This window comes from Nitrospira sp. T9 (assembly GCF_052156535.1).
Taxonomy (GTDB): Bacteria; Nitrospirota; Nitrospiria; order Nitrospirales; family UBA8639; genus Nitrospira_E.
Genome location: NZ_JBQKUP010000041.1, coordinates 288,358 through 403,700, shown reverse-complemented (window position 1 = coordinate 403,700; position 115,343 = coordinate 288,358). Strand labels below are relative to the sequence as shown.

Sequence of the window (115,343 nt, the reverse complement as noted above, 5' to 3'; positions counted from 1 at the left end):
GAAAGCCATCGTCATTCCCGGTGGCAATGACTTTACCCGCAACCGGATTGACAATCTAATTGATACCGCAAAAGAATTTGGTGCCAAAGGGCTCGCCTGGGTCAAAATTAACGAAGAAGGCAATCTGGACTCCTCTATCGCCAAATTTTTTAATCCCCAAACCCTACGTGACGCCCTCCCCTCGGCCAAAACCGGCGACCTGCTCATCTTTGTCGCAGATCACGCGCCTATCGTCCACCAAGTCTTAGGCCGCCTTCGCCTGCTGCTGGGGGAGGAGCTAGGATTAATTGATCGAAACCGGTGGGAACCGCTATGGGTCATAGACTTTCCCATGTTTGAATTTGACGATACCGCCAAACGATATATCGCTCTGCACCATCCCTTTACGGCCCCTCACTCAGAAGATATGCCGCTTCTGGAAACCGATCCTCTCCAGATTCGAACGCAAGCCTATGACCTGGTTTTGAATGGCTTTGAGTTAGGTGGAGGAAGCATTCGAATTCATGCACCACAAGTTCAGTCAAAAGTCTTTGACTTACTCAACATCTCCAAAACAGAGGCTCGTGAAAAATTTGGATTTCTTTTAGATGCCTTGGAATCAGGGGCACCGCCTCATGGAGGCATCGCGCTGGGACTTGATCGGTTGGTGATGTTACTCGGCAAGACGGAATCGATTCGAGAAGTGATCCCGTTTCCAAAAACACAGAAGGCTCAATGCCTGATGACCGAAGCCCCCTCTCCCGTCACAACAGAACAACTACAGGAGCTCTCTATTCGCACAACGGCTAAAAAGCCTGACAATCCGGTTTAAGCATTCAGCACATCCAGAACAATGGAATGCAATCCCGTCGCCCCAGCTGGTTGTGGTCTCGTGATTTCCGAGGTTTGGATCTTTCCCTTCGTATCGATAGCCCTCACAGACACCATGTGCTTGCCAGGTTTTGGCGGGCTCCAATCATAATTCCAAATCACCCAGGTTAACGGAGACAACGGTGGTTCGATTTCGGCGGACACCCAGGTCTTCTCCTGATCAAAACTCAGTTGAACCTCACTGATGCTCTCCGGTCCTCCATAGGCAATCCCCCGTAATCGCTGTTGAGACCCTTGTAAAGACTGGTAATGACCCGGGCTATCGATGCGGGAAAAAATATGAATGGTCCCATCATCTGTCCAACCTTTCTGTTGCCAGTAGCCAAGGTAATCGCCGTTATAGACTTCGATTTCCGTAATCCACTTCACATTTTTAATCCCGTAGAGACCTGGAACAATCAGACGAACCGGAAAACCGTGATCCTTGGGAAGCTTTTCCCCATTCATCAGATAGGCCAACATGACATCATCTTCCATGGCTCTGGCAAATGGAATACTGTCGGAATATCCGTCAGATGCTCGAAAAATCACATCCCGGGCTGTGTCTTCATCGGCTCCGATGTCTTGCAAAAGTTTTTTAAGGGAAATCCCCCTCCACATAGCCGTCCCCAAACTACTCCCGCCTGGAAGGGTATCAATACACATCAGCGTCACAGCCTGATCAAAGGATTCCCGATTGAGCAGGTCACGCCATTTCATCACCAGAGGGCGTTCCACAGCGCCCTTAACCACCATTTTCCATTGTTCCACATCCAAGTCACGGGTAAAATTATAGGAAGCATCCATAAAATTTACGGTGTAAAATTTATCGTTTGACGTAAAATAGGTGGTTTCCCGTGGAGGAACTGCAAACATCGACCCCAGATCGCATCCAGGCAATCCTATGCCTATGGTAGCCAGTCCCCCAAGTTTGAACAGAGCCCGGCGGCTCAGTGGAAAAGAAAAAGGAGAATTATTGAAAAATGACATAGACATCCTCCCTATTATCTAATACCTTTACGTCTTTGGACAAGATCCACGCAACATGTAAAATTACCACGGAATTTATGCGAAGAGAAGGAGAAACGGCATGCGGATATTCTTGACGGGAGGAGCCGGTTTTTTAGGAAGTCATTTATGTGAAACACTTATTCATCAAGGACATACAGTCATATGCCTGGACAATCTCCTTACCGGACGTACGGAAAATATCGGTGCACTCATGGGGCATCCGAAATTCTCCTTTATTCACTACAATGTCTGCGATTATCTTCATGTCGACGGACCAGTCGATGCCGTCATGCATTTTGCATCACCGGCGAGCCCGCAGGACTATCTGGAATTTCCCATCGCCACCATGAAAGTCGGCGCGTTAGGCACACACAAAGCATTGGGCTTAGCCAAAGCGAAACAAGCGCGATTTCTCCTGGCCAGCACATCTGAAGTCTACGGAGATCCACTGGTCAACCCACAGCCGGAATCCTATTGGGGGAACGTCAACCCCATTAGTCCCAGAGGCGTCTACGACGAAGCGAAACGATTTGCCGAAGCCTTAACCACCGCCTACCATCGCTTTCATGGCCTCGATACAAGAATCGTCAGAATATTCAACACCTATGGGCCACGGATGCGCCCAAAAGATGGGCGGGTGGTGTCCAACTTTATCGTGCAAGCCTTACAAGGACATCCGTTAACGGTATATGGCGATGGGTCACAGACCCGTAGCTTTTGTTACGTCGATGATCTGGTCGCAGGAATACTCTCACTTCTCCAGGCCCCGCCAGACGAATTTCGAAAAAATCAAGAGGTTCAAGATTCGGTTCGCTTCGGAAAAACTCAGGCCAACCTCGGCTCCATACATGACCCTGTCAACATCGGCAATCCACAAGAACTCACCGTCATGGACATTGCCAAAACGGTGATCAAACTCACCAACTCATCGAGCACGATAACCCAACACCCCCTTCCAATCGATGACCCTAAAGTACGCCGACCCAATATCGAAAAGGCAACCACTCTGCTCAAGTGGGAACCTCGGATTACTTTGGAACAAGGCCTTGAAAAAGCCATCGACTATTTCCGTTCTCATTTGGACCTTGCAAAGTAAATCACGAATCATGAGGTTCATCGATTCCGGGCAATCGGTGACCCATAACATACCCTGTCCTGATGGTATTCGAATAAAACACCATTGACGCGGCAAGTTCGAGTTTGGCCAAAGCACCGAACATAACTGACCTGCGCGAGTGGACAGAGACACCCTACCACCATAGAATAAAATGATGCAGAACATTCGGCAAGACCACATACTTGAAGGCATTTTAGTCACCCTTCGTGGCTCCCTCGCGGCTTGCCCGGAAGTGGCCGGGTCAGAGGTTATGACGTCAACACTCATCACAAATTTTTTACATTCTTATCCACCGGACAAACTGTTGACCCATCTCGGTGGTTATGGGATCGCAGCGGTCTATCATGGCCAACATCCCGGGCCAACGGTCATGATACGCTGTGAACTGGATGGACTGCCTGTGGAAGAAGCAGACAAGAACCAATGGCTCGTACCAGGAGCGAATATCGCCCACCGATGCGGACATGACGGACATATGGCCATCGTGGCAGGCTTGGCCCCCCTGCTCCATCGTACGCCACCAACCTGTGGACGAGTGGTGCTCTTGTTTCAACCCGCAGAGGAAACAGGGGCAGGCGCACGGGCAATTATCGATGACCCGAATTTTGAGCAGTTCCGTCCGGACTGCGCTATCACTCTGCATAACCTACCAGGATTTCCCAGGGGAAATATCGTTTATCGACGGGGGACGTTTGCCAGTGCCTCTGTCGGGATGAGAGTTCGTCTCCTTGGCCAGGCGTCTCACGCGGCCGAGCCGGAACAGGCTCGTTCTCCTGCGAATGCAGTAGGAAAGCTTCTGGCTGATCTGCCCCAACTGAGCAGGGTCATGGACGATCCCTATTGTATGCTCACGCTGACTCATGCGCAGCTGGGACTCATGTCATTTGGGCTTACACCGGGAGAAGCAACCGTCTGTGCTACGCTTCGTGCAGCTTCCGCGGCGGGCCTTCAAAATTTACGTCGCGAAGCGGAACAGTGCGTTCGCCTTTGTGCCGAGGAGGAACGACTTTTTGCAGAAGTCGAGTGGGTGCAGGATTTTCCGGCGACCATCAACGATGATGCCTTGGTTGATACCCTGGTGCGCGTGTGCCTGGATACGGGAATTAAGGCCATGGAAATTCCCAAACCGTTCCGCTGGTCGGAGGACTTTGGACATTTTGGCGATATTTGCCCCATCCTCCATTTTGGACTCGGTATTGGTGAACATGCACCAGGCCTCCATCAGCCGGATTATGAGTTCTGCGACGATACAATCCTGATTGCGGTGAGTGGCTTTTATGAAATGGTCAAATCACTGTTGATCGGATATGGAAGTCAAGGAGAAAAAGCCACAACCGGTACCTGAGCAAGTTCGAAAAATTTCCCGAAGGTTCTGCTACAAAGACAGTCATTCAAAAAAAACAAATCTCAACAGAGCAAAAAACCGGCAGAGAGATCTACGAAGTATTCAGGGGTTCGGCCGTAGCCTCGTTCCAATTCGTCTGTCATTCCCCCATCCGGTTAAAGACCTATTCCGAAGTATGGACTGAACCAATGGACCTCTACCCGATGAAATCATCCACAGCAAAAGGAGAAAAACGTCCCCTATCATTTCCATTCCCCTCTTGTTATTGGAGGGTGGTTGAAGAAAAAGACAAAAAACCCATTCTCACCGAATTTTCAGGGACTTGGGTGGTGTTGGAGGGGTTGGGGGTGTCGGGAGTGGGGCATCAACAATACCTGTCGATGGGGAAAGAGATTCTCTTTCGAATTTTTTTGATATGACTGACGAGTCAGTCTTCCTCAATGTTTGAGCAAGACAAATTTGTAATTGCGCGATGGCTTGTACTGTAAGGGAGTTGGGATCGTTCGCATAATCCGTGGCCATTTTTTTGCAAATGGCTTCTTCCACGGTTTCCTTGACCTCAAAAAGATCGCCCAAGGCCGATCCCGTGAAGGCCACAACCCCATATAATGCTGCAAATATGCCCGCTAGTACTCTCATCCATTATTTTCCTGGTTGAAGACTATTAAAAACTAGCGGTCCCATAATTTTATTTTCAATATAAACTGGAGCGCAAGAGTCTTGATACAAGAGAAACCTAAAGTACATTGAATTCAAGTTTAAAGCGAGCTCAAGGTTCAGTAAGGAAAACGTAATAGCCTGCTCATCATATCGGTTGAAGTCTTCAACCATACTATATAATTGGAGCTATTGAAGCTTAAGCTGCTACAGGCAGATCATACTCACCGTTCTTATCAAACACGATTACCTCCCATCTTCGAGGAATCCTGCCCAATCGATGCCAATCCCAGCCTCTTTGTCACCGTTCCACAATCCAATGGTAATTCCGGAAGTGACAATTATTATTTCCATCCTCCTCCTAATGCCTTGTATACTTTGACGACCGCTATTCGTAATTGCTTGGCAAAATTGATTAATTCGAGGTTGGATTGCAAAGCATTCCGTTGTGCAATGAGGACCTCTAGGTAACTTGCCCTGCCATATCTATAGAGTAAGTGTGACGTTTCGACAGATTGCCGCAACACTTTGTTTTGTTGCTTTTTCAAAGCATTGATTTTTCGCAAGTTATGAATATTAGAGAGTTCATTGGCCACCTCAACATAGGCGTTCAAAATTGTTTTCTGATAATGATACATGGCAGTCAGCTGATTAGCTTCGGCAAAATGGAACTGTGCTTGTAAGGCATTCCTATTAATAAGTGGGGCGACCAACGTGCCCACCGCGGTATACGCGATTGAGGCAGGCGCCACAAATAAAAAATCGGGATTGAAGGCTTGAAACCCAAAACTTGCCGTAATATTAAAAGTTGGGAAAAAAGCAGCTTTAGCCACTTTCAAATCGAACTTACTGGCCTTGATCTGAAATTCGGCTTCACGAACGTCCGGGCGGTTTGCTAATAATTGTGAAGGCACACCCGATGAAATCTCCTGTGGAATATCTGTGAAATATTCGCCTTTGGTCCGTTCAATGGGTTGCGGAAAGCGCCCTAACAAGAAGTTAATGTGATTTTCAGTGACCGTAATTTGTTGCAGCACCTCTTTTTCCAAAATACTGGTATTGAGCACTTGAGCCTTAAATAATTCCACGGCTAATTCGGTTGCCCTGCCGGTTTCCTTCTGCAATTCAATCACCTCCAACGATTCGTACTGTGTGTGGAGGGTTTGCCTGATGATTTCCAATTCATTGTCCAATGCCCGCAATTCGTTATAGTAAATTGCGACATCGGCTACCAGATTAGACACGACAAAGCTCGTCCCTTCGATACTTCCCAAAAATTTTGCCATTGCGGAACTGCGCTGGTTTTGCAGCTTGCCCCAAATATCGACTTCCCACGATGACTGTAAGCCCACAAAGAGATCAGGCAAATTGGTGGGAACGGTTTGACCGGGAGTAATGTCGGTCGTCGAGTTCCCTGCCCCGTCCATGGTGTACCGTCCGAATCGGCGAATAGCGGTTCCGACGCCCAAACCCATCGTCGGCATCAGTGCTCCGGTTGCTGCTCTGACACTTGAACGGGCAATTTCAATTCGCTGCAATGCCATTTGTAAATCAATGTTATTCTTTATGGCGGTATCTATTAATTCATGGAGGAGGGGATCGACAAAGTAATCTTTCCACTGGATGTCAGCAATATTGGTGGTATCTGTTTTATCCTTAAAGCTTGTTGGCATTTCGTTTTCCGGAATGGCCAATTCGGTTTTAAGTCCTGTGCAACCATTTAAAAATAGACTCATGAACAAAATGATAAGATTGGAATACATATAACGTTTCATTGTGTATGAGCGAAAATATCCTAATATTCGTTAAAATTCGGTTGAACTCCCTGAGGAATCAGGAACTATTGAAGTTTTGCCAACCTGCGGGCAAATTTAAACCGGGACTTGAAACTTAATCGCGGAGCCTTCCCTGTTTTTGATTCTTCCTCAAGATTTTGTGTCGTTCCCATCGTTGCAAATACCACAAATAAACCCGGGATAAGAATCACGCCGAAAATGGTCCCGAAAAACATACCTCCAGCCGCCGCCGAGCCAATGGTATTATTCCCAATCTCCCCTGCACCCGAGGCAAACATTAATGGAAGAAGCCCGGCAATAAATGCAAATGATGTCATCAAAATAGGGCGCAAACGAATGGCCGCCCCTTCAATCGCTGCTTCAAGCGGAGTTCTCCCTCGCTTTTGTTGGAAATTGGCGAATTCGATTATCAGAATGGCATTTTTACCGAGGATGCCGATTAACATGATCATCGCGATTTGAGCGTAGATATTGTTTTCCAATCCCATCAGCAAGAGGAAAAATAAGGCACCAAACACCCCAATGGGTAGCGAAAGAATCACCGGCATGGGCAGCAGAAAACTCTCATATTGTGCGGCGAGGAGTAGATACACGAATATTAAACAAATGAGAAAAATGTAAATGGCCTGATTGCCCATCTGGGCTTCATCTCGCGAAGACCCTGCCCAATCGTACCCAAACCCTTTCGGTAATTTACTGGCAGCCACCTCTTTGATGGCCGTAATAGCCTGACCGCTGCTATACCCGATAGCAGGCTGCCCATTGATCATGGCGGATGGGTACATATTGTAACGGGTCACCTGTTCAGGACCATAAACTTTATCAACGCGAAGAAAAGAAGAAAAATGGACCATTTCACCCGCTTCATTTTTAATATATAACTTCATCAGGTCTTCAGGTTCTGCACGAAATTCGGGTAGCGCCTGTACCATCACTTTATACATCTGACCGAAACGGATAAAGTTGGTCGCATATACACTGCCAATCAATGCTTGAAGGGTATTCATCGCGTTTTCCGCCGTGACACCCTTTTGAGCCGCCTTCTCGCCATCAATATGTAACAGATATTGTGGAAAACGCGCATTGAAAGTGGTAAAGGCATTAGCGATTTCCGGCCGTAGGTTGAGGTCATCGACAAAGTCATCGGCCGTTTTTTGCAATTCCGCAAGGGAATCCGAACCGGTTTTGTCTAACAACCGCATTTCAAAACCGCTGGAATTCCCATAACCCGGTACGGGGGGAGGGGTAAAAAATTCAATACTGGCATCCTTAATATGTTTGGTTTTTTCTTCAAGAACGCCAATAATATCCCTATCAGATGCATTTCGTTCATTCCAATTTTTCAAACTAATGAGATTCATCCCATAGACCGAACCCGTACCTTCAGACAGGATGCTGAATCCCGCAAGGCTTGAGACGGATGTCACATCCTCTAATCCGGATGCAATCTGTTGCACTTCATCCACAACTTTTTCCGTGCGTTCGAGAGTCGCGCCTGTTGGAGCAGTAACATTGGCATATATTGTCCCCTGATCCTCATTAGGAATAAAGCCCGAGGGAACAAACGCCCCGACCAAACCGGTGCCTACGGAAAAACCAAGCAGGATCCCAAAAGTCACCACTCTTCTGTTCGCTATTGCGCTAACAAGTTTTTTATAATTATCGGACAGATTGTCATACCAATGATTAAACCCATGAAATAATTTCTGCAGCCGCCCATCTTGAGGCTGTTGGCTGTTGTGAGTATTTTTAAGAAAAACGGTACAAAGGGCTGGGGTCAGTGTGAGGGCGGTGACCCCTGAAAGAATAATAGAACAGGCCATAGTCAAGGAAAACTGCCTATAAAAAATTCCCGTCGGGCCATCCATAAACGCGACGGGCAAAAACACAGCCGACATGACGAGGGTAATGGCAATAATGGCCCCGCTAATTTCATGCATGGCTTGTTCCGTAGCCAGCTGGGCTCCAAATCCTGAATTCTCCATTTTGGCATGAACGGCTTCAATCACCACGATCGCGTTATCGACAACAATACCTATGGCAAGCACCAACGCAAATAGTGTGATGAGATTCAAGGAAAAACCCATTATGTGCATAAAGAAAAATGTGCCGACCAGGGATACCGGTACGGCCAAAATAGGAATGATGGTGAGTCGAACATTCTGCAAAAAGACAAACACCACCAGGGATACCAAAAGAAATGCTTCAATTAACGTTGTCAGAACTTGGTTAATGGAGGCATCCAAAAACTCAGAAACATCATAACTGAGACTGTAATCCATTCCTGGGGGAAATGCCGTTGATTTAATATCCTGCATTTTTTCTTTGATCGATTGAATCACTTCCTTGGCATTGCTGCCAGGGCGCTGTTTTAACAGAATAGCAGCAGAGGCTTGCCCGTTTTCTTTGGAAAGAACATCATAATCTTGTGAATCGAATTCAACGTCTGCGACATCTTTCAGCCGCAAAATTTCCCCTTCATCCGTACTGCTTAACACAATGTTTTCATAGGCTTCTTTTGTATTGTGCTTCCCGGTATATTTCAACACGTACTGAAGCGCCTGTACGTTCTTATCCCTACCTGAGCTTTCACCAATTTTACCCGGCGCGGCTTCTATATTCTGAGCTTGTAATTTTTCGATAACCTCAAGAGCTGAAATGTTATACATCACTAATCTATTGGGCCTTAGCCACACACGCATGGCATATTCCCGTGATCCCATAATTTCAGCAAAGCCTACGCCATCTATTCTTTTCAGCTCCTTCAGAATATTGATATCAGTAAAATTGTACAGAAATTTTTCATCTATGGTGGGATCCAGGCTGAGAATGTTGATATACAACAACATACTGTTTTGTACCTTCTCGACAATCACGCCTGATTTAATAGCCTCTGGGGGTAACTCGTCCAAGGCTGAAGCCACGCGGTTTTGCACATTCACAGCGGCAATTTCTGGATCGGTCCCGGCGTTAAAAATAATTTGGATGACACTCGTGCCATCATTGCCGGATACGGACGACATATAGGCCATTCCGGCGACACCATTAATGGCTCGTTCTAGCGGGGTCACAACCGCCTTGACCACCGCTTCGGCGTTTGCCCCGATAAATTTGGACGTCACATTAACTTCGGGAGGCGTAATCTCTGGAAACTGAGTGACGGGGAGCTGGGTAAAGGACAACAAGCCCAGTAAGGTTATTAACAGAGAAATGACAATGGAAAGGACCGGACGATGAATAAATATAGCTGTCATGTTTATCTAATTCTTTTCCAGTCGATAGGGATTCACATCATCGCCCTGGCAATTTTAACGTGAACAGGATGCACTTGGTCTCCATTCATGACATTCTCCACACCCTCGAAAAGTATTCGTTCGTCATTGGATAAACCGGACTCCACAACATAAAATTTTGGTAACCGCATTTTTGAAACAATATTCCTTTGCTCAAGGACATTATCCTTATTGACGACGTACACATACAATTTGTCTTGAATTTCAAAGGTTGACTTTTGCGGAATCACCAACACATCTTTAAGGGTTTCATTGACTATGACCTTACCATTTGCCCCTTGCTTTAACAGTCCGTCAGGATTAGGAAACCTTGCTCGTAACGCAATATTCCCTGTTGAGCTATCGAATTCACTTTCAATCATTTCTATATTCCCTTCATACTCATAAAGAACTTGATTGGCGAGTTCAAACCCCACAACTTTGGCTCCTCGTTCGCCAGAGGCAATGTAATTAAGATAATCCACTTCGGAAAGGTTGAAATAGGCGAAAACCTCACGATTATCAGACAGTGAGGTCAAGATGTCTCCTTCGGCTATCAAACTTCCCACCTTATTTGGAATACGATTAATAAAACCGTCAAAGGGAGCTCGTATTCTTGAAAACGAAAGATTTAAGGCTTGCTGTTCTTTATTTGCCAGAGCTTCTTCCACGTCCGCTTTCAACGCATCGACCTTGGCTTGAATAACATACAGTTCGGATTTGGACACAATGTTTTTTTCTACCAGCACTCTCACGTTTGCTAATTCAACTTCCGCTACCTTCAGATCTGCCACGGCACTTCGGAATGCCGCGTTTGCTTTTTGTAATTCTTTTTCAAATACGTTATGGGTCAGGGCAAACAATAACTGCCCCTTCTTGACGGGTTGCCCTTCATCCACATAGATTTTTCCAATATACCCTCTAATTTTACTTCGTATCTCTACATAGTTTACCGACTGAATTTGGGCGACATATTTATTGCTATAGGTGACGTCTTCTAAGATGGGATAAAGCACCTTATGGGTATCAACGCTTTCTGCCTCTTTTTTATAGGTGCAGGATACCGTGAGTAAGCAGACTACAAAATACAGGACTACGTGAGTTTTCATGTTGAGTGCTTTATTCGAAGTGAAATTTTGAACAATGGAACGAATTGCGTTCCCATGCTTCACAAATACGGATGGAGATTTTTCAATCACATAAAGCCTTGAGTATAAAAATCTTTAAACCTATTCCGAACATTCCTCTATCAGAAAGAAAAACCGAGCCCAACCCAGGTGGATGAAATTAGGGAAAGGGAGCGGTTATCCCATAACTAAGGAACTCAAGCCTTATATGTTTTAGGTACACTGCCTGATACGGAAAGCCCAGTAAGACACCAAGGAGTTTCCTCAAATCAAGACAATAACGATTTGAGTGCAGGGAGGGACATCCACTCCTACCAAGGAGCCTCCCCAAGGGCCAAAAGGTGAACGTTATGATTTTTCCGCACCGAGACTAGCTTTACTGAATGTTGATTACAAAGGTTTCTGTCATGACAGACAACAGGTTATCTCGAAATTTGACACCACGATTATTGTCAAAACGTGGTGGTTAAGGGTTTATCCAGATTAATGGCTACATAATACTCTGAACATTCCGCCAACTTTTTCTTTGGATAGAACAACGTTAAATTTTTACAAACAGGTATAAACACCCATGGCATATTCGCTTCACTCTCGATTTTGTGAAAAACCGAACACGATCAATTGGCCCGGCAATGATTCATCGTTATGTAAGATTATAGTTTGGGTGACTCCATTGACATCTGACATCATGTCATTTCCAAGTCTTGACCACTTTGTCAATGAAAATTCATCCATCCTTTATTTTAATAAAGAGCAAGGGATGAGCCAAATTCCTCATCGGCCAGACTAGTTAAAAACATCTAATAAAATGCCCATAATTCTGGGACGCCATTTCAAGAAATATCCCAATGCGCCGGAGCCCCACGATTAGACACAGCCGACCACCACGAAACCACGAAAGCCTGGGACTCCAGGGATGTCGTTTTTCACCTGCATTCCCACCCGGAAAGTTCAATAAGTCGAGAGCTGAGGTTGCTTGAAAACGGTTTTAGTAGCGCTCCGGACAATCACCAGTCCGGCTTCCTCAACCCAAAGATTAAATTACCACTCAAAAAAAATGGGAGTAAAGGAGCAAAAAGATCAAAACGGTTCAGTCGCAGGGAATTTTCTCTCGACTTACTTAAGCATCTTCCTTATTCGAGAGGGATTCAAGGGAAGGACGAGAAGACCAGTCTGCGCAATAATCCCGACTTTCCTGCACATAGCTGCGAAAGGGATCGGCCATGACAAAAGCCGGACTCCCCTGAAGTTGCAAAACCGACCAATTGATGACATAGGGCGGACGACGCGGATCGTGATGGCCTGTCGCCTTTTCTAAAAATTCCGCCCAACCTTCCTTGACGACATGGCGAATGATTTCTGCTCGCCCAAACGCACGAGTGTTTCGTGGCGGTTGCCCTTTCGCCAATTCGACCAAATCATTCGTCGTGAAGCGCGGCGCATCGCCTTCTTCTGTCATACCATGATAAAGACCTGCCTGCGGATCCACATTGTGATATTCCAAATCCAGACTTTTCAACCAGGGATCGTCCCATTCCAACTTCTCCGCTTTCCGAAAGTTCTCCAACAAAAAGAGCTTGGAGGCCCAATCAACCCGGCCGACCACCGCTTGAAAGCCCTCTCGTAAATCCTTCACGACCGATTCCCAATGGCCCAGAACCCAGTCGGTTTCCTCATCCTGCCCGGCATACTGTTTGGCGGCGGCTTCCCAAAACTGCTCTTGAATATCCAAGGCTGAAAGGTGCCGGCCGGTTGAGAGCGTGACCATCCATTTTTGCTGAGGGTCGTGAGAGATGGCTCGCAGGGTCTGGACAGGATCATCGAAATCCAATCCTTGCGGGGCATGCCCTTCTTCGATTAATTGCAGAACCAAGCCGGTCGTCCCCATTTTTAAAAGAGTCGCTTCTTCTGCCATATTCGAATCGCCCATGAGCAAGTGCAACCGCCGGAATCGTTCTGGATCGGCCAGGGGTTCATCCCGGGTATTCACAATAGCCCGGTTATGCTGAACCCATTCAAAAAAGTCGTTGACGATATAATCCGGACGCTGGGAAATTTGATAGATCACCCCGTCTTCGCTTGATTTCCGTGACCGGGTCCCTCCACGTCCCTCAATATCATCCAAGCCAATCCAGCCATCCACAGAACGCGCCTTCCCGATTCGCCCGGCACCCGTAAAGACCTGGCGTGTTACCAGGAACGGCATAAGCATCCCCAACCCTTGATAGGTAAACGGAAAGTCCCGCGTGACCAGATAGTTTTCATGGCAACCAAATGTCGCGTCTGTCTCATGATCAATATTGTTTTTAATGATCGACACCAATTCGGAAAGCCCAAGCTCTTCCAGACAGTCCTGCAACAGCCAATCTCCGGCGCGGTCTACTGCTACTAAATCCCACAGCGAATGACATTCCGGTGAGGCATATTCAAGATGTCCCATATCGACATACATCCGGCCTGCATTCAGCAGAAAGCCCCCATTGCCTGGCGGTTCATCATGCCCACGATAATGCCAGTCAATGACGCCGTGTTTTTTCCGGCCAAATAAATGTTCAATGATCCGGTGGGCAATCCAAGCAGAAGACACGTCCGGTTGATCAGCCTTGATAAGCAGACCATATTCGGTTTCAATACCGAAGATTCGATTATGCATAGGGACCTCGCTCTGCCAGGATTTAGATGGCAGGTTGGAACACGGTAGGAATGAAGGACTGTAGTTCCGACTGACTCAGAGTACGATAGGTCTCCATCTTCCCGCTCTCCCGATCCAGGAAGACACATTCCAGTGTCTCATTAGACAGCGTTTCACGAATTCGGGAAGCAATTGCCTCATCCTCTGGAATGATGGAGAGGGAACTGCTTGCTGAAGAGGTGGTTCCCTCCTCTTCTGTATCCGAAGAGGGATGTACAGATTGGAGAAGACTTGCGATCCCCCACAAACGGAGACTCCGCTCCACAGCCGACTGAAGAGAAGACAGCAGACTCTGACTTTTCCATTCCTGAGTGAGCAGACCACGAATGGAGGCGGAGGCTGCCAGCAAACCCAATTCGCGTTGTTCCTCAAACATGCCATCATAATTGATGCTGAACAGGCGATCCCGATCCTGAGAAGCCCCGACTTCTGCCAGTAGAATTTTGGCGATGTACGGTGCCTTGAAAATTTCCTCAAACGCTTGTTTGATGACAGGAGCCAGACCATTTTTCATCAGTCGGGAAGCGGTCACATCGGCCGGAGACCGTTGGAACCCTTCAACGTGGGCCATATCCAATAGGGTATACCGTAATTTCTCCAGATCTGCAGGATGGCCCATGCCTCCGAGCGCAATGCGATCGTATATTTCATAGATTTTGTCCGTACCCCGATTAAAGGTCAGCAACAAAATCCCCTGGGGAAAGGAGACGGCAACTAACGGATTGCCTTGTGTGAATTGATCGTCCAAATATTGCCGACGATTGGCGACAGCTTCAATCCATCGATAGGGTTCTTCATACATGATTCAGCACCTTTTCAGAAAACAGTGTTTTCAACCGCTCCGCCGGAATGGTTCTCACTCCTTCCGCAGATATGCGTTTCACGATGGGATAGAGTTGCGCCTGCGCATCCACTCCACCAGTAGCGGAATCAAACTCTGCAGCACTGGTCATCAGCCGTAGCACGAAGGTCAAAGCTTCCTCTTCATTCATTCCGGCAACGGGACCATTCCCCCACCGATTCATGTAAAATAAAATTCCTCGGATCGTGGAAGACCCGGATCCAGAGACAGCATATTCCACCGCCTCGAATTCAGCTCCTAAGATGTCATAGAAAAAGATTTTTCCGCTCCCTTCAAGTTGGTCATACCCCGCAAAAATTGGCGCCACGGTTCCGGTTCCTGCCAACGCCGCAGGGGCATTATTTTTCAACAATGTTGATAAGGCTCGCAACTTTCCCTCAAAACTCAAATCCTGTAATTGGCTTCTCCGGTAATACTTAAAAGAATGCTCTAATATTCTGGCCATTTCAAACGCGGTGGCAGGAACACCTGCAATGGCTAAGACAGAAAACCGATCCAATTCCAAGACCTTATCGGTGCGATCATACATCACGACATTTCCGGCCGTTGCCCGCCGGTCACCAGCTACGAGGACCCCGTCAGCATACTTGATGGCAAAGACCGTCGTCCCGGCTGTAATCTCAGGATGGCCTGATGGCGTCCCGCCCTTGAACGCCTGCCGAAGGTCTTCGACCGCATAGCCACGTTCTCGCAGAACCTGAAGGAAGTCCCCTTGTTGTCCCATCATCCTTATTCCCCGGTCCGTTGGCGATATTTTTCCGCCTGCTTGGGATCCACCTTGCGCATGCGCTTCATGAGATTATCACGGGATGGTGAATCAGTTTCCGGGCGTTTAGGACCTGATTCCTGATCGCCGGGCCCGGATGGTTTAGAGAGTGGATCGATTGGCCGTTCTTTTCGTTCAAGACCGCCAACGGTTTGGATATATTCAAATTGGTTTTTCATAAATCTCATCCTCCACATGAACTACATTTTTTGATTTTCAGCCTGAAATAGGATTGGATTAGATGGTATTTTGATGTTCGAAATTACAGAGATTTCTTTACTAAACCTTTCTTAAATAAATACCAGTTTGGAAATTCCCCCCATAAACCGGATAGCAAGACATAAGGACCTCTAAACCCAGATTCATTAACAATTCATCAATCCAACTGGGGTTGTAGCAAACGGCAGTTAAATCATTATTATCTTGCTTACCACCGTTAGCAGGTAAATCACTATTTTCTAAAAAAATATAATTTGGTGTAAATTCTGGATTTTGTTTTGCCTCATATCTGCTAAAACATGTAAGAAAGGCAAAACCATCTCTTACCAATTTATCGGAGATAAGGCTCATATACATTTCAAAATCATTTATGTCCAAATGAGAAAAAACGCTCCATGCCCAAATCAAATCATATGACTCATCCAAAAAATTAAAAACTGGTTCTTTTGTCGAAGCGTTTGGGCTATACATTTTATTCATATAATCAATATGATGGAATGCGAACCGTTTATCATTTTGAAAGAACGCATTATTATCATTAATATCATTCCTATCTACATCAAAACCAGCATAATTGAATTCTACATTGAGATTTGAATCTTCTATCAATTTCCTTGGTATGCGTCCCTTACCACATCCAATATCAAGTATTTTCAATGTATTCTTCTGAAGGTCCTTTATTAGTGCGGTGAACCTTTGATACTCGTACACTTTTTTTTCATCAGAAAGCCAGAACCCGCCATCTGTAAGCCTCACAACTCGATTTCTTTCAAGAAAGCTAAAGGAGTTAGGCATTACCTCCTTTTTGGTTCTTAGATCAACTAACATTTCTCAATATTTCCATCTTCATTCTGAAGTTCGAGGCGGCTACCTTTGGTTTCACTTTCCCAATCCCCACATATTCGCCATTGAGTTCTCAATTATGGTTTCGGCAACTTCATTATCGGGGAATTGTAGGTGGTCGATGCATAAAGGAATCCAAATACTTGATGTATACTGTAAAGATGAAGGGGAAATATCCCTCCAAATAAGTAGAAAACCATCTAAGCTTTCTACTTCCCTGTCATAGATTCCATCATATCAAAGGGAGTCTCGGCATGCTCAATCACAGACCGACAATGCGCCACCGACACTGGCTCAAGGTGATCCAGCAGGTCAAGATGCAGTCCCCCGTTTTGACCCTGAAAATGCACTCCTTCCCATTGTATCGACGTGATGTTTTGACCAAATCGTTGAACACACAACCCCCGGAGACCTCCACGTGTATCACGAGGCCCATGCTTCATTGCTTCCTGAATATCTTGATCCTGTGATATCCGGGTTGTTCGCCCTTCGGCTTCCAACCCGAAAAACAGGCCACGATCGGGGTCCAGATTATGATATTCCAGATCCAGGCTGGCAAGCCAAGGATCATCCCAACCGATATGCTCGTCCTGCCTAAAGGTTTCAAGTAACCACCATTTAGTCACCCAATCGATTTTTCCCACAAGCTGCCATCGATCCCGTTCGAGAAGGTCCAATACCTGCTCCCATTCGCGAAGAATCCAGGTGGTCTCTTCATCCATTTCAATAAAATATTTCCTAGCCAAACTCAGATACTCCCGTTGAATATCCACCCCGGAAATCAGGCCGCCCGACTGCCGTTTCACAAGGGTGCTCAAATCAGGGTCACGGGAGAGCGTCTGAATGGCCTGCACCGGGGAGTCAAGCTCACAGGGCGGCAAGAGCCCTCCGGCAATCATATCCAACACCACCCGCGTCGTGCCGATCTTCAAGGCCGTGGCATATTCACACATATTGGCATCACCCACGATAAGATGGAGTCGCCGATAGCGCTCACGATTCGCATGCGGTTCGTCTCGCGTATTGAGAATCGGTCGGTTGTGCATGGTATCCACACCCAACTCGGCCTCCATAAAATCTGCGCGTTGGGACAATTGAAACCCGCCAGGCTCAAACCCGCGCTCTTGCGCTTCCCGACCGACCTTGCCTGCGCCAGCGATCAATTGCCTGCTGACCAGAAAAGGCATGAGTCCACGAGCCAATTTCTCAAAATTGAGCTCGCGCGAGACCAGATAATTATCATGGCAGCCATAACTATGCCCATGAAAATCCGTGTTGTTTTTATACAGCTGAACCATTGGGCCACCAAGGGCCTGATTTCGGCGTTGTGCGGCCATCCAAAGAATTCGCTCCCCGGCCCGATCATGCGCGACCATATCCTTGAGAGTCCGGCATTCCGGCGTGGAATACTCAGGATGGGTATGGTCATTATAAAATCGCGCCCCATTGGGGAGGACAAGGTCACTTTTCATTTCATGGAAGGAAAAAGGCCGATGGGCATCCTGCTCCGCGAACAGGTCCTCTTCTTTATCCTGAGCTAACTCAGTCACCCGAAAACCCCGTTGATCTTCATGGGGATGCTCGCCCCGATAATCCCAGCGGCGGGTAAAATGTCCGTCAAGATAGGCCCGCACCAATTCCATGGATTCCACAACAGGATCGGCGGTCTCGATATCTTCCCGCGCAATCCCATATTCAGTCTCAATACCAAAGAGGCGAAGAGGATTCATTTGTTCCAATCTTTCAGCTGAGAAGGTCGCATTTGGCACAGCGTGCTGGAAAGGGTGATTTACACAATCTGAGATGTCCGATGCTCTTCTCCAGCATTTCCTGGTTGTAGGGGGGATACCCCGACAACCTGGTCGGGATGATAATCCAGGAGTTTCAACCATTCCTCAGCTGAATCATCCGGCGGGAAAATTTCACTTTCCTTGAACTCCTCATTGCTGGCAATGAGTAAATCATCGAGGCTCAGACCCGAGGCTTCCTGATCGCCCGCTTGAATCGCCCGCTCAATTGCCCGTTCTTTTGCACGCCGGACGATTCCCGCCAGCACCGCTCCACTCAATAAATCCCGACGGTAGAGAACCTCACGCCGTCCGTTACGCAACCGAATGGCCAAGACTCGATTCTCCTGGCTTCGCTGAAAGAGATCCTCTAACAGTCCGTCGATGATCTGCGACACCGGAGCCTCATCCTCTTGTCCACTGCCGGCAGCCTTCTTCGTGTCGTAAGGCAGATCAGGCGTCAAATAGACACGCAATATTTCCGCCACATCGTTTCGCCCAGGTCGGCCTACCTTAATTTTTCGATCAATTCTTCCAGGTCTCAGCACAGCTGGATCAATCATATCCGGGCGATTTGAAGCCAGAATAACCACCACCTGGGAAAGGCTTTCAATCCCGTCGAGTTCGGCACAAAACATCGGAACCAGGGTATTGGAGACATTGTAAGATCGCACCGCCCGTCTCGTCCCTAAAATGGATTCGGCTTCATCGATGAAGATAAATGGCAACTTCCCGACTTGCCTTTGTTGCCTGGCTTGAAGAAATAAATCGCGGATGATTCGTTCCGATTCCCCGACCCACATATTCAGAACTTCCGGACCTTTGACATGCAGAAACACGCCACCCTCAATCGGCGGAAGTTGAGAGGAAGAGCCTTGCTCTTGCGTTCCACCATGAGGCGTAAGCGTTTCACGTTCTTTTGCAAGGAGTTGCCCAAGACTTGCCGCCGTGGCTTGGCCAATCAGGGTCTTTCCGCACCCCGGTGGCCCATACAGGAGAAAGCCCTTGGGTTGCTGAAATTGATACCGTGAGAACAACTCTCCATGCAGGAGGGGATATTCTATGGACCGGCGGATGGCTTGGATAGCCTCCTGCTGTCCACCGATATGCTCCCAACGGACGGTTGGCAATTCCGCTAAAAGATGCGATTGCCCTTGGGGGTTCTCTAGTCGTTCGATAGCAATCCTGTGAGATGGGTCCAGTCGAACCTCATCGCCGACCTTTAATTCCGTACCGGCAAGATCATTCGCCCGTTGAATAAGGATGCCTTGCCTGCCCGCCTCTTGATCAATACGAAGACGCCCATCACCTAATATCTCTCGAATTTTCACAATCGGGCCATTTCGATCATATCCGAGGGACCGAATGACCACATACGCCTCATTCACTAAAATCTGATGTCCAACCTTTAAACCTTCTTCCTCAAGCCTGGGGTCGACATTGGCATAATATTCCGCCCCACCAACCATGATCCTCGCCACACCCTTATCAGGCTGATCAAGCAACGTCCCGACTCGATTAGCCGGGGCCGTCAGTTTTTCAAGCACTCCTTGAAGTTTTTTCATGTCGGCTTCCTGTTGTTGAGAAGCCGTCGTTTGTTCAACAAGCCCGTGTCGAAGTTGATAGAGGAGAGGAATCCGGTGATCCCCTTCAGGCAAAGATGCCAAACATTGGTCAATGACCGCTAATGGGGAATTCCCAGATTTCCTGGATGATTTCGGGAATGAAGATCCAGCCGACCGAGAAGAATCCTTGGAGGAAGAAAATTCTGAAGAATCACTCATTGTGTATTGTATTCCATTCTATTTCAATTTGGACATGAAAGCCGCGATGGCCATCAGCACTCCGACAAGGCATCTTGGCCGACGATCAGTATCCCATTCTACAATGTTTCCGGACCATTACCCAAGGTATAAAAAAAGCAGGGGATCCGTTACCGGGTCCCCTGCTTCTATTTGAAGAGTAGCCTGTTAGTGACTTAGCGACTTACCAACGGTCTCCACCGCCACCACGGTTTCCACCACCACCACGGTTTCCGCCACCACCGCCACCAAATCCGGTTCGCGGTGCTTGGGGCTTCGCTTCATTGACCGTCAGGGTTCGCCCTCCCATTTCGGTTCCATTTAGCGCCTCAATCGCCGCCTTGGCTTCAGCATCCGAGGCCATTTCCACAAAACCAAATCCTCGAGATTGCCCCGTATACTTGTCCGTAATAATTTTAGCCGACGTCACGGCGCCGTGCTGGCCAAATAGGTCAGCCAATTCTTGCTCTGCCGTGGAATACGGCAGGCCACCCACATAGATCTTTGAACCCATCGGGGTCCCTCCTTCTAAATGCGATATTGTTTTGCATGGGTCGAAGAGAAGAGAAGGGAAGGAACGGCCCGAGAACGCAAACCAGGTGGCGACTTAGGACTAACTTCCAATCAGACTCCTTGCGGATTCCTTGGCAAAACAACATCAGTGATGGGCCCGTCACTTAAACATTCACCACGTGGCCCGAATGTCGTGATGAATTTCTTTTGAATAGCATAAGTCAGAATGGAAAAGAATGCAACAATCTCCGGCAGGGAAACTACGCCTCCGAGCATTATTTTCAGGAAATTAATTGTGGAGCCCCCCTGCCGTCAATAGCTTCCTCGGAGATAATCACTCGCTTAATGTTTTTCAAGGCGGGCACATCATACATCAAATCCAGCATGACTTCCTCCAGAATAGAACGCAATCCCCTGGCTCCGGTTTTCATAGACGAAGCCCTGGTGGCAATGGCTTGAACCGCCTCCGGAGTGAAGTCCAACTGCACGCCATCTAATTGAAATAAGGCTTGATATTGTTTCAGGAGAGCATTTTTCGGTTCCTGTAGAACCCGAACCATATCCTCCACGCGCAAATCATTCAGGGAGGCCAGAATGGGAAACCGGCCGACAAATTCAGGGATGAGCCCATACTTTAAAAGATCCTCCGGCTTGAGTTTTTCCATCAATTGATCAGAGCTCAATGACTCACCATTGGAGGAAACCGCGCCAAAACCCATTCGTTTCTGATTGGTCCGCTGAGCAATAATATCCTCGACCCCTACAAACGCACCGCCACAAATAAAGAGGATATTCGTCGTGTCCACCCTGAGAAATTCCTGCTCAGGATGTTTTCTTCCCCCCTTGGGAGGCACATTGCATAACGTCCCTTCCACCAATTTTAACAACGCCTGTTGGACACCTTCCCCGGACACATCCCGCGTAATAGAGGCGCTTTCAGACTTCCGGCTAATCTTATCAATTTCATCGATATAAATGATGCCCACTTGCGCTCGGGCCATATTAAAATCACACGACTGCAATAACTTTAGGACCACATTTTCCACATCTTCGCCCACATATCCCGCTTCCGTCACCGTGGTGGCATCCGCGATGGCAAAGGGGACATGCAGAATTTTTGCTAAGGTTTTGGCTAATAAGGTCTTGCCGGTTCCAGTCGGCCCGATCAACATCACATTCCCTTTTTCTAATTCCACATCAGGCAGATCTTTACCGCTAAAGACACGTTTATAATGATTATGGACGGCGACCGACAGAACCTTTTTGGCACGGTCTTGTCCTATCACATACTGGTCCAGGACCTCTTTGATTTCAGGAGGGGTCGGCAAGGGACCCGCAGGCGGCTCGATGGCGGACTGGCCTTCCGTATGGCCTGATAAAAATTTTGAACATTGTTGGATGCAATCCGCACAAATCAAGACCGACCCCGGTGCCTGACATTGCGTGCAGACCTGTTTCGTCGGGGCCTGGATCAAATTCGTTGCTCCAGGTTTTGCCCGACCACAAAAGGAGCAGACCGCATCCGCACGATTTCGTCCTTGCTTCGAATCCCAAAAAGCCACGGCAGTTACCTTTCTTACTCGTCACCAGAAATCAGTCTAAAAGACTCTATCACTTACCCATGAAAGGAGATCTTAATCTTCAAGAAGAAGGATATCAAATCATCTCCCATTCAGGATAAACCTCAAAGGGATTCGGCCACAACCAGGGGCACCGCCTCCCATGACATTCCACGGTCACCCGTCCGAAAAAGTCCCTTACCGTTCGTCCCCACATACAGCACATTGGAATCAACCGCGCTCATGGCTAGAGCCCGAATATTAACATTCGTCAAGCCCGCACTTCGAGCTTCCCAGGTTATTCCTCCATCTTCACTTCTAAAAACACCGTCACGATTGGTCACATACACGATATGGGGGTGGGTATGATCGAGAATGAGGTCACTCAACATCTGATCGGAGAGTGTCTCCCCAATGCGAGTCCAGACTTGCCCTCCATCCTTGGTGACGTACAGTCCACTCAGAGTCGCGGTATAGACCGTATCGGATTCATGAGGGTCAACCTTAATTCGAGTCACGCTCAATGCCCGTGAGGATTTCAGCACATCAGCGGCCACCAACCCGTTATTAACCATTTTCCAGGTGCGGGCCCCGTCAATGGATTTATAGACTCCCCCGCTTGTTCCGGCATAGAGCGTTTGAGGCTGACGTGGATCGCAGTCAAGCGTCACCACCATGAGCACTTCTTTCATGCCCTCCATCCGCTTACTCCAGGTTTCTCCCCCATCGTCTGATTCAAACACCCCTAATGAGGTAGCGGCAAAAATATGGGCACTGGATCCCGGAGCAAACACCAATTGGTGGACCACCGAGGAAATTGTCACATCATCCAATCCTGTCCGTCGTGACACCCATCGTTGCCCGCCATCATAACTTTTATACACCGCATCCCCTTTAGTCCCGGCGACAATATTGGCCGGAAACAGGGGATCAATGGCCAGTGCAATGACACGAGAATGGGTCATACCCGCAGACATGTTCTGCCAGGTCATGCCTCCGTCCCGGGACTTATAAATATAATCGTTGGTGGCGAGGTAAAGAATGTTGGGGTTTGTGGGATGAAGGGCAATTTCCACCACCGCCTCACTTTTGCCACAGCCAGCCAACATCATGCAGGCAACCACTGTCGGCCAAAAAAGACGGAGACTGAGGATCATAGCCTGCCTTGAATGACGATCAACCCCGTTCTCAGAAAGCGCCAGAAAGCTTTGAAGACCATACGACTTATTTCACCGTGGCTAGTGACGGAAACGATCCGCGTTTGGTTGTTGTGGCGGGCGTTGAGGAGGAGATGGTGTAATGATGGGCAAATTGGCCACAGGGGCCTTTGGAGCCTTTCTATAGAGCTCCATGGCTTCAGGCATCCATTTCGTGAGATCGGCAATCCGGGTATCATGCGCCGGATGGGTGGATAAAAATTCCGGTGGAGCGCCCTCAGAAGCCGCGGCCATCCGTTCCCAAATATGAATCGCTTCCCGAGGATCGTATCCCGCAGCGCCCGCAAGCAACATGCCGATATAGTCAGCTTCCGATTCGTGTTTTCGGCTGAACGGTAACAGAACTCCCGTCTGCACACCAAGCCCCATCGCCTGCATGGCTAAGGCATTTAATGCCGGATTTTGGCCTTGGGTCGAAAGCACGATCGCCGCAGCGGTCATTCCAAATTGAGCCACCAGTCCCTGGCTCATCCGCTCTCCTCCATGTTCCGCCAGCGCATGAACGACTTCATGCCCCATGATAGCCGCCAATCCGGCCTCATTTTGCGCCATCGGGAAAATCCCGGTGTAGACGGCAATTTTTCCACCCGGCAAAGCCCATGCATTCTTAGTATTGTCATCCTTAATGACCGTCACCTCCCAATCAAACGTTTTCGCCACGTCCCCATATTTTGAACGCTTGGCCGCCTCAATAATACGAGCTGCGACACGTTTAACCGGCTCAATCTCTTTGGGATTTTTGGAAATCACAACCTTGGGGTCCTGCAAAACTTCACTATACTGGGCAGCCCCCATCTGGTTCATTTGCCCGGACGGCATCAATAATAACTGGGAACGTTGCGTATAGGGATTGGTTTGGCATCCCGCGATCAGAATATTCAGGAGCAGGACACAAAAAAAGACCCGACGATCTGTGGTGACCCACCGGCGTATTGGCATCTCAAATTCTCAAGAATTCAGTGTCGCGCAGCAAAAGGTCGCCATGACCATCCTACCGTCATTCAGACGACCATTACATTCCGCCAGTGGGCTCTGGAATACGAATGTCCAATTCCTGAAATTGTTCGTAGCGAGCCAATGCTGGTTTGGTGCCGGCACGAGGTCCCACCACAAGAATCGCAAACTCCTCCGGACGCAAATGTTTATGTGCAGCCATTCGGACTTCAGCCGTGGTGACTTTTTCAATACCCTGGCGAAATTCTCTCAGCCAGGTCGAAGGATACCCATAATATTCATATGTCATATATTTACCAAGCACTTTCGTGGGAGAATCCACAGAAAAGACAAAGGAATTTAAAATACTGGCTTTCGCGCTCGCCACTTCTTCATCCGTGGGAGGCAGAGCGACCATGTTCCGAGCCTCTGCGATTAAGGAATCAATCCCCTTTCCCGTTGTTTCTGTTTTGGTCGACATCGAGAGAATGGCCATGCCTGGATAGTCCCATTGCAATCCAACGCCACCGTGCACATCATACGCCAGCCCTTGCTTGGAGCGGATGTTATTAAATAATCTGGCGCCAAATGACCCCGAAAGAATTTGATTGACGATCACCAAGGAATAATAATCAGGATCGTCCCGACGAATTCCCAAATGCCCCATGGCAATTTTTGCTTGGGTCATATCGTTTTTTTCAACATAAAACACACCAGCCGGAACCGTTGACTGAATAAAGACGGGAGCATTCTGTACCTCCGGACCCTTTGGCCAGTCACCAAAAATGGATTGAATGAGCGCGAGTGTTTTTTCCCGTTCAAAATCGCCACTCACCCCTAAAATAATCCGATTGGGATGAAAGTACGTTGCATGCCACCGGATCACATCCTCTCGGGTGATAGACCCCACGGAGGCGTAAGTCGGCTCCCAGGTATAAGGGGATTCCTTCCCATAAATTAACTTCTTATATTCTCGTGACGTAATCTCATCCGGGTCATCGTTCTGACGGGAAATCCCGGCCATCATCTGATTTTTGGCAATCTTTAACTTCTCAGGATCAAACACCGGAAACCGCAACACGTCTCCAAATACCTTCAACACTTTAGGAAAATCTTCAGTAAGAGAACCCATCGACGCGGTGCCGGACGAGTCCCCAATGTGCGTTTCAATTGCGGCGGCTTTCCCTTCTAAAAACTCATCCAGGGCATCTCCGCTCAGACTTTTCGTCCCTCCCGTGCGAAGCACGGTTCCCGTTAAGGAAGCCAACCCAATGGTTTCCTGAGCGTCCAATCGGGAACCCGTCTTGATCATGGCTGACACACCCACCAACGGTAATTCATGGTCTTCCATCAGCAAAACTACGAGTCCATTATCCAGAACGACGCGTTCAGGTTCAGGTATAACCAGTTCCGGCAATGGCGGGAACTGCAACTCCTCGACTTTTGTCACTTGCGCTTGCACCAAAACGGGTACACAGAACATGAGAACGACCAATCCCGCGCTCAGGACTGACGATCGACCTATACCACAACATGTATGCTGATGAGATATGCTGTGATTCATGATTGGTCCTCCCCGGAAGTGACTGGTTGAGGACCACCGGCAGGAGAAACCGTCTCAATCATGCCCACGATCCGGTTCGTTGGTTGAAACATCGTGTTGGCAACACGACGAATATCGGCCTTGGTCACCTGATCCAACCGATCAATGGACCGGAATAATTCGCGCCAATCTCCAAATAACATCTGGTAATCAGTCAGGTGCATGGCCAGACCAAGGTTATTATTTAAGGCCCGAACCAACCCCGCTTTGGCACGGGTGCGAAATCGTGCCAATTCCTCATCGGAGACATCCTGAGTTTTCAGCCGGTCAAATTCTTCCCGTAATGCCTGCTGTACCGTGTCATTCGTCACACCCCGACCGGGAACCGCATAGGCCATCCACACGTGCGGATACTTGTCCCCCGGATATTCCCCATAAGCTCCCACCGACACCGCGATGCGTTTGTCCCGAATCATCGAACGATATAAGCGAGAGGTTCGCCCATTCGTTAAAATATCGTCGATCGCATCGTATACCGGTTGATCAGCATGGGTCACGGGTGGCTTATGATAACCCTCCACATATAAGGGTTGGGAAGGATCCTGCAGCTTCACAATTTTTTCTGCGATGGACGGAGGTTCCACGATTCGAAGCGGAGGAGGCGCGGGAGCAGAGGGGATGCGATTGAAATACTTTTCAAGAATCGGGATAACCGCCTCCGCTTTCACATCTCCGACGATCGCCGTCACCAAATTCGGAGGCACGTACTGCTCCTCATAAAACTTTTTTGCGTCGGTCATTGTGTAGGATTGAATATCACTGGCAAAACCAATCACCGGATGATGATACGGGTGGGCCATATAAGCCGTCGCAACAAACTGTTCGAGCAACCGGCCGAAGGGTTGGCTTTCCGTGCGCATGCGACGCTCTTCCATGACTACGTCCCGTTCTTCGTAAAACTCCCGAAACACCGGGTGCAAAAACCGCTCGGACTCTAAGTATGCAAACAGTTCGACTTTATTGGCCGGAAGAGCATAAAAATATCCAGTGACATCAGCACCCGTAAACGCATTTAACGCAACCCCACCCTCCCGTTCAATGATATCGCCGAACTCATTTTTCACCACATACGAAGAAGCCTCTTGTTGTCGCTTTTTAAAAACCGCATAGAGGCGATCCACCGTCTCCTGGTCAGGATCAGAAGCAAACTTCTCCGTTTGATAAGCCTGGTAAGCCTCTTCCAATGCCTCTAACGCGATCTTTTCTGCGTCGTAATCAGTCGTCCCGATGTGAGGAGTTCCTTTAAAGGCCATATGTTCAAACATATGAGCCAGTCCTGTTTGCCCCATGGTTTCCTGGGCCGATCCCACATTGACTCGCGTCATAAAGGCAAAGACAGGCGCCACTGGACGTTCCACAATAATGAAGGTCCACCCGTTCTTCAACGTATGCCTGGTCACACGTTGCTCAAAGGAGGCCAGATCCTGACCAAACACCGTCCCCGCGCAGACGCACCATACCAGCCCCACAAGTCCGAGGCTCTTACTCCATCCCATCAATCGATTACCCGTTCCCATTCATCACCATCCTGGTTAAGCCAACATCATCAATCCGGCCATTAAATGATCCTACCCAGTAAATGAGAATTCTGGCAAGCAAGACATTTTTGAATGCAGAAACCGCATTCTTACCAGCCTTGTCCATGTTATTGGGGGATGCAGAACTTATTCTGAAACATGACGTAGGGAAAAGCGTTCTCTAAGCTACTTACAAGAAAAGCTGTTGACCATCGGACGGCTGCCTGTGCGATGCAGATTTCTGTGCACAACCAAGAAGGTAAAAATGCTGATCGTAACGCAACGTCCCCTATTCAAGGACGATCACCGATGAGGGCTCTTGGCTCATCTCCATCCCAAGCCCGGACTCTTCCCATGGCTGCAAGACCGGTCCCTTATACGCATACCCGCCCTGTACCGGATCTATTGACAAGAGAAGCGGCATGTCGAGATCCAAAAATTCAAACCCTCCCAGCCCTAAGGCCAAACTGAAAGAACACCCCATGGCCACTCGACTTTCGACCATGCCGCCAATCATCAATTGGAGACCGCACGATTTAGCCAAACGGGCAATCTCCCCTGATTCCACCACACCGCACTTGGTGATCTTGACATTCATCACATCCACAGCCTTTTCACGAATCAACAATTCCGCATCATGAAGGGATCGAACCGATTCATCCGCCGCAATGGGAAAAGGACTGTCCCGGCGAACAGAGGCCAGACCTTCCCGGTTATCTCGATGAACGGGTTGCTCTAGCAACAATACAGGAATGGCCGATCGACTTATCGACTCGATGAACTGCAGAGCTTCGGAGACGGTAAACCCCTGATTGGCATCAACCACAAATGAGGCTTCAGGGAACGCTCTAAACACGGCCTCAATCCTTCGAATGTCGGCATCAACATCCTGTCCCACCTTTACTTTAAACACCCTGAATCCTTGAATAAACCACTCTTTGGCTTTGCACACGACTTGTTCGGTTTCTCCAATCGGCAAAGTAATATCGGTTTCGCGAACCCGAACATCCGCTCCACCCCACAGGGCCCACATGGGAACGCCCATCTCGCGACACAGGGCATCAAGAAAAGCCGTTTCCAGCCCGCATCGGACCGAAGGCATCTCCCGGGCCACCTCCGCCAGTTGATGTGCCAGCTTCCGCCAATTCCAAACCGATTGTCCGAGGATACACCGGGCGGCGGCAGGAAATGCGGCCAGGCAGGCAGCCTGATCTTCGCCAGATATGTCCGGAAACGGCGCCATCTCCCCATACCCGCATGTCCCGCTTTTGAGGGTCAATCTGATGAAAATATTGTGGGCGACCGACATGGAACCTGAAGCCACCACGAAAGGAGCATGGAGAGGTAATTGAACCGGCCAGGCTTCAATGGCCGCAATACCGAGTGCTTCCGATTGCATCATGGGTGAAAGAATAGACCCCCAATCAATTGTATGTATAACAATAGGGATGAGGAAATTCTGCAATTTCGGAGGTCAATATCCAAACATACAAAACATCCCCTTCCGGATGAATCCAGAAAACCCGACCCGTTTGAAAATTATAAAAAAATTGTCGTCATGAAACAGGGCAACCAATCTGACAACACAATGCCGAGAATCTCTGTCGGGGTGGGCAATAAAATTGGCCAATATGGCGAATGATGATGTTGATTTGTTACTGATTACCAAACAATCCTTTAAACATCTCCAGGGCTTTTTGGGTTTCAGGTGGAAGATTTTCTAAATTCTGCCCTGGCACAGAAGAAACGCCGCTTGAATTTACCGGATCGGCATTGCCGGAACAGACAATTTCTCCATTCACTTTTTGGCAGACGTTTTCGGCTTTTCCAGAAGATTTTTGAATCCTCTCAGGAGAACCACTAAATGATGCCCCGGACATGGCGGACTCAAGAACATAACCGTCCGGTGGGCCAAACGCCACCGTCATTTTTTTTGTTCCTAGATATCGCTGTTCACTGAAGAGCGTGCTTCCATCCTGGCTCTTCGTAATGGTAATGATGGGGAACCCTTCAATTTTTTTGTGTTGTTCATGCAACCCATTCCCAAAGGGAAGTCCCTTCGCCCATTCCTCCATGTAATCCATCCAGGCATGATAGAGCTCCTTGCTCCGCTCGCCGCCTGGAATGTCGTCCCATGCCGCGGCACAAATGTGCCGAACATCAAACACCTCTAACGTATACCATTCACAAGGGATGCCCCCTTGTCGACCGGTTTCTCCCGTTTTCGTGACTTTCAGGGAGATCCCCGGAGAACCCCCGGAAGTTTGCGTTTTCAATGCTTGTTCCAATCGAGAGCGTTCTTCAGGAGAAAGCTCTTTATTTTCCATTGCCTTTTCTAGGCTAATCCGTTGTTGATCCCGGATGGAATTCATGACATCCCCCAAGACATTGTTCATTCCCTGATCTTGGGTGGAACCCGGCTTAACTCCCAATTTCTGCATCATCTTCTGGCTGGATTGTTTCAAAGCCTCCATCTGTTGCTTGGTGATGATAGTATAAGTTTTGGCCTGATGCCTGACGTACATCATCTCCTGGCGATCCAGAAATATCTGCATATCATTTTGGCTGTCTTTAGGTGTGGAAGACATTCGTTTGTCCTCTAACTTGTCCGGAGCAACATTAAGGCGCATCCAATCTTTCGGTATGGCAACATTGACGGATCCCTCTTCCGAGGAACCATCGGGATACGTGGTTTGAAAAAGGTGGACATGGGAAGTAGTTGATTCTTCAGCCCACACCAGAGCGGGAAAAACCCCAGCCAGCAAACAGAAGAAAATGGTGAGTTTCATTGTTGGTATTTCCTCTTGAAGCATCCGGAATGACACAGGAGACAACGTCTAGGTTCTGAATGAAAGCAAAAAAATTCTTTTCGATCAACCGATTGCTTGCCAACTTCGTGGGTTGAGATTGTCAAAATTCCTATTCCGCTGTTTTAATATCTGACAGTTGATCTTTCCCAAAAAATTGGGGAAGGTAGAAACTCCACCTTCCCCCCTGGATGATGAGGCTTACGGCACACGGGCTTTGGACTACAGGAGGCCACCCAACGATTTGGCCAACCCTTGCACCAGGGGATCCTTAGTTTCTTCCCATTCTAAATTAACCTGTTCGGCGGTCGAAGCCACACGGGCTTGATGAATCTTTTTCCCCTTGCTCGTTTTCTCAGTTAATTGCAAATCGGTCATCACAGCAAATGTCACATCTTTGGTCAATGAGCCCGTGACCAATTCCGTCGCCCCCACCAAAAAACCGCCAATGCCTGCACCAAGAGCCGCGGAACGACCCGTTCCACCCAATCCATAGCCTACAGCCCCTCCGACGGCACCTCCGCCCCAAGCGGAACCATAGCCAGCATGGACCGCGGTTCTCAAGGCAGCAGGATCGGCTTCGCCCACATACAGCACATTCACCTGATAAATATAGGCGGCTTCCTTGGCATTATCCACAATTTTGTATCCCCTGTTTTCAATGGCCTTTCGCACCGGGGTATCAAAATCAATTTCTTTGTCTGAGGTATTTTTGATTTCCAAAAATGCACTTTTTTCTATTTGATTATCCAAATCCAAAAAAATAGATTGCGACATCTTGGTCTGGACCTTCAGGTCTTTTTTCTCCAGGGCAACCTGAGTCGCCGAACAGCCTAATCCTACAAGCATCACACTTCCAGCCGCCATGAGCACAATTTTTTGAATGCCAGGGACCCGTCCCATCATGAGTTTCTCCTTTTTAACTTGTAGGATTTCTTGAGGAAACGAGCGGGATTATGCCACATCCATAGGACATATTGAACCCCTCAAAAGCCTATTTTTACGACTGACCCCCGTGAGCCACCGCGTACCGTTAACCTCTCATTTCTGTTCGTTAAAAACGGAGGGGGTTCCTCCTTCGATCACCCATACCGGTCATTGTCCCATGGAAGTGCGGTATTGGAATATCCGCGCACTTCCCAAAATCCCTTTTGATCGTGATCGGAAAACGTAATTTTTTTGACCCATTTTGCCCCTTTCCAACCGTAGCGTTTGGGAATAATGACGCGTACGGGTCCACCGTGGTCTCTGGTCAATGGCCTTCCATTCCAATGGGTAGCCAGAAGCACATCCTCATCGTCGCAAACCTTGAGAGTGACATTGGTTGTGTACTCATCAAACGCTTCGAATAACACAAACTTTGCCTCGGGCAAGGGACGAACCAATTCCAAGAGATGCTGAAAACTCACACCTCTCCATTCATTATCCAACATGGTCCAGGAGGTGACACAGTGAAAGTCAGCAGTGATCTGCACCTGAGGCTGCCGTTCAAAGGTTTCCCAATCCCATGTCAGCGGATTGGCCACGCACCCATCAATACTTAAGGCCCATTCCGCTAGCACGATCTCCGGCTTACAGCCCAAATCCAGGACCGGAAAATTATTCACCACATGTTGGCCGGGCGGAACCCGTTCATCCTGAGGTTCATCCACCTCTCGACAGGAGAATTCCCGCCGATGTTGAGCAACCTGTTGCTTCGCTTTCACCATCCGTTCGTTGGGTTCCATTGCAAGCCTTTCCTCCTCCAGTCAAGGAGAGATATCTGAAGACCACTACACAGACTTCTCATGATCAAAAACCTTAGCGCTGAACGCCGATGGACGCATTATATCGGGGTTGCCGGCTCAGCAATAGTCACAGAACCCAAATCACACTCCCTTATACCCTCCTGCTCTCTTTACTTCATGATATTCTTCCTCAATGCTTTTTGGTGACAGGTCCAGCCGTCATGTGGAATACAGCAACAGGATATTTCCTGATCTCATAGCCAAGCTATTTATTTTTCTGATAAATTACAATATTCGTTCACAACAGCCTGGAAGCGTCCGGTTATTTACCCCCTCATTTTCAACCGCCCTCTTTTCCAGCCAACTGTTATATCAGCCATAATTTTTGCGGAGGATCAGTCTCATGGCACTGCATGTATTAGCCCGGGTTGTATGTTGCTCCTTGCTGGTGGCCTCAGCGATGACCACGTCTGCGCAGGCAGATTCTCAAGAGGGAGGCTCACCCATGACCGTTTCTGAAGGAAAGTCCATTTCAATGGAGTACACATTGACCTTGGAAAACAAAGAGGTCCTCGACTCCAACGTAGGAGGAGAACCTCTGACATTTACTCAGGGATCTCACCAAATTATTCCTGGCCTGGAAACGGCCCTGGATGGAATGAAGGCGGGAGAACGCAAACAAGTCACCGTTGCCCCTGAAGAGGGGTATGGTAAGGTCGACCCTCAGGCCATTCAGGAAGTTCCCATTGACCAAATTCCACCTGATGCACGGAAGGTCGGGGTGCAATTACAAGGGAAGGACGGACAAGGCCGTGTCGTACACCCGACAGTAACGGAAGTAAAAGAACAGGTGGTCGTCTTAGACTTCAATCACCCTTTAGCGGGGAAAACGCTCTATTTTGACGTGAAAATTTTGGACGTCAAAACTGCCACGGCTCCCTAACGTTGGGAGAATATTGCATCCAAGTGCCCCGCCGGAATTGGCGGGGTCCTTGGATCCCCGTCCTATCATCACTTCTGGCAGAAACATGAAACAGAGAGCCACTTCAATAATACCCTCCGCTGTTATACCCTCCGGCGGTGGGCGTCATTCCATTAATTTCCTTTAAATGCATCACCGCAGATTTGGCATGATCGGTTGCCACATCAGCATGCCCGGCTTGGCCATGTGTAATAGCCTCCCCTAATTCGGCCATGGCCGCATCAAGGTGAGGATTCGTCATGTCCTTTTTCGCGGCCTGCGCATGTTGAAGGGAGGCTTCCGCATGGGTCACGACCGCATCGGCATGCCCCATGCCGCCATGATCGACGGCTTCCTGTGCATGCGCGGCGGCTTCCGCCACGTGTGGATTGGTATTTCCAGTTGAATGAGAAGCGCAAGCCGCAACGAGTCCCAGACACAACAGGCCGACACTCAGTCGAGTGATCCAAGATAGGACACGCATCGTCAACACCTCCTTCTAAAAGTAAAAAGACGTCCCCATCGTCGAATTCTATTGCAAAATTCATAGTAAAATCTTCCATTCCTCGACGACGGTTGGGAAGGAACCATCTACTCTCTTCCATCAGTCTTTCCAGCACCTGCACTAAGAGACACATAGCCCACATTAATTTTCATCAACTCGTTGGGATAAAACATCTTCATGCCATGACTTACGCGACTTTATCAGGATCAAGTCCACAATCCTGCCCCTGGGTCTTCATGACACCCACGATACGAAAACGATATTCCCCCACGAGACCCATGACTTGCCCTAAAGGATTGCGATTCCCAAACCAAACCCGTTTTTCTGGCCCCCCAACCACCAAAGGCACAGTACGAGGCACAGGCGCTGGACTTTTTCATACGAGAAACCTGTAACACAGGCTTTCTACAGCTCTATTAAAGGACCACGAACGACGTGGAGTCACGACTTGAAAGAAAATGAGAAGGCAAGGGAAGTGGAGAGACGGAGCCCCTTAAAAAAATGAAGCCCGGACCAGAATGATCCGGGCTTCAGGAAAACTCGCAAGGACTCTTTCAGAAATAAACAAAGAGCATGCGTGTGAGGTGTTAGGAAGCTAAGGTAGACGGACGCGGTCGACGAACAGCCGGTCGATCATGCCTGCCAGGGCTCCCCGATCGAGGAGTACCAAATCCTCTACCCGCGGAATTCGGCCGAGGCCCACGTCTCTCCGGTGCAATAGCCGGCATAGGCGGACGGCTTCCAGGGGCGCAGGGAACCGCCTTTCCCAGCAATTTTTCAATCATTCGTAACGAACGATTGTCTTCACCGGTCACAAAACTCGTGGCCCAACCTTTGGTATTCTTCCGCGCCGTCCGACCAATACGATGGATATAATCTTCCGGCACATGAGGCAAATCATAATTGATCACATGTTGAATATTGTCCACGTCCAACCCACGGGCGGCAATATCGGTCGCAACTAAAATTTCAAACCGTCCCCGGCGAAACCCTTCCAACGCCGCACGGCGTTGGGGCAGCCGTCGTCCCGCATGTAACACCGCCACGCGACAACCGACCTTTTCCAGGGTTTCCCCGATCCGGTCAGCCCGATGCTTGGTCCGGGTAAAGACAAGGACCGACCCCTCTGTCTCCTTTAAAATGGATAGCAGGAGTGAGGTTTTATCGGAATTGGCAGTATGATGCACCGTATGAGTGACGCCTTCAGCCGGTGTGGCCGATTTCGCCACCAGGGCTTTAAACGGATCGTTAAGAGACATCCGAGCCAAATCAGCCAAATTATTCGGCATAGTTGCCGAGAAGAGTAAGGTTTGCCGGGTTTCCGGTAATGCCTCAATGATTTGATTGAGCTGAGGCGCAAACCCCATATCAAGCATCCGATCGGCTTCGTCGAGGACCACCATCCGAAGCTTGGCAAACGAAACTGTCCCCTGCCACATATGGTCGAGGAGGCGACCCGGCGTCGCCACGATGATATCGGGACGTTGCCGTAATCCACGAACTTGCGCATGCATATCAGCACCACCCACCAACGTGGTTGCAAAAATCCCGCGCACACGCCCGAACTTATCAACGGTTTCTTGAATTTGAAATGCCAACTCCCGGGTTGGCGCTAAAATCATCGCGCGAGGGTGGCCCTTAGGACCATCTACCAATCGTTCAATGATAGGAATGACAAAGGCCGCGGTTTTTCCGGTGCCGGTCTGGGCACACCCCAGCACATCCCGACCTTCCAAAGCCGGAGGGATGGCCTGGACTTGAATCGGGGTCGGTTCCGTTAAACCGAGTTTATTCAACACCCCAACCAAAGTAGCAGACACACCAAGCGCACCAAACTGTGACAACGCAGTTGAAGACATAAAACTATTCCTTTTGTTACAAGGATCGTATGTAAGCGGGTTCAGAAAACCGAGTGAAGCAGAATCAGGTGGGAAGTCCGCTCCGAGCAGGATCTGGTCGCGATACGATCGCGGGGCCCGAAGATTAATTGAATGTTCCCGTCGTCGGACCGAATCGACAAGAACAATGCTTAGGTTACAGTACAATCCATATCCTGTCAAATTTTCCTGCTTCCCTCACGTGCCCAACCTGGTATTCGAATGTTACCATTGTAGGGTGAATGTCCAGTCACATGTCACACCACAACCATTCATCCACTCAACCACAGTAAAGGCATAAAACCCATGAGCACCATTTACGACATCACCTGCAGGAACATTCAGGGAAAGGATGAAACCCTCGCCCCCAAAAAGGGCAAAGTCTTACTGATCGTCAATACGGCCTCCAAATGCGGATTCACCCCTCAGTTTCAGGGGCTGGAAGATCTCTATAAAAAATATCATTCACAAGGACTGGAGATCCTCGGATTTCCCTGCAATCAGTTTGGAAGCCAGGACCCGGGGGAGAACGAAGAAATCCTCACGTTCTGCCAAACCAATTATGGAGTGACCTTTCCGATGTTTGCCAAGGTTGACGTGAATGGGCCCGATACTCATCCCCTCTTCAAACATCTCAAAGCCGAGGCACCGGGAGTACTGGGATCAGAGGCCATCAAGTGGAACTTCACGAAATTTCTGGTGGACCAAACCGGTGCGGTCAAGGAACGCTATGCCCCAGCAACCAAACCCTCAGACCTTGAGTCAGACATCACAGCACTCCTCAACGCCAAGGCGAAGCAAGCATAAATCAGACAAGACCTTTCCAAGTACCAACATTTATTGACAGCCCAGGGCTTGCGCCCCAAACAACAGCCCGTACCGTACTCAACCCATTCCTTCCATCCCGGTCATTTGATATCATGGTCTCCCCCATGATTGATGTCTATACCATGATCCTTGCCGGTGGCCGTGGCGAACGGCTCCTCCCGCTCACCCAACACCGCGCCAAACCTGCGGTACCCTTTGGAGGCAAATACCGCATCATCGACGTGACCTTGAGCAATTGCCTCAATTCGGGGCTTCGCAAAATTGCCGTGCTTATCCAATATAAATCCCACTCGTTGGATCGCCACATCCGAAGAGGTTGGTCAATTTTCAACCCGGAGCTGGGCGAATTCATCTTTTCCATCCCACCGCAACAACGTATCAACGCCGAGTGGTACCGGGGCACAGCCGATGCTGTCCATCAAAACCTCTTTCTGCTGGAACAGGAACGCCCGAAGTTTTTATTGGTGTTGGCCGGAGATCACCTCTACAAAATGAACTATGCCGACATGTTCAGGTTCATGCAAGAAACGGAGGCGGATGCCATCGTGGGTGCCCTTGAATGGCCGGTCGAAAAAGCTCGACAGTTCGGAGTCCTTGGGGTCGATCCCTCAAACCGTGTCACCCGGTTTGAAGAAAAGCCGGCAAACCCGTTTCACCTACCTGATAATCCAACGCATGCGTTTGTTTCAATGGGCATCTATCTTTTTCGCACAGACCATCTCTATGAGGAACTGCGAAAAGATTCCGAAATGCCCACGGCCCATGACTTCGGGAAAAATATTATTCCCAACATGATTCAGAACAACAAAAAAGTGTTTGCCTATAATTTTGAAGATGAAAACAAAAAAGAGGTCAAGTACTGGCGGGACATCGGTACCCTGGACGCCTACTACGAAGCCAACATGGATCTCGTCGGGGTTGATCCCCACCTCAACCTCTATGATGAGGCCTGGCCCATCCGAACGTACCAAGGCCAATATCCGCCCGCAAAATTTGTCTTTGCCGATGAGTTCAAGGGAGGGCGCAGAGGCATGGCACTGGATTCCATCGTCTCAGGAGGCTGCATTATCTCCGGAAGCCTGGTGCAAAATTGTGTGCTCTCACCCAACGTCCACATCGAGCATCATGCCGAAGTCCACGATTCCGTCATCATGGAAAATGTCAGAATCGGCGACCGGTCCCGTATCCGCCGGGCCATCATCGATAAGGGCGTCATCATTCCCCCCGATTCCGTCATCGGGCACGATCTCCAGCACGATCATCAACGCTTTCCTGTCACTGAAGACGGCGTGGTCGTCGTGACACCCGATTCATCCACAAAATAATGAAGCAGTCGTGAAACGGGCACATTCCCAAAACTGACAACCCATTACCCCAGAACCAATACGCCTACCCCACTCATAATGAGGCCGATCCCGGCCACCCATCCCAATCCTCCGCTCCAGACGCCGACCGGCAAGATCTTTTCTAAAAGCACAAAGACGGTAATCGCCGCGATCCAGAGCACATTCATCACTCCACCCACAAACAACAGCCCCATCAAGGCCCAGCAGCAGCCGAGACAAAATGCACCATGATGCAGTCCCAATCGAAACGCGCCGGAAGTGCCCGGTCGCCAATGCTCGGCAATAAAATGAGCGGGTGCCCGACAATGATCTAAGCACGTAGTCTTCCACGGGGTGAGTTGATACAGACCAGCGACAATTAAAAGCCCGGAACCGACCACATGACTTGTGGCCACCATCATGGGTGAGAGCATGGCCGCTGCATGCAATCCCCACTGCACGACAGTCGCGCCTACACTAAAGACACTCCATAGAGCCAAATACCCGGCCACGAATGCCCCCGTCGGAGCCATGAGTGAACCCTGCCGTTCGGCCTTGCGAACCATGCCTGCATACAACAACGTCATCGGGACGGCACCGGGCAGCATCATCCCGACCATCATGACAGCCCACATCAAGTACACAAACACAAAATCCACCGGCGTCCATGGATGTAACTGCATGATCGCCCCGGGAGCATCAGCATTCATCATGGGCATCTTCGCCCAGAGATACAAGACATACAGCCAGGACAAAAAAATTATCCCAATCAGAGCTGAGAGAATCGTGATTCGATCACGCTTGGGTAACATAGGAAAAGAAGGAGGAGAAGAGGGGTTCATGGAAATGGACTATAAGAACCCCTGGAACAATCAGCAACTGACAGGCAGGTCGAATAACCGGGAAGCGGACACTTTGGCCTGATAGCTCCCTCCCTTCCTCACCAGAAGGGCCGGGTCCGCGTAGGCTCGACTGTAAAGATTACCGAATTGGGGCTGTCCTGTGCCACAACACGGGACTCACCACGGCGTCGTCAACACTCGGCACATTTAACATGGCAGAAAATAAATGATGGGCGAGAAAAAAGTCGTTCACAAAAAAAGGATGTATCGCTCACCAATCAGGCTCTGATCACGCCATCCTGATTCATGTGAAGAATATTAAATTGCCCATAGCTATTAGACAGGTTCAATGTAATTCCGGCTTGAGCCTTGGTCGACCCGTTGCCCACTTCGGCCACGGTATATTCAAATCCTTCCGGCAAATTAATTCTTGCGCGATGATCTTTCCCGGTATGAGGATTGGAGATGGGTGTCCCCTTCGATTCCACCAAGCCCGGCACGTTTACCGTGGCCTGTCTTGCCTCCACATCTATGGAGAGATCAATCGGAACAAACTGGGGTTCCAACACGTTAGACATCGTACTATTGAATACAAAAAAGTGGGTAGCTCCCGGGGCGGTCGCCTCGCCATGTAGTATTTTTCGGAGTGCTTCGCGTTGCAAGGCATCCGCTCGCGCATCGATTAAAATCTGCTGAGTTCCATTTCCTTGGGCAATTTCCCCCGGCCATTGCAAGAGCATGACGTAGTTCAATCCATCCAAACGCGTGTCATTAAAATACCCCTCTTCAATATATCCCGAGCCCATTGCCTCGCAAAATCCGTTCGTCGAAGGGGCATTAAACTGGCATCCACACCCATAGCTACAGTTGCAATTGGCGAACTCGACACCACGCAGCATCCATTGATCAGCCATTGTGCGCTCCTTTCGAAATTTAGGTCGGACACCCCTCCCAATTATTTTTAGTTTTTATCATGCCGCCCACCAACGTTTCCAGCGCTACCCCGTGCATTGGCCCATCCACTAGAGGATTTCGTCAAGACCCTCTCTCACCGCATTGACTCATCTATACGTTCCGACTTTCCCCACCACACCATCTATACTTTTTCCCACAGGTTCGCTACCATTCGCCTCCAAACGGCACCACAGAAAAGCCGCACCATTAACAACACAAGGAGCACACCCATGGGCAAGAGCCAGGACGCACGCAAAGAAACCAAAAAAAAGCCAGCGAAAACCATGAAGGAAAAGCGGGCCGAGAAAAAAGGAAAAAAATAACATAGGGCATTCCTGCCCAATAGGCGAAGACCCGTGAGTTGACGAGGCGGAAGGAAACACCCCCTCGTCAACACTCAAACGATCTCTTCCACTTTTGCCAACCACAACTTTACGCACTCTTAGATTCAGAAAAAACAAACAGGGCTCCAGATGGCAGGACCACATCGTATTTCCTCATCTGTGTATCAGGAAAAGAAGGGGCGAGGTAGGCCCTCAAATTGCTGGCGATTTAGCCATGGGGGTCGGATACCGACAATGTCAAGTGGGCGAGAGATCATCGGGATGTGTGGAGCCGGCAGCCTGCGCCGCATGTTTTAACGCATACAATCGTTCTGCATAGCGATGACCCGGTTGAATATGTGATAGCACCCGGAACCCTTCTAACGCTTGAATCACGTGAGGTTGCATCCCCACAAAAAATAAATGCTGTTTGTGGGCGCGAATGATACGCAGCATATCATCGATAGCTAATGCGGCTGTCCCATCGATTGCCGAAACGTCCGATAAATCCAAAACACAACTGGTGAACTTTCGCAATCCCGGCACGGTCTCTAAACGACGCACCATGTTTTTGGCTGACCCAAAACTCATCGGACCATCCACATGAATCAGCAAAATTTTCCCGGCGTTGCGTTCCATGACGCTAACTTCTTCAGGTGCCAGCGGTGATTCATCATGCACCTCTGTGATGACATTCATATTGGCCAATTGCAAATCAGACATTTCCTTAACAAAAAGTAAACTCGCCAGGACGACACCCACCGCGACAGCCGCGATTAAATCCACCGCCACAGTAATCACAAAGACCACAATCATAATGCCCACATCCGTCTTCGGGGCATCCCAGATATGTTGCAAGAATCGCCAATCAATAATATCCACCCCGACCTTCAGCAGTATGCCTGCCAGAACCGCGAGCGGAATTTTTTCCGCCAGCGGACCCAACCACAACAATGTGGCTAGCAGCACAAGACCCATTAAGGCACCGGAAATTGGGGTTCGCCCGCCGGATCGAATATTTGCCACAGACCGCATCGTCGCACCGGCACCAGGCAAGCCACCAAAAAGACCTGCGACCATATTGCCGATTCCCTGGCCAATGAGTTCACGGTTGGAATTGTGCTGAGTGCGGGTCATGTTGTCGCACACCAAGGAGGTGAGCAAACTGTCAATCGAGCCCAGTAGGGCAAAGACACAGGCCCCTTCTAGCATGAGAGGCAAGAACTCGATTTCAAACGCAGGGAAATGCAATGGCGGAAAATCAGAGGGGACTGAACCAATCACCGGTGCATCAGGGAAAAAGCCATTCGCGATTGGTGTACAGAGCAAAAGAGCCAATAACGGTGGTGGAACCACTCCTCCGATAGATGTGGGGGTAAGATATGTGATGAGCAAGGCGATGCCTGCCAATATGACCGCATCCAGTACGGGTTGTGTGAGAAACTCCGCCACACCCATCACATTGGGAATAACCCCACCTGGCTTAGCCGCATACCCAAATAGGGGGCCGATTTGCAGAATAATAATGATGGCCCCAATGCCGCTCATAAACCCGGAAATGACGGGATAGGGCATAAGACGGATATACCGTCCGATTCCTAACATCCCCATTGCAATCAGGACCACTCCACCTAAAATTACGGTCGTATACACCAGTTGCATGTTGCCGGCCATTTCGACCAGGAGACCCGCAAACACCACTGTCATGGGGCCCGTTGGCCCTGAAGCCTGTGCAGGAGTTCCACCAAACAACGCCGCAAAGAATCCCACAAAAATTGCACCATACAGACCCGCTTCCGCACCGGCACCCGAAGCCACGCCAAATGCCAAGGCTAAAGGGACCGCGATAACTGCCGCGACTACCCCTCCAAAAACATCTCCTTTGAGGTTGCGGAAATGAAGACCGTGGATCAGCATCATATCGTTAAGGTCACAGTTCTAGAGAGAAAGGACTCATCACAGGTAGAAGCGACTGGAAGAGGGTGAAATGGACTGCACCGTTGTGAGAATACGATTGACAAAACAACCCGAGTGACTTAAGGATGCATTACCTCGGTACCCCGTACCTGAAACTTCAGAATTTCTTGAAGGGCCTACACCGATACTTTTCAACAAGACACGAAAAAGGAAATTCTCCGATGGCGGCATTTACTTCGCAACCAAGGATTATTCCTCCCGTTTAATCCAAACCAAAAAATTCTTACGGAAAATACCGGCCGTGTTACCGGTCAAATGAAATGTTGAGCATCGTACGAATAATTCCACCATAGCAGGGCTTAGAGTGTTCTATTGCACACGAGAAGGGAAGGTCTTGATTGATCATCCGGCAGGGGGGCACGTGAGGTCATCGCCCAGATAATTGCGCAACCCACTCCTCATGCATGGCATTCACTTCCTGTCTTGAGGGTCCTAAGAATACCATATTACAGCACATTTGTCGTTGGCAGAATCCATAGGGAATCATCCCGCGGCCAGTGCGAGGATTGAACAGCCCTGCGTCAACCGCACGGCGAAACTCTGGAAAAGACCCGGTCTGAATTCTTGGAAGCATCGAAAAAAAAGCCCCAATCACCGGGAAACCGCGGTCCATTTGACGCACGTTGAGATGCGCCATCAAAAAAGTTGGATAGACGGAACCATTCGACCTGGCGTTAATCTCTGCAAAAAACCACCGTCTTCTTCCGTTCCGGAGATCCGCATGTTCCACAAAATCAAAACCGGCCAACCCTGTGAAGCCATCCTCCTGCAGCCATCTTCCCAATGCTTCAGCAGCCCGACCCATGTCATTCAACATCTGTGCCCCGGAGGGGGAGACATTTCCGATATGTCCCAGATGAAGGTTCAAGCGCTGATCGGATATTCCGACCACAGTCACCGCCCCCCCATCAGGCTGGACATTGACAAGAATATTAGGGGAGAACGCGACCTCATACAATACCTGCACGAGATAGCCCGGTGATAGGAAACTTCGAGAGATGAGCTCCATTGCCTGTCGCTCGCTTTCGGTATGATCCTCGATAAGGAAGATACCGGACCCGCTCCTTCCTTCGGCGGATCGAATAATCACCCGGCCGGTCTCAGAAATGTAACGACGAATTGCCGATCGAAGCATCGTCACGCTCTTGGCTTTGCCATCAGACGACTCAATGATTTCGCCCCGGGCAACCGGAATACCAAGTTCCTGAGCCTTTCGATACGCCACGTGTTTGAGATTCGCCGCCTCCGTCACCTCAGGATTGCCGCCCATGAACTTCACTGTCTTGCCAAGGATGTTCTCCAACGCTTGTGCCATCACATACCCCTTCTGCGACACGGCATCCAGATTCAGAACGACGTGATTTCGAGGTGAGATCCGCTCACAAATTCTGTGTAAGGAGTCGACAGAGGGGCAAAAGAGATTATTGTCGAGGCATTCGCCAAAGACAGGGCCTGGTTCAAGTTCAATGATATTTCCCAGTTCCGGCCCGACACCCAAATCGTGCAGAAATCTCATATAAGACAGGTCAACCTTACTACCTGTCAAACAGACCACATCGTGCGGCCTGGCCATGACGAGTGCGCACTGGTCGTAGCCACGGAAATTGGGAGGACGCATCTCCAAGGGAATATTCTTTGCGAGTGCGACCGGATCATGCACAAAAATGTGCGTCACATCAGACCCGCCGAGGGTGGAAATAATGGGTGTCATTCGGCTTGTATGTCTTTCGCCGGAACTGTCGATTCCACCATCACGCAGATCCTCTCGGACATCAGCTTCCCTGCAAGCCGATGACCGGCGGCATTCCAGTGGCCCTTCCCCAATTCACTGTTCTGAAATCCATGCAGGAACACACCATGCTGTTCAGCATAGGTGGCGAGAGGTTCTGCCAGGCTCAATAACTCGATGTTTTCCCGTTTCGCCAAAGCCTGGATGCGCCGGTCAGGATACAAAAGATCCGGCACGCCAAGTTGACGGACCAATGCCTGTCGATGTTGCACGTCGGGATGAACCTGGTTGGGATTCGAAAGGCTCACAACAAGGAACCGGCGTCCCCCCTCATCGACCTCTCGCTTCATTTGCACGATCAATCGTTCGGTAATCTTCCAGGCATGTTCCCAGGATGGGTCCGGCTGGTCGAGATAGACCAGTAGATCGAGGCGAAGAGCAGGATCTTCCCAATCCTTCATCTGCTGTTGCTGAGCCATTTCCTCCAGAAAGGATTTGAGTTTGTATTTGGCGTGGCGAAACACCTGTAGGACCCGGGAGACTTCGAAGGCTTCGGCACTCAGCGGAAATTGTTGAAGCCGAAACTCCGTCGTGTGATGGAAGGAATTGTCCAGGACGAGGCGCCCCTCATTCATGATGAAATAGGGGATATTGTTTTTCCCGTACAGTGCTCTCAGGTTCCCACGAATATCGTTCTCTGTATACAATGCCAGCAGGACGAGATCCGGATCATAGAGAGAAGCGTTATGACGCAGCACCAGTAATTCCTGGGCTGTACTGAAGCCGGACACACCGAAATTTATGGCTTCTACCTGACGCCCGGCGAGGGAGGGACAATCTGACAACTCGTGTTCAAGCCTGGCCGCATAGATCTGCTCGGTCGGGACCTGCATCGCCTCCGTGTAGGAATCGCCCAAAAGCGCAATCCGGAAGGTCCCAAGAGGCTTTTCCAAAGTGTGCTCACGGTCGCGCAGCCCCATACTATTGATCCGAATGTAGGCTTCACCTTCATTAGAATACAGACCTTCAGCCCCCGGTTTATGCGCATAGCCGGTCAGATCGTCAGCAATAAAGAAAGAGGGGTAGGAAATTCCGAAAAGGGAAAGACCGATTTCAACGAGGACAAAGGCAATTCCACATCCCATAAAGACTAATGCGATGTTTCCTGCCCACTTCCTTACCACCCGCTCTCACCCCCTCATTTTCCCCTATCATCATACAAAACCGACCTTCTGAAACAAGGGCAATATTCCCCATAACTGCACTCTACCCGTACCGGAGCTTGAGGATAAAAATCCAACCAGCCAGAAACAAGGTCACCATATTGGCGATGACTAACGGCCAATCATGATTGATTAAGCCATAGACGCTCCAAAGCATTAAGCCCGAAGTTAAGATCGAATACATACTCAGGGAAAGATCTTTGGTATGTTTCGTTTTCACAATTTGAATCGCCTGGGGAAGAAACGACGAGGTCGTGCAGGCTCCCGCGACATATCCCATAACCATCACCCAATCCATGTTGCCTCCTCTGTGATGTTTCCCATTAGCCGTTAATGAACCACTCTGGTCCAATTTTGAATCGTGGAGTATACCGCCCCGTTGATTTCCCGGACAAAAGCCCAGACAGATTATTGAAATAGAAAACCTTTCTCCCGGCTGAACTTCAGATCCGTTGCGATTCATGAGGAACGTTGAATCGCCGGAAGAAAATGACGTATGGTGTGTGGCGATCTTCACAAATTTCACAACGAAAGGATTCTCAATCCAATGACCTTGCAAGCCCATGCGGAAGCACTGTATGCAGGCATTCGATCATTATTGGGACAGCATGACGCAAACCGGGTTCAGGCGAAACTGGAACATGACCTGTGCCATGTGGTTCCAACCTGGAACCACACCACACCTGCCTGTCCCGGATGGTATTGGTTTAAAGCGCCGGGCGTCAGTGAACCACAACTGTTGCATGTGACACATGGCCGGATTGATACCAAACTCATGGCCGATCTTGGTCCGCCTAATAATCTGGTGGATGTTCAGCGCATTAAAGGCCAATGGGCGGGGCCCCTTCTTCCCCCAACCTAAGTGGGAATAGGGGCTTTTGAACGCGATTCGGTGTGCTCCGGATTGCTTCGTAAGGAAATGGTGAGGGATGAAACTGGTGGAACTCGAGAATGATGCAACAGTCTCTCAGCGTGTCTTCTTTCTTCAGCCAATCCCGACTGTCACGTCGTTCCACTCACTTCCACTTTTCATAGTTGATTGAAATCCTGATATTTGTGGACGACACTGACCACATCCCGTAGTTTTTTCATCTCCGGTGAGTTATCGTAAATTAGCCACAGTCGGTCTTGGAGGTTGTTAATGAGTGCGACCGTTGGTCTATGGTGAATGGACCCAACACCCCACACAACTTCAGTGAGGACAGGAAATTCAATATCAGAAGAAGACTGAATTTTCGACGTCGCGTTGGACAGATACGTCAGCAGAATCGTCATCACCTCTAGATCCCCTTCGGCTCGCAAAATCCGTCCCAATCCCTTGGCTGCCGCGGCTCGAATCGAGACCGCTCTGTCCTGACTATCGAACAGGCCTTGCAGGTACGGAACGACCTCGAGTCCAAGACCGGAAATAGCCGCAATCGCCTGCTCCGGAGCCTGCCCCCGTTCAACTTCTTTCAGGAGATACGGAAGGGCTTCGGGATCCGGGAACTGTCGGAGCAAATCAAGAATAATCAATTGACGGGTTTGGGACGTCTCGGGATTGGTCAACACGGACACCAGTCGATGGGTTTGCCCCCATTCACTGAGGAGCATAACCGGAAAATCAAACCGTTCAAGTTCCCGGGTGAGTTGCTCAAAAACAGCCACTCCGGAGTCTACGTCCTGCGCCTCCCGCAGAATATGAGAATCCTGCTCCATTGAGGGGTGTACTTCTTTGTGCCAACTCAGGTCCCTCCCCTCCAGGAGATAGGATAATTGGCAGGCCGGGCCATGCCAGAGCCGGTCGGGCGTATTGGTTAACTCATTATCGCCGCCGAAGCGTGCGACGGTTTGTTGGTGTTTACGCTCTTCGCAGATGATGTGAAATTCCACATCATGGGGTTGAGTGGCATCCGTGACCACCTGAAATCCCAGCTCTTCGAATCGCCGCTGAACCACCTGGAGAATAAGCTCGGGAGAGGTAAAACCCTTTTCGGTCAGCGCCAGGGCGGAAACCCGGATAGTTTGAATACGGGAGAGTTGTGCTTTTTGTTCGGGAGTGAAAGAGGCGCGGCGGGCCACACTGTCCGTCGGAAAAATAAGCACCAGAAGGATAACGAGATGCACCACTATTCCCATCATGGCAATCTCCCTTTTGAGCAAGAGTACCAGAGATTAATGGAACCGCAACCCTCTTTTTTGGAGAAAGAGGAATTTTATGAAAAAAGATTAGTTGTTCACAAGGAAAATGGGAACTGACATCTCCTCCTCTTACCGCAGCCGGGCTGGCGAGCCAAAGATATCTTTCGCGAAGTTGCCAGCCATATACACATAAGCTCTCGTTATGAGGGGGTGTCTCTTAACGATGCCATATCGATGACAAAACGAAAACGGACGTCCCCCCGTAGGACCCGCTCATAGGCTTCGTTAATCTGTTGAATGGGAATGACCTCCACATCGGAAGTGATCCCATGCTCCCCGCAAAAATTCAGCATTTCCTGCGTCTCACGAATTCCGCCAATCAGGGAACCCACCAGACGACGACGACGCATAATAAGCGCAAACGCCTCAACGGAGAGCGGTTCGCTCGGCGCACCGACCAGAATGTACGTTCCATCAGTTTTAAGCAACCCCAGAAAGGCATTGAAATCATGGGTACCAGAGACCGTATCAATCACGAAATCAAACTGACGGGCCAACCGCGTAAAGGTTCCTTCCTGCGAAGTCGCTGCAAACCCCGTCGCTCCAAGACGTTCCGCATCCGCCCGCTTCATGTCCGTGCGGCTCAAGACGGTGACCTCCGCCCCAAAGGCCTTACCAAATTTGACGGCCATGTGACCAAGCCCGCCGAGCCCGACCACACCAAGTTTATGGCCTTTCCCCACACCCCACTGTCGCAAAGGAGAATACGTGGTAATTCCGGCACACAACAGCGGGGCGACACCTGCCAGCGGAAGAGAATGAGGAATCTTGAGCACATACGATTCATGTACCACGATTTCGCTGGAGTAACCACCATAAGTCGGCCGGCCATCTTTGTCGAGACCGTTATAGGTCAAGATCATGCCCGCTTCACAATATTGCTCTACGCCTCGGGTACATGAGGAACAGGTGCGACATGAATCGACAAAACATCCGACCCCGACCGTTTCTCCTTCCCTAACCTTCGTCACACCTGCCCCCACCCTGGTCACCGTCCCGACCACCTCATGCCCCGGGACCAGAGGAAAGATGGATCCACCCCATTCGTCTCGCGCCTGATGAATGTCGGAGTGGCAGACTCCGCAATAACCGATTTTGATCAGGACGTCATTCGATCCGACCGGTCGCCGGTCAAAGCTAAACGGTTCGAGTAAGGCCCCGGCTTGCAATGCGGCATAGGCTTTGGTTGCCCCCATCGGTGCGCTCCTTAAATTGAACAATACCATCCGGCCATGGGTAAAGAGCCCTATGATTGCTGATTGAGAAATCTGGGGCGATCTCTGACGGAAATCATTCGCATCAGATCCCTCACAGACAAAATACCCACAATCGCATGATTTTCCGTAATCGGCAGATGCCGGATATTTCTTTCGGCCATGAGATCGCTGGCATCATGCACTGTTCGGTTGATATCAATGTCGATTAGTGTTTGCGTCATCACAGAACCCACTTTGGTCCGAACAAGATCCTGGTTCTGAGCCATACCTTTGTGGACCAGATCACGCTCCGTGACAATTCCCACCACCTCACCAGCCTGCGTCACCATGAGGGCGCCGATCCGCTTGTCGGTCATACCTTTGGCTACGGTGATGAGGGTCGCTTCCCGATCGATCGATTCAATATCCCGCCGCATCAGCACACTGAGAGGCCGATACACATCATCAAGATCCCGAATCGGCCCCTTCTCCGCATATACAAAATGTTTCACCAGATCGCGAACGGAGATCAGGCCGACAATCGCTTCCCCTTCCGTCACACAAAGATGGCGAATGCCATGCTTCTCCATGAAATGGCTGGCATCCAGCATCGTGCGATCGGAGGAGATGGAGAGTAACGGGCTTGCCATAATCTGCCCCACGGTCGTTCCTGCCGGGGTCAGGTCTTGGGCGATGACCCGGCGAAGGAGATCGGTCTCTGAAATAAGCCCGATAATTTTTGAAGGGTGAGATTCCTGCCCTGCCGGATAGACCACGAGACTGCCAATCCGTCGTGCCGCCATGAGACTGGCCGCATTCACCACGGAGGTGTCTTCGCTCACCCCTTCAAGATCGCGCTGCATATAATGCCCAAGGGTTTCCTTGAAATCGCCGCTCATAATCTTCCCTTCTTCGTCAAGGGGTGAATATCGTCCATACCGCACTTTCCCATTCGAGCCTGGTCTCTGGCCTGGACATTCCGATTACGTACGTTCCTGTTCTTGAATAAATTGTCGCGCATTGGTGAGTTCCTCATACAGGCACAGTTGATTTTTCACTAAGAGATGCTCAATCGCGGCAATCCGGAACATCACTTCGGGAAGCATGATATCGAGGCGCTCAGTGAGTGACTCAATCGTTTTGGCCATGCCTCCCGATGCACGGGGAGCCCCGACGCGCTGAGGCCGCGTTGGTTTTTTGGAGGCGGTCGCTTTCTTGGAGGAGGTTGGCCCTTTCCTGGAGGAGGCGGTCCCTTTCTTGGAGGAGGTTGGCCCTTTTTTACGAGAGGGTGACTGCTTTTTCTTGGAAGAAGGAGTGCGTTTATTAGATGCTTGACGGATCGACTTCTTTGTTACGGCCATACTACCCTCCAATTGACCAATAATAAATCTCCCAACGAACAACCGGTCACAGAGATTTGCGTCCTTTTGTCCACGAATACGCTCAACGACTATACACCACCATGTCAGATTTTTTCGAGCACCCCGGCTTCCATCACCAGGTAGAACAGGGCTATGGCCTGTTCTACCTGGTCACTTCAGGATTTTCAACTCTTTCTCGATATTGCCCTGACATTTCTGACAAATCCCATGCGTCAGGGATGGCACAACCCTACTGCCAAGAAGACCAAGATAGTTCACCACCTCCTCCAACTCAACCCATCCTTGGTTCGGGAGATGGACTTTCATACACCAACTACAGATCGTCAAAAAGGGCTCCCCTCTCTGGACATCGGGATCGAGGAACAAAACAGGGTCTCGTGGAATCACACGAATGGGGTGAGTCGAAAACATCAGTTCGTCCTCTTGAAGAGGAGACACCATGAGTTGAAAATACCGGCGACATACGGGGGCATCGCAGCGAAACTTGAAAACCGCTGCTTGTTGCTTCTTTCTCACGGCTTTAAATATGTGGCGGTATATCTGACGGAGTTCCTCCCCTTCGATGAAATCCCAGAGGGACTTTCCAATGACATACGCGCGATTCAGATGCCCTCCGGCATTTTGGCAGGCAAACTGTAACCACCCCTCATTGATAAACCGAATGCGATCGGCTTTATCGATGCTATATTGAATCGACGTGGGCATGGTGGACCTCCGGGTTGGTTAGGGCCTCCCACTACAATCGTGAAGGAGGGGTCATAATACGCCAAATAGGAAAGCAGTTCAAAATAATCATTGAGGATGAGGCCCAGGGGGTTCAGGACACTCCACACCAGCCCCATGTCGCCGTTCGTGTGCCCTTCTCCTGGAAGAGATTTATTCATTCTTGCTAGAGTGCGTCAGTGTTCGGCTGTATGCGTCATCTATTATGAGGAGGGGCTGAATGAAATATGTCCATCTTGGTCGATCCGGGCTGAAAGTCAGCCGGTTGTGTCTGGGCACGATGAATTTCGGACCGGAAACCACAGAAGCCGACAGTGGAACCATCATGGATACCGCACTGGAACTCGGCATTAATTTTTTTGATACCGCAAATGTCTATGGCTGGGAAGTGGGGGAAGGCATAACCGAACAGATCATCGGTCGTTGGTTTGCGCAGGGAGGTCAACGCCGGGAAAAAGTCGTCCTGGCCACCAAAGTGTTCGGGCGAATGGGAGACTGGCCCAACCAATCCCGTTTGTCCGCACTTCATATCAAGCGGGCCTGTGAAGCCAGTTTGCGCCGGCTTCAAACCGATTATATCGACCTGTATCAGATGCACCATATTGACCGGCATTCGCCGTGGGAGGAAATCTGGCAGGCCATGGAACAGCTCATGCGCGAGGGGAAAATCTTATACGTGGGGAGCAGTAACTTTGCGGGATGGCATCTGGCGCAAGCGCAGGAAATGGCCAGGCACCGGAATTTCCTGGGACTGGTGGCGGAGCAGAGTTTGTACAACTTAAATGACCGCATGATTGAGCTGGAGGTCATTCCGGCCTGTGAAGCGTACGGCATTGGGGTAATTCCCTGGAGTCCGGTCGCGCGCGGCCTCCTGGCCGGGGCGCTTGAACCCGCGACAAGCGGACGGCGGGCCGATGAGGATCTGCGCAAAAACGTGGAAAAATTCCGGCCACGGTTGGAAGCCTACGAATCGCTGTGCCGGGAAGTCGGCGAGGCGCCAGCACATATCGCCATGGCATGGCTGCTTCAGCAACCAGCCGTCACGGCACCCATCATTGGTCCCCGAACGCTGGACCAGTTACAGGGCGCCATGCGCACCTTCGACATCACACTGTCCAAAGAGGTGTTGAAAAAATTAGATACCATCTTCCCCGGACCGGGAGGCCCCGCACCCGAAGCCTACGCCTGGTGAGAGCCCACGCCGGGTGTCAAATATTTGCAACTTGTGCATAAAGGGATAAAACATTGACAAAATATTGACGGGTGCGTTGTCCCCACACCGGCTTCACCACCATTCGAATTCCTTTCAACTCAACAGGTTGACCTCCCCTGAATCACCACCAACCGTTCACGTCATCTTTGGCATACCAGTTGCTCTAAAAAACAAAGAGGAAGTCCACTCACCAGGTGGAGTCGGGCTCAGGGCCTCAAGCCAAGGAGGATGTCATGCGAACGACCATCCCCATTCACGCATTCGCCATCGTGTTAGCCCTTATTCTCATTGGAGGGGAAATCGTCACAGCGGAAATGCCGCCACCCGAACCGGATGAGGCCTACCTGGTCGACGAAGATATCAATATTGTCACCGGCCTCTACATTCGAGAATATTCCCTCCGCAAAGACGGCATCGTCGATTACAAAACCGCCCGCCAAATTCTCATCTCGGAATATAATGAACATTGGAATTCGGTCGTCGAAACGAAAGAATGGCCGTTATTCTACTGGCATGATGTGAATCGGGACGGACATTGGATCATGTATGTGGACCGAAAGGTCAAAGGCTGCACCTGCGATATCGTCCCCTACGAAGTAAAGACGGAGGACGCGACGGCACAAAAAGATCCTTTTTAACTAGCAGGGTTCAAAAAGGGCCGTCCAGTCCTGTCCTGTCCTGTCCTGTCCTGAGTTTCACGAAGGAAAGGCCGCAGCCGCTTGGACGGGCGGAGCGTACAAAGAAGTACGTGAGCACGGTCAAGGGGCGAGAACGCCGCTGGTGGACCCTTCGGCCAGACTCAGGGCATGCTTTTTCAACATCCTGCAGACACTCGCACTCGTCAACCGTCAACAATTTCCGCCTCACCGGACCAGGTACCACGCTCCCTCGCCTAGTCCCGGGAATCGACACGGTTCCTGCCTCCCTGCACCGCAAAGGAATCGCCGGGTGACTGATGAATGGATTCGCCATTGTGGCGAAGTACACTCTCGGTCCGGTTTCCTGCTAATCTAGTACAAGATTCATCAACCGGTTCTGCAGAGTTTTAAGGAAAGGAGACATTCATGGGGCATTCATTAGAACAGCTGCAAAAGATTGCCGATGATCTGAAACGCCAACGTGACGAGCTTCAGGTAAAATTACACCTGGCCAAAGCGGATGCGCGTGATGAATGGGCGAAACTTGAAACACGATGGGAAGACGTCAAGACTAAGATGGATGCGGTCAAAAAGGAAGCCAGTCACACAACCGAATCCGTATCCTCCGGGCTGGGACTGGTGCTGGACGAACTAAAAAAAGGCTACGACAACATTCGCAAGACATTGTAATCAATGCCCTGTCAGCTCATATTTGTTGTCTGATCCGGGTACCCATACGACACGGTCAGGTCATACGAATTCCCGGAGGGGACATCGCAACCTCTCGAAACTCTCATCGGAGCCTGCAGGATGACCCACGACGAATTCACAAAAATTATTGACCATACCGCGTTAAAACCGGAAACCACCAAAGACCAGATACGACAGCTCTGCGAAGAAGCCATGACGTTCGGGTTCGGAACGGTCTGCATCGCCCCGCTCTGGGTTCCGTTTGCCACGCGTTGTCTGACGGGATCTCCCGTCCGGATTGCCACGGTTATCGGCTTTCCTCACGGCAACACGCTTCCGGATGTGAAAGCCTACGAAGCCAAACTGGCGATCGAAGCCGGAGCGCATGAATTGGATATGGTCATCCAGATTGGCTTGCTCCGAGCGGGCAATCATGGAGCCGTCCTGGACGATATCCAGGGCGTCGTGAACGTGGCGCGCCGTACCTCCCGATCAAAAATTCTGGTCAAGGTCATACTCGAAATATCGCTCTTAAATAAGGAAGAACAACAAACAGGTTGCCAACTCGTGGAAAAGGCCGGAGCCGATTATGTGAAAACGTCGACCGGATTTACCGGTCGCCACGTCACCATTGAGGAGGTGGGGTTTTTGCGGAGTATTGTCGGAACACGGGTGGGCGTCAAGGCGGCCGGGGGCATCCGGGACCTGATCACTGCGGTGGCGTTGGTCAATGCCGGAGCGTCCCGCCTGGGGAGTTCATCATCCGTGTCCATCATGCACATGTGGCCCGGGTAATGCCCGTCGTCATTAAACATTCAAACCCGCGCACACTGTTGAATGACCAGACATCCTTTTCCTTTCCATTTCCTTTCGAGTCATCATTCCCACCGGCACGTAAATGGAAAGTAATTTTCCAGGTCGTCTCTTCCGTTAGACCTACCCGACCTTCCCGAATGCCGGCCGGGCGTGCTATCGTCTCGCCCTCCTGAACGGGTTGACGACAACCTTGACTAGCACATGAAAACCGAAGTTACATCTGAAATGGGAAAGGATGCCCAACACCCTCCCCTCCTAGATGAGGTGATGAAGCAGTTAACCGATCATCGCCAAGCCTTTCACGCCTTTCTGACCCGCCGTCTGGGTAATCCCGCCTTTGCCGAAGACCTTCTGCAACAATGCTTCATGAAAGCCCTGGCCCATTTCCATTCCATCAAAAAGATGGACCGGATCGTCCCCTGGTTCTACCAAATCCTTCGACATGCGCTGATTGATTATTATCGAAGCAAAGAAACGGACTCAAAACGGTTTCAAGCCTTTCTTGTCGAGACCGAGACACTGGGCACCCATCAGGTCCCTTCGCTGGATGAACTGCAACCGACGATTTGTGCCTGTCTGGATCGCCTCGTGTTCACCCTCAAACCCGAATATGCCGACATCATTCGCCGGATAGATTTGTCCGGAGAATCGCTGCAATCCGTCGCCAAGGATTTACACATCACCACCAATAACCTCACGGTCCGTTTGCATCGAGCGCGCCAGGCCTTGCGCAAGTCCCTGGAAGATTCCTGCGGGATTTGCAGTAAGCATGGGTGCTTGAATTGCACCTGCGAATAAGCCCCAACACCCCTTCTCCCTAAACTTCCACTCCCCACATTCACCTCTCGGCTCGCGAGCGTTGGCCCGCCGTTGGGTAACGAAGATTCATGTTAAACACATAGGGAGTGTTCAAAAAGGTCCGTCCGGCAAGGCCGCAGCCACTTGGACGGGCGGAGTGTACGGAGGAGTACGTGAGCACGGCCAAGGGGCGAGAACGCCGCTGGCGGCCCCTTCGGCCAGACTCAGGGCAGGCTTTTTCAACACTCCACCCACTGTAAGAATTCAATCCGGGCTCCGTCTATATAAACAAACGGGAATGTCGGACACCGAACAGGACATGCACCACACACAGACCAATTTCAACAGACGGAGGTTCCCATGGAAGATCTCACACTCACGATTGAAGGCATGAGCTGCGGACATTGTGTGCAAGGTATCACCAACATCCTTTCCAATTTGAAGGGCGTGAAGGTGGATCAGGTGAAAATCGGGGAGGCCACCCTTGGCTTTTACCCTCAGACCATCACACCCGACCAAATTATTCACGCGATTGAGGAGGAAGGCTACAAAGCCCGGCTCAGCATGGAGGCCGTATGAACACCATCGAATGGATCGTCTTCATCGGTGGACTGACGGCCATTGCCTGGGTCAATTGGTACTTTTTCATGGCCCAAGCCATGCCGGATAAGCCAATTCAGATCCCCGCAGAAACCGGGAAATCATCCACAAGGTGAAAGGGAAATGAAGCCTCGTCTCTCACGGACTGTGTCATTCTGAACGACTCTGTCATCCTGAGTGAAACGAAGGATCCAGCTCAACCCTGAGGGCCTTCGACCTGGGCACAGATCCTTCGCCGAGCGGCTCAGGATGACAGCAGGGTGAGGAGCCAAGCAAGGACGTGCAGATCTTTTACATGCCTGAAAATTGATATCAAAAATCTTACCCATTAACATCGAACATACAGAAAAGGAAAACGGACATGAACACCGTCATCGCAAAACCAGAGAGCATACGATCGCATCCCACCGTGAGGAAACGGGACGAATCGCCTGACATGGGCTCTACCCGACGGGTAAGTCTTTCGGTCGGCGGGATGACCTGCGCGGCCTGCCAAATCCGCGTGCAACGCGCGCTGGACAAGGAACCCGGCGTCATCCAGGCCTCAGTCAATCTTATGTTGAAATCGGCGGAGGTGATTTACGATCCCGGCACCACGACACGGGACGCGGTCAGACAGGCCATTACACAGACCGGGTATGAGGCGGAGATCAATTCGTCGGATCACACCGACCAGGATGAGCAGGCGCAACAGGAACACAAGCAGGCGGAGGAATTTCGATCATTTCGCAACAAGGCGGTGATCAGCGGAATACTCGGGGTGGTTGCCATGGTGCTCTCCATGCCGCTCATGAGTGCCGCACCCACACACCCGCACGGTGGGGTGACCGATCCGTTCATGCACTGGATCATGAGAGGGATGACACCCGTCCTCACATCATTCGCCCCCGACCTCTATGCCATAAATCCAAACATCCTGGCATTCACCCTGCTCGTCATGACCGTCTTCGTCATGACCTGGGCAGGCAGACATTTTTATACGCGGGCCTGGGCCGCCTTCCGCCACCATTCCGCCGACATGAATACCCTGGTGGCCGTCGGCACCGGCGCAGCCTTTCTTTTCTCCCTCCTGGCCACTCTCGCACCCGAGATCTTTCTGAGCCGGGGCATGGCGCCGGAACTCTATTACAAGGCCGTCATCATGATCATCGCGTTGATATTGACAGGAAATGCGCTTGAATCCAGAGCCAAGCGCCAAACATCGGCGGCCTTGCGAAAACTCATGACGCTTCAACCACGAACCGCCCGGATCATCAGGGATGGCCTGGAACGGGAGATTCCGGTCGAAGACATGCGAACCGGAGACACCGTGCTGGTCCGTCCCGGAGAACGCATTCCGGTGGATGGCACCTTGCTCGCCGGAACCAGCTCGGTCGACGAATCGATGCTGACGGGAGAATCCATGCCCGTCGACAAACAGCCCGGCGATCGCCTGATCGGGGGCACCATGAATACCACCGGGGCATTTCAGTATCACGCCACAACCTTGGGCACAGACAGTGTGCTCTCGCGCATTGTGCAACTCATGCGTGAGGCCCAGGGATCGCGCGCACCCATTCAAAAACTGGCCGACCGTGTCAGCGGGATCTTTGTTCCCGTCGTCCTCTCCCTGGCGATTGCCACATTTATGGTGTGGTTTGTAATGGCGGATACCGCCCCTGCCATACGCGCTCTGGTCGCCGCCGTGTCGGTGCTGATCATCGCCTGCCCCTGTGCGATGGGATTAGCCGTGCCCACGGCCGTCATGGTGGCCACCGGAAAAGGAGCCGAACTGGGCATACTCATCAAAGGTGGAGAAGCGCTTCAACGGGCAAGCCAGGTCACCACCATCGTCATGGACAAAACCGGCACCCTCACCGAAGGACAACCGGCCGTCACCGAAATTCTCCCGGCCCCCGGCACCACCCACAGCGCACAAGAGATTCTTCGTCTCGTCGCCTCGCTGGAAAGTTCGTCGGAACATCCGCTCGGCCAGGCCATCGTGCGGCATGCCGCAACCCGGAAATATTCGTTGTCTCCGGTGCACGCGTTTCTGGCGATGACGGGACGAGGTGCCGTGGGGATCGTCGAAGGCTACAAGATCGCCGTAGGAAACCACGCGCTGATGTCTGAATTGAAAATCCAGACCGGCGCAATCCAGCAGGATGGGGAGCGATTTGCCAGGGAAGGAAAAACCCCCGTGTATGTGGCCATCGACGGAACCGTGGCAGCCTTAGTGGCCATCGCCGACCCGCTGAAAGCCTCTTCTCGCGACGTCGTCGGCCATTTGCACCGGCTCGGGTATCAGGTGGCGATGCTCACAGGGGATCATCAACAAACCGCAGAAGCGGTAGCACGAATGGCCGGAATCACACGGGTCGTGGCGAATGTTCTTCCCGAAGGAAAGGTGGCGGAAATCAGGCGGCTCCAGGCAAAAGGAGAAGTCGTCGCCATGGTCGGTGATGGCATGAACGACGCACCCGCCCTCGCCCAAGCGGACATCGGTATCGCCATGGGGACAGGCTCCGATATTGCCATCGAGGCCGGCGATATCACTCTCATGCGCAATGACCTGCAAGCGGTCGGGTCCGCCATCGAGTTGGCCCGGCAGACCATGAAAACCATGAAGCAAAATTTATTCTGGGCCTTTATCTATAATGTCGTAGGCATTCCGGTTGCGGCCGGCATCCTCTATCCCATCTGGGGCATCATGCTCAGCCCCATCCTGGCCAGTGCGGCCATGGCCTTCAGCTCCGTCAGTGTCGTCACCAACAGCCTCCGCCTCCGTGTATGGACGCCGGCAGAGCGAACATGATGAGTCAACATCATTGACGCAACCACCGGACAGGGAGCCTCCCCGCTCCCTGCCCGGGCACTCATCCATTTTTCTCCGCCATTCCTGCTGGCCCTCAAGCATTCACCCTCACATGTGATGTCTGCGCCTAATATCTGGTTGGAACGGATTGCCCATCTATGCCAAAATGAAAAACGGAGGCGAGTCTATGGCAACGATGAATGTGTCGGTCCCCGATCCCATGAAGGACTGGGTGCAGGGCCAGATTGAAACGGGAAAATACGCAAACGCCAGCGAGTACGTGCGTCATCTGATCCGGCGGGATCAGGAAAAGATCGAAGTGTTGCGACGGGCACTCCTTGAAGGAGACCGCAGCGGTGTGAGCCGCCGGAAAGTTGAGGATATTATGAACGATGTGAAAAAACGATGTGTGAACAATGAGTGAGTATCAACTCTCAAAAAAGGCAGACCAGGACCTCCAGCGAACCTATGAATTTTCCATCCAGCAATTCGGGCAAAATGTGGCGGATGAATATTTCCTCTCGCTCAGGGATTGCCTGCTGCAGGTGGCCGACAGTCCAACATTGGGAAGAGATTGCAGTGAAATTCTGCCCGAGTATTTCCGGTTCGAATGTGGCCCCCACTCAATTTTTTACAAAATGGGAAAGAAGCGGATTGTGATCGCCAGAGTCATCCACCAAAGTATGAATCCGGACATCCACATGTAACCAGTCTGGATTGCTCCGCCACTTTCCCAGGAATTTCCCCTCCCCCATCCTCCCTACTGAGATCATTTCCAAAGAAATCCGTCAATACACACATGAAGTATTGTCTGCAATTACACAATCAGCAATGGCAATTGATCGACCAGGATGCGCCGGACATGACGCCGGTGGTCATTGACTTTGTGTCGGGCAAAACCGCGTACCGGAGAAAATATGGCCACGCCGGTGGGGAGGCCATCAGCAAAGCCGTCGGCATCAAAAAAGGCAAACGCCCGACGATTGTGGATGCCACCGCCGGATTGGGGCGTGACGCCTTTGTGCTGGCCACCATGGGCTGCCGCGTGCATATGATCGAGCGATCGACAATGATCGGCACACTCCTGGAAGACGGCTTACGTCGCGCCGCAGCAGATGAGAAAATCGGCGCGCTCATCAAAGACAAGCTGACGCTCACCTGTGGCGACAGTCGTCAGGCGCTGCTCCAGGTGGCGTTTGCACCAGAGGTCATCTATGTCGATCCCATGTTTCCCGTAAAAGACAAATCAGCCTTAGTCAAAAAAGCCATGCGAATGGTACAGGATGTCGTCGGCCAGGACACCGATGCCGATGAATTACTGAAGGTCGCGCTCACGATTGCCACAAACCGTGTCGTCGTCAAACGCCCGGCCTCTGCAGAGTATCTCGCCGGGATCAAACCCCAAGCCTCCATCAAAACCAAAAAACACCGCTTCGACATCTATCTCATACCCAAGAAACAGTAGCGCCCCAATCATCCTGCACCACTCAGTCATCCTGAGCCACTCTGTCATCCTGAGAGAAACGAAGGATCTAGCAAAGCAGTGGCACCTACAGCAAAAGCACCAACCTTTCGCCCTTGCACTAGATTCTCCTAATCAACCAAAAAGCAAACGAAAATAAATATGCCAAGGCCCACGTACTCAATCGACGCCTGCCGGCTGGCCCCAGGGAGGGACGCTCTGAGCATTTGGCGGACCTTGTCTGAGCAAAGCGAGTTGGTCCGCTCTTCACAATGTTGGCGTCCCTCCCCTCCCATGAGGCCAGACGGGGCGTCAATGGTTTTGGGTCCTTTTGCCGAAACAAAAGTGGCTCGGTTCCCATTCTCAACTCATCCTTCAGCTGAACCTTGTATGAGACCTGTTCATAAGCAATGAGAAAAGAGCCGAATAATGCTCAAAAGGCCTGAACGGGCAGCCGTCACAAAGTGAGGAGTCGCTTGAGTATGATATCTTCGATATTTTGGCGTGCGTCAAGAACGGAGAGAACAAAAACTTTTTGCCCTGCAATTCGATAGATGATTCTCCAGGGAGACACAATCAATTCACGGTATTGCAACACCGCTTGGGCTCAGAGTTCCGGGATAATTCGGCCTCGCATTGGAGCCTGATGGAGTTTTGAAGCGGTTTTCGTAATTTTTCGCAGAATCTGTAAGGCCCGGGAAACGCTATCCTCGGCGATGTAAGCAACAATCGTCTGCAGGTCATTTTCCGCAATTTCCGCCCAAATGACCTTATAAACCTGTTTCATCGTCGCTGCAATCGAGACGCTAAGTTCTTGAATACCTCAGCTTGGGTTCGCGTCTTGCCGTCCTTAATATCTTCTTCTCCCTGGGAAATCAGCCTTAACAGGCCAAGGGCATTTCTCATATCCGCATAACTTTGGGGATCCTGAAGGACGGCTTTGGGTTCACCATTTTGTGTTATGACGACGGGACGATGGGTAGTATTTATTTGGTCTAACAATGCGGCCGCATTCGCTTTGAGGTAGGAAATCGGTTTGATGTCTGACGTAATTTTCATACAGAGCCTCCTCGATCCTTAAGTCGTACCATATTCAGTCTGATACTGACAGGAAAAACTATCCCCATACCACAAAAGTTCACACCGAGTGAATGTTCAATAAAGTTGGAGCACGCATTTTTCTTGACTTGATCCAATGTATTCCTCCTGACCTCAGGCTTTCACCTTGTTTCTTACCTCATTACAACCACTGTCGCTCAAATCACCAGACAGACCGTTGCTCAGACGACTGCCGGCTGGCCCCAGGGAGGGACGCTCTTAGCATGTAGCGGACCTTGTCTGAGCAGAGCGAGTTGGTCCGCTCTTCACAATGTTGGCGTCCCTCCCCTCCCATAAGGCCAGCCGGGGCGTCAATGGTTTTGGCCACTTTTGCCGAAACAAAAGTGGCTCGTCGTCCGGGGGCGAAACCCCGTCAGATTCTATAACACCCAATTTCATCGAGTGCCCGAGCGATTCGATACGCGTTCACCCTCAACACCCCACCGCCAAATATACATGCAGAATAATTCTGTACTTTTTTTAAATGGGTTGGGTAGCATGGTCGCGGGTTCGTTGATGAATCAGATTCGCGCCTGATCAAGACACATCAGGCGAATGGGACAGGGGAAAAATATCCATCGAACGTTTCGCCATATAGAATGATGAATGGTCGTCGAATCCGCTGCGTCTCGTCCTGCATATCCTGGGTCCTGCCGATGCTCCTCCTCTTCGCGCTTCCGGTGGAAGCCGAAACGAGCGTCCCCGCTTCTGCCGCGGTCGAGAAGGAGGTGGTCTACGACCCTTATCGAGGAATGGACCAGAATGGCCGGATTCCCAGCATCGACAAAGCCGCGCTTGTCACCAAGCCCGAACGCTGGCGCTATATCCCCGCGGGCCGACTCAAGCCCGGCGGGTTCTTCGAGCGCTTCCTGGTCTCGAGCTTCCTGCTTCCTTTCTTCTTCGCCAACTCCGCTGTCGGCGCCGGATTGGGGGTGGCCATCACCGACATCGATTTTCGTGCGCAACGTCGTCGTGAATTCCTTGGGGCCTTTCTCTCCCACACGACCGAGGGCCAACAGAGTTATGTATTGCGGTGGCGACGGTGGCTCAAGCATCTCGAAGTCCCCACGGGTGGCGTGCTCCAGGAAGAACGCAGTTTCGTCAGCGCGGGCGGGGGATATCGCAAGACGCTGACCAGCCGCTTCTTCGGAATCGGGCCATCGACCAAGGAAAGTCAGGAGACAAGCTATACCGACCAGATCGCCTTTCTCGAACTGGGTCTCTCGAAGTCGCTTGAAGGATCGTTTGAAGACGTCGTCCTCGAGCTGGATGTGCGAGGGGAACACCACTGGCTCAGCCGGGGCCGCGTTGGGGGCGCCGGGCAAACCGACAGGGAGTTTCCCGGGCTCTTCGCCGAGGCGGATCCCTATGCTCTCGGGTGGATGGGCGGCGGCATTCGCTGGGATACGCGTGACAGCCAGCGCAATCCCTACCGCGGGACGGTCCTGGGCGGGAGAGTCGATGCCGCGCTTCTCCAGAGTGATTGGAACCGGGGTGTAATCTACCAACTCTTCGGCGACCAGCTGATCCCCGTTCCAGGGCTCTTCCACGATGGAGGAGACGTGGGCGAAGAGCATCCGCCGACCGACACCATCGCGCTCCACCTCGAGAGCCAACTAAGCTCCGGCAACCTGCCGTTTTTCGAGCGGCCGACCCTCGGCGGCAGCCGGGTGCTACGCGGGTACATCGCCGGTCGCTGGCGGGATGATGCGGCCTGGGCTGCGGCCACAGAATATCGCGTCTGGGTCCTCCCACGCGGTTTCCCCATCTGGCGATATCTCCGGATCGAGCGCCTTGGGCTGGCGCTCTTCTACGAAGTCGGCGGTGTCGCAGAGAACGGATTAAAATTCTTCCAGGAACGCGTGCGCCAGAGCTACGGGGTCAGCGCCCGATTCACGATCGAGCGTGCGGCCATCTTTCGCGCCGATTTCGGATTCTCGGAAGACGGGATGAATTTCACAGCAGGCTTCGGCCTCCCCTTTTAACCTCTACTCCATGAAAGAAAACCAGACAGATCGTTGTTCCGACGCCTGCCGGCGGGCCCAAGGGAGGGACCCTCTCCCACTCCGTCATCCCCGACATTTGTTCTCGGGGATCCATCTTCCTTGTATTGTCTGAGGCATCCCTGTCCTGGTGGCCTGGCCGAGCAATGCAACCGGCACCGGAAAAAAGGCGACGAGTGTTTGAACCCTTCGGCGTTGGCTCAGGATAAACCCCGCGAGTTGGGCCGCCTGCGCGGGTTTACCTCGGTACGCTTTCATTTTGATCCGACGCCTGCCGGCTTGCCCCAGGGAGGGACGCTCTTATCAGCTAGCGGACCTTGTCTGAGCCCGGCGAGTTGGGCCGCTCTTCAAATGTTTAGCGTCCCTCCCCTTCAATAAAGCCAGACGGGGCGTCAATGGTTTTGGCCACTTTTGCCGAAACAAAAGTGGCTCGCCGTACGGGGGCGAAACCCCGAATTCCCTGACTTCGCCTGCCGGGCCGACCCTCGGCCCTACAAAATTCTGTACTTTAAGCAATAGGTTGGGTACATTCGTTCTAAGGAATCCCTTAGAACGAAAAAAAGAGGCGCACACCATGTCAACGGCAGAACAAATCATGCGAGAAATTCAAAAACTTCCCGAACCTTTAGCGAAGGAAGTCTTAGATTTCATCGGGTACATTGAGTTGAAACATGGGCCAAAGACAGACTAGCTGAGGAACTCAAGCTCGCCCAGACTCCGGCCATGAAACATATCTGGGACAATGCTGAGGATGAGGTTTGGAATGACATGTAGCGCCTATGACCTTGTTCTGATTCCCTTTCCCTACAAATGACCTGAGTCCCTCAAAAAAGAGCCCACCCTTTGCCACACAGCACAACCTCGGAAAAAGGAAAGAATGGGCAATAAACAGGCAAGAATTAAAAGCCCAGAAAAATGCCTGATAATTCCGTGGCAATTCGTAGAAAAGTCTTTCAGGGAATGAAATGAAGGACTGGCTTTTCCAGGTGGAATCTCCGCTGGGCCTCACTATCCGGTGTACCCAAAACTACTGGACATTCATCGTTTCAGAAAAGCACCCTCTTTTACGTGGAAGGGAAAATGACATTCAGCAAATACTAAGGGAACCCACTGAAATTCGTCGAAGTAAAAAAGACCCACACGTCATATTGTTCTATGGTGAATCTCAGGCACGATGGCTTTGCGCGGTTGTCAGAAAGGAAAACGGGACAGGATTCTTGATTACAGCCTATCCAACCGACATAATAAAGACAGGAAAACCAATATGGACAAGATCAAAGTAATTCATGACACCGTGGGCCATACCTTAACAGTATGGTTGGATGATCCTTCCCTAGAGCATGTCTGCGAAGAAACAAATGAAGAAGTCATTCTCATGAAGGATAAAGCCGGTCACGTGATCGGGTTTGAAAAACTCCATTACACACCTGCCAACTCACAGAAAACACTTGCCGTCGAAACCGTGGTTCAAACCGGGCCTTAAGCAACCCGGAGCGTAGGACGTTCCAACGCCATGTACCCTTCTCCACCTTCTCTTAATTAAAAGGGTTTTCCGGAAACCTTCATTCCCTCTCACCTTTTCGCACAGCCCTATCATTTGCGCCATCCGTCTCAACCATCCATCTTCTCAACTCCGTCATTCCCACCGTGCGCTCTCGTTCATGGAAGCCCCTAAAAAATTCTTCTCCTATGGTCCGACGCCTGCCGGCTGGCCCCAGGAAGGGACGCTCTTGTTAGCAAAGCGTGTCTGAGGGGAGCGAGTTGATTCACAATTCTTCCCTAGGCTCCCCTGGCCTTGTGGCATGGCCGAGCAGTGCAACCGACACCGGAAAAAAGGCGGGCAGTGTCCGAGCGCAGCGAGTTTGCCCGCCGCCGGGGCCGGTGAACCGCGCAGGACACCCGAAGGGCCATGCCACGGCCAACATGGTTTTGGCTACTTTTGCCGAAACAAAAGTAGCTCGTCGTTCGGGGGCGAAACTCCGCCCCCCCTCTTGAAATCTCAAGGCCTTCTCGCGAGTCCAATCTAGAGCCATCACAAAATCATCATAACTTCAAAAGAATTTTCCCAATTCAAGTTATCAGACTGCAGAACAATACCCCTCGAAATTTCGCGGAAAAAAAGTGGAATCAAAGCAGGTCTTTATTTCCGAAAAGAAACCTGTGCAAATGTCTTTATCCGAATTCCATAATGAAAAATCTCTCCTCGTTCCGGCATGCCCGCCGTGAGTGATCGAGCACCTATCTTCCTCTCCATCATTTCTTCTCCTCGCTGTCATCCTGAGTTCCGACGAAGGATCTGAGCCCAGCCCAACCCCGCACATCGCCACGCGACGACCCTTCGTTATCCGAGACATATTCAATCCGGCATCCGTGACATATTTAAATTCACACATAAAATCTTCAGAACACCCCCACCCCACCGACAAAAATTCATGAACAAAGTTTCTGTACATTTTTCAACGAGTTGGGTAGCATGTCGAAGTGGCAGAAATTTCTAAACAAAGAAATCTACAATCAGACCAAAAAGCATCACGAATTCGCAATTCTTTGCAAAACTACACATTAGTAAGATCCAACCCTCAAAAAACTTGTTAACAAGAAATAGTTACATGGGGAGTTTCTTACATCCAGAGAATACCCTCATGAAGCCAAAGGAAACCCAAGGATCATTCTAAGAAGAATAAAAGGTAGCAACCAATTCCCTTAGATAGCCAGGTTTCTCAGAATTTTCTTTAGTCGCAAAAATTATGTCATGGAAGCAAAAAATAGAAGATCACCCACTGGTTTTCTTTTTCAGCATCTTAGTCACTGGATTCTGTGCCGGAGTTGGCGCCTATCATTCACTATTGTCCATAGCGACATTAGAACCTATCCAAAAAAATAGCTATGTCTTAAAGGAGGCACTTAAAGATAATTATGTAAGTAGAGAAAAGTATGTTGAATTAGCCGCTCAACTGAAGAAAGGCCATCAAAGCCTCGAGAAAAACCTAGAATTGAATTATGTCGATAAACCCAAATATGATTCGCTCGCTAAACAATTAAAAATATATAGCCATGAGTTATCTGTACTACGCGCCAATTTAGATTCAGTTACCAAGAAGCTGATGGTAGAAAGACGCCAATTTGATCAAGAAAAAAAAATGGCGGAAAAACGTGAAGAAGAACTCACTAAGAGAATTGCTCAAGAGGAGTGGAAAGTGAAGCTTAGAGCAACTGAAGCCCAAGAGCGAATAGAGTATATACGAGCCTGTGTTATGCCTGATCAAGTTACCAGTAGTTTACACGGAAGTAGTAGATTCCCTGGTACTTCGGCCTCACAGTGCGCAAATGAATATGACAAGATGAAACAGAGTGGTAGTATGAATATTTTGAGGGAAGAAAAATAAAAAATCTTTCTCAAAATGAAGAACCCCGCAGCAAGCTGACGGGGTATCGAAGAGTTAGAAGAGTTTTAGTTGTTGGACATCTTCTTTGGGATAACCTTGCCGTTGGACATACCGCTCCACCATCTGCCAGTTGGCGCGCTCGCCAACCGTCGCAACTTAATACCCATCCGACCACAATTCTCCGCCCCACAGCTCACGCTTGACGGCTGGCTGTCGTCGGAAGATTTCTCGAGCCGTAATACTCCTGAAGATATGCACGAGCCGTCCTGGCGCTACTTTTGGATGAGCACGGCAAAGTACATGAATGTGATTCTTATCCGTGCCAAGAGCTTCCATTTCAATGGGATACCGTTCTTCAATACTTACGGCGGTCTCTTTAATAATTTTTGTGACTTTCTCGTCTAACAGCACCTTCCGGTACTTGACCGGAAAGACAATATGGTAATGGATTTGCCATGCACAATGAGAACTCTTTCGCACTGGCTTGTCATCTTGAAGTCTCACGCTTCATGAGGGTAGCAAAAAAAGAGGACCCCGTAGCAAGCTAACGGGGAATTTTCAAGTTAAATATTAACAGCCGTACAAAATAAGAGAGCGATCTAAAACCTTTGTTACTCAAGTTGACGAAAAAGGTAGCAGTCAGGGTCAGGGCTTCATTCATTCATTCATTCACCCACCCTTCCTGCCTTGTTTACAAATCTCCAGAGCTCTCCGCTCCTACCCCTTTCCTATTGACCGCCATCGTGTTGGAGTAGGAGGAACTTTTTCTTTTCGATTTTCTATGATCGTCTCATCCTGACTAAGAGATAATCCTCCCTTTGGCGTGGCCGCGGAGCGCAGCCAACATCGGAGATTCCGCGAGGACTGTTTAAGCCCTTCGGCTTCGGTCAGGACAGGCTCCGCGAGTTCCGCTTCGGAACAAACCCCTACAAGGGCGAGGGAGTTTCGGAATTGTTATTGGGTTGGTGGTGGGGTCGTGACTTCATACGTTAAACTGCTTCTGGCTTGGGCTGGTCCTGCTCAATGGGACAGTCGAGAGACTCACACGTGAAAGAACATAATGGGAATGTTGAAAAAAGCCCCCAGCGGCGTTCTCGCCGTTTTGTCGTGCTCACGTACTGAGGATACGCTCCGGGCGCCAATATGGCTGTGGCCTTGCTGGATGACGTTTTTGAACATTCCCGTCAGCTGCTGATGCCTAAATTTTTCTCGTGCATATTCGAGTGATTTTTGAGATTTATTCAACAAGGCCATAATGGCCGGTGTTATAATTGCGTTCGCTGATGAAAAAATTCGAATCCAACTCTCACCAACTCGTGGTGAAGGGAACCATGAAGTCACGGGAACACAGACATGAACAATAATTATTGCCTGCGTCGAATTCGCTACATCCTGGATTTTGGTGATTCCAAAATGATCGATGTCTTTGCGCAGGCCAACCAGATCGTGACACGAGCAGAGGTGAGCGCATGGTTAAAAAAAGATGATGATCCAGATTTTGTGGAATGTCCTGACACCATGTTCGCCACGTTCCTCAATGGTTTGATTAACGCGAAGCGTGGCAAGAAAGATGGCGCGCAGTCTGAACCAGAACAACGGCTCAACAATAATATTATTTTCGTCAAACTGAAAATCGCCTTCAATTTACAAGCCGATGACATATTGTCGATATTGGCTTTGGCTGATTTTCGTATAAGCAAACATGAGCTGAGTGCATTTTTTCGCAGACCTGATCATAAACACTACCGCAAATGCCAAGACCAAATTTTGCGGAACTTCTTGAAAGGCCTTCAACTTCAGTATCGTCCCGAGATGGAACCCGACGAACTCTTTCAATAGCCACCCCTTGGAGTCGTGGGGAAAATCTTTGGTTGACTCATACTCTGCCTCTCGCAGTGGCCCTGTTCAGCCTCGCTTCGTCAATTCATCAGTTGTTCAATTTTTTCTGTTTTTGGGGGCAAGTCTTGCAAGACGATATCTTTACTGCCTTGTCTTGGTAGCTCCGGGGCTCTTCTTCTCTCTCCCTGTTTTTGTTTGAAAAACTTCGTGTTGGCGTGAGAGGGCATTCTGCTTTTCTGTTTTCTCTGGGCTCGGATGGGTGAAGGATTGAAGATGGATGCCCGCTGACGAACTTGAGGGATGACGGAGGAACATAGCGTTTCGATAGGCGGGATGAGGCTGGGCTCAGATCCTTCGCTGCTGCTCAGGATGACCATGTGGAAGGAGGCTCAGGATAACAACCGGAGAGCGTCCTCCAACGACTGGAGGAATGACGGGGAAAGAATTTCGGTGTAAAATCGTTATGTTACTTTCTCACGTTGTTTAAAAGGGTGCGGTATGCGTGTGCTCTTCATCCTGGCCGCGGTGCTTTTCTCGCTCCGGTTTGCCTGGGCCGAGATGGGCTTTGACGAGAAGTACGAGCGCGACTACAACATCTTCAATCCGGCCAATCGCTATGTTCCGGACAACCCCCTGAACCCTGCCCAAACCTATGCTCCCGACAATCCGTTCAATCCTGCCAACCAGTTCGATCCCGGGAATCCACTCAACCCCGCCAATCGTTATGTTCCCAATAATCCCTTCAATCCCGCTAACCAATACAATCCGGATAATCCCCTGAACCCCGCTAATGCCTATAATCCCGCCACCCCCTTCGCACCCCTGAACCAGCCTTCACGCGGCAATCGGTAAGTGCGGTCTCACGTTCACTTTATAAGTCCATTAGCGTTTGCAGGAATAACCCTATGGCGAAAAACTGTGATTACGATACTTGCGAGCGCTCCGCCCTTCTCCGACTCTATCGGCTGAAGCGGTCTTGAATGAGAAGAGCCTTTTTGGTTTCCTTACCTCTCGCTCTGGTGCCGGAATAAAGATGGATTTCCCTTGACGGCCAGGAGAAAATGACGAAGCACTGTCGCATTTCGATGTACTGGGTTGCCGCTGGCCACAGATCCTTCTCTGCTGCTCAGGATGACCATGTGGGGAGTAAGATGGATGCCCGATTACGAATGTCGGGCAGGACGGAGGGGAGGATGGATGAAACTAGTCTTTGAGATTAGATGCCGGGTTTCGGCCCGGTAGCCGAGCCACTTTTGTTTCGGCAAAAGTGGCCAAAACCAGTGACGCCCCGTCTGGCCTCATTGAAGCGGAGGGACGCCAACTCCGAAGAGCGGCCCAACTCGCTCCGCTCAAACAAGGTCCGCGAGATGCTCAGAGCGTCCCTCCCTTGGGCCAGCCGGCAGGCGTCGGATCAAAATGCAAGCGTACCGAGGCAAACCCACGGACGGACAATAACTGCGAGGGTTTTTCCTTCGTGGCTATGGGAACATTTTATCGATAGACCTCATCATGGGTTCCGATATCGAGCAACACAATTTCTTTTCTGGTAATTCGTAATGTCAAAGTAATACGGTAGGCATGGGTCAAGCTGACGGCATGCAGTCCTTCCAATTCCCCTTTGAGAGCATGCAGGCGGAGAGAGGGTTGAAACGGATCGGCTTCTAATCCTCTGAGAACTTTGGCGAGTTGTTTTTTCTGTTCGGGGTGAGTTCGGGTGAACTTGGCCACGCGCCGATCAAAATAGCTGGTCGTGGCCAGCGTATACATTAGGCTTCGAGGTGAAGTTCGTCGATGAGAGTTTGGGCTGTATGGGGACGGACACGCCCTTGCTTAAGATCCTTCAATGAGCGGCGAATTCGGTTCAGGTACGACTTACGATACCGCTTCGCCAGTTCCCAATATTGATCTTCTGCCATAATGACATAGGCGGGTTCGTTGTTCTTAAGCACATGCACTGGCCCCTTCTTCAAGGCCTTGTCAATGACCGAAAGTCCCCTCCGCTTGATTTCGTTCGCCGGGATCGTCTTTTGCACTGTGTCATTAGTGGTTCGCATATATTTACTGTATCTCAACCATCCCCTCCCGGCAAGCTCTTAAAACCTATCACGAGATCCAATTCCTAAGATCTTGCAATACGAAACCTTGACTGCCTTGCCTTGTTTGCTCTCCCTGCAGATAATCCATACCGTTCGTGATTGAACGTCTACAGAAGCTAGTGCTCCGCGCCCTTCAGGAAAGCACTTCGCCCGGGAAGCTGCCTCAGTGGATGGTGGCCGCGGAATCGGGTGTCGTCTGTTGTTGCTGTTGTTGCTGTTGATACAGGGCTTCAAAATTCACCGGGTTGAGCATGACGGTCGGGAACCCTCCCCGTGTCACCGCATCAGACACCGTCTCACGAACATAGGGAAAGAGAATATTCGCACACCCGATCCCTAACACCGCACCCATTTCCGTTTCCGGGACATGCCGAATCCGAAAAATGCCGGCTTGCTCCACTTCCACAATAAACATGATTTTTTCGTTGACCTTGGCCGTCACGGTCACCGTCAGGGACGCATCATACATGTCCTCTTCCACGCGGGTATGATGTGTCTTCAATTCGACATGAACCTGTGGGGCTCCACCCTCCAGAAAAATGCCGGGAGCATGGGGAACTTCCACGGACAAATCCCTGACGTAAATTTTCTCTATGGTAAACACGGGCTTCTGTTCTTCAGTCATGTGTCATCCTCTTGTGCGTGAATAAAGATAGTCATCAAGCCACAAGGAGGCCTGACCAACCTGATCTTCCGGCATTCTAAAAATAAAGAAACCCATATTGTCATCGATTCCTCATGAGACGCAACCCGGCTCCCTTTCCTTTTGCATTGAAAGGGGGAGTTATTTGCAGATGAGGAAATTTCGTCGCCGGTGTTGATGTCGAAGGCCGGAGATTGGCATCATGTCCTATGCTAGAGAGGAAGAGACCACGGTGGTGTCGAATATGATCCGGAGCTCTAAGCATGCGATTCTACATTTTACGTAATCAGGTCGTCGTTCCCGTTTCGAGTGCCAAGGAATTTGGCGAATGGGTGGAAACGGCTGATCGGGTTGTAAGTCACACAAAAGTTGCCGACATTGAGGTTTCCACCGTGTTCCTCGGGATCGATCATCAATTCTTCGCCGGCCCCCCTCTCCTGTTTGAAACAATGGTGTTTGGTGGCGATCTTGATCAAACGTGCCGCCGCTGTTCCACCTGGGAGGAAGCGGAGGCGCTACATGAAGAGATTTTGTCAGAAGTGTTAAACCGGGTGTACGGTTATCATAAGCCGGGTTGAATCGGTGCCGTTCGTTTGGTCTTGAATCTGCTTGAGGGCAGGTTTTCCATTCACATCTACTCGCAGTTCCCTACCTTCTTTTTTTGCTTATTAAGATGGCGTACTTTTTTCTGCGGGGTTTCGCCCCCCCTAAGGACGAGGTCCTTTTCTTTCGGGAAAAGGACCCAAAACCATTTCCACCCAGGTCAGCCACATTGCACCGGGCCGACGCAGACCAAGGGAGTGGCGGTCCAACTCGCAGGGCTCAAACAAGGCCCGCCTTTTTATTGGAGCGTCAGCCCGGTTGGCCGACCTGAAGGCAATAGGTTCGGTCAACCTTCCTTCAATTTCCCCTACCAGGGCTTGGGATAGGAACATTCTATTCACACAGACCGCCGGTTCCCTTCTCTCCTTCCTGCTTTTCCAGAATGATCCACTTTTGTCTGCGGGTTTTTGTGGGGCTCCCCGGAAAGGATGCCCGATGATCAACGTCGGAAGCGACAGAGGGGCGTGGTCTTTCGATGGACGGGGTTGGCTGGGTACAGATTCTTCGCCGAAGCCCTTGTCCTGAGCCTTGTCGAATGGATCAGGATGACCATGCGGAAAATAAGATTTGGTATCCGATGGCTCGCGTCGGGCATACAAAAAGAAGGAAGATGGTGATGGCGGATGAAGAACAGAGGAATGAGGGTACGCGACTGTTTTATTCTGTGCCGATTAAGCCCAGTTTTGCTTTTCGCTTCATGGATTTAATCGCCGCTTCTCTTTTTAAGGCCTGGCCTCTCGTCTCCTGACGTTCGGTGAACACCACGGTAAACGGACCACGGTGTTTCGTATATTTGGCCCCTTTCCCTTTTGCGTGCTCGTCAAGACGACGTTTTAGGTCCAGGGTAATCCCGGTGTACAAACTGGTATCGGCGCATTCCAACATATAGACCGTCCACCCCATACAAGGCCCTTTCCTCATGATTCATGCAGCCCGATCCGGCTGTGAGTGACATGGCCCAGTTCCATTCGAGGCCTCAGGGACCTTACCTGAAAAATTCCCATGTTGATCCCCCTCAACAACTAATCGTCGAGCAGCAGATGTCCAAATACCGAGAAGATGCCGATCATGATGCCGGTCACAAATTGCGCATGCACAAAATAGGAAAACCTTTTCAAATCCTGCGGAGAATATCGCCACGTCAGGAAAAACCCAAACATGCCCTGCCACAGCACCAGCGCCAGGACGGCCGGGAAAAATAAGATGTCGGCATGCAGGCCGAGCATCGCAATGTGCAACAGGATGACCGCGATGGCGGCAATCCCCACGTAGACGTGCGTGCGATTCAACACATTGAGAAGGGTGCTGAATGGCGGAATCGCAGACATGTCGTATTCGTCCGGGACAAGTCGCTGAAGAAGCCCACCCTGGCCACATGCCAACTTCAACAACGTTCTGCCATAAATAATGCCCAGGGCCCAGAGGCCGAGCGTCCCGAAGCCCTCTCCGATTTCGCGCAGAAATGTTTCGTGCTCGGGATCATCAGGCCGATTCGGATAGAGAGAGAGGAAGTATCCAAAGGAGAGAAGAAACACACTGACCGTAAAGATGAAGATACGTTTAAGATTGTTCATGTGGAGGTTCCGTTTGGATATTGGGAATTTTTCGGATGTCGTGTCAATGGTATCGGATGGAAACGCAATTGGGAATGGGACGGCAGGCGTACCTCGTGTCGGAATGATCGATGCAAGTGTGAAGCTTCCAATGGTAAGAAATCGAAAGTCGTGTATCGATGTGTTTCCAGGTGAAACGCCCCCCACTTCATCCCGAAACGTTCTCATTCCCCTGCCCCATTGCTTCCGGAGCCACTTCCCGATTACCCGCTGTGCGGCGGGCATGCCGACGGCGAGGCCGAGCGCGATCACGATGAGCGTCGCGGCAACGGCGAATGTGATCCGCATACCCCTGGCCACGGCCTCTGGAGGCGCTGTAGTGATGTCGATCGTGGCCGAGGCAAATGCGAACACCGCACCCATCACGGATGCCCCGGTGATGCGCCCGAGATTGCGCGAGAGGTTGAGCATGCCGGACATGACGCCCCGCTGGTCCGGACTGATACCGGTCATGACGGCAGTGTTGTTGGCCGTCTGGAACAACCCATAGCCTGCGGTGATGACGATGATGGGAACAATGTAACCGGGAATACCGAATGTCGCCGGCATCATGGCCAGGATGAAGGAACCGGCCCCCATGCCGATGAGCCCGACGATCACCACGCGTGTTGCGCCAAAATGGTCCGCCATGCGCCCGGCGGGCACCCCCGTCAGGGCGGCGACCAGCGGCCCGGCCGATAAGACAAGTCCCACCATCGCCGCATCGAGCCCGAGCGCTCGAGATAGATAGAACGGCCCGACGACCAGCGTCGCCGTCACCACCGTTGTGACGAGTGCGCTCATGGCGAGGCTGGCACTCAGCATGGGATCGTGGAACACCGCCAATCGGATCAACGGCGAGGCAGTTCTCGCCTCCACGTGCACAAAGAGGCCGACGCCCATGGCCGCAGCCAGGAGCAGCGACAGATTGAGGACACCGAAACTGCCGCGACCGAGCGTCACGGCGAGGGCATAGGCCGCGAGCGTCAGCGCCAGCAGGAGCGTGCCCGCATGGTCGAATCCGGCCCGATGCGTCTCCGGCCCCCGGCGATCCATGGGGAGGTAGTGGTGCGCGAGAAGAAAAGTCAGCATCCCCAGGGGCAGGTTGATGAGAAAGATGGCCCGCCAACCGAATCCGGCGATCAGCATGCCGCCGAGCGATGGACCGAGAGCCGTGCCGATTGCGGACATCGTGCCGAGCAGGCCCATGGCGCTCCCGGTCCTGGCTTTCGACACCGTCTCACCCACAAACGCCATAGAGAGCGCCATCATGATAGCCCCACCGAGGCCCTGCGCCGCCCGCCCGGCAATCAACAACCAGAACGTGGGCGCGACGGCGCACAGGACCGAGGCCACCGTGTAGAGGAAAATTCCGGCTAACAGCAGCCGGCGCCGGCCGATGATGTCACCGAGCCGTCCGACGCTGACGATCAGGGTCGTAGCAGCGAGAAGATACGCGAGGATCACCCACTGGACTTCCTGGAAGGAGGCGGTGAACGCCCGGGCCAGGGTCGGTAATGCCACATTGGCGATACTGGTGTCGAGCGAAGAGAGCAACATGGAGAGCGAAAGGCTGACGAGCGCCCATCGTACCGTCGGTTCTCGTTCCGCATTTTCATGGTCGACCGTGTGTTGGTTTGCAATAATTGTCTTCACCATACCCTCCGCTTTTTTGGCCCCGCTCCACCTGTCATGTTCCAAAATATACGCTCTGCTGGGACCTGGCGGAAGACGCACCACTTGCACTGTATTCGTGCATGTGACGCTACATCAGAAAAAAACTATGCTACAATCCCTGCATGTCGACTCCTGATTTCAACCTGCTGATCACGCTCGATGCGGTGCTCGCGGAAGGGAGTGTGGCGCGCGCAGCCCGACGGTTGCAGCTGAGTCCATCGGCGATGAGCCGCGCCCTGGCGCGCTTGCGTGAGACAATTGGTGATCCGCTGTTGGTGCGGGCCGGACGCGGTCTCGTTCCCACGCCCCGGGCGATCGAACTCCGCGAGCGGGTCAGTCAGCTCGTGCAGGAGGGAGAGGCGGTGCTACGCCCGGCCGGGAAGCTCAACCTCACACAGCTCGTCCGGACGTTTACGCTCCGGACCGGCGAAGGCTTTGTGGAGAACTTCGGACCGGATCTCATTGCCCGCATCGGCAAGGAAGCGCCCGGCGTTCGGCTGCGCTTCGTACAGAAGCCCAACAAAGACAGCACGCCCCTTCGCGACGGGACCGTCGATCTGGAAACCGGCGTGGTGAGTGACACGACTGCCCCGGAGCTGCGCGTGCAGGCATTGTTCCGCGACCGGTTTATCGGCGTTGTGCGAAAGAGACACGTGCTGAGCAAGGGGAAGATCACGCCCTCCCGGTATGCGGCCGGAAAGCACGTCGTTGTCTCGCGGAGGGGTCTCGACAAGGGACCGATTGATGAGGCCTTGGAACTGTTGGGTCTGACACGGGAGATCGTCACGATCGTCGGCGGCTTTTCGGCGGCGCTGGCGCTCGCCCGGGGTTCCGACCTGATCGCCAGTGTTCCCGAACGACACACCGGAAATCTGCGCACCGGCATGCAGAGCTTTTCCCTTCCCTTCTCCACACCGGAGGTCACCGTTTCCTTACTCTGGCACCCCCGGCTGGATGCCGATCTGGGGCATCGCTGGCTTCGCGGCCAAATCCGGGATATCTGCGCGGTGATCCGCTGAAGAGGTAGGCCTTTCCCCTGCACCAGAACAAGCTTGCCGATTGCCTGCCGGATCAAATGCGACCCATCAAGTTTAAGGATCCGTCGTGAAGATCGCGGCTGATCACACGACGGCTTGCTTAACCCCTGGAAGCCAGGTACGCCGCTGGAGATCACGACACTGATCAAGTGCCCTGAGGTTTGACCTTCCTACCCCTTATCCGGGATACCCTCGAGACCATTCAACCCGTGGGCCGCATCGACCGCTAAACATCCTGTTGTGGAGTGTTGAATAAAACCAATTTCCAAGGGCATATTGCCCCACAGGCACGTTGCATATTAGAGGCCTCGGGGCGGTTCAAAAAAGTCCGTCCAGTCCTGTCCTGAGGCCCCTCGAAGGAAAGGCCGCAGTCATTTTTGCGCGCAGAGCGTACTTCCAGTACGTGAGCACGGAAAAATGGCGAGAACGCCGCTGGCGGCTTTTTTCAACAGCCCCCGTTGTCATTTTGAGTGCAACAAAAAATCTGTGTCCAACCCACGCACCCACCAATCAGCTAGATGCTTCGTGAAACCTGTTCTAAACGAAGCCCAAATGGTCCGGATGAAAAAGTATTTCAGAGGTTGAACAGGCACATTAATGCTGAATAGGAATTGTTAGGGTAAATTGGCTGTTAGAGGCGAGATGTCATTGAGCTCCACGCTACAGAGCTTGAACAAAACGAGCCAGTTTGGCTTTTTTGGCTACCGACACCAATTTGGCGTCATCCGTGACTAGCGTGATGGATTCACGTTCGGCCAGGGCCAGGTACAAGCAGTCATACACAGGGTGATTAGATTGAAGGGCAAGGCCAAATGCCCTTTGTGCCAGTTCTGAAGAAGGCACAATATGGTCAAAGATCATTGAAACATTGGTTACTATGGCTTGACCTTGCACTGAGGTGACCTCCTGATTCTTGACCTTTTTCCAAACCACATTGCAAATTTCTGGAATCACAATGTCTGGGGCAATGAATGAGGCGCCCTTATTAAGAATTTTTCTGGCAGCCGAGGAGCGGGGTTCCTCGATGAACCACTTCAGGCCCACATTGGCATCAACAACCAGGGTCACCGGTCACGATCCTCCCTCAGGAGAATCGTGGAATCGGTTTGCGGAGTGGAGGGAGTCATGGCACGAATGTGATCGACCAAGCTTCGGCGATCCTCGATTGTGGGCTTGGCGGCTTCGGCCAGAATACCCCTGAGTTCTTGTTCAAGTGAATGCCCTCGCATTTCAGCTTTAGTTTTCAAGGCGGCGATGATGTGATCATCAAGGTTTCGAACAATAACTTGGCCCATCTCTTTCCTCCGTTTGTGTTAGCAAAAATGATATCACTCTTTCGATTCAGGGGCAAGGTCCTGCGGGTAAGATCAAGTCACTAAAGAGGTAGGTTTACTCCTTCTGCGATTACCATCACATCTTTTCAGTTGAAATTGACTTCCTCGACAACGCTATGAGTTTGCGGGAATGGTGCCCTCTCACATCAGTCGGTCATCCAGAACGTGTGCTTTTTCATTGGTCGTTCGCCATTCAGCAAACAGTGTCTGAACGGTAAAACTCAAACGTGAACTTCTGCCCGTTAACCAAATTGATACCATGTAGTGATATGGGACAGGAAAATGAACGGAGGAATGATTGCGTCTTCCTTCCGTCCTATATTGACAGGCTCCCGCCTCCATCATAAACTAGTCTATAACTAGTCTAAATAAGGAGATAGTCGTTATGCCTGAAATTGGGGCCTATGAAGCCAAAACCCATTTACCCAAGTTACTCGAGCGAATCCAAAAGGGAGAACGTTTTACCATCACCAAACATGGACGGCCTGTAGCGGAACTCGTCCCCGTGACCCGCAAGGATCCCGAAGCGGTTCGCCAAACCATCAAAGGCATTCGTTCTTACCGGGAAATTCTTCGTCAACGAGGTGTCACCACCCAACGCCTTCTCAAAAAGAACGAAACGTTGCGCGATTTGGCTCATCTGGGCCACCGATACTGATGCCGTTTGTCCTAGACAGTTCGGTCGCATTGGCCTGGGTCCTTCCAGATGAGGCCAATCCCCAGCTTGATCATGTCTGTGACCGGTTAATCGATGATGTCGCGATTGTCCCACCCGTTTGGCCATTAGAAATTGGAAATGCCTTACTCATTTCGGTCAAACGGGGCCGACTGACCGCTCGGGATGTGAGTCAGCTAATCACGGAACTTCGTGCGTTGCCTGTGGAAATTGATACCACCTCTACTGAACAAGCATTGGAAGAAACTATGTCCTTAGCCCGGAAGTACGAATTAACCACCTACGACGCCTCATATCTTGAGTTAGCCAAGAGACGTGGGATGCCGCTGGCTACACTTGATACCAAGCTACGCCAGGCCTGTGTGTTGGCCAAAATCCCTGTTTTACCGTCCTGAAGCCATCTTGCCACAAGCCCCGCAAAAGGGAACAGTTCACTTACTCACCGAGCACCATTAGATCCTTCCGTTTGAGCCCGCTTTCATCGATAGCAAAATGCGCTTGCGGGGAATGTCCACCTTGAATATCCCGTTGTCATTCTGAGTGCAACGAAGAATCTGGGCCCAGCTCGCAGCCACATGGCTTAGCGAAATGACCACCGTGACTCAGGACTTCCCGTTTGTCGCCGCTTTCATGGACAGCGAAATACGCTTGCGGGGAACGTCCACCTTAAATATCCCGTTGTCATTCTGATTATTATGAAAGTGCTGTATTCCATCATCGTCGAGAGTAGGATCCGTATTCAAGGAGGAGGACCCTTATGGAATACATCGCCTTGGATGTTCACAAGCGGTACACCTGGGCCCGCGTCGAAAATGCCCACGGCGACCGGGTGACTGAGCGATGAGTGCTCCATCAGCGCGGAGCGATTCAGGCGTTTATGCAGCAATGGCCCGCTGGCTCGCCGGTCGCGGTGGAGACCGTGGGCAACTGGTATTGGGTGGTCGATGAGATCGAGGCGGGCGGTGGCCAGCCGCAGTTGGTCAACGCCCGCTTGGCCAAACTGATGATCGGGCGCGTCAACAAGAGCGACAAGCTGGATGCCCAAGGGCTGAACCGGCTGCAACGCACCGGCACCCTGCCGACGGTGTGGATCCCGTCCGCGGCGGTGCGGGATGCACGGGAACTGCCGCGGACCCGCATGCTCGTTAGTCATCAACGCACGCAATTGAAGAATCGTGTGCTGGCCACCGTGGCCAAGTATGGCCTGGGGGTCGACGGCGTCAGCGATGCGTTTGGCAAGCGGGGGCGGCAGCTCCTGACCACGTTGGTCCTTCAGTTGCCCCCGCAGACGCAACAGGCGGTCACCTGCCTACTGACGCAACTGGATCACGTGGAGGCGACGCTCACGCGGCTGGAAGGCCAGATGCGGGCGGTGTTTGCCCCCTGTCTCCAGACGGCCTGGCTCAAGACGCTGCCGGGCGTGGGCGATCTTTTGGCCATCGTCATCTGGACGGAGATGGGCACGGTGGCGCGGTTTCCTCGCGCCGAGGCGTTGGCCAGCTACAGCGGCTTGGTGGCACGGGAACACTCCAGTGGGGGCAAGTTCCACTTTGGCGCCATCCGCCGCGATGTGAATCAGTATCTGAAGTGGGCCTTTGTGGAAGCCGCAAACAGTGCCGTGTTGAATCGCGGGCGGTGTGGGTACACGCACATCAGCCAGCTCTACGACCGCCTTCGCGCGCGTCGGGGGCATGGCAAAGCCAAGGTGGCCGTCGCCCGACACCTGGCGGAAGCAAGTTTCTGGATGTTGACCAAGGGCGAGCCCTACCGGGCCCCGACGTCGTCCACACCACGGTAAGCGCGTTGTGCTCATGGGGCCCTTGAGCCCCGGATTCTGATTGCGACACCGTGGTGACATTATTCTCTGCCGCTCGAGACGGCGAATAGATGAGTCCGAGATGATCGGGAGGCGACAGGGAGCGCTGACAGGGAGCGGTCGGGTTAACCGCATGAGGTTAGGTGACGGCATAGAGGTTCGCACTTGACAAAACTTTCATAGATGAGTGCAACGAAGAATCTGGGCTCGGCTCGCAGCCACATGGCTTAGCGAAATGACCACTGTGACTCAGGACTTCCCGTTTGCCGCCGCTTTCATGGACAGCGAAATACGCTTGCGGGGAACGTCGACTTCCAACACGGTGACTTTGACCTGTTGATTGACCTGCACCACTGTGTTGGGATCGCTGACAAATTTGTTGGCGAGTTGACTAATATGCACCAGGCCATCCTGATGCACGCCGATATCGACAAACGCGCCAAAGGCCGTGACATTGGTCACCACCCCGGACAGGATCATGCCGGGGGTAACCTGCTCGATGGATTGCACCCCTTCATCAAACTTTACGGCTTCAAATTGTTGGCGCGGATCACGGCCGGGTTTGGCCAATTCGGTGAGGATATCCATTAAGGTCGGTTTGCCCACCTCCTCCGTGATGTATCGATTGAGATCGATCGTGCGTTGCCGGGCAGGGTCCTTCATGAGATCCTTCACGGTGCAGCCTAAGTCTTTGGCCATCGCGTTGACCACGGGATACCGTTCGGGATGCACGGCGCTGGCATCCAGCGGATGCTCGCCATTGGTGATGCGTAAAAATCCTGCCGCTTGCTCAAATGCTTTGGCGCCCAGACGCGGAACTTTTTTTAATGCGGTTCGGCTGGGAAATGGGCCATACTCCTGTCGATAGGCCACAATATTCGTAGCAAGTTGCGGCCCCACACCGGAGACGGCCGTGAGCAATTGCGGGCTCGCCATATTCACGTCCACCCCTACCCGATTGACACAGCTGATAACCACATCCTGCAACCGTTGTTTCAAGATGCCCTGATCGACATCATGTTGATATTGCCCGACGCCGATGGCCTTGGGATCGATCTTTACCAGTTCGGCTAAGGGATCCATGAGCCGTCGCCCGATTGAGACGGCGCCACGCACTGTCACATCGTGATCGGGAAATTCCTCACGGGCGACCGGGGACGCGGAATACACGGACGCGCCGCTTTCGTTGACCATCACAATGGGGATGGCGGATGGCAATTTCAATGCGCGGAGAAACGTTTCGGTCTCCCTCCCGGCCGTCCCGTTGCCCACCGCGATCGCCTCAACCTGAAAACGCTGACACAATTCCACCACCGTGTCTCCCGCTTTGGCGGCCCCGCTTCCTCCCAGATGCGGAAAGATGGTCTCCGTATGACGCAAGGTGCCCTGGCGGTCCAGACAAACCATTTTACATCCGGTGCGAAAGCCCGGATCGATGGCCAGCACGGTCTTCTGGCCCAGCGGTGGCGTCATGAGCAATTGCTGCACATTTTGCGCAAACACTTCTATCGCCGTTTGATCGGCGCGAGTTTTGGTGACCAGGCGGGCTTCGGTTTCCATGGAGAGTGACAGGAGCCTGGTAAAACTGTCCTTGATCGCCAGAGTGACCTGTTCCGATGCCGGCCCTTTTCCTTTCAGAAAAAGGCGATGCAGAAGCGACAGCGCGTCAGGTTCAGGCACCAGCACCCGAAAGGACAGAAACCCTTCTGTTTCCCCACGCCGCATGGCCAGCACCCGATGTGAGGGGGCCTTGGCCACCGGTTCTTCCCATTCGACATAATCCCGATACTTGCTGCCTTGAACATCTTTCCCCCGAACGGCAGTGGTTTTGAAAATCCCCTGCTCCAGATACAGCGCCCGCATCGAAGCGCGGGCCTGCAGATCTTCGCTGATCCATTCGGCCATGATATCGCGCGCGCCGGCCAATGCGTCCTCCACGGTCTCTACACTGAGTTCCGGATTGAGATATTTTTGTGCCTCGGCTTCAACATGCAATTGATCCTCTTGCGCCCAGAGGCTCAACGCCAACGGTTCTAATCCCCGTTCTTTCGCGATCATGGCCCTCGTGCGGCGTTTGGGTCGGAAGGGTAAATAGATGTCTTCCAATTCGGTCATGGTCGTGGCTGCGTGCACCTGCCCTTGCAGCGCGTCGGTGAGTTTGCCTTGTTCCTCAAGTGAGGCCAGGATGACGTCCCGTCGCTTATCCAATTCCCGAAGCTGCGCGATACGATCCCGAATGGAGGTGATCATGACCTCATCCAACCCGCCCGTGACTTCTTTGCGATACCGTGAAAGAAACGGCACCGTGGCGCCGTCATCCAGCAAGCTTACCGTGGCTGCCACCTGCTTGTCGGAGATCTTCAGTTCCTTCGCAATGGTCTGATCATGCAATGCTGAATTCATATGCTCTTTCCATCCTTATTGATCATGGGTGAAATTTTTTTTAAGAGTCGTTCCTCACAACGACAGCCCGATTTCGCTTACATCCACTCAGCAACTCACTTGGGTTGAGGTTCCGGTTCCCATCCTTTTGCTCGCAAATACTGGTCAACTTCCTGTTGTGCCGACCGTTCGGCCGATTTCGTGATGTACCCTTGGCCGACCCCTGGTTTTCCCATTCAACCACTGGGGATGACCGGGCCGGGTGGCGACATAAGGATTTGGCTGCGGCAATCGACTCTATCAGCCTCAAAATCCGGTTCCGTGGCACCGGCCTTGATATACTTCACTTCAGTGCATCCATAGAGGAAAAGACTTCCAACACAAACCACAAGCCATACTCGCATCATGGGACACCCTCTTTTTCAACATGGAGGGGTCTGTTGAAAAAAGCCGCCGGCGGCGTTCTCGCCATTTTTCCGTGCTCACGTACTCAGCGTACGCTCCGCGCGTAAAAACGGCTGCGGCCTTTCCTTCGAGGGGCCTCAGGACAGGACTGGACGGACCCTTCGGGAAGACTCAGGGCATGCTTTTTTGAACGGACCCGGAGCCTTTGATGAGGAATCTAATCCTGGGCAAATTTGCCCTTGAACATCTTTATTATTCAACACTCCCTGGAGGTACGTTGAAGTGCGGCCGTGATATGGCCTTTATGGAGTAGACGGGATATACTCGTCAACTTTCGAACTCGAAAAAAATGAGGATACCGTGATTCACGCCTTTTCGCAATTACAACGCCTAAGTGTGCTCTTGTGCCTGATCGTCAGTCTCTCCGGATGTACTCCCAAAATCGAGCCGTTGAATTTTTCCGGATTTTTAACCGATTACACCAGCCTTCGTCCTTCGCCTGATGACAGCGGTGCGTGGAGTTACCGAAAGCCGGGTGTCAATTTCAAAGGATACGACCACATTATTCTGGATCCCCTGGTGATCTGGCCCAGCCAACATTCTGAGTATGGCGGTCTTGATGCCTTAACCGCCTGGAAACTGGCTCTGGGTTTCCAGGAGAGTATGAGCCGGGCGCTGGCGGGAGGCTATGTGATTGTGAAAGATCCAGGTCCGGGAGTCCTGCGGCTTCGCGCGGCTCTGACCGACGTGTTGTTGGAACGCCCGTCACTGTCCACGCCGGACCATATCCTTCCGCTGGCCAATGATCTCCTGATCCAGGCTTCTGAAAAGATTTCCGGCATGAATGCCCTGGAGGGAGAAGCGGCCATTGAGGTTGAAATATTGGATACTCAGACCCAGGAACGACTGGTGGCATATGTGGAAAAGCGGATGAGCTCAGAGATCCTCCTGACCCGCGACAAAGATTCCTTGGGACCGGTGCTGGAGATATTTGACTATTGGGGTAAGAAACTTCGACAACGGTTGGACGAGGAACGCGGCCTACGGGAGTATCGGAAAGAAATTCAGTAATCCGAAGCTTTTTTTTCATTCGTGCACATCTATCACCTATTTTCCAGACGGTTGTAATCCAGCAGACCTGCTTCAATGGGAGACTCCTTCTGATAGGCCGCCTGTATGGCATCACTATGCTTCCAGAAATCCGGATCACTTCGTCTGACACCAAAACGACGGAGCAGGGCTTGATAATCCTTCTCACTCCCAAGGCGTTCTACGGCATTAACAAACTCTTCCAGCTTTGATTCCTCGACATGGTAAAATGCGTTGGGATAGGCGCCCAAAAACCCTCGCACCACCGTTAACGTATCTTCTTCCGGTAAACGCCGTTTTTCTTCGAAGAGCAGATGGGACACATTGCTCAGACCGTTATCATGGATGAGGGTCACCACCTGTTCATGGGACCCACTGATGGATAAAATGGCGTTTTGCGGCAACCAGGACACCGCTTTGCCTTGCAGGTGAGCTAACTTTTCCAGTTGTTGGCGGACGTGCCTATTGCCGGACTTCTCTATCGCATACGGCGCATGTAATACCGGCGCGAGGCGTTCGCGTACCATCCCGATCAATTCCAATTTATGGTCAGCCGTGCGATACGGAATACCTGTCTGCCGATTGACGCTGCTGAAATACATCTTCCCAAAATCTTCGAGCTTCTCTCCGGCGTCCCGATACCAGTACTGCCATTCTTTGGTTCTGGTACGTTCCGGGAGCAGAGTGAGAAAATCAAGTTCAGCCTCCATTCGCAAAAAATCCATATACAAGCGGGAATTTAACTGGTGACCGATATTCCCATAAATGTCATATCCTGCAACCAGCAAGTAATGAATGCGCTCAAGCAAAGGATATCCAACCAATACCAGCGTCTTGGGCTCATTGCCAACAAAGCCTTTCACGACGGTCGCATTATCCAGATGTCGAAACACGGTGAGCGCCGCATTGTCATTCTTTCCATCGCCATCCCAAATCAGATCGAGTGAAATGGCTTCCGGCGTCGGGAGGTGTTGTTTTATAAACTCGATTTTTCCGGCTACATAGTTCTTTTCTAATTGAGAATATTTCAGCCAGGTCCTGAGGGGTGTCGCGTTGCTCTGCTCGACTATGGGCATCCGAAGATTCTGCTCTTCTTTTTCAAGGAATTGGGCCACATGAACCAGGGTCGGGCTCTCGGGGTTTGAAAAGACAATCCAGAAGCGCTCATTAATGACATTGAGCGCCACCTGTCCTCGACAGACAGGCCCCTTGATGAAATTCATCAGGGTAAACCGGGCTTCATCGAGCAAAAACCGATACCGGGATTTCACCGGAATCGATTTGAAGGTTTCAAAGGGGTTGGCCGATGCCTCCGTGTCATATGACGGTAAGACGTGCACATCGTAAGCTGGTTCTAAAAAGAGGGTGTGATACCGGGACATTCGTTCTGGATTGAGTAAATACGGCATGTGGGTTTTGGCCAAAATCGTGGTCCGAACCGGCTCAAAGCGATAAAAAATACGATCCACTTTCGGGTCATCGTAAGGTCTTCTGGTGACAACAAGATTAATGGGTTCACCAGGAGGGGTAGTGGAGCGTACGAGACGAAAGAACTGTTTGGGGGCAAGGGCATCAAAATACAGACGGGCAAGAAAGAGGTGCTCATAGAGATATCGACTCATTAATTGTTCTTTGGGTGTCTCGCCATTCAAAAACGTTTCCCATTCCCAAATGTTTGAACGGACACTTGCTCTCATTGGGGCCGGAGCTTCATCGACCGCGCCCTCCTCCAACCAGGTCATCAACGTGGCATGTTCCTGTTCGCTTAAACCGGGTAATCCATAGGGCATCCCCCATAAGGGTTTGTTGCGGGCGAACGCGTCAAACTCCGGCAGCGTTGGGCACGATTGAGCCCGCTCGATGCCAAAATCAAAACTGGCTGGGAGCGGGCTGACTGAGGGAAGCGGGTGTTGCCGTTTCAGGAGTAACATGTTCGCCATCAGGCTCCCTTGAAGATTGGCCTCTTTGGTCTGCACCCGTTCGTTTAACACCGGAAAAAACTGTTTCTCCCGCCATCCGGATGGTGAATGCGCATCGACAAACAGCCGGGTTGGTTCCATGGCCAATAATCGACCGGGGTTATACACCAGTTCTTTATTGGCACCGCGTTCAATCCCTTCATGGGCACTGAGATTGAGTTGACAGGGGGCATCGTAACACCCATGACACACAATACATCGGGCTTCCAGAATCGGTTTCACATCCTGCCGATAACTGACTGTTGTCACTGCGGTTGTTTTCGTCAGCCGATTTTGCGGAGAGGAAGGCCCGAATTGTTGATCCAGCTGCATCCCGACTAAGATGGCGCAACCACTAAGGATGACCGTCAGAAGCAAGATGAAAACATTACGGGCGTATGGTCGATCTGTCATCTTCTCTCCTCAGGATTGATTCTCTATGGTTCACGTTCATTTGTTCCTCACAATCCTAGTCATGGCTCCCCACTATATCCAAGGGCTAGTCAAAATGGCTAACCTTCTTCAACTTCCGTTCATATGTTCAATTAACTGGTTTCACAGAAAAACTAGAAAATCTTCTCATGTGAGCTGGACCAATCTGCCATGGTGACTCACATTCAACACATGCTGCATTCAAGGCAGATTTTCTTTTTACTGATATAGGCAGAATGTTTTGGGCGGCAGGAGCCATCCCGGATCTGATTTGGGCACAGGGAGCGTCTGAGGAAGACTTTCTGAATAGCTGTTTGACCCGGCGCAAGTTATGGTAAAAATTATTGATCCCGATAAGTTCTCAGATAAATTTTGAGTTTTTCAACAGCCCGATAGAGTGTTTGCCTGTTTTTCATCGGAAGGAAAGGTCTCTTTGGAACGATAGAACGTTCATCGACTACCGATGCTCATCGGAAGGACTGTGGCGTTAGGCTCCTCCTGGCCCCATCCTCACCCCTTCTCCCCATGTTACGGTCAGTGCAAAAAAGTGGAGGGTGGTGTTCTTAAAGTCACCGGATACGCGGCCGGACAGTGGTCCTCGATTTTGATCAACCGGCATATCTCCTATCCAGGTGAGTTCATAGGAAAAACCAAGATTGAGGGTGCGTGTCGTTTGCCAGAGGGCTCCCAGCCCGAATTTGTAGGTTTCGCCGACGGGAAGGCTGAGGGTGCGATGTTTATCCTTCACCATGGAACTATCATAGGCAAAACCCGTTGAGAGCACCCATGCGGGGTTCACGCGATATTGGGTCCCAAACGCCACATGCCAGGTATCCTGATAGTTCAGGTTGGCGACGACGTTTGTGGGATTCGCCGTATTCACGCCGATATCCACCTTCCCGAATTCAGACCAGTCCTGCCATCCCAAATCACCCATGATCGCCCACTGCCTGCTCAGGTCATGGTAGGCGCTGAACATCAGCGATTGGGGGACGGTAATACCCACATCGAGTTTATTATTCAGCAGTCCGTTATTCTGCAGGGCCGTGCCGATGGGACCAAGATTCGAAAACTTCGGCTTATCGGAAAAGTTTAAATCAATGGGCGATTGATACGTGAGGCCGAAGCGTGTCCCTCGGGTCGGCGTGAACATGACGCCGATATTGCCGCCAACCCCGACTGCCTGATCCTTGATTTGCATTTGCCCGTCGTTGGTACTTCCGAGATTGTTGATACCAACGGTTTGTTTGACCGCGCCAAGCATCACGTTGACGCCTCCGCCGACAGACAGGTATTCATTCACCCGATAGCTTGCGGTGGGCATGAAGCTAACTCCGGCCAGCAGAGCGTCTTTCACGTAATACCGACCGACCCATTCCCCTTTGTATTTCAATCCCAGACCGAAATTGGAAAAAATGCCAAAGCCCACTCTCCAATCATCTCCCAGGGGATGCACGTAAAATCCGCTGGCACCGGGAAACACATCGATGGGATTCCCGCCGCCGCCGCCGGACGGGGTGGATTTGCCGTCGGAAGTGAATCCAATATCTCCATATAATAGTTGGACGCCACCCTGAAATTGCGCGCCTTCCAGGAGGGACATGCCGGCGGGATTTTTAAATAAGGTTGACGCGTCCTGGGCGCGGGCTGCCCATCCCGCTCCAGCAAGTCCCACGTCCGGAGTCCCGATTTCGGTCAGAAAGAGTCCACCGGCTTGAGCCGATAAAGGCAGGAGCAATGTTCCTACCAAGAGTAGGCTCAGAATATGCCATCGGAGTTTCACCGCAAACAACGCATTCATGATTCTTCCTTATGTAAAGGATGTCTTGCCGGAATGTTCAGGGCCACCGTTCGAGCATGACCCTGAAATAGCTTATTCAAATTGGACATCGAGAATCTTGCGAGCCGCATCCTGGCCGGACGGCAGGACGGCGCACCCGAGATACACCGTTTCATTCCCTTTCACAGGAATTTGGGAGGTTGTGATCACCTTGTCTCCTGTGATCTCGGCAACGGTGACCATGATGGTCGCATCCGGATGCTTGTTGACAATACCTTGTTCAATCTTGGTATGTGGACACTCCCCGTTAGGACGTTCGATCATTTGTGCATAAGGTGTGGCATCCATATGCTGGAGATTCCCTCCACCACAGGACGCCAAGGTGAGGAACAGGCAACTGGACCACCAGGGCAAGACTTTCATCGTCATCTCCTTTTCAGTGAACAACGCAATGATTTAACCGGATTTTGCTGGGAATGCCTGGCCCTTACGCCTCCGGCTCCACACAATTTTCTCCACCTCGAAGCAGACATGCCCGCCAGCGTGTTTTTTCAGCCCAATACCGGTAGGCTTCCTCAACATCGTGCCACGAATTGGTGACTCCGCTCAGACTTTTCGTCCCTCCCCGGCGATCCACCGCAGCGGCCAACAGGGTCTTGTCCGAGGAATCCGTAACTTTCAACTCCACACTCGCCGAACCTGTAAATCCGGAAACGCCTGTCGCGAAACCTTTGACTCCGGTTAAGACTCTCAACTGAGGAACGATGCTTGAAACCGTATCTAAAACAGGATTGGAGGTTTCGGCTTCCGTGATGGCGGCCTGAATACGCATGACATCCGGACCGGGTGAGTTCACGATTTCATAATCGTTTTTTAAGGCATCATGTAATTTGACCCAGAAGAGATCTGCCATCCGTTGACGATCTTCCGCGGATACGTCTTGCAATTGGGAGTCCTTGCCGATCCAGAGGGTGACGGGATCAAGAATGATTTTCTGGTATTTCTTCCAATCGGCTTGAGGATTTTTATAGATCAGAAGGGTTTCATTCTTTTTCCCTTCTTTTAACATAGAATAGTCTCCAAGAAATCCTGATTGTTCCACGCTCCGGGTTTGCTGAGTACTGGCACAACCCGATACACCCACCAACAGGATGAGCACCACATGTAACGGTAAACGGATCATCACGCTTCTCCCCTCGTTTAAGATTGATAAGATGCTCGTAAAAGGCAGTTGTCTTTATCGGGATTATAGCGATATCAGCATTCAAAAAATACGAGGAAAAACAGGTAGGGTGAACGTGGGGTCTCGTACCATCAACTAAACAACTTCCCGACGCATCACTAGGCTCGAACAGTGTTGGTTCAGGGAAAAAACAGAGTTTTTGAAATAACCATCAGACAAACCTCACACCCCTTGGCACAACACATTAGGCGCAAAGGTCATGGGTCTTGCATGTTTCCATGGCATGAAGCAATAAAATCCGTCTGACTTCCTGAATCGTATGAGTATTCGATTGACAGGAATGCCCGGACTGGACGATAAATTCCGACTCCATTCCTTCCACGTGTGCACTCTGATAGGCCACGACACCATCGTTCCCTTCGTCCAGTGGGCCATCACCTTCCACCGCAATAATTGAGTGTCCGGTAACCCCGGGAGCCAGAGGCGTCTGTGGTAGGACTGTCATGAGGGGGCTTCCCGGTTCCATAGCGGACACACTTCCCAAATTCTTCCCTTGGAGTTTCAATTTGAGTGTATCCAATTTGAGAGTCATGAGATCGGTGATGCCTGACATCAACCGGCCCGGCAGCTTGACAAACTTGGCCAATTGTTGGGCTCCCCAGCTTCCGGCCACGTAACTCCCATGCTGTGGGGTAGCGATAAAGACGAGTCGATTGACAAATGGCAGGGAATCAATAAACAGACTTCGTTGCAAGAGATCACGGGTTTGGTCTGAGACTTTCATGTCCTCAAGTGGAACATTACTGATCGCGTCCCAAAAGGTATTCCCGGTGTCGACAGCCGTCAGTTTCGCGAGCAACCCTCCTTGACTGTGCCCGATCATGACCATGGCATCGAGGGCCGGGTCTTGATATTTCTTTCGCAGTTGGTCCACTGTCTTTTGCAGGAGTTCCCGGAGCAACGCCGCAGAGTACAAAATGGGATTCCCGGTATCATACGTAAAATACCAAAATTGAAAACGATTGCGAATTGAGGGATCGATGATCAAATCATTGGTCATGCCGGCCCACCTTCCAGAGCCGGAGGCGGTCCCGTGGACAAACACAACCGGAATGCGCCCCGGCCTGTACGGCTCGAGAGCCGTTAATTCCCCTGACTGCAGCGCAACCGAATCACCCATGAAAAACCCCTTCAGTTCCCGTTCCCAGACCGAGGCTTCGGCCAGACTTGCCGCCAGCGAGGAGGTAAACTCAATTTCCAACGGCACATCCTTTCCATTGATATTGACAGTCTTCTGGTCATAGGCATTGTACAGTTCCCAGTCTCCCTGAATGGAATCGCTTTTCAATTGTTGCAGAAGGTTGGAGAACCGCATGAAGGCGGTGACGGGCATTTTGCCCTTGGCAATCTGCAATCCTTCCTCCTGCCCTAAGGGAATTTGATCGGCCGCTAATGGGACTCCGATTCCGGGTTGCCGATACCGGTTTTGTAACCCACGGACTTCCAATTCGGCGACAGGGATAAAATTGGTCAGTTTCCGGTTTTCCCACTGGAGGCGTTCCTCCGGAAGTTCCACCTGTAGGGTTCCGAAGGGAAGGGGATAGGTGCCGGATTGCAGGTTTACAGTCAAACGATCCTTTGAAATAAACCCTAAAGTCAGACTCCGATTGAACAAATCAGCCGCAATTCGTCCCCGAGGATCTAAGGGGTTGAGTGGATGGGTAGAATTTTCGGGAAACAAATACAGATACGCATACAAGGCCGCAGCCAGATAATAAGACGGTTGATTGGATTTTTGGGCATACAGAAAAGACAATTCAGCAAGCGCGAACGCCACGTAGACTTTCCGTTGCTCTTCGGCGAGGAAGAAATGATGCAATTGGTTCAACGCCTCACGGGGGTTATCAAAATAGGCGTCAGTCAGGTCGGTGACACGGAGCACGTTATCGGTAAAGGGGCTGGTTTCCCCTGAAGAGATCACGTTTTTGGTTAATTGGTGCCGAACGGTCTCGGAATCGACCCGGGCCACACCCACCGGGGTCTGACAGCCAGCCAGAATAGAGGCGGTAAGGATTACGAAAAACCATACGCCGTTAGGTGATGAACTTGCCATCTTCCTTGCCTTTCTTTTCAGAAAATCGGGTGAAGACTGACTCCGACGCATCGTGAATCCAGGATTTTCTGGGATTGGTTCACACATGGCTTCACCCGGATCACCGACTCGCCCCATCCTTCAGGGAGAAGCGAGCCAGTCCGGTCGGTCCAAAACCGAGGGATCCAACCTATACGATCCCGCTGAGGGACAAATCAAAACACATGGCTGAACCCTCGACTAATCCATCAAGGGAATATTCGCAGCCAGGTCAAACTTGATCGCAGCACGGATTTTGTTCTCCATTTGCAGGTAACGCGCGACTTTGTGAGCGGGTAGCACTTTGCTGAGTTTTTCAGCATACTCCCTCCGCATTTTGACTTCCGCCCCTTCGGTTTTAATCGATTCGTTAATGAGATCTTTGGCCACTTTATCGGGTACGGACCCTTTATTGTAGGCCTCGGCATATTCGTTGATGAGTCCGCCCAAATGAGTATTTAAACGCTCAAGTTCTTTTTGATAGCCCTCGTAGAGTGGCCAGAAATCCTTGGATTCTTTGTCCGTCAAATCCATATTGCTGGCGATGAGCAGCTTCTTATCCGCTTTGACCTTATCGATCAGAATTTGCATATTGGTAATTTGTGCATTCTCCGCAAATGCTGGAGTCACACACATGATGGCTGCGGCAACGATAAACATGATGAACTGATTCATAGGAAAACACCCCCTAGGTTGTAGGTAGATATGGAATGCGAAGGGAACGGTACGCCCTCAAATCTTCGCCTGAATTTGCGGCAGCCAGCGTAGCAAAGGCACTAATTAAAGTAAACGCTTAAGAAAAGGCGATTCACCCTGACCTTCGATTCGGTTCAAACCGAAAGAGCACAATGGCCGCAGCGCGAGAAGCGGCTAGTTTCCTGGATGGGGAGATCAGGGAGAGAGAAGATGGGGACGAATGCGCCTGGAAAAATCAGGAGCCTGATCGGCTTGTACTGCCACCTCATTGATGTAGGCACGAAGCTGCAATTCTTCAAAGGAAAAACCTGTGCCCAGTTTTTTTTGCTCATGGAGATAGGCAGGCGTGTACCCGCTTAACAGGATTTTCCAGGAAAATGGCACATGGCCGGGATTCAAACGCGTGTGCATCCAAATGACGTTCGTGCAGTTGGCGGTGAGGGTATTATAGAACTTTGGCCGCACCCGCAGTTGATTGATGGTGTTCATGTAATCCAGAAACACCCGTTTGAGGTTTTCAGGTGATCCGACCAATGGATACAGATACACGTCTTCGGGTGGATCTTTCCGATAATTCGTCCGGACCCGGATCAGATCCCGTTCGTCGGCAACAATATAGATCAACTCGTACTGTTTAAAAAATCCTTTGATTGACGAATAGCCTTCCGTGGCTTCCTTCCGGGCTTCGATGGAAATGGCCAAGTGGTCATCACCGAACCCGAACGTAAGAAAAATATGCGCGATCATCGGACCCATCCAATAGGCAGCCACCAGATCTGCGGAATCCAGTTTGGTGAGATCGTAGGTGCGATCGTAGTAGGCGGGGGTAAAGTCGGTTTCGGTGCGATAGTCAAAGTTTCGGATGTTGTGGACGGTGACCAAATTTCCATCGAAGGTGGCATAGGGAAGCACCGCCACTTCCGGTTGCCACTGGCGATCATTGGACGGTTCGATCATGGTCCACCACCCAACAAGCACGACAAATAGGCAGAGATAGGACCCGGTGGCCATCAGTCGAAATCGTCGTGTGCAATACCCCACCAACGCCACCAGGCTGGCTACGGCAAAGCCTGAAGCCAGGAGCGTCCGGAGCGTGTCATGTTCCGGCCCGTCAAAATATAAGGCGAGGGTGCCCCAGGCTCCGGTGGCAACAATCAGGAACGCTCCCAGAAAAAGACCAACGTACCTTGTTATCCGGCGAAAGGAAGATTCCTGCTTCATGTGTGTCAGAGTTGAGGTCTCTTGTTCTCCTGGTTCCTTGCGAGCCTACCATAAAATACACGTCACAGTGGGAAGTGTTGAATAATAAAAATGTTCAAGGGCAAATTTGCCCAGGATTAGATTCCTCATCAAAGGCTCCGGGTCGGTTCAAAAAAGCATGCCCTGAGTCTTCCCGAAGGGTCCGTCCATTCCTGTCCTGAGGCCCCTCGAAGGAAAGGCCGCAACGGTTTTTACCCGCGGAGCGTACGCTGAGTACGTGAGCACGAGAAAATGGCGAGAACGCCGCTGGCGGCTTTTTCAACAGACCCCAGTGACAAATGCCACAGGAGATCCGGAAAATCCGATACGCGCAAAATCCCTAACATGGATCCGGATATATGCAAAAGTATTCGGATTGGGAACTGAAAGATTCTGGTGCCGGGTTCGAGGTGTGCTGGTGCAACCGGCTGTATGTTTAAGAGGTGGTGACATGTCTCCCAAATACCCTTTGTCAGGTTCAGGGTGGGTGCTTCCACCGGAAAGCTGCAGTCGCAACGCAAGGGCATAGCGTAAGCCGAATTACTTGGCGACTTCACCATCCCGTTTGATAAAAGCGTAGAAGTGGATCAATTTATTGCACCGGCGGCCGAAGAGTACAAAATAATTTCGGAATTTACCAGGTGAACCGGAGAAATCCTCCGTTATAGTCAGGACCATTGACGGAGGGAGGAAGAACCAACGGTAACCGGTCACGATTCACGGGTACTTCTTTCGGAAGGCTTCCTTCGGGAATGACCGTTTCCAAAGCCTGAAAACTGTGCATTTCGACGCCCAATTGGATTCCCGGTAACACCCCTGGATCTTTGAGAGACAAATTTGGACCATGTTTCCATTGAAAGTCGTATTTCGGAGGAGTCTCCTGAAGAAGCGGGACGTCGAACAATTGTTTTTCCCGTTGGTGGCTTTCGGGTAATCTAGCTGTGCTCTTTTCCGTGAGATCAGGCATGGGACCAAATTCCTTTCCGCCCACAACGTTCTTCCCCACTAACATCGCTGCTGCATTCGAAGAAATTCCCAAGCACGACCATGACAGCAACAAAAGGATTGTTGACAGTAGACTTGTATTAAAAATGTGAGTTCTGATTACTGGATTCATCATGCCACTCCTTACTTTTATTTTACCCCTTCATCATCTTTTCTTCCAAGGGGAGCCCTCTATAATCCAAAGAAAAAACGTAAGAGCCGGGCCTTCGGCGTCTGAGTAATAGGTTTTTCAATCACCGGTGTCCACAAGTTCGCGTTCCATTTCCTTGATTGCCACCCTCCAAGCCTCCTCCACGGCCGGACACCAGGCATCCTCCACACATTCCGCAACGGCGTTCAAAAAGGTCTCTGCCAGTCTGTTAAACCGCCTTCTTTCTATAGCTGGCGTGAACTCCACAACCGGAAAATTCCAATATTCCTCCAACACCGTCCGAAGATCATGGCCTGTCCGGTAGGCGAAAACTATTGCAGCAAAACCTTTTAGAAAGGCATTGTGGAATTCCTGAAATCCTGTGGTCAGCAGAGGATTCCTAATGACCGGATGTTCCTCCAGGAGGCGGTCATACAATTTCCTGGAAAATGGAGATGTGTCTTCACTTAACCAAACAAGGCCTTTTTCGATGGACATCAGTTGGGTCTCAGTGAGGGCATTACAATTTTTGGTTTGGGAATTTTGAGTCATCGTTTCGATCCTAATTTGCTTATGAGTCAATTTTTGACTTTTAGTCATTATATTCCAAAAAAATAGTCCAGATTAGGCGATGGCTACTTGATAACACTCTTGTGGAAAAATTTCTTTCAGAATCCGGTTCCTGGTTTCTTCCCAATCCAGCTCGTGAAAAAACGGATGCCAGCCGAACCCATCCAATAAGGCATGGATGTTTTCCCACACCGCCTTTCTCGGATCTGAAATTCCTAGGGCTTCTAAGTTCACTTCGGAGAACATCAGCACAAAGGCCCCATAGGCTCCGGTCCACAATCCAAAGGTGACCTCCTCAATGGTCACCCCCTTCCGAAGTTGGACGTGGCCTTCCTCGACAGCGTCCCGCAAAACTCCGGAGACAATCCCGATATTATCCTGCTCGGCCTTTTCCAGGTTTTTTTGGAAAACCAGAGAGGCCTTTCCTCTAATGGATTCATTCTGGAGTAATAGTTTTGATTTAAAATGATCAGGATTAAGCTGAATGAACAAGTCGTATCCCAAAGCCATCGCAGCTACTCGTTCCCGGGGAGTGCCCTGAAACTGGGAACCCCTCAGGAGAAACGTGCCGCATTTTTGCGCGGATTGGATGAGCATCGCGACCAGAATTTCCTCTTTACAGGAAAAATGCTGATAAATTGTCCCCTTTGAATATTCGGTAATTTCCGCGATTCGATCCATATTGAGATCGATGTAGCCAACCTCCAACAACAGATGTCTGGCGGTGTCGATGATCAGCGTTTCCCGCTGTGCATACTCTCGTTTTTTTCTTTCTGATGTAGCCATTTGGGTCTTTTTAGCACAATAAATGACTTTACGTCAAATTTTGACATACTGCACGCAAACATAAATTTTCAAAAAACCTACATTATATATCTATAGCTTGAGTTCAACCGGTCCCTTCATCACCGGCTTGGAGTTTCTCGGCTGGCGTCTGAAACGCCAATTTTGCGTGGACGTTGATTTAGCCTTAACTTCACGTGGACTAACTCCTCTTAAAGATACCAACCCAGATCAGTCCCTTTGGGAAAATACTGACGGACCAACAGATTGGTATTTTCATTCGTTTCTCGTTGCCAGGGACTATGTGGATCACAACGACAGACTTTCACCTTTATCCCTGCCTTTAATGGCTTATTTGCTGACATTTCCATCCCTCGACCCCACGTCAGGGAACGACCGGAATTGGCGAGCAAGCTGAGCACTTGGGGAATCGGCGCATTCACCATTGGCCATATGTTTTCCCGTGCCCTTGGCGAGAAGCGTCAACCTGGACTGCCCATCGGTACTCGCACCCTTGGCGCGACCCCCGCACGATGCGAGTGAATGAGTTGTCGTGCACCCCCCTCAGGTACCAAACCTTATTGTAGGCTTCGCCATTTTCCATTTTAATTCCGGGTGAAAGTTTAACTGTCCCGATTCTTTTTGATAGCCTTCACACAGGGGCAAACCTCCTTAGACTTCTGATCCGTCAAATCTATGTATAAGCCACGATTAAGAGCTTCTTATCCCTTTTTACTTTATCGATCAGGACTTGATTAGCGTTGGATTGTGCATCTTCAGCCAGAATCGGCGTCACGCACACCTCCGCTGTTGCACAATAGAAATATGAAACAGAACTTACTGTGTTCTCTCGATAGTGGCCGATAAAGATGTCCCAAAGACTCCGTTTTTACCCTCCTTAAACAAAAGGATCCGATAGTTGATGGAAAATAATTGAATGTCAGGAATTCAAACCAATATTTTAGCACCTTCGACACGATCCATAACTTGAAAAAGGAAAATGCGCAAAAGGAGGAAAATGTATGAACGTGAGAAAGGGAAAACAACGGGTGAGGACTTTTATGTGTCAGGTGTTGGCACTGGTGATCGGTCTGTCCTTGACTGCCATGTTGGAAGGCTTTGCTCTCGGACAGCCCACGTTGAAGGAAATCGTGGCAGGAAAGGAGCACTCGACAAATGAGGAAGTAGAACAAGACAAGAGCGAAGATACGACAAACTCGAAACTCCCAATTCCGGATGACCCATTCGGTCGTGGGACTCCGCGTGGCACAGTGGAAGGTTTTCTAACCGCCGGCAGTGAGGGTCAGTACGAACGCGCCGCAGAATATTTGGATTTTCGTTACCTGCCAGGAGGGATTGCCCAAATCCCGCAGCCATATCTCGCCAGGCAATTCGAAATCGTACTGGATCGGGCTCTTTGGATCGATCCTACCGATTTGAGCATGGATGCGACCGGCAAGCAAGAAGACGGCTTACCCTCCTATCGTGACTCGGTGGGACAAATTGAGGTGAGAGGACAAACCATCGATATTTTCCTCCAGCGGGTGCCCCGCGAAGATGGAGTATTTATCTGGAAATTTTCCAATGCGACCGTCACTCAAGTCCCAGGGTTGTACCAAGAATACGGATACGGGTACCTGGAAAATATCTTTCCGGACGCCTTTTTCGATCTTAAGATCCTGGGGATAGAAATCTGGCTGTGGGTCGGCCTCCTGACCATCGCCATCGTGGCTTATGGGGCGGCGTATGCCGTCACTTCCTTGATGTACCTTTTTGTCCGCTCTCGCCCATCCCCTTCCCGCGATCAATTGTCACGCCTGGTGAAAGGTCCCGGACGCTTTCTTCTGTTTCTCCTCATAGGGAGAGTCTTGATTGAATATATTAATCCTCCCATTTGGTTTCAAGCAGTTCTTCAGGCACGAACGGTGATGACCATTGCCCTCGTCTGGACGATATTTTGTATGGTGGATTTTATGCTGGCCCAATTAACCCAGCGATTCGAACGGCAGGGAAAAAGTTCTGCGGTAGTCATTTTATCCCCGTTGGGAACGGGTCTCAAAACCCTTTTTGTCATTATCGCCCTATTAGTCTGGCTCGATAATCTGGGATTTGAAGTGACCACTATTCTAGCAGGGCTCGGCATCGGAGGGGTGGCGGTGGCCTTGGCCCTGCAAAAGCCCATTGAAAACCTGATTTCGGCCATCACCTTGTACACCTCGCAACCGGTGGCCGTGGGAGACTTTTGCCGGTTCGGCGATAACATCGGCACGGTTGAGGAGATCGGGTTGCGAGCGACGAAAATTCGAACACTCGATAATACGATCATCACTGTTCCTAACGTCGACTTCGCTCAAACGCAACTGGAAAACTATTCGAAGAGAAAAAAAATTTGGTATCACCCGCAGGTTCGATTGCGCCATGAAACAACTCCGGACCAGATACGTTTCATTCTCGTTGAAATCCGAAAGCTTTTGTACGCCCATCCCAAAGTCCTTCCCGACCCGGCCAGGATTCGTTTCCAGGAGTTTGGCTCATTTTCTTTTAACCTTGAAATCTTTGCTTATGTCGACGTCACGGATTATGGAGAATTTCTCGAGGTGGCTGAAGATCTGAACCTTCGCATCATGGACATTGTGCAGAAAGCGGGTTCAAGCTTCGCACTGCCTTCACAAACTCTTTACATGGAAAAGGGAAAAGGGCCGGACACCCATTTGGGGGATGCAGCCGAAGCTCAAGTCAAGGAGTGGCGGGAACAGCAGGCACTGTATCTTCCGAATTTCCCATTGGATAAGATCGCCGAACTCCGAGGGACGTTAGAATATCCTCCGCCGGGTTCACCGGTTTCAGCTACCTCTTCTTAGGGTAGAATGAGGAATATGGTCCGTAGAGTAAAAATCTTAGCAAAAGAAATCAATTAAAGTTTCGTGCCACTTAAGAGCTTACGCCGCTTGAACCGATAGGCGCATGTATGGCATCTTTTCGGACTTTTACCACTCAAGGGTACAGGAGATTCTTCCTGAACGATAAATCTGCTGAGGTTATCGGTGTTGAGATTTTAAAAAAAAGGAAACCCCATGCATGCAGGCTATAAAAATACTGAAAATCAGAGAGTTTATCAGCATTCTTCTTCTATTGCCGGTGACGGGCTGCATATCCAAAGTATATATCGATTACGATAAACACGCGGATTTCACGCAGTACCAGACCTATGCGTGGAAAGAAGGAACACCGACTAAAAACCCACAGATGGATCGCCGAATCATCACAGCTATCGATAAACAACTGATCGGAAAAGGATTCCAAAAAGTGGACACCAATCCGGACATGGTTGTCTCCTATCACGCGGCCACGACGAAGGAGGTGAGCTATACCACATCCTCAATGGGGTACGGCTATGGTCCTGCCGGGGGAACGACCTACGGTCGGTACGGTGGAGGACTCGGAATGTGGGGAGTGGGTCTTTCATCCGGAACCGCAACGCCGGTAACGGTAGTCAAAGGCACGCTGATCGTGGACATTTTCGATGCTGAGAAGAAATCATTGCTTTGGAGAGGCACCGCGAATGATACGGTTCATGCCGATCCCGAAAAAGTTGAAGGCCAGATTCATACAGCCACCACCGACATGTTCAACAAGTTCCCTCCACCCGCCAAGTGATATGGCATCCAACGTACGACGATTTAATCCATGGGTACATTCTAATCGGATCGCTTCATTCCAATTCGCTCCATTATCGGAATGGAATCGAACAATAAACCAAAGATAAGCAGGATGTGCTTACTCTCTGAAAGTCCTTTCACCCTTTCCAGGCAAAGACTTTCTGATCTTCAGTACACCGCTCCGTGAGGTCTTTCCTCCGGTACCCATAGGGCAAAACTCAACCGATCGATCATGGTGATATCTAGATTTCCCTATGCACGACAGGCATGAAATTGTCACGTACATTGAATTCGAAGCGCCATGAGAATTTTTCTTATACTTTGGCACTGATCCTTATGATCCGCATCAGCCGCACCGCATGGTATAGAAAAGAGTTTTTTACGCAAAGTGACAATCACACATATTTTTCTTCCCGCAATCCATTCTGCCGCTTGAGCGACGAGGAGAACAAGCGGGAGAAGGAAGAACAACAGGATGGATTTCTACAGTTTTCAAATTTATCAAAACATGGGTCGAAACAAAGGAGAGCATTCATGCTTATGACAGAGCGATTTCTTCTGGCATTTTTTCTTGTAACCATGACGGCCTGTGCGACCACTCAACAGGCAAACACGGTCGAAAGATCCGGGTTTCTCGATGATTATTCGAGACTTCAAAAAGGCACGGGAGACAGTGAAGCCCTTCTGCGATACGTCAACCCGGTTGCCGAATGGAAACAATATACCAAGGTGATGATTGACCCAATTCAAATCTGGATAGGAGAGGGATCTTCTCTTCGAACTATCCCCCAAGAAGACCGCATTCGGTTGACCTCTCTCCTCCAGGGCGAATTACGCAATGCGTTATTGGCAGATTACCGGATTGTTCGTGAGGCCGGACCTCATGTCATGCGTCTTAGTGTGGCACTCACAGAAGCCGAAGCCTCACATACGGTATTAGATACCATTTCCAGCGTCCTTCCGACAGGATATCTTTTTTCCGGCACAAAATCTCTCGCAACAGGAACCGGAACGTTTGTGGGCAGCGCCAGCATAGAAGCCAAAATTACCGATGCAGACCTGGGCACGCTTTTGGCCGCTGCTGTCGATCGTCGGGGCGGTGCAAAATCGTTGTCAGGAGTCACCTCAGAATGGGATGACGTCGAAGAATCATTTCAATACTGGGCCAATACTCTCCGCTATCGCCTGTGTCAATGGCGCGACGAACACAGTTGCGTGCAACCCACGGAATAAGCTTCGAGAAGGAGCGAAGTATCGTCCCTTGAGCAAGACAAGAAATTATCGAAGACATTCTGCTGAATAGGAGGTAACGCGTATCGCAGGACAACGGTCACAATTACACCGATTGAGACGTACAAAAAACTGGTGGGACAATTTGTCGCCGCCTATCAATAGAACCTCGGCTGGTTCATTTCTGAAGAACCTGGATCTCCAGTTTCATGGATGGTCTCATGGGACCAATGTTACTTGCCAGAATATTTGATCCATCCGTTCATACCCAGACGGGACCCTGTTGATCACGGCTACATGCTAAAGCATTGTTAGCATAAACTCGCAGGGAGTCATCCCCGGCTTCCAGTCACTCAAGAACGGCCTATTGTGATCAGTGCCTTTCATGAAGCTTACTGTTGCACCGTGGATTTCATGGACTCCTTTTCCAGAATCAGACGATACGCAATAAAGTATTTGTAGATATTACTCACGTATTGTACGGTTTCGCGACCAATACGTTTCGCGGCAACAATCTCCACATTTTTAAACCACTTATTCGAATTCAAGCCCATCGAGGGCGCCTCAGTCCGGAGTTTTGCGATCCTGGCAGGGCCCGCATTATATGAAGCTATCGCAAAGAGCCACTGGTTTAACAGGCTCATATTTGAGTCCTTAAAATACCGGTCATGCAGGAAATGCAAGTATTTGACTCCGGCATGAATATTGGGTTCAAGCTTATTAATATTGGGAATATTCACGTGTGGATCCCGGGCGGTACTGGGCAAAAGCTGCATCACACCGATTGCCCCTGCAGAACTTCGCTTCCGTTGGTCCAACATAGACTCCTGGTAACCGAGAGCCATGGCGAGCACCCAATCAAATCCATATGGCTTGGCGGTCTTTTCAAACATGTGCATGAGGCTTTGGAATTTCTTGCGTTCTTGCGTGGCCAGGGCATGTTTGACGTAGGTGGTGTTTTTTAAATACCGGGTGAATAAGATATTGCCGATTAAGGTGCCCTTCTTATTGTTTCTGACAAACCTGTTGATGACCTTTTTCAGCTTTGGACTGTTTTTGCGAAAGGCCCAAGCGATCTCCCCGTCCGTATTGACGGCAATGTCCGGATGCAACCGGATATTCTCAAAAATTTTTGCCCAAAATTCCGCCTTGGGGCTATCCATGACAAGCATCGGCAATAAACCCGCGTTCACCATTTCTAGAAGATCTTCGTCCTCAAGGTTTTCTTCCTCGGGAATGAGTGTAAGCTCCGGTTTCCCTGCAATGCGAAACGAGGCATTCAGGCGAACAAGGTGTTCGTAAAAACTACTGGACTTTCGCACATGAATGGCCTTACCGGCCAGATCGTCGAGACTGGAAAGAGAAGGACTACTAGGCCCCGTGACAATAATCTCCCGAACATTGGTGAGGACCGGCTCGGAAAAATCAATGAGTGTCTTTCGTTCGGGTGTAACCGTGAGGCCTCCAGCGGCAATATCACCAACTCCTTTGAGCAGGTTCGGAATAAGCTCATCACGGTTCACAGGAATGAAGACGAACTGAACCTGCACGATCTTCCGCTTCAAATCTTCGTTAATCTGCTTTTCAAATATTTTCATAAGATCGTAGGTGAGCCCACGCTGTCTGCCGCCGTCCAAAAAGTAATATGTTTTGCTAAAGGGAACAAGCACCCGAATTTGATTGCGGGTGATCATCCCGTCCCAATCACCTGTCCAGGGCTTTAGAGCCTGACGGAACTTCGCCCCGAACCGGTCATCTTCCATCTTTTGAGAAGCCCATGTTTCAGGCGCAAAGATAAGGAACAGGAGAGATGCCATCAGCGCAAGACAGGAGAGACACCTGGTTGTTTGTCGCGGTAGAACCATCCTCATAGACTGCGAGCCTATCATGTACAATTTCAGATATGCCATTATGAATCGTTCGATTTCCGAAATCCAATACGATAGTGAGTCGATATCAATCAACGCAACGGTCCAGAGCCGTGCCTGGTTATGACAACAGAGACTATAGATTTTCGGGAAGGATTCAATCCATGGTGAACATGTTGGAGGCAGGATGGAAACCTCTCATCCGCTATCCCCTTGGCAACAGCAATGAACTCTTCCTTCTTCGTCCTTTTAATTTTTTATTGTGAATCCATTTTGGCATGGTTCTGACGTATCCACGCTTACGGTTTTTATTTTACGCAAGGCGATAAACCCAATCGGGAAGTGGGAGGTTCCTCCCGTCGTAGTCAAACCTTGAATGAGAGATAATGTTCACCAACCCTGCTAAACTACACGACAAATAGTGGTCTCATCTCCTCATATTTTCCCCTGATTTTAGGTGAACAACACCTCAACTGAGGTGTCGTTGCGCAAAAGGAATAGTGTTGATCTCTCAAATCACATTCAAAAGTTGGTTCATTGCGGGAGTGATTATTGGATTCCTCGGGAGTCAACCAGCGCATGCAGAAGATATTGAGCAACTGGCCAAAGAAGTGGAAAACCCCGTGTCGGATCTCGTGCGGGCGGGGTTTACCAATTCTACCTTTTTCGGGGCTGGGGCCAACAATCATCTCTTTAACACCTTCAATCTTCAGATCTCTACCACAAGAAGATTTGGCGACTGGGCTCTCCTTAACCGGCTGGCCATTCCCCTTCCCTACTTACCCGCCAATGCCATAATGGATAAAACGGGAAGTCTTGCCGGTTTAGGAGATATTGCGTATACGGGATTCCTGGCCCGTGACGAATCCAAGCGACGGTTCAAACTGATTGGTGGTTTTGGACCAACATTTATTTTAAATACGGCAACGGATGATCGCCTGGGTTCGGGGAAATGGAGTGTGGGTCCAACTCTGGCGTTCGTCAGCCTACCGGATCCCTGGGTGGTGGGTGCCATCATCGGAAACTTCTGGTCGTTTGCAGGGGATACACAACGCCAAAAGGTCAATTTGTTTTTGGTTGAGCCTTTTGTCAATTATAATTTCCCCAATGGTTGGTATGTGACGTCTACCCCGTCGATCACTGCGAATTGGGAGGCGGAGGAAAAGCGGAATCGCTGGAGAGTACCCATTGGAGGCGGAGTCGGAAAGGTGATGTTTCGTGGAGAAAAACGCCCGATTAATCTCAAACTCCAGGGATTTTATTTTCTGGAAAAACAAGATCGGTCAGCTGACTGGACGCTCCAACTCCAATTTCAAATCCTGTTCCCGGATAAACCCGCCTAACTGACCGCCACCGAATTTCCCCCTCCCACTCTCGGCAATCCGCTTTTTTAGACCTTCCTTACAATTGAAGCCATGGCCCTTTCTGTTTGAGTTTGGAAGAATGGAAATTGTCGGGAGCTTTCAATATACTTCATCGTCCGGCAGAGGGACGTGTTTCCCGGAAGTGGGAAGGTGAAGATGAATGTCTGAATTTTTGGCTGCGTATTCCGTCTTTTTTCGAACAGGCCTGGTGGGGTTTGTACTCATGGCTTGGCCTTGTCTTCATGAGATGGCCGTGGTGTTCGCTCAAGGCGGTGCCGATAGCGTGATCGAACAGGCTACACCACAAGCCGGGAAAAAAGCGGTCGAAAAGGTCACTGAAAAAACCATGGAGAAGGTCGCCGAAAAAGCTGCCGAGAAAGCGGTCGAGAAAGCCACCGAAAAAAGCGTCGAGAAAGTCGTTGAGAAGGCGGCCCAAAAAGCTATGGAAAAAGCGGTTCAGAAGGCCACTGAAACGACCTTGCAAAAAGCGGCCGCAAAAGCCGCCCAAGAAGAGATGGCCCAAGCGGAGCTCACGGCCAAACGCCCGGAGGAATTCAAAGGGCCGACCACCGTACACTTTATGGTGTTTGTCGTAGATATCGATGACATTGATGATGCGGCCCAAAACTTCACCGCCAATGTGTATCTGCGTCTTCGTTGGAAAGATGCACGCTTAGCCAATCCCGAAGGGGCGATACGCCAAATTTCTCTTTCGGAAGTGTGGAATCCCAGACTGTTGCTTGCCAACCAACAAGGAGTTGTTCCGCACTCATTGCCTGAAATAGTGCAGGTTCACCCTGATGGAACGGTCATGTATCATCAACGCTACACGGGGAAGTTATCTCAACGGTTGATGCTGGCTGATTTTCCCAGGGATAGTCATACCTTCACGATCCAATTTGTGGCAGCCGGTTATCAGGCCGACGAATTGACGTTTGAGCCTGAGTCCGTCAGAAATATTCGTGGCGGGTCCATGGCCAACACCTTGTCATTGGCGGACTGGAAGATTCTGTCGTTCGAAACAGTCGTGGCCCCCTACAGTCCCATTGAAGAGATACGTACCGCAGGATTTGCGTTTCAATTCCAGGCCAAACGCTATGTCACGTATTATCTCTGGCAGGTGGTGTTACCACTGGCGGTCGTCGTCATCATGTCGTGGGCGGCCTTCTGGATCGGACGAGAGCACATCGGCGTCCGGATCGCGGTGGCGACGAGTTCCATTCTGACTCTCATCGCGCATCGCTTTGTCCTGGCCAGCCTCCTTCCCCGTCTTCCCTATATGACCCACCTGGACTATTTCACCGTCGGGAGTACACTCCTGGTGCTCCTGGCGTTGATCACGGTGATCGCGACAGGCTTTCTTGCTGCTCATGGGCACAATCGCCAGGCGCAAAGAATCGACCTTTTGGCTCGGGGAACTTTTCCTGGCGCATTTTTGCTCTTGTTACTTTGGTTTATGGTTGGATGATCCGGAGGTGGCAGAGGCACACCATAAGAATGTTGTGAAAAGGCCTCCAACCCAGATCGCACGAATCCATCCTGGATTCTCATACTCTTTCTCCCATCCCAAGAGTAAAGGAACACACCTCATGCGGGCTTAATCCAGAAAAAGTGCGAACCGCCCTGGCAAGGGACGACTGGCGAATTCCCGCGTTCGATCACATCCTCAAGGTATCTGATGGGAACCTTCACATGACGTTCTAGTATTTGGTCCTTGATTGCCTCTTTCCTGATGATGAAAGGCCCAACGATCTACCGGATACAGAATCACCTTGGAGAACAAATAAAAAATGCTGCCGGCAAATTAGACATCACGGTTAACAATCAGGAGTGGAGGGAAAAAGATGAACGTACGGTTATGGTGGGTGGTTTTTGCTCTGCTGTCAGCTTGTGGTCCTACACAGCAATGGGTCAAGCCCGGCGCGACAGAGGCCGACTTACGTTCAGCGATTACTCAATGTGATCGGGAGAACCGTCATTTTAATCAGGAAGGCATCTCGCATTTTGGCCCGGAAGATGAAACCATCCAACCAAGAAACTATCGCAGAGGTGGAGGGGACATGATGAGGGAGAAATGCCTGCAGGGCCACGGTTGGGCGCTGGAATGGGTCGAGTGAACGAACTGGCTTCAATCACAAAGTGACAAGGGTTTCAGGCTTGTTCGAATTTATTTCCTGCTTCATTGCCACCCCATCTTCATGCGGGGATTGCAAGATTCGGTTACGCCGACTCGGCAGGATAGGGGCCCTGCAAACAGGGCCCCGGATGCGAAGATGCGAAGGGTATTATTCTCCTATAAGAAGGGACACCCATTGCCGTCAATTCATTGCATGGAGCAATAGGACAATTTACAAACCACAAGCATTCTCATTTTAATCTGCACAGACTATTCGGTGTCTCACTGGAGGATATTCGACATCTCTTTGGCTGGAGTAGTCAGGGTCTTCCCCGGTTTCCCAAATTTTGATACATTTTGCATTCACATACAGGAGATTTTCTCTGGGACCAAACACGTTGACCAAGGCTTTTCGTGTTCCCTCTACTTTCCCTTCAAAAAGGAATTTATTTCCGCGAGTGGTGTAAAATTCCTTTTCTCGTTTTCCGATAAATCGGATAAGAAAATGTTGATCGGTATCGGGTTTCCCGTTCTGTGGAATTTGATCAACGTTAGATTTTGGATAGGGTAGCCATTTGGCTAACACCAGGTACCCTTCGGGTGTTTGCTCTATGCTTACGACGGCTCCTGCCAGTTTGGTTTCCTGGCCCACGTATTTTTCTGAATTTCCAGCCATTTCCTCGAACTGGGAGTTGGTTGTGACAATCTTTGCCCCCTTGTCTTTAGGGAACACATCAGTCTCTGCGTGTGTGGTGTATGCATTTTGCAAACCCACTAACCCCAATATGCCAAGTACGATAATCCCTTTTCTCATGAAGATCCTCCTTTGTGTTAAACAAAAAGCCCTGACAATGCTGACAAAAACAAAATGCGATTGATTCCGGTTGCATAGGGATTTTTTTTCATAATGAGAGTCCAAGCCTAGCTCGAACTTATTGCAGCCGGGTCAAGAGCTTGTTACGGCATTGTTAACTTTCAGGGATCAATTCAGCCATTGCAATCCGACCTGATGGATACACCGGATTCAATGGTCCGTCCGCTTCGTCCCTGCCTTCAGCCAATCTTCACCGGTCGTGAAGCACTTCGCGCAGGTCTTCTGTAGGCTCTGTCGCGGCATGCGATCGGCATAGGCGAGCTCCGCCTCACGAATAGACCGGTCAGCTTGGATTCCAACATGATCGATCTGTATCTCTCGTTCTATGCCTGAATGATATTTCGCCGCACCAAGGGCAGGATGGTTGCCCTTGTTCACTGGACCATACCGGCTATCTGCCTCCTTAGGGTATGATCACCGATGGGAAAGTGCACGATGCAATCGTGCGTGCCAACCGGTCTGTGCTCCTGACACCATGATCCTCAAGGCCATGAAAGGGGCTACCGGCTTGTCAAGGAATGGACCGGAACCAAACCGTGATTCTCCAGGCGGCTAAAAGGGAGTGCGTATGTTGAGATGGTGATGTGGGCATAGCCGCGCACCGCTCCTTTTTAAAGGTTCAACCCATCCGGAGATTCGGATGAGTTTTGACTCCACCGCGTATAATTTGACCGCCTTATTCCAAATCTGAGGACGTACCAAAAATGAATATTCATGCGGGAGAATCCCTGTCGATTGCCAGGGACCTTCCGCTTTAGCCGACCTTATAACCTTTTCCCTCCATGCATGTACGATGGGCACGATCAAACGTGTCACGCGTGCGCTGGTTCCGGGCTCCGGCCTGTTGGACGTCCTGCTGATACTCCTGCTCAGCCGCCCGCTGTCCCATCAAGCCCAACCCGCCGCCGGCAGCGGCACCGATGGCTGCGCCCATACCCGGATCGCCCGCAATGGCCCCTCCGATCGCTCCGAGCGCCGCGCCCCCCATTGCGCCGAACAACGCACCGCCGCCGGATGGCGGAGGTGGTGCGGGGGCCAGGTCCGGATGTTCGGGATCGTAGCCCGTTTGCTGTTTGGCCCATTTGTAACACGTAAAGTCGTCCTGCTCCTGCTGCTCCGGACTCTGCCCCTTTTCCGGAAACACAAAGGTCTTCGCCTGCGGAGGAGGCGCAGAGTCAACAGGATAAGCCGATGGCGCTGGCCCGCCCTGCTGAGCGCCCACACAACCTGCCAGCATGACCGCGCATGACAGAATAACACACGACTGCTGTACCCTCATCTATCTTCTCCTTTATGTATTCGATCAAGGACCTACTGCCCTACCCGATTTTGTACCCTTTGGCTTCCATACAAACGTTGTGCGCACGGTCAAAGGTGGCGCGGGTCTGCTGGTTTTTGGCTGAGGCTTCTTGGACCTCTTCCTGATACCCACGCTCAGCCCGACGTTGTCGCATCATGCCCAGCCCGCCGCCGGCAGCAGCCCCGATCGCCGCACCTTCACCGGCATTGCCGGCGATGGCTCCCCCGATTGCTCCGAGTGCGGCACCCCCCATTGCTCCACGCATTCCACCACCGCCGGATGGAGGCGGCGGCGCGGCAGCCAGGTTCGGATGTTCCGGATCGTAACCGGTCTGCTCCTTGGCCCACTTGTAACACGTAAAGTCGTCTAACTCCTGCTGTTCCGGACTTTGTCCTTTTTCGGGGAACACAAACGTCTGCGCTTGCAAGGGAGGGGCAAGAAGAAGCAACCCCGGTCCAAACATCAGCCCCATGATCAAATACCTACGCATCGATGCCTCCACAAGTAGAGAATGAATTGTTTCGCGCTTATTTCTTGTCGGGAATATGATAGGTCAAATTGGGCCACACCGCGACTCCCTCTCCGAGTTGTTGGGCGGATTCAACACCACTGACCATCGTAATTTCCCGCGCCTGGATCTTCGAAATCATTTCGCCTTCACCTGTAATGCCGGCAAACTTGCCGGTGCCGCCGGTGATCGTAAACGTTCCCCGGCATCCTTCCACATCGCCGGTGCAATTGAATTCTGCAAAGACACGATTTCCCTGCTCACCCGTGATGACACACTTGGCATGGCCTGTTTTCGTTCCCTTTTTCAAATCAGCGTCCACGGTGCCGGGACAAACGATCGAGGCGGCATGCATCGGTCCTTTGCCGTCATCCACCAACATCACCCCGCTGTATACGGCGACCATATACACTTGATCAGGCCCAACGGGAAATGCAAAGCCTACCCCTTTCCACGGAGACATCGCTTTGACACTGCCTTCCTCTGCATGCCCAACCCCGCTCAGCATCAACGTGACTGCAATAAGAACTGTCATCGTCACGATTCCGCTCACCAATCGCTTCATGGATTCTTCCTCCTTGGTTTATATAAAAATGTAACGGATGCGCGCCAATATACCAAACATTTTCACCAGAGGAAAAGCTGGATCTCCCCCTCATCACAAATTATGGTGTTACCAAACAGTGCAATCTAATTGGAGCGTCCACCTTTGGAAAGAAAATAACGGCAGGCGATTCCCAAAAAAACTAATCTCATTGCAGCCTCATAAACATGAGCCTGCAACACAAGCCGACCATTTTGATTGCGGTATCCCCTCATTCTTTCTAATCATGTGTTCCATACGGTTCATCACATGAGGTTCCCCAAAGAGTCTTTGGGAATCTTGCAAAGTACATGGCCTGGGCCCGAACTTCCTGTTCAATACCGCCACGAATGATCGCTTGGAAAACGGAGAATGAAGTATGGGGCAATTTTCGACCGACGCCATATTCAATGTGGGTGAGGACTGGGGCCACGCCGGTGACTCCAACCAAGAAATTTCCGTTCAAGGCTCCGGCGCACTGAAGATTGTGACGGTGGAAGTCAAATAACTCCCAAACGATCTCGACGGTGGGTTAAAAACTCCTGGGTGCGCTGGCCCGCCGGGCAGGTGCTCCTGGGCACATTGATTCGCTCAAGAGGGAGCCGCCGATCCGTCCCGGACCTCCTACCTGCCGAACCAGTCATTGCACAATCCGACGACCAGAAGGAAGCCACTATGAAATCAAAAATAAAAACGCTAAAATCCTCATCCAAACGCTGTCAGTCGGTTCGGATAGCCATAATTTCATAATCTTAAAATCTAAAAAAGGAGTGACAAATGATCAAGAACGGGATGAATGTACCCTCCTGGAGAGCAATCCTAGCAAGCAGTGCGGCCGGATTAGTTGTCACGATGTTTTCGGTTGGCTGCAGTACTCCTGCCTCGCTCCCGCCAAAAATTGCGGTAGGCCTTGACGGTTTACGAAATGAAGCGGTGTCGCTTAGAGGACAGATTGAAAAAACCGTTGGGGCACTCAATGAGCTGATGTCCAAACCACAGGCAGACCTGTCTCCGCAATTTCAAAGCTATACCCACGAACTAGGAATTCTGGAAGACAGGATAGAGAAAGCCCGACAACAACGAGGTGTCACCGAGACTGCCGTGAAAGAGCAATTCATGGCTTGGGATGAAAATCTTAAACAATTGCATAACGAAGCCACACGGGCTGGAGCAGCGGAACGACGGGAGGAAACCGATGCGACCTATTCTGATATTAAACAGAAAATTGTGACGCTAAGAAATGAAGCGAATCCTTTTCTCAACGACCTCAAAGACATTAGACAGTATCTAAAATCCGATTTAACCAAAGAAGGATTGCGTACGATTGAACCGACCTCCGATCGAGTCTTTGATCAAAAGGATAGCATAATCAACCGCCTGGATGAGGTCATTCAATCGCTGGACACCGCGATGAAGAGCCGGTAGAAAGGCCTGCCCGGGAACCAGGTTTTTCTCGGGTAACGCTCTCTGTTGGTCCATTTTCTGAACTGCACACTGCACGTGCTACAAAAGACAAGAGGTGGGTTCTTGTCCCTGAATGCTATTGCGTAAAGGACTCCATCCTCAGAGAAAACTTACCATCGCTCCAAGCCTGGTTCAAAAAAATCTCCTACAAAACTTAAGTTCAACAATAAGAAAAAATCTTTGTACATTCTTTTCCTAGAGTTAATTTTCCTATAAAGGAATCTTTCTCTTAAAATGAAGACTAGAGAAATCATTCCCTGTCATCCGGCCAAGCTCTATTACGAGATTCAAAAAACTGAAAACGAAAAATCAACAAGTGGGGATCAAAGGCTCGGGATCGACCTCTGAAGTTCAGGGGCATGACGATCATGGAACATGGACCTCACCTTCGCTTAACAATTTTTTTTGACGCTGTCGTCAAATGGCATGATTTCAATCTATGTTGCCCCTTATATATTACTTTTCATTTGGATTATAATTGGGCACGTTCCTACATAAACTTTCTAACAATGCCATTCCTCCTCTTGAGCTACTTGTATTGAATGGCTCCAGTTCATCGCCATAGCACGATGAAATCATTATTGATGGCCATGAAACACCCGAGGCAATTTCGAGACACCAATCCGGAACAAGGAGGAACGAATTATTTCTGCCATTTCGTCCAAGAAGGTGTAAGGTACTAGTCCGGGGAAGATGAACTATCCCGATGCGAAAGAGAAATTTCCATTTCCTCAACCACAGGAGATCTGTTATGAAGGCCACAATCGGTATGATTGCATGCATGTTCGTCTGCGCCGTAACAGTCGGATGCGCCAAAACCGAAATAACCGAAACCCATCCCACGTACGGGAAGGAAAAACTTCCCCAGCCCGACATCATTTATGTGTATCCTTTTGCCGCCTCCCCTGCCGACCTGCCACCATGGTCGGCCGCCGCAAAACAATCCATTCCGCCAGCCGAAGAGCAAACGCCGGAACTTATTGAGGCCGGGCGCAAACTGGGCAAGTCCGTCGCGAAGGAATTAGTGACACAAATTCAAGAAATGGGTCTTGTGGCCTTGGAGGCCGATCAGCAAACCGTCCCGCGACTCAATGACATTCTGATAGTGGGCTATTTTCTTTCGGTAGATGAAGGCAGTACCGTCAAGCGCATGGCACTCGGATTCGGATCCGGGGCCGCAGAAGTAAAGGCCGCAGCGGAAGGCTATCAAGTCACGAATGATGGAATGCGCTTACTCGGAAGCGGAAAGCTCCAATCCGGCGGGGGGAAAATGCCGGGTGTAGCCCTTCCTATTGTCGTGCTGGCGGCAACCGCGAACCCGATCGGACTGATCGTCGGAGGTGGGGCGAAGGTTTACGGAGAAATGTCGGGCAATTCGACGATCGAAGGCACAGGCAAACGAACCGCGGATGCCATCGCCGAGCACCTTCAGGGAAAATTCAAAGAACAGGGTTGGATCCAGTAATTATGACCGGCAAGATCTGAATGGTGCGAATATTAGCCGATTGAAAAAATCATCGGGAACCGAGCTTGAAAAAGACAGGAATCCGGGGGACAGGATAGGAATAAAGGAAGCTATTCAACTGACCGCCCTGTTGCCAGTCTGGGAACAGATCCACAGCATAGGAAGGGAATCAAGGACCTCTGATCCGCACCGTTCCATTGCGCAAGAAGATGGAATTTATAAATAATAGGACACTATTGCGTTCATCGGTTTGCCCTCCCATCACCGATTTCAGATTTGGACAGGCCGGAATCATAATAAAACCAAAGTCCTCACAAATCAGACAAGCGGTTAAAGACGAACCCATCTCACATCCCCAAAGTTCTGGTATGCCTCTGGGGTACCTTGCTCTCCAGCGGACCTATCCTTGAGGCCGAAGCCCTTCCGACAGTCGATGAAGTGCTCCAGGAGTCGGCCTGCGTAGCCGGGTCGGGAAGGTCCGAGGTCAGCTATTGGGTCATCTGAAGTAATCAAATCCAAACGATCAATATGGAACACTCGGGTTCTTTGAATCATGAACCAGGCTTGAGCTTTCTGGCTAAAAATTGAGTGTTTATAGATTTTTAACAGTAAATGGCAAGAAGTCACGATGACAATTCTTGTATAGTGGTCAACCATAAAAGAACGTCCTCCGAGGTAGAGCATCTATAGCCCGGAAACACACCAAGGGATAAATTCAGGAAACTGCTTAATCCCGAATTGTGAGAGAAGATGACCTTCAATCAGTCCATGAAAAATGTTTTTCCCAAGCCATTTTTCCGGAAGTGTAAGATTGTGCATCATGAGACAATGGCTTAAAGAGCCCCTGCTACATTTCCTTATTGTCGGTGGGCTGATATTTGCTGGTTACACTTGGCTCGATCGCGCGCCCGCTCATGACCCGCGTATGGTGCGCGTCACTTCGGCCGAAGTGAATTGGCTTAAGGAAACCTGGGTCCGCCAATGGCAACGTCCACCGGACGACCAGGAAATCCGTGGCCTCGTGACTGACTACCTGAAGGAAAAACTGCTCGCACACGAGGCACGCGAATTAGGCTTGGACGAAAACGATACCGTTGTCCGCCGCCGGTTGGCGCAAAAGATGGAATTTCTGGTTCAGGACACCGCCCGCCTCGCTGAACCGGGTGAGGACCAACTGCGTCAGGTGTATGCTGCCCACCCCGACAACTACACAACCCCGGTCCACATCTCCTTTGACCAAATCTATTTCAAAAGTGAAGCAGGCGCGAATCAAGGATTGAAAAAGCTCCAGACGTCCGGCACGGACGACGTTGGTGACCCCACCCTGTTGGAGCGCGAATATATCAGAACCGACGAGCAGACGGTGACCAGTCTGTTCGGACCAAAATTTGCCGAACGAGTATTTACTCTCGAATCAGGTCCGTGGCAGGGGCCGATTGAGTCCGGATATGGCTTTCATCTGGTGCGGATCAGCGAACGAGTGCCTGCAGAGCCGCGTCCCTTTGAGGAGGTACGCAGCCAAGTCGTCAACCAGTGGCATCGTTCACAACAGGCGAAAATCCAGGCACAGTTTTTTTCGGAACTGCTGAAGAAATATGACATCATCGTGGATGAGAGCGTCAAACCGCTGATGGGGCCACTCGGAACCATGGAAATGGCTCGAAGATGATCGCGATCCGTCCTCCAGGGGCGGTTACGTCTCGATGGGCGTCCGTTCAACGGGGCATCAAAGACGCTATCTCGTGGAGCCCCCCCCTCCCCAAAATGATCTCCGATTTGCCCGGCCCTCACAGTTCAAAATGGCCGGGGCTCGCTGCTTGCTGCGCGGTCCTATTCTTGCCCTTCGTCGTGCCGATACTGGTCTTCGCCCACGAGGTTCGTCCGGCCTATTTGGAACTTCGGGAAACCACAACCGGAGAGTTCCGCGTGCTGTGGAAAACACCCGCGCGCGGAGAGATGCGTCTGGCATTGTCACCCGAATTCTCCGCCAGCCACAAAAACATCACACCCCTCGTGACCCGCAGGACAGAGACCGCCGCCGTGCAGACATGGAAGATCCGGACCAACGAATCCTTACGCGGCCAAACCGTCCGGATTCTCGGGCTTGAACGGACGATGACGGATGTCCTGGTGCGAATAGAATTTGCCGACGGCAGTTCGTGGGTCCAACGGCTCACTCCATCGAATCCCGTGGCCACGGTACCCGTGGAACAAAGTACATGGGGGGTAGCCGGCCAATACTCGAAGCTCGGCGTGGAGCACATCCTTCTCGGCATTGACCACCTGCTCTTCATACTTGCGTTGCTGATGATTACCCGGGGGACGATGCATCTGGTCAAAACCATCACCGCGTTCACGGTGGCGCACAGCATCACACTCGGACTGGCGACCCTGGGATTTATCCATGTACCATTGCAACCTGTCGAAGCGCTCATCGCGTTGAGCATTGTGATGGTCGCCGCTGAAATCATTCACACCCGGCGTGGCATTGAAGGAATCACGGCGCGTGCGCCGTGGATCGTAGCCTTTGCGTTCGGGTTGCTGCACGGATTCGGGTTTGCAGGCGCATTGAGCGAAGTCGGCCTGCCGGAGGGACATATTCCAGTGGCTTTGCTCTTCTTTAATATTGGAGTGGAGGCCGGTCAATTGCTGTTCATCGCTGCCGTAATGGGTGTCATGGCAGCTTTTCGACAGGTTCACATTCGAATGCCACAATGGACCCAATATATCCCGCCATACACCATCGGCAGTGTGGCCATGTTCTGGGTCTTTCAACGCCTTTCAGCATTTTAAAAAGGAGGCTGCCCGATGAAAACACGAGTTGTTGGTCAAACGATCCTCAGCGGCATGATGGCTTGTACCCTGAGTGTTCTTCTGGCCGATGCCGCTACCGGCGCCGCGCCTGGACTCAGTGCCCCTGAGAAGGAAACGGTGGAAAAGGCGTTTCCATCTAAGCCCCCCTACTCGCCCTATGCCGGCCGCAGTTTTCCTACGAGACCCTTCTTCGGCGACACCCATCTGCACACGTCGTTCTCGATGGATGCCGGGGCGTTTGGCGCACGACTGACACCGCGTGATGCGTATCAGTTCGCCAGAGGCGAGGAAGTCACAGCGTCGAACGGCCAACCGGTGAAGCTCTCACGGCCGCTGGACTTTCTTGTGGTTGCGGATCATTCTGACAACATGGGGTTTTTCCCCGATCTCTTCGCAGGAAAGCCCGAGATGCTGGCCGACCCGACCGGACGAAAGTGGTACGACATGCTTCAATCCGGCAAGGGGGCGGAGGCAGCCATCGAGATTATCATGTCATTTTCGCACGGAACCTTTCCGAAGTCGTTGATGTATTTTCCCGGTACACGGCCCTATCGAAATGCATGGCAGGAAACGATCAAGGCCGCCGAGGAATTCAACGAACCACGCCGCTTTACCGCCTTTATCGGGTATGAGTGGACATCCAACACCGGTGGCAATAACCTGCACCGCAACATCATTTTTCGCGACAATGGTGATAAGGCCAGCCAGGTTGAGCCATTTACCGTTTATCCGCCAATGGGTAGTGATAATCCCGAGGATCTCTGGAAATGGATGGCCGCCTATGAGCAAAAAACCGGCGGCAACGTGCTGGCGATTGCCCACAATGGCAATTTGAGCAACGGCCTCATGTTTCCGACAATCGAGACGTTTGGCAAAACGATTGATCGCGGGTATGTCGAGACCCGGGCGAAGTGGGAACGCCTCTATGAGGCGACTCAGACAAAAGGCGACGGGGAGGCTCACCCCTTCCTCTCACCCAATGATGAGTTTGCCGATTTCGAGACATGGGATAAAGGCAATCTTGACGGCAGCGTAGCCAAAACAAAAGAGATGCTCGAATTCGAATATGCCCGCTCAGGCCTGAAAAATGGCCTCATGCTTGAAGAGAAGTTCGGCACGAATCCATTCAAGTTCGGGCTGATCGGCAGCAGCGATGCCCATACCGGTCTATCCGCGCTGGAAGAGGAGAACTTCTTCGGCAAAACCACGCCCCAGGAACCCAGTCCGGAACGGATGACCAAAGCCTTTTTTGATAATCCCAAAACCGGGGTGAAGGTGATGGACTGGGAAGTCGCTGCGGCGGGATACGCCGGGGTCTGGGCAACAGAGAATACCCGCGAGGCGCTCTGGGACGCGATGGAACGAAAGGAGACGTATGCCACAACCGGACCGCGCATGCTTGTTCGCTTCTTCGGCGGCTTCGATTTCGAACCGGCTGACGCACACAACCGGATGCC

The 115,343-nt window shown here is 50.9% G+C and carries 105 protein-coding genes and 2 pseudogenes (2 of these 107 only partly in view); 43 read left to right on the top strand and 64 right to left on the bottom strand.

Annotation, left to right across the window (positions count from 1 at the left end; genetic code table 11):
- A protein-coding gene (gene aspS, locus ACTRXD_RS18615; RefSeq protein WP_442433283.1) for an aspartate--tRNA ligase crosses the window boundary here: on the top strand, positions 1 to 811 show its end. The gene continues 965 nt to the left of window position 1, outside the view; the window shows 811 of its 1,776 coding nt (coding positions 966-1,776); its start codon lies off the left edge, out of view; it ends in the stop codon at positions 809 to 811.
- On the opposite strand, the gene ACTRXD_RS18610 is transcribed toward aspS, so the two are convergent.
- Positions 808 to 1,839 carry a molybdopterin-dependent oxidoreductase gene (locus ACTRXD_RS18610; RefSeq protein WP_442433282.1) on the bottom strand — a complete coding sequence of 344 codons (1,032 nt, stop codon included), beginning with the start codon at positions 1,837 to 1,839 and terminating at the stop codon, positions 808 to 810. The genes aspS and ACTRXD_RS18610 overlap by 4 nt on opposite strands.
- Before the next feature lie 100 nt (positions 1,840 to 1,939).
- Here ACTRXD_RS18610 and ACTRXD_RS18605 point away from each other — a divergent pair, with 100 nt between their 5' ends.
- Positions 1,940 to 2,956, top strand: coding sequence for a UDP-glucuronic acid decarboxylase family protein (locus tag ACTRXD_RS18605; RefSeq protein ID WP_442433281.1), 1,017 nt, complete (start codon positions 1,940 to 1,942; stop codon positions 2,954 to 2,956).
- A gap of 172 nt (positions 2,957 to 3,128) precedes the next feature.
- Complete coding sequence (locus tag ACTRXD_RS18600) at positions 3,129 to 4,322, top strand: amidohydrolase (RefSeq protein ID WP_442433280.1); 1,194 nt, start codon at positions 3,129 to 3,131, stop codon at positions 4,320 to 4,322.
- Between the two features lie 303 nt (positions 4,323 to 4,625).
- On the opposite strand, the gene ACTRXD_RS18595 is transcribed toward ACTRXD_RS18600, so the two are convergent.
- From ACTRXD_RS18595 to ACTRXD_RS18495, 21 genes are all read right to left on the bottom strand, one after another.
- Positions 4,626 to 4,961, bottom strand: coding sequence for a hypothetical protein (locus ACTRXD_RS18595; protein WP_442433279.1), 336 nt, complete (start codon positions 4,959 to 4,961; stop codon positions 4,626 to 4,628).
- Positions 4,962 to 5,323: 362 nt separating this feature from the next.
- Positions 5,324 to 6,742 carry a TolC family protein gene (locus ACTRXD_RS18590; RefSeq protein ID WP_442433278.1) on the bottom strand — a complete coding sequence of 473 codons (1,419 nt, stop codon included), beginning with the start codon at positions 6,740 to 6,742 and terminating at the stop codon, positions 5,324 to 5,326.
- Positions 6,743 to 6,819: 77 nt separating this feature from the next.
- Positions 6,820 to 10,029, bottom strand: a complete 3,210-nt coding sequence (locus tag ACTRXD_RS18585) for an efflux RND transporter permease subunit (protein WP_442433277.1) — start codon at positions 10,027 to 10,029, stop codon at positions 6,820 to 6,822.
- A gap of 32 nt (positions 10,030 to 10,061) precedes the next feature.
- A complete protein-coding gene (locus tag ACTRXD_RS18580; protein ID WP_442433276.1) occupies positions 10,062 to 11,246 on the bottom strand; it encodes an efflux RND transporter periplasmic adaptor subunit in 1,185 nt (394 codons plus the stop codon).
- Between the two features lie 1,048 nt (positions 11,247 to 12,294).
- Positions 12,295 to 13,827, bottom strand: a complete 1,533-nt coding sequence (locus ACTRXD_RS18575; RefSeq protein ID WP_442433275.1) for a proteasome accessory factor PafA2 family protein — start codon at positions 13,825 to 13,827, stop codon at positions 12,295 to 12,297.
- A 22-nt stretch (positions 13,828 to 13,849) separates the two neighbouring features.
- On the bottom strand, positions 13,850 to 14,668 hold the full coding sequence (locus ACTRXD_RS18570; RefSeq protein ID WP_442433274.1) for a hypothetical protein: 819 nt from the start codon (positions 14,666 to 14,668) through the stop codon (positions 13,850 to 13,852).
- A complete protein-coding gene (locus ACTRXD_RS18565; protein WP_442433273.1) occupies positions 14,661 to 15,455 on the bottom strand; it encodes a proteasome subunit alpha in 795 nt (264 codons plus the stop codon). The genes ACTRXD_RS18570 and ACTRXD_RS18565 overlap by 8 nt, the downstream gene beginning before the upstream one ends.
- Before the next feature lie 2 nt (positions 15,456 to 15,457).
- Positions 15,458 to 15,673: a ubiquitin-like protein UBact gene (locus tag ACTRXD_RS18560; RefSeq protein WP_442433272.1), complete on the bottom strand. Its 216-nt coding sequence runs from the start codon at positions 15,671 to 15,673 to the stop codon at positions 15,458 to 15,460.
- Between the two features lie 100 nt (positions 15,674 to 15,773).
- Positions 15,774 to 16,541 (bottom strand): class I SAM-dependent methyltransferase, encoded by a 768-nt coding sequence (locus ACTRXD_RS18555; RefSeq protein ID WP_442433271.1) that lies wholly within the window; start codon positions 16,539 to 16,541, stop codon positions 15,774 to 15,776.
- A 224-nt stretch (positions 16,542 to 16,765) separates the two neighbouring features.
- Complete coding sequence (locus ACTRXD_RS18550; RefSeq protein WP_442433270.1) at positions 16,766 to 18,286, bottom strand: proteasome accessory factor PafA2 family protein; 1,521 nt, start codon at positions 18,284 to 18,286, stop codon at positions 16,766 to 16,768.
- 59 nt (positions 18,287 to 18,345) lie between these two features.
- Positions 18,346 to 20,010, bottom strand: a complete 1,665-nt coding sequence (locus ACTRXD_RS18545; RefSeq protein WP_442433269.1) for an AAA family ATPase — start codon at positions 20,008 to 20,010, stop codon at positions 18,346 to 18,348.
- Positions 20,011 to 20,329: 319 nt separating this feature from the next.
- A complete protein-coding gene (locus ACTRXD_RS18540; protein WP_312748148.1) occupies positions 20,330 to 20,659 on the bottom strand; it encodes an RNA recognition motif domain-containing protein in 330 nt (109 codons plus the stop codon).
- Between the two features lie 280 nt (positions 20,660 to 20,939).
- Positions 20,940 to 22,220, bottom strand: coding sequence for an ATP-dependent Clp protease ATP-binding subunit ClpX (gene clpX / locus ACTRXD_RS18535; protein WP_442433268.1), 1,281 nt, complete (start codon positions 22,218 to 22,220; stop codon positions 20,940 to 20,942).
- A gap of 122 nt (positions 22,221 to 22,342) precedes the next feature.
- Positions 22,343 to 23,374 carry a WD40/YVTN/BNR-like repeat-containing protein gene (locus ACTRXD_RS18530; RefSeq protein ID WP_442433267.1) on the bottom strand — a complete coding sequence of 344 codons (1,032 nt, stop codon included), beginning with the start codon at positions 23,372 to 23,374 and terminating at the stop codon, positions 22,343 to 22,345.
- A gap of 81 nt (positions 23,375 to 23,455) precedes the next feature.
- Positions 23,456 to 24,373, bottom strand: coding sequence for a M48 family metallopeptidase (locus ACTRXD_RS18525; protein ID WP_442433266.1), 918 nt, complete (start codon positions 24,371 to 24,373; stop codon positions 23,456 to 23,458).
- 73 nt (positions 24,374 to 24,446) lie between these two features.
- Complete coding sequence (locus tag ACTRXD_RS18520) at positions 24,447 to 25,931, bottom strand: M16 family metallopeptidase (RefSeq protein ID WP_442433265.1); 1,485 nt, start codon at positions 25,929 to 25,931, stop codon at positions 24,447 to 24,449.
- Entirely contained in the window at positions 25,928 to 27,487 is a 1,560-nt protein-coding gene (locus ACTRXD_RS18515) for a M16 family metallopeptidase (RefSeq protein WP_442433264.1), read from the bottom strand. The genes ACTRXD_RS18520 and ACTRXD_RS18515 overlap by 4 nt, the downstream gene beginning before the upstream one ends.
- A 289-nt stretch (positions 27,488 to 27,776) precedes the next feature.
- The gene (locus tag ACTRXD_RS18510; RefSeq protein WP_442433263.1) at positions 27,777 to 28,889 is read right to left on the bottom strand and encodes a dipeptide epimerase; all 1,113 of its coding nucleotides are present in this window, start codon (positions 28,887 to 28,889) and stop codon (positions 27,777 to 27,779) included.
- 253 nt (positions 28,890 to 29,142) lie between these two features.
- Positions 29,143 to 30,276, bottom strand: coding sequence for a hypothetical protein (locus tag ACTRXD_RS18505; protein WP_442433262.1), 1,134 nt, complete (start codon positions 30,274 to 30,276; stop codon positions 29,143 to 29,145).
- A 240-nt stretch (positions 30,277 to 30,516) separates the two neighbouring features.
- Positions 30,517 to 31,200, bottom strand: coding sequence for a complement resistance protein TraT (traT, locus tag ACTRXD_RS18500; protein WP_442433261.1), 684 nt, complete (start codon positions 31,198 to 31,200; stop codon positions 30,517 to 30,519).
- Between the two features lie 176 nt (positions 31,201 to 31,376).
- Positions 31,377 to 32,021 carry a sulfite oxidase-like oxidoreductase gene (locus ACTRXD_RS18495; protein ID WP_442433260.1) on the bottom strand — a complete coding sequence of 215 codons (645 nt, stop codon included), beginning with the start codon at positions 32,019 to 32,021 and terminating at the stop codon, positions 31,377 to 31,379.
- 403 nt (positions 32,022 to 32,424) lie between these two features.
- Here ACTRXD_RS18495 and ACTRXD_RS18490 point away from each other — a divergent pair, with 403 nt between their 5' ends.
- Positions 32,425 to 32,964: an FKBP-type peptidyl-prolyl cis-trans isomerase gene (locus ACTRXD_RS18490; RefSeq protein ID WP_442433259.1), complete on the top strand. Its 540-nt coding sequence runs from the start codon at positions 32,425 to 32,427 to the stop codon at positions 32,962 to 32,964.
- 103 nt (positions 32,965 to 33,067) lie between these two features.
- Here the strand turns inward: ACTRXD_RS18490 and smbP are convergent, their stop codons facing one another.
- From smbP to ACTRXD_RS18475, 3 genes are all read right to left on the bottom strand, one after another.
- Entirely contained in the window at positions 33,068 to 33,466 is a 399-nt protein-coding gene (smbP, locus tag ACTRXD_RS18485) for a small metal-binding protein SmbP (protein WP_442433258.1), read from the bottom strand.
- Between the two features lie 208 nt (positions 33,467 to 33,674).
- The gene (locus ACTRXD_RS18480; protein WP_442433257.1) at positions 33,675 to 33,848 is read right to left on the bottom strand and encodes a hypothetical protein; all 174 of its coding nucleotides are present in this window, start codon (positions 33,846 to 33,848) and stop codon (positions 33,675 to 33,677) included.
- A gap of 226 nt (positions 33,849 to 34,074) precedes the next feature.
- Positions 34,075 to 35,346 carry a DEAD/DEAH box helicase gene (locus ACTRXD_RS18475; RefSeq protein ID WP_442433256.1) on the bottom strand — a complete coding sequence of 424 codons (1,272 nt, stop codon included), beginning with the start codon at positions 35,344 to 35,346 and terminating at the stop codon, positions 34,075 to 34,077.
- Between the two features lie 324 nt (positions 35,347 to 35,670).
- Between ACTRXD_RS18475 and ACTRXD_RS18470 the strand changes: the two genes are divergently transcribed.
- Entirely contained in the window at positions 35,671 to 36,171 is a 501-nt protein-coding gene (locus ACTRXD_RS18470) for a glutathione peroxidase (protein WP_442433255.1), read from the top strand.
- A 125-nt stretch (positions 36,172 to 36,296) separates the two neighbouring features.
- A complete protein-coding gene (gene glgC, locus ACTRXD_RS18465; RefSeq protein WP_442433254.1) occupies positions 36,297 to 37,517 on the top strand; it encodes a glucose-1-phosphate adenylyltransferase in 1,221 nt (406 codons plus the stop codon).
- 44 nt (positions 37,518 to 37,561) lie between these two features.
- Here glgC and ACTRXD_RS18460 read toward each other — a convergent pair whose 3' ends face one another.
- The 6 genes from ACTRXD_RS18460 to ACTRXD_RS18435 form a co-directional block, all read right to left on the bottom strand.
- Positions 37,562 to 38,230: a DUF2182 domain-containing protein gene (locus ACTRXD_RS18460; protein WP_442433253.1), complete on the bottom strand. Its 669-nt coding sequence runs from the start codon at positions 38,228 to 38,230 to the stop codon at positions 37,562 to 37,564.
- 407 nt (positions 38,231 to 38,637) lie between these two features.
- A complete protein-coding gene (locus tag ACTRXD_RS18455; RefSeq protein ID WP_442433252.1) occupies positions 38,638 to 39,273 on the bottom strand; it encodes a DUF1326 domain-containing protein in 636 nt (211 codons plus the stop codon).
- Positions 39,274 to 39,894: 621 nt separating this feature from the next.
- Positions 39,895 to 41,556, bottom strand: coding sequence for a SulP family inorganic anion transporter (locus ACTRXD_RS18450; protein WP_442433251.1), 1,662 nt, complete (start codon positions 41,554 to 41,556; stop codon positions 39,895 to 39,897).
- Positions 41,557 to 41,980: 424 nt separating this feature from the next.
- On the bottom strand, positions 41,981 to 43,324 hold the full coding sequence (locus tag ACTRXD_RS18445) for a hypothetical protein (RefSeq protein WP_442433250.1): 1,344 nt from the start codon (positions 43,322 to 43,324) through the stop codon (positions 41,981 to 41,983).
- On the bottom strand, positions 43,321 to 44,526 hold the full coding sequence (locus tag ACTRXD_RS18440) for an SGNH/GDSL hydrolase family protein (protein WP_442433249.1): 1,206 nt from the start codon (positions 44,524 to 44,526) through the stop codon (positions 43,321 to 43,323). The genes ACTRXD_RS18445 and ACTRXD_RS18440 overlap by 4 nt, the downstream gene beginning before the upstream one ends.
- 82 nt (positions 44,527 to 44,608) lie before the next feature.
- Positions 44,609 to 44,863, bottom strand: a complete 255-nt coding sequence (locus ACTRXD_RS18435; protein ID WP_442433248.1) for a SemiSWEET transporter — start codon at positions 44,861 to 44,863, stop codon at positions 44,609 to 44,611.
- A gap of 249 nt (positions 44,864 to 45,112) precedes the next feature.
- Here ACTRXD_RS18435 and ACTRXD_RS18430 point away from each other — a divergent pair, with 249 nt between their 5' ends.
- Complete coding sequence (locus ACTRXD_RS18430) at positions 45,113 to 45,427, top strand: hypothetical protein (protein WP_442433247.1); 315 nt, start codon at positions 45,113 to 45,115, stop codon at positions 45,425 to 45,427.
- Between the two features lie 167 nt (positions 45,428 to 45,594).
- On the opposite strand, the gene ACTRXD_RS18425 is transcribed toward ACTRXD_RS18430, so the two are convergent.
- The 5 genes from ACTRXD_RS18425 to ACTRXD_RS18405 all read right to left on the bottom strand — a co-directional run bounded on the left by ACTRXD_RS18425 (position 45,595) and on the right by ACTRXD_RS18405 (position 50,029).
- Entirely contained in the window at positions 45,595 to 46,686 is a 1,092-nt protein-coding gene (locus ACTRXD_RS18425; protein ID WP_442433246.1) for a HEAT repeat domain-containing protein, read from the bottom strand.
- A 200-nt stretch (positions 46,687 to 46,886) separates the two neighbouring features.
- Entirely contained in the window at positions 46,887 to 47,942 is a 1,056-nt protein-coding gene (locus tag ACTRXD_RS18420; protein ID WP_442433245.1) for an NAD(P)-dependent alcohol dehydrogenase, read from the bottom strand.
- 50 nt (positions 47,943 to 47,992) lie between these two features.
- On the bottom strand, positions 47,993 to 48,841 hold the full coding sequence (locus ACTRXD_RS18415) for a CBS domain-containing protein (RefSeq protein ID WP_442433244.1): 849 nt from the start codon (positions 48,839 to 48,841) through the stop codon (positions 47,993 to 47,995).
- Positions 48,842 to 48,925: 84 nt separating this feature from the next.
- Positions 48,926 to 49,090, bottom strand: coding sequence for a hypothetical protein (locus tag ACTRXD_RS18410; protein WP_442433243.1), 165 nt, complete (start codon positions 49,088 to 49,090; stop codon positions 48,926 to 48,928).
- Positions 49,091 to 49,474: 384 nt separating this feature from the next.
- Positions 49,475 to 50,029: a hypothetical protein gene (locus ACTRXD_RS18405; protein ID WP_442433242.1), complete on the bottom strand. Its 555-nt coding sequence runs from the start codon at positions 50,027 to 50,029 to the stop codon at positions 49,475 to 49,477.
- Positions 50,030 to 50,267: 238 nt separating this feature from the next.
- On the opposite strand from ACTRXD_RS18405, the gene ACTRXD_RS18400 reads away from it, so the two are divergent.
- The 11 genes from ACTRXD_RS18400 to ACTRXD_RS18350 all read left to right on the top strand — a co-directional run bounded on the left by ACTRXD_RS18400 (position 50,268) and on the right by ACTRXD_RS18350 (position 59,061).
- Positions 50,268 to 51,239, top strand: coding sequence for an aldo/keto reductase (locus ACTRXD_RS18400; protein WP_442433241.1), 972 nt, complete (start codon positions 50,268 to 50,270; stop codon positions 51,237 to 51,239).
- 254 nt (positions 51,240 to 51,493) lie between these two features.
- Positions 51,494 to 51,898, top strand: coding sequence for a hypothetical protein (locus ACTRXD_RS18395; RefSeq protein WP_442433240.1), 405 nt, complete (start codon positions 51,494 to 51,496; stop codon positions 51,896 to 51,898).
- A gap of 426 nt (positions 51,899 to 52,324) precedes the next feature.
- A complete protein-coding gene (locus ACTRXD_RS18390; RefSeq protein ID WP_442433239.1) occupies positions 52,325 to 52,588 on the top strand; it encodes a hypothetical protein in 264 nt (87 codons plus the stop codon).
- Between the two features lie 120 nt (positions 52,589 to 52,708).
- Positions 52,709 to 53,383, top strand: a complete 675-nt coding sequence (gene deoC / locus ACTRXD_RS18385; protein WP_442433238.1) for a deoxyribose-phosphate aldolase — start codon at positions 52,709 to 52,711, stop codon at positions 53,381 to 53,383.
- A 222-nt stretch (positions 53,384 to 53,605) separates the two neighbouring features.
- The gene (locus ACTRXD_RS18380) at positions 53,606 to 54,202 is read left to right on the top strand and encodes an RNA polymerase sigma factor (RefSeq protein ID WP_442433237.1); all 597 of its coding nucleotides are present in this window, start codon (positions 53,606 to 53,608) and stop codon (positions 54,200 to 54,202) included.
- A gap of 360 nt (positions 54,203 to 54,562) precedes the next feature.
- The gene (locus tag ACTRXD_RS18375) at positions 54,563 to 54,781 is read left to right on the top strand and encodes a heavy-metal-associated domain-containing protein (RefSeq protein WP_442433236.1); all 219 of its coding nucleotides are present in this window, start codon (positions 54,563 to 54,565) and stop codon (positions 54,779 to 54,781) included.
- The gene (locus tag ACTRXD_RS18370) at positions 54,778 to 54,918 is read left to right on the top strand and encodes a hypothetical protein (protein WP_442433235.1); all 141 of its coding nucleotides are present in this window, start codon (positions 54,778 to 54,780) and stop codon (positions 54,916 to 54,918) included. Before ACTRXD_RS18375 ends, ACTRXD_RS18370 begins: the two co-directional genes overlap by 4 nt.
- A 245-nt stretch (positions 54,919 to 55,163) precedes the next feature.
- Positions 55,164 to 57,596: a heavy metal translocating P-type ATPase gene (locus ACTRXD_RS18365; RefSeq protein ID WP_442433234.1), complete on the top strand. Its 2,433-nt coding sequence runs from the start codon at positions 55,164 to 55,166 to the stop codon at positions 57,594 to 57,596.
- A 187-nt stretch (positions 57,597 to 57,783) separates the two neighbouring features.
- Complete coding sequence (locus ACTRXD_RS18360) at positions 57,784 to 58,020, top strand: type II toxin-antitoxin system ParD family antitoxin (RefSeq protein WP_442433233.1); 237 nt, start codon at positions 57,784 to 57,786, stop codon at positions 58,018 to 58,020.
- Positions 58,013 to 58,303, top strand: a complete 291-nt coding sequence (locus ACTRXD_RS18355) for a type II toxin-antitoxin system RelE/ParE family toxin (protein WP_442433232.1) — start codon at positions 58,013 to 58,015, stop codon at positions 58,301 to 58,303. Before ACTRXD_RS18360 ends, ACTRXD_RS18355 begins: the two co-directional genes overlap by 8 nt.
- 92 nt (positions 58,304 to 58,395) lie before the next feature.
- Positions 58,396 to 59,061 (top strand): class I SAM-dependent methyltransferase, encoded by a 666-nt coding sequence (locus ACTRXD_RS18350; RefSeq protein ID WP_442433231.1) that lies wholly within the window; start codon positions 58,396 to 58,398, stop codon positions 59,059 to 59,061.
- A gap of 604 nt (positions 59,062 to 59,665) precedes the next feature.
- Here ACTRXD_RS18350 and ACTRXD_RS18345 read toward each other — a convergent pair.
- Both ACTRXD_RS18345 and ACTRXD_RS18340 read right to left on the bottom strand, forming a co-directional pair.
- Entirely contained in the window at positions 59,666 to 59,845 is a 180-nt protein-coding gene (locus tag ACTRXD_RS18345) for a type II toxin-antitoxin system RelE/ParE family toxin (protein ID WP_442433230.1), read from the bottom strand.
- Positions 59,842 to 60,117 carry a type II toxin-antitoxin system Phd/YefM family antitoxin gene (locus ACTRXD_RS18340; RefSeq protein WP_442433229.1) on the bottom strand — a complete coding sequence of 92 codons (276 nt, stop codon included), beginning with the start codon at positions 60,115 to 60,117 and terminating at the stop codon, positions 59,842 to 59,844. Before ACTRXD_RS18340 ends, ACTRXD_RS18345 begins: the two co-directional genes overlap by 4 nt.
- Positions 60,118 to 60,812: 695 nt before the next feature.
- Here ACTRXD_RS18340 and ACTRXD_RS18335 point away from each other — a divergent pair.
- The 5 genes and pseudogenes from ACTRXD_RS18335 to ACTRXD_RS18315 all read left to right on the top strand — a co-directional run bounded on the left by ACTRXD_RS18335 (position 60,813) and on the right by ACTRXD_RS18315 (position 65,545).
- Positions 60,813 to 62,141: a BamA/TamA family outer membrane protein gene (locus ACTRXD_RS18335; protein ID WP_442433228.1), complete on the top strand. Its 1,329-nt coding sequence runs from the start codon at positions 60,813 to 60,815 to the stop codon at positions 62,139 to 62,141.
- 198 nt (positions 62,142 to 62,339) lie between these two features.
- On the top strand, positions 62,340 to 62,537 hold the full coding sequence (locus tag ACTRXD_RS18330) for a hypothetical protein (RefSeq protein WP_442433227.1): 198 nt from the start codon (positions 62,340 to 62,342) through the stop codon (positions 62,535 to 62,537).
- A gap of 196 nt (positions 62,538 to 62,733) precedes the next feature.
- Positions 62,734 to 62,933 (top strand): annotated as a pseudogene (locus tag ACTRXD_RS18325) (DUF2281 domain-containing protein).
- A gap of 490 nt (positions 62,934 to 63,423) precedes the next feature.
- On the top strand, positions 63,424 to 63,642 hold the full coding sequence (locus tag ACTRXD_RS18320; RefSeq protein ID WP_442433226.1) for a DUF2283 domain-containing protein: 219 nt from the start codon (positions 63,424 to 63,426) through the stop codon (positions 63,640 to 63,642).
- A 1,264-nt stretch (positions 63,643 to 64,906) separates the two neighbouring features.
- Positions 64,907 to 65,545 (top strand): hypothetical protein, encoded by a 639-nt coding sequence (locus ACTRXD_RS18315; protein ID WP_442433225.1) that lies wholly within the window; start codon positions 64,907 to 64,909, stop codon positions 65,543 to 65,545.
- 156 nt (positions 65,546 to 65,701) lie between these two features.
- Here ACTRXD_RS18315 and tnpA read toward each other — a convergent pair whose 3' ends face one another.
- Positions 65,702 to 66,025 carry an IS200/IS605 family transposase gene (tnpA, locus tag ACTRXD_RS18310; protein ID WP_442433224.1) on the bottom strand — a complete coding sequence of 108 codons (324 nt, stop codon included), beginning with the start codon at positions 66,023 to 66,025 and terminating at the stop codon, positions 65,702 to 65,704.
- An 873-nt stretch (positions 66,026 to 66,898) separates the two neighbouring features.
- Between tnpA and ACTRXD_RS18305 the strand changes: the two genes are divergently transcribed.
- Positions 66,899 to 67,384, top strand: coding sequence for a DUF1456 family protein (locus ACTRXD_RS18305; protein ID WP_442433223.1), 486 nt, complete (start codon positions 66,899 to 66,901; stop codon positions 67,382 to 67,384).
- A gap of 498 nt (positions 67,385 to 67,882) precedes the next feature.
- The gene (locus ACTRXD_RS18300) at positions 67,883 to 68,236 is read left to right on the top strand and encodes a hypothetical protein (protein ID WP_442433222.1); all 354 of its coding nucleotides are present in this window, start codon (positions 67,883 to 67,885) and stop codon (positions 68,234 to 68,236) included.
- Between the two features lie 639 nt (positions 68,237 to 68,875).
- On the opposite strand, the gene ACTRXD_RS18295 is transcribed toward ACTRXD_RS18300, so the two are convergent.
- The 3 genes from ACTRXD_RS18295 to secB form a co-directional block, all read right to left on the bottom strand.
- Positions 68,876 to 69,151 carry a type II toxin-antitoxin system RelE/ParE family toxin gene (locus ACTRXD_RS18295; RefSeq protein ID WP_442433221.1) on the bottom strand — a complete coding sequence of 92 codons (276 nt, stop codon included), beginning with the start codon at positions 69,149 to 69,151 and terminating at the stop codon, positions 68,876 to 68,878.
- Entirely contained in the window at positions 69,151 to 69,456 is a 306-nt protein-coding gene (locus tag ACTRXD_RS18290) for a prevent-host-death protein (protein ID WP_442433220.1), read from the bottom strand. Before ACTRXD_RS18290 ends, ACTRXD_RS18295 begins: the two co-directional genes overlap by 1 nt.
- Before the next feature lie 187 nt (positions 69,457 to 69,643).
- Positions 69,644 to 70,105: a protein-export chaperone SecB gene (gene secB, locus ACTRXD_RS18285; protein ID WP_442433219.1), complete on the bottom strand. Its 462-nt coding sequence runs from the start codon at positions 70,103 to 70,105 to the stop codon at positions 69,644 to 69,646.
- Between the two features lie 281 nt (positions 70,106 to 70,386).
- Here secB and ACTRXD_RS18280 point away from each other — a divergent pair, with 281 nt between their 5' ends.
- Positions 70,387 to 70,701 carry a hypothetical protein gene (locus ACTRXD_RS18280; RefSeq protein ID WP_442433218.1) on the top strand — a complete coding sequence of 105 codons (315 nt, stop codon included), beginning with the start codon at positions 70,387 to 70,389 and terminating at the stop codon, positions 70,699 to 70,701.
- Between the two features lie 682 nt (positions 70,702 to 71,383).
- On the opposite strand, the gene ACTRXD_RS18275 is transcribed toward ACTRXD_RS18280, so the two are convergent.
- Together ACTRXD_RS18275 and ACTRXD_RS18270 are read right to left on the bottom strand one after the other, a co-directional pair.
- Positions 71,384 to 71,629: a GIY-YIG nuclease family protein gene (locus tag ACTRXD_RS18275; protein ID WP_442433217.1), complete on the bottom strand. Its 246-nt coding sequence runs from the start codon at positions 71,627 to 71,629 to the stop codon at positions 71,384 to 71,386.
- 935 nt (positions 71,630 to 72,564) lie between these two features.
- Positions 72,565 to 73,977: pseudogene (locus ACTRXD_RS18270) on the bottom strand (MFS transporter); the annotation flags it as partial.
- Between the two features lie 140 nt (positions 73,978 to 74,117).
- Here ACTRXD_RS18270 and ACTRXD_RS18265 point away from each other — a divergent pair.
- Positions 74,118 to 75,014, top strand: coding sequence for a LysR family transcriptional regulator (locus ACTRXD_RS18265; RefSeq protein WP_442433216.1), 897 nt, complete (start codon positions 74,118 to 74,120; stop codon positions 75,012 to 75,014).
- A 678-nt stretch (positions 75,015 to 75,692) separates the two neighbouring features.
- On the opposite strand, the gene ACTRXD_RS18260 is transcribed toward ACTRXD_RS18265, so the two are convergent.
- Both ACTRXD_RS18260 and ACTRXD_RS18255 read right to left on the bottom strand, forming a co-directional pair.
- The gene (locus tag ACTRXD_RS18260; protein ID WP_442433215.1) at positions 75,693 to 76,100 is read right to left on the bottom strand and encodes a type II toxin-antitoxin system VapC family toxin; all 408 of its coding nucleotides are present in this window, start codon (positions 76,098 to 76,100) and stop codon (positions 75,693 to 75,695) included.
- The gene (locus ACTRXD_RS18255; protein ID WP_442433214.1) at positions 76,097 to 76,327 is read right to left on the bottom strand and encodes a FitA-like ribbon-helix-helix domain-containing protein; all 231 of its coding nucleotides are present in this window, start codon (positions 76,325 to 76,327) and stop codon (positions 76,097 to 76,099) included. The genes ACTRXD_RS18260 and ACTRXD_RS18255 overlap by 4 nt, the downstream gene beginning before the upstream one ends.
- 424 nt (positions 76,328 to 76,751) lie before the next feature.
- Here ACTRXD_RS18255 and ACTRXD_RS18250 point away from each other — a divergent pair, with 424 nt between their 5' ends.
- The 3 genes from ACTRXD_RS18250 to ACTRXD_RS18240 all read left to right on the top strand — a co-directional run bounded on the left by ACTRXD_RS18250 (position 76,752) and on the right by ACTRXD_RS18240 (position 78,840).
- Positions 76,752 to 77,024: a type II toxin-antitoxin system Phd/YefM family antitoxin gene (locus ACTRXD_RS18250; protein WP_442433213.1), complete on the top strand. Its 273-nt coding sequence runs from the start codon at positions 76,752 to 76,754 to the stop codon at positions 77,022 to 77,024.
- Positions 77,024 to 77,437 carry a type II toxin-antitoxin system VapC family toxin gene (locus ACTRXD_RS18245; RefSeq protein ID WP_442433212.1) on the top strand — a complete coding sequence of 138 codons (414 nt, stop codon included), beginning with the start codon at positions 77,024 to 77,026 and terminating at the stop codon, positions 77,435 to 77,437. The genes ACTRXD_RS18250 and ACTRXD_RS18245 overlap by 1 nt, the downstream gene beginning before the upstream one ends.
- Positions 77,438 to 77,886: 449 nt before the next feature.
- A complete protein-coding gene (locus ACTRXD_RS18240) occupies positions 77,887 to 78,840 on the top strand; it encodes an IS110 family transposase (protein WP_442433211.1) in 954 nt (317 codons plus the stop codon).
- 267 nt (positions 78,841 to 79,107) lie between these two features.
- On the opposite strand, the gene ACTRXD_RS18235 is transcribed toward ACTRXD_RS18240, so the two are convergent.
- On the bottom strand, positions 79,108 to 81,261 hold the full coding sequence (locus tag ACTRXD_RS18235; RefSeq protein ID WP_442433210.1) for a Tex family protein: 2,154 nt from the start codon (positions 81,259 to 81,261) through the stop codon (positions 79,108 to 79,110).
- A gap of 744 nt (positions 81,262 to 82,005) precedes the next feature.
- Here ACTRXD_RS18235 and ACTRXD_RS18230 point away from each other — a divergent pair.
- Positions 82,006 to 82,716 (top strand): DUF3313 domain-containing protein, encoded by a 711-nt coding sequence (locus tag ACTRXD_RS18230; RefSeq protein ID WP_442433209.1) that lies wholly within the window; start codon positions 82,006 to 82,008, stop codon positions 82,714 to 82,716.
- 32 nt (positions 82,717 to 82,748) lie between these two features.
- On the opposite strand, the gene ACTRXD_RS18225 is transcribed toward ACTRXD_RS18230, so the two are convergent.
- From ACTRXD_RS18225 to ACTRXD_RS18175, 11 genes are all read right to left on the bottom strand, one after another.
- A complete protein-coding gene (locus tag ACTRXD_RS18225; RefSeq protein WP_442433208.1) occupies positions 82,749 to 85,106 on the bottom strand; it encodes a fatty acid cis/trans isomerase in 2,358 nt (785 codons plus the stop codon).
- A 505-nt stretch (positions 85,107 to 85,611) separates the two neighbouring features.
- Entirely contained in the window at positions 85,612 to 86,925 is a 1,314-nt protein-coding gene (locus ACTRXD_RS18220; RefSeq protein ID WP_442433207.1) for an OmpP1/FadL family transporter, read from the bottom strand.
- Positions 86,926 to 86,997: 72 nt separating this feature from the next.
- Positions 86,998 to 87,327 (bottom strand): hypothetical protein, encoded by a 330-nt coding sequence (locus ACTRXD_RS18215; RefSeq protein ID WP_442433206.1) that lies wholly within the window; start codon positions 87,325 to 87,327, stop codon positions 86,998 to 87,000.
- 64 nt (positions 87,328 to 87,391) lie between these two features.
- Positions 87,392 to 88,087, bottom strand: a complete 696-nt coding sequence (locus ACTRXD_RS18210) for a DUF3313 domain-containing protein (RefSeq protein ID WP_442433205.1) — start codon at positions 88,085 to 88,087, stop codon at positions 87,392 to 87,394.
- Between the two features lie 244 nt (positions 88,088 to 88,331).
- The gene (locus tag ACTRXD_RS18205) at positions 88,332 to 90,200 is read right to left on the bottom strand and encodes an esterase/lipase family protein (RefSeq protein WP_442433204.1); all 1,869 of its coding nucleotides are present in this window, start codon (positions 90,198 to 90,200) and stop codon (positions 88,332 to 88,334) included.
- Between the two features lie 219 nt (positions 90,201 to 90,419).
- Positions 90,420 to 90,893, bottom strand: a complete 474-nt coding sequence (locus ACTRXD_RS18200; RefSeq protein ID WP_442433203.1) for a hypothetical protein — start codon at positions 90,891 to 90,893, stop codon at positions 90,420 to 90,422.
- Between the two features lie 216 nt (positions 90,894 to 91,109).
- A complete protein-coding gene (locus tag ACTRXD_RS18195; protein ID WP_442433202.1) occupies positions 91,110 to 92,135 on the bottom strand; it encodes an Lnb N-terminal periplasmic domain-containing protein in 1,026 nt (341 codons plus the stop codon).
- Positions 92,136 to 92,787: 652 nt separating this feature from the next.
- Positions 92,788 to 93,120: a hypothetical protein gene (locus tag ACTRXD_RS18190; protein ID WP_442433201.1), complete on the bottom strand. Its 333-nt coding sequence runs from the start codon at positions 93,118 to 93,120 to the stop codon at positions 92,788 to 92,790.
- A gap of 267 nt (positions 93,121 to 93,387) precedes the next feature.
- On the bottom strand, positions 93,388 to 93,840 hold the full coding sequence (locus tag ACTRXD_RS18185; protein WP_442433200.1) for a hypothetical protein: 453 nt from the start codon (positions 93,838 to 93,840) through the stop codon (positions 93,388 to 93,390).
- Positions 93,841 to 93,912: 72 nt separating this feature from the next.
- Positions 93,913 to 94,644, bottom strand: a complete 732-nt coding sequence (locus ACTRXD_RS18180; protein ID WP_442433199.1) for a TetR/AcrR family transcriptional regulator — start codon at positions 94,642 to 94,644, stop codon at positions 93,913 to 93,915.
- A 209-nt stretch (positions 94,645 to 94,853) separates the two neighbouring features.
- Entirely contained in the window at positions 94,854 to 95,087 is a 234-nt protein-coding gene (locus ACTRXD_RS18175; RefSeq protein WP_442433198.1) for a transposase, read from the bottom strand.
- Between the two features lie 576 nt (positions 95,088 to 95,663).
- Here ACTRXD_RS18175 and ACTRXD_RS18170 point away from each other — a divergent pair.
- The 3 genes from ACTRXD_RS18170 (at position 95,664) to ACTRXD_RS18160 (ending at position 99,533) form a co-directional block, all read left to right on the top strand.
- Positions 95,664 to 97,502 carry a mechanosensitive ion channel family protein gene (locus ACTRXD_RS18170; protein WP_442433197.1) on the top strand — a complete coding sequence of 613 codons (1,839 nt, stop codon included), beginning with the start codon at positions 95,664 to 95,666 and terminating at the stop codon, positions 97,500 to 97,502.
- Between the two features lie 217 nt (positions 97,503 to 97,719).
- Positions 97,720 to 98,298, top strand: a complete 579-nt coding sequence (locus ACTRXD_RS18165) for a DUF4136 domain-containing protein (protein ID WP_442433196.1) — start codon at positions 97,720 to 97,722, stop codon at positions 98,296 to 98,298.
- 536 nt (positions 98,299 to 98,834) lie between these two features.
- A complete protein-coding gene (locus ACTRXD_RS18160) occupies positions 98,835 to 99,533 on the top strand; it encodes a DUF3313 domain-containing protein (protein WP_442433195.1) in 699 nt (232 codons plus the stop codon).
- A 389-nt stretch (positions 99,534 to 99,922) separates the two neighbouring features.
- Here the strand turns inward: ACTRXD_RS18160 and ACTRXD_RS18155 are convergent, their stop codons facing one another.
- Positions 99,923 to 101,401 (bottom strand): transglycosylase SLT domain-containing protein, encoded by a 1,479-nt coding sequence (locus tag ACTRXD_RS18155; protein ID WP_442433194.1) that lies wholly within the window; start codon positions 101,399 to 101,401, stop codon positions 99,923 to 99,925.
- A gap of 500 nt (positions 101,402 to 101,901) precedes the next feature.
- Between ACTRXD_RS18155 and ACTRXD_RS18150 the strand changes: the two genes are divergently transcribed.
- The 3 genes from ACTRXD_RS18150 (at position 101,902) to ACTRXD_RS18140 (ending at position 104,879) form a co-directional block, all read left to right on the top strand.
- Complete coding sequence (locus ACTRXD_RS18150) at positions 101,902 to 102,741, top strand: neuromedin U (RefSeq protein WP_442433193.1); 840 nt, start codon at positions 101,902 to 101,904, stop codon at positions 102,739 to 102,741.
- A gap of 181 nt (positions 102,742 to 102,922) precedes the next feature.
- A complete protein-coding gene (locus tag ACTRXD_RS18145) occupies positions 102,923 to 104,230 on the top strand; it encodes a hypothetical protein (protein ID WP_442433192.1) in 1,308 nt (435 codons plus the stop codon).
- Between the two features lie 376 nt (positions 104,231 to 104,606).
- A complete protein-coding gene (locus tag ACTRXD_RS18140; RefSeq protein ID WP_442433191.1) occupies positions 104,607 to 104,879 on the top strand; it encodes a hypothetical protein in 273 nt (90 codons plus the stop codon).
- A 255-nt stretch (positions 104,880 to 105,134) separates the two neighbouring features.
- On the opposite strand, the gene ACTRXD_RS18135 is transcribed toward ACTRXD_RS18140, so the two are convergent.
- From ACTRXD_RS18135 to ACTRXD_RS18115, 5 genes are all read right to left on the bottom strand, one after another.
- On the bottom strand, positions 105,135 to 105,692 hold the full coding sequence (locus ACTRXD_RS18135; RefSeq protein WP_442433190.1) for a hypothetical protein: 558 nt from the start codon (positions 105,690 to 105,692) through the stop codon (positions 105,135 to 105,137).
- Between the two features lie 210 nt (positions 105,693 to 105,902).
- Positions 105,903 to 106,130, bottom strand: a complete 228-nt coding sequence (locus ACTRXD_RS18130; protein WP_442433189.1) for a hypothetical protein — start codon at positions 106,128 to 106,130, stop codon at positions 105,903 to 105,905.
- A gap of 376 nt (positions 106,131 to 106,506) precedes the next feature.
- Positions 106,507 to 107,031, bottom strand: a complete 525-nt coding sequence (locus ACTRXD_RS18125) for a hypothetical protein (protein ID WP_442433188.1) — start codon at positions 107,029 to 107,031, stop codon at positions 106,507 to 106,509.
- 40 nt (positions 107,032 to 107,071) lie between these two features.
- Positions 107,072 to 107,542, bottom strand: coding sequence for a glycine zipper domain-containing protein (locus ACTRXD_RS18120; protein ID WP_442433187.1), 471 nt, complete (start codon positions 107,540 to 107,542; stop codon positions 107,072 to 107,074).
- A gap of 37 nt (positions 107,543 to 107,579) precedes the next feature.
- Positions 107,580 to 108,125: a hypothetical protein gene (locus ACTRXD_RS18115; protein ID WP_442433186.1), complete on the bottom strand. Its 546-nt coding sequence runs from the start codon at positions 108,123 to 108,125 to the stop codon at positions 107,580 to 107,582.
- A 397-nt stretch (positions 108,126 to 108,522) separates the two neighbouring features.
- On the opposite strand from ACTRXD_RS18115, the gene ACTRXD_RS18110 reads away from it, so the two are divergent.
- The 6 genes from ACTRXD_RS18110 to ACTRXD_RS18085 all read left to right on the top strand — a co-directional run.
- Positions 108,523 to 108,651, top strand: coding sequence for a hypothetical protein (locus ACTRXD_RS18110; protein WP_442433185.1), 129 nt, complete (start codon positions 108,523 to 108,525; stop codon positions 108,649 to 108,651).
- A 269-nt stretch (positions 108,652 to 108,920) separates the two neighbouring features.
- Positions 108,921 to 109,568, top strand: coding sequence for a DUF2959 family protein (locus tag ACTRXD_RS18105; RefSeq protein WP_442433184.1), 648 nt, complete (start codon positions 108,921 to 108,923; stop codon positions 109,566 to 109,568).
- A gap of 790 nt (positions 109,569 to 110,358) precedes the next feature.
- Positions 110,359 to 111,072, top strand: coding sequence for a DUF4410 domain-containing protein (locus ACTRXD_RS18100; protein ID WP_442433183.1), 714 nt, complete (start codon positions 110,359 to 110,361; stop codon positions 111,070 to 111,072).
- A gap of 925 nt (positions 111,073 to 111,997) precedes the next feature.
- The gene (locus tag ACTRXD_RS18095; RefSeq protein ID WP_442433182.1) at positions 111,998 to 112,741 is read left to right on the top strand and encodes a peptidyl-prolyl cis-trans isomerase; all 744 of its coding nucleotides are present in this window, start codon (positions 111,998 to 112,000) and stop codon (positions 112,739 to 112,741) included.
- Entirely contained in the window at positions 112,738 to 113,865 is a 1,128-nt protein-coding gene (locus tag ACTRXD_RS18090; protein WP_442433181.1) for a HupE/UreJ family protein, read from the top strand. Before ACTRXD_RS18095 ends, ACTRXD_RS18090 begins: the two co-directional genes overlap by 4 nt.
- A gap of 15 nt (positions 113,866 to 113,880) precedes the next feature.
- Positions 113,881 to 115,343: the 5' portion of a DUF3604 domain-containing protein gene (locus ACTRXD_RS18085; RefSeq protein ID WP_442433180.1), read on the top strand. The gene runs 499 nt beyond the window's last position; the window shows 1,463 of its 1,962 coding nt (coding positions 1-1,463); it begins with the start codon at positions 113,881 to 113,883; its stop codon lies off the right edge, out of view.

Excerpts from the sequence above, each read along its gene's own strand:
- ACTRXD_RS18585 (WP_442433277.1), bottom strand. The coding sequence starts at position 10,029 with ATGACAGCTATATTTATTCATCGTCCGGTCCTTTCCATTGTCATTTCT.
- ACTRXD_RS18100 (WP_442433183.1), top strand. The coding sequence starts at position 110,359 with ATGAAGGCCACAATCGGTATGATTGCATGCATGTTCGTCTGCGCCGTA.
- ACTRXD_RS18395 (WP_442433240.1), top strand. The coding sequence starts at position 51,494 with ATGCGAACGACCATCCCCATTCACGCATTCGCCATCGTGTTAGCCCTT.
- ACTRXD_RS18125 (WP_442433188.1), bottom strand. The coding sequence starts at position 107,031 with ATGAGGGTACAGCAGTCGTGTGTTATTCTGTCATGCGCGGTCATGCTG.
- ACTRXD_RS18520 (WP_442433265.1), bottom strand. The coding sequence starts at position 25,931 with ATGAATCACAGCATATCTCATCAGCATACATGTTGTGGTATAGGTCGA.
- ACTRXD_RS18190 (WP_442433201.1), bottom strand. The coding sequence starts at position 93,120 with ATGCCTGATCTCACGGAAAAGAGCACAGCTAGATTACCCGAAAGCCAC.
- ACTRXD_RS18225 (WP_442433208.1), bottom strand. The coding sequence starts at position 85,106 with ATGACAGATCGACCATACGCCCGTAATGTTTTCATCTTGCTTCTGACG.
- ACTRXD_RS18510 (WP_442433263.1), bottom strand. The coding sequence starts at position 28,889 with ATGATGCAATCGGAAGCACTCGGTATTGCGGCCATTGAAGCCTGGCCG.
- ACTRXD_RS18185 (WP_442433200.1), bottom strand. The coding sequence starts at position 93,840 with ATGACTCAAAATTCCCAAACCAAAAATTGTAATGCCCTCACTGAGACC.
- ACTRXD_RS18575 (WP_442433275.1), bottom strand. The coding sequence starts at position 13,827 with ATGCATAATCGAATCTTCGGTATTGAAACCGAATATGGTCTGCTTATC.
- traT (WP_442433261.1), bottom strand. The coding sequence starts at position 31,200 with ATGATGGGACGGGTCCCTGGCATTCAAAAAATTGTGCTCATGGCGGCT.
- ACTRXD_RS18565 (WP_442433273.1), bottom strand. The coding sequence starts at position 15,455 with ATGATGGGACAACAAGGGGACTTCCTTCAGGTTCTGCGAGAACGTGGC.
- ACTRXD_RS18490 (WP_442433259.1), top strand. The coding sequence starts at position 32,425 with ATGGCACTGCATGTATTAGCCCGGGTTGTATGTTGCTCCTTGCTGGTG.
- ACTRXD_RS18400 (WP_442433241.1), top strand. The coding sequence starts at position 50,268 with ATGAAATATGTCCATCTTGGTCGATCCGGGCTGAAAGTCAGCCGGTTG.
- ACTRXD_RS18365 (WP_442433234.1), top strand. The coding sequence starts at position 55,164 with ATGAACACCGTCATCGCAAAACCAGAGAGCATACGATCGCATCCCACC.
- ACTRXD_RS18515 (WP_442433264.1), bottom strand. The coding sequence starts at position 27,487 with ATGGGAACGGGTAATCGATTGATGGGATGGAGTAAGAGCCTCGGACTT.
- ACTRXD_RS18250 (WP_442433213.1), top strand. The coding sequence starts at position 76,752 with ATGCCTGAAATTGGGGCCTATGAAGCCAAAACCCATTTACCCAAGTTA.
- ACTRXD_RS18555 (WP_442433271.1), bottom strand. The coding sequence starts at position 16,541 with ATGTTAGTTGATCTAAGAACCAAAAAGGAGGTAATGCCTAACTCCTTT.
- ACTRXD_RS18525 (WP_442433266.1), bottom strand. The coding sequence starts at position 24,373 with ATGCCAATACGCCGGTGGGTCACCACAGATCGTCGGGTCTTTTTTTGT.
- ACTRXD_RS18430 (WP_442433247.1), top strand. The coding sequence starts at position 45,113 with ATGACCTTGCAAGCCCATGCGGAAGCACTGTATGCAGGCATTCGATCA.
- ACTRXD_RS18420 (WP_442433245.1), bottom strand. The coding sequence starts at position 47,942 with ATGGGGGCAACCAAAGCCTATGCCGCATTGCAAGCCGGGGCCTTACTC.
- ACTRXD_RS18135 (WP_442433190.1), bottom strand. The coding sequence starts at position 105,692 with ATGAGAAAAGGGATTATCGTACTTGGCATATTGGGGTTAGTGGGTTTG.
- ACTRXD_RS18550 (WP_442433270.1), bottom strand. The coding sequence starts at position 18,286 with ATGAATCCTCTTCGCCTCTTTGGTATTGAGACTGAATATGGGATTGCG.
- ACTRXD_RS18335 (WP_442433228.1), top strand. The coding sequence starts at position 60,813 with ATGCTCCTCCTCTTCGCGCTTCCGGTGGAAGCCGAAACGAGCGTCCCC.
- ACTRXD_RS18215 (WP_442433206.1), bottom strand. The coding sequence starts at position 87,327 with ATGAAAGTCTTGCCCTGGTGGTCCAGTTGCCTGTTCCTCACCTTGGCG.
- ACTRXD_RS18605 (WP_442433281.1), top strand. The coding sequence starts at position 1,940 with ATGCGGATATTCTTGACGGGAGGAGCCGGTTTTTTAGGAAGTCATTTA.
- ACTRXD_RS18340 (WP_442433229.1), bottom strand. The coding sequence starts at position 60,117 with ATGAAAATTACGTCAGACATCAAACCGATTTCCTACCTCAAAGCGAAT.
- ACTRXD_RS18245 (WP_442433212.1), top strand. The coding sequence starts at position 77,024 with ATGCCGTTTGTCCTAGACAGTTCGGTCGCATTGGCCTGGGTCCTTCCA.
- ACTRXD_RS18390 (WP_442433239.1), top strand. The coding sequence starts at position 52,325 with ATGGGGCATTCATTAGAACAGCTGCAAAAGATTGCCGATGATCTGAAA.
- ACTRXD_RS18560 (WP_442433272.1), bottom strand. The coding sequence starts at position 15,673 with ATGAAAAACCAATTTGAATATATCCAAACCGTTGGCGGTCTTGAACGA.
- ACTRXD_RS18160 (WP_442433195.1), top strand. The coding sequence starts at position 98,835 with ATGCTTATGACAGAGCGATTTCTTCTGGCATTTTTTCTTGTAACCATG.
- ACTRXD_RS18475 (WP_442433256.1), bottom strand. The coding sequence starts at position 35,346 with ATGTCTTCAACTGCGTTGTCACAGTTTGGTGCGCTTGGTGTGTCTGCT.
- ACTRXD_RS18345 (WP_442433230.1), bottom strand. The coding sequence starts at position 59,845 with ATGAAACAGGTTTATAAGGTCATTTGGGCGGAAATTGCGGAAAATGAC.
- ACTRXD_RS18200 (WP_442433203.1), bottom strand. The coding sequence starts at position 90,893 with ATGAATCAGTTCATCATGTTTATCGTTGCCGCAGCCATCATGTGTGTG.
- ACTRXD_RS18530 (WP_442433267.1), bottom strand. The coding sequence starts at position 23,374 with ATGATCCTCAGTCTCCGTCTTTTTTGGCCGACAGTGGTTGCCTGCATG.
- ACTRXD_RS18590 (WP_442433278.1), bottom strand. The coding sequence starts at position 6,742 with ATGTATTCCAATCTTATCATTTTGTTCATGAGTCTATTTTTAAATGGT.
- ACTRXD_RS18165 (WP_442433196.1), top strand. The coding sequence starts at position 97,720 with ATGCAGGCTATAAAAATACTGAAAATCAGAGAGTTTATCAGCATTCTT.
- ACTRXD_RS18445 (WP_442433250.1), bottom strand. The coding sequence starts at position 43,324 with ATGACACCCATTATTTCCACCCTCGGCGGGTCTGATGTGACGCACATT.
- ACTRXD_RS18220 (WP_442433207.1), bottom strand. The coding sequence starts at position 86,925 with ATGAATGCGTTGTTTGCGGTGAAACTCCGATGGCATATTCTGAGCCTA.
- ACTRXD_RS18380 (WP_442433237.1), top strand. The coding sequence starts at position 53,606 with ATGAAAACCGAAGTTACATCTGAAATGGGAAAGGATGCCCAACACCCT.
- ACTRXD_RS18255 (WP_442433214.1), bottom strand. The coding sequence starts at position 76,327 with ATGGGCCAAGTTATTGTTCGAAACCTTGATGATCACATCATCGCCGCC.
- ACTRXD_RS18355 (WP_442433232.1), top strand. The coding sequence starts at position 58,013 with ATGAGTGAGTATCAACTCTCAAAAAAGGCAGACCAGGACCTCCAGCGA.
- ACTRXD_RS18145 (WP_442433192.1), top strand. The coding sequence starts at position 102,923 with ATGTCTGAATTTTTGGCTGCGTATTCCGTCTTTTTTCGAACAGGCCTG.
- ACTRXD_RS18610 (WP_442433282.1), bottom strand. The coding sequence starts at position 1,839 with ATGTCATTTTTCAATAATTCTCCTTTTTCTTTTCCACTGAGCCGCCGG.
- smbP (WP_442433258.1), bottom strand. The coding sequence starts at position 33,466 with ATGCGTGTCCTATCTTGGATCACTCGACTGAGTGTCGGCCTGTTGTGT.
- ACTRXD_RS18195 (WP_442433202.1), bottom strand. The coding sequence starts at position 92,135 with ATGAAGCAGGAATCTTCCTTTCGCCGGATAACAAGGTACGTTGGTCTT.
- ACTRXD_RS18155 (WP_442433194.1), bottom strand. The coding sequence starts at position 101,401 with ATGAGGATGGTTCTACCGCGACAAACAACCAGGTGTCTCTCCTGTCTT.
- ACTRXD_RS18405 (WP_442433242.1), bottom strand. The coding sequence starts at position 50,029 with ATGCCCACGTCGATTCAATATAGCATCGATAAAGCCGATCGCATTCGG.
- ACTRXD_RS18170 (WP_442433197.1), top strand. The coding sequence starts at position 95,664 with ATGAACGTGAGAAAGGGAAAACAACGGGTGAGGACTTTTATGTGTCAG.
- glgC (WP_442433254.1), top strand. The coding sequence starts at position 36,297 with ATGATTGATGTCTATACCATGATCCTTGCCGGTGGCCGTGGCGAACGG.
- ACTRXD_RS18450 (WP_442433251.1), bottom strand. The coding sequence starts at position 41,556 with ATGATGCTGATCCACGGTCTTCATTTCCGCAACCTCAAAGGAGATGTT.
- ACTRXD_RS18435 (WP_442433248.1), bottom strand. The coding sequence starts at position 44,863 with ATGGATTGGGTGATGGTTATGGGATATGTCGCGGGAGCCTGCACGACC.
- ACTRXD_RS18460 (WP_442433253.1), bottom strand. The coding sequence starts at position 38,230 with ATGATGAATGCTGATGCTCCCGGGGCGATCATGCAGTTACATCCATGG.
- ACTRXD_RS18375 (WP_442433236.1), top strand. The coding sequence starts at position 54,563 with ATGGAAGATCTCACACTCACGATTGAAGGCATGAGCTGCGGACATTGT.
- ACTRXD_RS18275 (WP_442433217.1), bottom strand. The coding sequence starts at position 71,629 with ATGGGGTGGACGGTCTATATGTTGGAATGCGCCGATACCAGTTTGTAC.
- ACTRXD_RS18570 (WP_442433274.1), bottom strand. The coding sequence starts at position 14,668 with ATGTATGAAGAACCCTATCGATGGATTGAAGCTGTCGCCAATCGTCGG.
- ACTRXD_RS18280 (WP_442433218.1), top strand. The coding sequence starts at position 70,387 with ATGCGATTCTACATTTTACGTAATCAGGTCGTCGTTCCCGTTTCGAGT.
- ACTRXD_RS18495 (WP_442433260.1), bottom strand. The coding sequence starts at position 32,021 with ATGGAACCCAACGAACGGATGGTGAAAGCGAAGCAACAGGTTGCTCAA.
- ACTRXD_RS18305 (WP_442433223.1), top strand. The coding sequence starts at position 66,899 with ATGAACAATAATTATTGCCTGCGTCGAATTCGCTACATCCTGGATTTT.
- ACTRXD_RS18115 (WP_442433186.1), bottom strand. The coding sequence starts at position 108,125 with ATGAAGCGATTGGTGAGCGGAATCGTGACGATGACAGTTCTTATTGCA.
- ACTRXD_RS18595 (WP_442433279.1), bottom strand. The coding sequence starts at position 4,961 with ATGAGAGTACTAGCGGGCATATTTGCAGCATTATATGGGGTTGTGGCC.
- ACTRXD_RS18110 (WP_442433185.1), top strand. The coding sequence starts at position 108,523 with ATGGGGCAATTTTCGACCGACGCCATATTCAATGTGGGTGAGGACTGG.
- ACTRXD_RS18235 (WP_442433210.1), bottom strand. The coding sequence starts at position 81,261 with ATGAATTCAGCATTGCATGATCAGACCATTGCGAAGGAACTGAAGATC.
- ACTRXD_RS18425 (WP_442433246.1), bottom strand. The coding sequence starts at position 46,686 with ATGATGGGAATAGTGGTGCATCTCGTTATCCTTCTGGTGCTTATTTTT.
- ACTRXD_RS18095 (WP_442433182.1), top strand. The coding sequence starts at position 111,998 with ATGGTGCGCGTCACTTCGGCCGAAGTGAATTGGCTTAAGGAAACCTGG.
- ACTRXD_RS18350 (WP_442433231.1), top strand. The coding sequence starts at position 58,396 with ATGAAGTATTGTCTGCAATTACACAATCAGCAATGGCAATTGATCGAC.
- ACTRXD_RS18505 (WP_442433262.1), bottom strand. The coding sequence starts at position 30,276 with ATGAAACTCACCATTTTCTTCTGTTTGCTGGCTGGGGTTTTTCCCGCT.
- ACTRXD_RS18300 (WP_442433222.1), top strand. The coding sequence starts at position 67,883 with ATGCGTGTGCTCTTCATCCTGGCCGCGGTGCTTTTCTCGCTCCGGTTT.
- ACTRXD_RS18265 (WP_442433216.1), top strand. The coding sequence starts at position 74,118 with ATGTCGACTCCTGATTTCAACCTGCTGATCACGCTCGATGCGGTGCTC.
- ACTRXD_RS18410 (WP_442433243.1), bottom strand. The coding sequence starts at position 49,090 with ATGGCCAAAACGATTGAGTCACTCACTGAGCGCCTCGATATCATGCTT.
- secB (WP_442433219.1), bottom strand. The coding sequence starts at position 70,105 with ATGACTGAAGAACAGAAGCCCGTGTTTACCATAGAGAAAATTTACGTC.
- ACTRXD_RS18370 (WP_442433235.1), top strand. The coding sequence starts at position 54,778 with ATGAACACCATCGAATGGATCGTCTTCATCGGTGGACTGACGGCCATT.
- ACTRXD_RS18210 (WP_442433205.1), bottom strand. The coding sequence starts at position 88,087 with ATGATCCGTTTACCGTTACATGTGGTGCTCATCCTGTTGGTGGGTGTA.
- ACTRXD_RS18600 (WP_442433280.1), top strand. The coding sequence starts at position 3,129 with ATGATGCAGAACATTCGGCAAGACCACATACTTGAAGGCATTTTAGTC.
- ACTRXD_RS18140 (WP_442433191.1), top strand. The coding sequence starts at position 104,607 with ATGAACGTACGGTTATGGTGGGTGGTTTTTGCTCTGCTGTCAGCTTGT.
- ACTRXD_RS18540 (WP_312748148.1), bottom strand. The coding sequence starts at position 20,659 with ATGGGTTCAAAGATCTATGTGGGTGGCCTGCCGTATTCCACGGCAGAG.
- ACTRXD_RS18415 (WP_442433244.1), bottom strand. The coding sequence starts at position 48,841 with ATGAGCGGCGATTTCAAGGAAACCCTTGGGCATTATATGCAGCGCGAT.
- ACTRXD_RS18120 (WP_442433187.1), bottom strand. The coding sequence starts at position 107,542 with ATGCGTAGGTATTTGATCATGGGGCTGATGTTTGGACCGGGGTTGCTT.
- ACTRXD_RS18175 (WP_442433198.1), bottom strand. The coding sequence starts at position 95,087 with ATGGTGAATGCGCCGATTCCCCAAGTGCTCAGCTTGCTCGCCAATTCC.
- ACTRXD_RS18090 (WP_442433181.1), top strand. The coding sequence starts at position 112,738 with ATGATCGCGATCCGTCCTCCAGGGGCGGTTACGTCTCGATGGGCGTCC.
- ACTRXD_RS18455 (WP_442433252.1), bottom strand. The coding sequence starts at position 39,273 with ATGGCTGATCAATGGATGCTGCGTGGTGTCGAGTTCGCCAATTGCAAC.
- ACTRXD_RS18105 (WP_442433184.1), top strand. The coding sequence starts at position 108,921 with ATGATCAAGAACGGGATGAATGTACCCTCCTGGAGAGCAATCCTAGCA.
- ACTRXD_RS18360 (WP_442433233.1), top strand. The coding sequence starts at position 57,784 with ATGGCAACGATGAATGTGTCGGTCCCCGATCCCATGAAGGACTGGGTG.
- ACTRXD_RS18470 (WP_442433255.1), top strand. The coding sequence starts at position 35,671 with ATGAGCACCATTTACGACATCACCTGCAGGAACATTCAGGGAAAGGAT.
- ACTRXD_RS18295 (WP_442433221.1), bottom strand. The coding sequence starts at position 69,151 with ATGTATACGCTGGCCACGACCAGCTATTTTGATCGGCGCGTGGCCAAG.
- ACTRXD_RS18180 (WP_442433199.1), bottom strand. The coding sequence starts at position 94,644 with ATGGCTACATCAGAAAGAAAAAAACGAGAGTATGCACAGCGGGAAACG.
- ACTRXD_RS18205 (WP_442433204.1), bottom strand. The coding sequence starts at position 90,200 with ATGGCAAGTTCATCACCTAACGGCGTATGGTTTTTCGTAATCCTTACC.
- ACTRXD_RS18315 (WP_442433225.1), top strand. The coding sequence starts at position 64,907 with ATGTCATGGAAGCAAAAAATAGAAGATCACCCACTGGTTTTCTTTTTC.
- deoC (WP_442433238.1), top strand. The coding sequence starts at position 52,709 with ATGACCCACGACGAATTCACAAAAATTATTGACCATACCGCGTTAAAA.
- ACTRXD_RS18320 (WP_442433226.1), top strand. The coding sequence starts at position 63,424 with ATGGACAAGATCAAAGTAATTCATGACACCGTGGGCCATACCTTAACA.